We start from the raw sequence: 111,046 nt of genomic DNA on the forward strand, positions 1-111,046 counted from the left end.
CGCCGCCGAAGGCGGGAAGCAGCGCGCAGGCAAGCGCGAGACGCAGGACGAATCTCTTGTCTTTGTGGAACACCATCTTTGTCTCCTTGAACTCGATCAGCGAATTGATGGCAATGACGCCGTTCATGCCATGTACTTCGCGAGGCCAGCCTGGAGGGCGACGCGCCATTGCCCTCGCGTGGTCGCCCCGTCGCTCGCGCGGCGCGTGTCCACCCCGGCGATGCCAAGCGCGGTTTCGTAGCGGCTGCACAGGTCGTCGTCACCCAGCAAGGTGACGCTGCGCTGCGGATGCCGCGCGGTCGCGCTCGCGATCTCCAGGCCGATCAGGATGCCCGAGAGATAGTCCGGCAGGCCCTCCGGATCGATGTCGCCCATGAGCCCGGCGGTGCGCGCCGCAAACACCACGTGCAATGCGTTGCCATGCTGTGCCAGGCCCAGCCGGACGCCGGCATCGAAGGTCTCGGGCCGCGCCGTGCCGAACGCCATGAGCCGGCCGAGGATGCCGTGCTTCGTCAGCAGGCCATAGAACTCGCCGGTCATGAAGGTCTCGAAGCGCTCGACCTTGCCCTCCTCGCCCAGCCAGGCCCATTTGCTGTGCGTGCCGGGCAGCACGCAGCAGTCGCCGGCCGCAAGGCCTGCGCCCCAGAGCTGGGTTTCCTCGCCGCGCATCACGTCGTGCACGCCGTCGATGCCGATGCAACGGATGCCGGGCACGATGTGCAGCACCGCACCGGGCCTGACCTCCACCCGCACCAGCTGCGCCGCGGCGGCCGGCAGCCCGGCCGGACAGGCGACATAGGGCGCCTCCTGCCAGCCCTGGCGGCTGCCGATCATGCCGCTCGCAATCAGCGGCACCGCATGCGCGTCGATCCAGTCGCCGCACAGCGCCAGCAGTGCCTCGGCGAAACGCCGGTCGGGCACGGCCATTACGCCGCCGGGTGCGCTGCGGGCTTCGAGGAGGCCGCCATGCGCATCGAGCAGGCTCGCGCGCAGGTTGGAAGTGCCCCAGTCGATGGCGATCAATGACGCCTTCATTGCGCAGCGCCTTTCTTTCTGAGGAACTGCCAGACTTCCGGGGCGGGCTCGATGCCCAGGCCCGGGCCCTCGGGCAGATGGAAGGCCCCGGCGTCGCAGCGCATCGCAGTCCGCACGTACTTCAGGTTGCGGTCGAAGACCGAGTGCTGGTATTCGTGCATCGGCGCATTGGGCAGCGCGGCCGTGGCGTGCAGGCTCGCGGCCTGGTAGATGCCCAGGCCGATGCTGGCGTGCGGGATCACCTTCATGTGGAACGCATGGGCCATGCGGCCGATCTGCATGAACTGGCTGATGCCGGTGTGCCCCATCTCGGGCTGCACGATCGACATTGCGCGCCGCTCCAGGCGAGGGCGGTATTCGAAGACCGTGCGCCACTCCTCCCCCAGCGCGAGCGGCACGCGCACGCTCGCGCCCACATGGGCCTGGCCCTCGATGTCCTCGGGCTGGCAGGGGGCCTCGACGAAGTAGGGCCTGTAGGGCGCGAGCTGGTCGATGAGCTGCACCGCTTCCTGCGCGGTGAACTTCCAGTGCAGGTCGACCATCAGCCTGACGCCGTCGCCCAGGCCTTCGCGCAGCGTCCGCATCTCGGCCACGATGCCATCGAAGGAAACGGCCGCGTGGTACTTGAAGGCATCGAAGCCCTTGGCGACGAAGCCGCGCGCGAGCTCGAGCCGGGCCGCGAGGGTCGCGCCCGGAAGGCCGGACACGTAGGCCGGCACGGTCTGGAGCCGCTGGCCGCCGAGCAGCTTGACCACGGGCTGGCCCACCAGCTTTCCGAAGAGGTCCCACACCGCGATGTCGACACCCGCGATGGCATCGACGTAGAAGCCCCCGAAGAAGCCGCGCACGCGCATCAGGTCGTAGAGGTCTTCCTGGATCACCACCGCGTCGCGCGGATCGCGGCCCACGATCACCGGCCCGATCACGTCGTCGATGATGCTCGTGACCGCGTCGGGCGCGACGATGCCGTAGGTCTCGCCCCAGCCGACGGTGCCGTCGTCGGCGGTGATCCTGATCAGCACCGACATGTCGGTCGACGGATAGATCGCGCGATTGCCGCTGCGCACGAGGTAGCCGCGCTCGTTGATCTTCTCGCCGGGCCCCAGGGGTCCGAGGTAGGGCGTGTCGCGCGGCAGCGAGACGATGAAGCTCTCGACCTGCGCGATCTTCGCGAAGCCGGTCATGGCAGCCGGTCCTGCGGCAGCAGCAGGTCCGCGATGTCCGCCAGGAAGGCGTCGACATCCGCCATGTCCTGCGCGTCGAGCAGCGGGCCCGGCATGCGCTGGCGCGTGTCGGCGATGAGGCCGCGCTTCTTGAGCACGTACTTCGTCAGCGACCAGCGGAACACCGCCTGCACGTTCAGCACCGGCAGCATGCGCGTGAAGAGCGCGCGGACCCGGTCGGCGTCGCCCGCGCGGTGCGCCTTGAAGAGCGTGGTGTGCACCTCCGCCAGCTCGATCGCGGGCATGGTGCCGGCCGCGCCGCGGCGCAGTTCGTCGGTGATGTAGCGCCCGCCCGCGCCGCCGAAGACGCCCAGCAGGCTGGCCGGCGCCTTGTCGCGCAGCACCGAAAGGCGCTGCCCGCTCGGCAGCGTTTCCTCCTTGACATACCGGATCGACGGAACCGCCGCGAGGATTTCGAGCACCACCTCGGGGTCCAGCCCCGCACCTACCGGCGGCGGCACGTTCTGCAGCATCAGCGCAGTCCCCTCGGCGGCCCGCGCGACCTCGCTGAAATAGGCGATCTGCTCGGCCGCGCCTTTGCGGTCCGGCGGCACCGCCACCATCAACGCGGCCGCGCCGCGTGCGCTTGCCTCCGCCGCGAGGCGAACGGTCGTCGCGGTGTCGCCGCTCGAAACGCCCGCGATCACCGGAACGCGGCCAGCCACCTCGGCCAGCACGACGCCCAGCAGCGATTGCCGTTCGTCGGGGGTCAGCTGGCCCACCTCGCTGGCGACACCCGGGTAGGTCATGCCATCGACGCCGCACCGGATCAGATATTCGGCCAGCCTGCGCAGCGAATCCGCGTCGGGCCGCCCCTGGGCATCGAAGGGCGTGGGAAGAACAGGGAAGACACCTGTCAATGAAGGACGCTCGGCCATGAAAGTTTTGCGATTAGTTCCAATGAATGGAAATTATCTTTCTGGCTGCTTTCTTGGCGATCTGGTGCAAACCCTTAACCACCGGAATCCGGCAGACGAGCGCCCGCCCTCGGCACCGCTCGACCGCGCAGGGAATTTGCCGTTCTTTTCCATTTAATGGAAAATTTTGACGAGCACATAATTGTGTCCTGATGAAACCATCCCGCGTTGCCCTTGGCCGGTGGACCGCAACGCTGTGGCTCGCCCTGCCCTTGGCCCTGCTGCCCTGTGCGAGCACCGCCGGCGCACCGGCCACGGATGCGGCGCCGCAGCAGGGCGGCGCGGTCCAGATCACGCGGGCCGAACTGCTGTCCGTTCCCGGCACGGGCTATTCGGCTCCGCCGCGGCGCATCGAGGACGCCGGCCTGCCGCGCGAGGGATGGCAGACGGTCGACCTGCCGCGCACGGCCGCGCGCGAGCTGGTGCCCACGCCGGCCGGCAGTGTGCGCACCGTCACCGACTGGTACCGCATCGACCTGTCCGGGCTGGCGCCACCGGCGCGGCAGCCGCTGCTCCTGTACCTGCCGCGCTGGAAGACCCTGGGCCGCATCGCGGTGTACGGCGATGGCGTGCTGCTCTACCAGTCGCAGGGCAGCGCGGTGCACAACGGCTACAACCATCCGCTGCTGTTGCCGCTGAATGCGGCGGCGAACACGCCGTCCCCGGCGTCGGTGCTGATCCGCGTCGACCGCCTGCCCAGCAGCGGGAGCGGGTTCTCCACCGTGTGGGTGGGCGGCGAGGGTTCGCTGAGCTGGCGCTACCTGCTGCGCCAGCTGCTGCAGGTGCAGCTGCCGTTCATGGGCAGCGCGGCCTTCCTGGCGGTGGGTGCCTTTGCCTTCGCGGTGTGGCTGGGCAAGCGGCGCGAATCGCTCTACCTGCTGTTCTTCGCCATTTCGGCAATGGCCTTCCTGCGCATGCTGCACTACTTCGTGAGCGGCGACTACCTGCTGGTCTCGGACGAGTGGTTCGAATGGATCACCGTGGCTTCGCTGCTCTGGCTGATCATCCTCATCCACCTGTTCCTGCAGCGCCTGCACCAGCAGCCCTCGCGCTGGCTCACGCGCTTGTCGGTGGGGCTGGCGCTGGCCTGCAGCATGGCGACGCTGCCCCATGTGTCCAGGGCGATACCCAGCCTCTACCTCTTCACGCCGCTGCTCAACCTGGCGGTGCTGCCCGTCACGGTGCTGATCTTCGCGGTGAACCTGCGCAAGGCGCTGCGCGCCAAGTTTCCCGAGGGGCGGCTGGTGGCGGGCTGGGCCGTGCTGGCGCTGGCCTTCACTTCCTACGACGGGCTGCTGCAGAACAACTTGGTAAGCCCGGAGAGCGTGTACACCTCGCCCTACGCCATCATCAGCCTGTTCTTCATCTTCTCGTACATCATGTTCCAGCGCTACACGGGCGCCTTCGCCGAAGTGGCCCGGCTGAACAAGGGCCTTGCCCAGCGCCTGCAGGCGCGCGAGGCCGAGCTGGAGCAAAGCTACCAGCGGCTGCGCGTGATCGAGAACGAGCAGATGCTCGGCGCCGAGCGCCGGCGCCTGATGCAGGACATGCACGACGGGCTCGGCTCGTCGCTGATCAGCGCGATCCGGTCGGTGGAGCAAGGCGCCATGAGCGGCACCGAGATCTCGGGCGTGCTCAAGGGCTGCATGGACGACCTGAAGCTGGCCATCGATTCGATGGAGAGCGTGGACGCCGACCTGCTGCTGTTGCTGGCCACCCTGCGCTTTCGCCTGGCGCCGCGCATCGAGAGCGCCGGCCTCGCGCTGCACTGGCAAGTACAGTCGGTGCCTGCGCTGTCCTGGCTGGACCCGGGCAGCGCACTGCATATCCTGCGCATCATGCAGGAGTGCGTGGCCAACGTGCTGCGCCACACGCGGGCCACCATCATCCGCTTCAGCACGGCGACGGACGGCCATGGCGTCTGCGTGGTGATCGAGGACAACGGCGCGGGCTTTGCCGTGGAGGAAGCCCTGCGCCGAAGCGGCCGCGGGCTGCGCAACCAGCAGCGGCGCGCCCTGGCCATCGGCGGCACGGTGCGCTGGGAATCGGGCAGCGGCGGGACGCGCTTCACGCTCTGGCTGCCCCTGCACCATGGGGAGGGTGCCGACAGCAAGACCATGAGCGCCGCCTGAGATTGCCTGTTGCTAGGATGCCGCCATGTCCACGACCCCCGCCAGCTACGAGGTTCGGCAGCTCTCGGCCGACGACGGTCCGCTGATGACCGAGCTTCTCGCGGTTTTCGGCAAAGCCTTCGACGAACCGGCCGCCTACGCCGCCAGCCGCCCTCGGCCTGCGTACCTGCGGCAGTTGCTGGGCAGCGACTATTTCATCGCGCTGGCGGCGCGCGAGGGGTCGCAGGTCATCGGCGGCCTCGCGGCCTACGAGCTGAAAAAGTTCGAGCAGGAACGCAGCGAGATCTACATCTACGACCTGGCCGTTGCCGCCGGGCACAGGCGCCGGGGCGTGGCGACCGCGTTGATCCGCGAGCTCCAGCGCATCGGCGCCGAACGCGGGGCCTATGTGATCTTCGTGCAGGCCGATCCGCCCGATGCGCCGGCCGTCGCGCTGTACACGAAGCTGGGCGTGCGCGAAGACGTGCTGCATTTCGACATTCCGGTGCCGCCGGTGCAACCCGTGCAGGCGTCCTGAAATTCGATGGCCCTCACGCGCGACAACTGGCCGAGCCGCACCGCCGTGCAGGCCTCGCTGGCAGCCCGGTTCACCCTGCCGCCCCTGCCCCCGCCGATCCAGGACTGGTTCGCATGGTGCCGCCGCATGGGGAGCCAGTCCCTTGTGCTGGAGGCGCCGAGCTGGCGCGAAGATGGAGGCGGCGTGCTCACGGGCTCGGGCGCCGTCGACGCGCCCGGCCTGCTGGCCGACATGGAAGGCTACCGCTTCATCCTGGACCGGAAGGCGAGCACGCCCGAGCATCTGGTATGGAGCGACGCCGTGGATGCGGGCCTGTGGCAGCCGCACTGGGTGGTCCTGCAGAACGCCGATGGCGACCCGCTGATCGGCGACATCAGCCAGCCCGAGGTGCCGGTGCTGTGGGACTGGCACGGGAGCGGCCGCTGGTCGCCACGGCCGCTGTTCCCGAATCTCCAGACGCTGATGGCGCACATCCGGGTGCATGTGCCGCCTTCGCTGCCAGGCGACCATGTGCCCGTGGTCTTCCACACGGTGCACCTGACGGACCTGGGCAACGAACCCCTGCGGGTGCTGGCGGTGCTCAAGGCACATCCGGACTACAAGCATCTCGCGGGCGCAAGCCTGCTGAAGCTCAAGCATCAGCTGCCGTTGCCGCTGCTGGACGACAGCGTCAGCGTTGCCCGGAAGGACGATCTTGTCCACCGCTTCGAGGCGCTGGGCGCGCGAGTGACGGTGGTCGAAAGGGTCTGCCAGCGCACCGAGGAAAATTCATAGCCTTCATCGATGAAGAGGGCTCGGCCTCAGGTGACACGAGTTCGGGGCTTTCTACCCGGCAGCGGAAGCGCCCGCCACGCGGTCCAGTGCTTCCATCGCATCGGCCGGCAGTTCCAGCTTTGCCGCCGCCAGGTTCTCGCGCAGGTGCGCGACCGACGAGGTGCCGGGGATCAGCAGGATGTTGGGCGAGCGGCGCAGCAGCCATGCCAGCGCCACCTGCATCGGCGTGGCGCCCAGGCGCTGCGCCACGTCGGAGAGCCCCGAAGACTGCAGCGGGCTGAAGCCGCCAAGGGGAAAGAACGGAACGTAGGGAATGCCGTCGCGCGCCAGCGCATCGATCAGCGCATCGTCGTTGCGGTGCACGAGGTTGTAGTGGTTCTGCACGCAGGCGATGCGGCAGATGCGGCGGCCTTCGGCCACCTGGGCCGGCGTCGCGTTGCTCAGGCCGACATGGCGCACGAGGCCCTGGCGCTGCAAGTCGGCCAGCGCCGCGAGCGGCGCCTCGATCGAGCCCTCGGCCGGGCCGTGCACGTCGAACATGAGGCGCAGGTTCACCACCTCCAGCACCTCCAGGCCCAGGTGGCGCAGGTTATCGTGCACCGCCTGCGCGAGCTCCGCGGGCGAGAACGCCGGCAGCCAGCCGCCGGTGCCGTCGCGGCGCGCGCCGATCTTGGTGACGATGACAAGGTCCTTCGGATACGGCGCGAGGGCCTCGCGGATGACCTGGTTGGTGACGTGCGGGCCGTAGAAGTCGCTGGTGTCGATGTGGTCGACGCCATTCGCGACCGCTTCGCGCAGCACGGCCACGGCCGCCTCGCGGTCCCTGGGCGGGCCGAACACGCCGGCACCGGCGAGCTGCATCGCGCCGTAGCCGAGCCGATGGACGGCGCGGTCGCCGAGGGTGAAGGTGCCGGGGGTCTGCGTGCTGGACATGGTGTCTTTCCTGAGGCGCTGAAGTGGGGGAACGAGGTCGTGAAGCCCAGTCTAGGCAGCGCCTCGCTGCTTGATAACCCACCATAATCGGCACAGCCTGTGCGGAATTCCAGACAATGAACGTCGACCTCGGGGATCTGAACGCCTTCGTGGCGGTGGCGGGAGCCAAGGGCTTTCGCGACGGCGCACGCCTGAGCGGCACGAGCGCATCGGCCCTGAGCGAGGCGGTGCGCCGGCTGGAGACCGAGCTCGGCGTGCGGCTGCTCCACCGCACGACGCGCAGCGTGCGGCCCACCGAAGCCGGAGAACGCCTGCTCGAGCGGCTGAGGCCCGCGCTGGCTGAAGTCGGTGCGGCGCTGGACGTGGTGAACGGCTTTCGCGACCGGCCCACCGGCACGCTCAAGCTCAACGTGCCGATCAGCGCCGCGCGGCTCGTGCTGCCGTCGATCGTGCCGGGTTTTCTTGCGGCCTATCCCGACATCTCGCTCGAGGTGATTGCCGAGGACGGTTTTGTCGATGTGCTGGCCGCCGGCTGCGATGCCGGCATCCGCTACGACGAGCGGCTCGAGCAGGACATGGTCGCGGTGCCGATCGGCCCGCGGCTGCAGCGCTTCGCGGTCGCGGCCGCCCCGGCGTATCTCGATCGGCACGGCCGTCCGCAGCATCCGCGCGAGCTGCTCGGCCATGCCTGCCTGCGCGGGCGCTTCGCCAGCGGGTCGATGCCTCCATGGGAGTTCGAACGCGGCGGCGAAAGCCTGCGCATCGACGTGACGGGGCAGCTGATCGTGCGGATCGGCGCGGCGGCCGATCTCACGGTCGATGCGGCGATCGCCGGTGCCGGCGTGGTCTACCTGTTCGAGGACTGGCTGCGGCCGCATTTCGAAAGCGGCGCGCTCGAGCCGATCCTGGAGCCCTGGTGGCTGCGCTTCCCGGGCCCGTTCCTCTACTATCCGGGCCGCCGGTTGCTGCCGGCGCCGCTGCGGGCGTTCGTGGATTTCGTACGGGGCACATGAGAAAGCGACGGGCTTCACCGCCCCGGCACCACGGCCGCAGCAGCACCCACTTCCCTGGAGTTTTCGTGTACGTATCCAAGCACCACGCGCTGCCCGAGCCCGCCGAAGCCCAGGCCCTGATCGAAGCCCACCCGCTGGGCGCATGGGTCGTGCCCGGCAGCGAAGGCCTGGTCGCCAACCATGTTCCCTTCCTGCTGGACAGGTCGCGCGGCCCGTTCGGAACACTGATGGGCCACGTGTCGCGTGCCAACCCGGTGTGGAAGCTGCTGCCTGCCGCGGGGCATTCGGTGGTCATGTTCCAGGGTCCGCAGTCCTACATCACGCCCGGCTGGTATCCGGGCAAGCAGGCGCACGGAAAGGTCGTGCCGACCTGGAACTACGCCGTCGCCCATGCGCACGGCGTGGCGCGGGCCATCGACGACGAACACTGGCTGCGCGGCATGCTGACGCGCCTCACGGCCGCCCATGAGTCCTCGAAGCAATTGCCCTGGCAGATGACGGACGCGCCGGCGGATTTCATCGACAGGATGCTGCGTGCCGTGGTGGGCATCGAGATTCCGATCGAGCGCTTGGTCGGCAAGCTCAAGGCAAGCCAGGACGAGGACCTGCAGGACCGGTGGGGCACCGTGAACGGACTGGCCGCCGAAGGCACCGAGAACGCGGCGGCGATGGCGCGCCTCGTCGAACATGCCGCCCGGCAGCAGCGCTGACGGGATCGCCATGCTGCTGTATATGCTCGATCTCGCCGGCATCGCGGTGTTCGTAATCAGCGGCGTGCTGGCGGCGGGCCGTGCGGACCTCGACTGGCTGGGCGTGGTGGTGATCGCCTCCGTCACGGCCGTGGGCGGCGGCACGCTGCGCGACCTGCTGCTGGACCGCCATCCGGTGTTCTGGATCCGCGAAGTGCGCTATGTGTACGCGATCCTGGCGGCGACCGCGGCCGCCATCGCATGGGTTCATTTCTTCCCGCTGCCCGAGCACGCGCTGGCCTTGGCCGATGCGCTGGGCCTCGCGCTCTTTGCGATGACCGGCGCGCAGGTGGCCGAGGAGCGGCGCCTGCCGGCGCTCGTCGTGATCCTGATCGGCACCATGACCGGCGCCGCCGGCGGCCTGTTGCGCGATGTGCTCACCGACCGCATTCCGCTGCTGCTGAGCAGCGGCATCTATGGCTCTGCCGCCATCGCGGGCATTGCGGCCTACCTGCTGCTGCAGGCCGCCGGAATGCCGCGCCGCTGGGCCTTTCACGCGGGGCTGCTGCTGGTCGTGGCGCTCCGGCTCGGCGGGATCTACGGCGGATGGCACCTGCCGATGCTGCGGCTTTCGGCTTGAGTGCGCGCCACGCGCGAAGCTACTTGCCCCGCCTCATCGCTTCGCCTTCAAGCTCTGCTCGCGGAACGCCGCCTCGCCGGCGGTGGAGATCTCGACCCACTTCTTGTCGGGTGCGGCCTCTTCGGCATAGTTGTCGTGCCAGTTCCACCACTTGTAGGTGGGCGTCTGCGGGTAGCCCTCGGGCGAGTCTTCCCACACCTCCTGCCGGCCCAGCGGCGTGACGTCGAGGTAGTTCCAGGTGTTGCCCATCTGCTCGTCGCCGCGGTTGTTGAGGAAGTAGGTGCGGAACACGCGGTCGCCTGCATCGCGGTAGAACACGTTGGTGCCGTGCCATTCGTGCACGCCGAAGTCGGCGTCGAAGCTGTCGGTGAGCGTGAACCACGGGATCTCCCAGCCCATGCGCGCCTTCAGCCGCGCGATGTCCGCCTGCGGCGCACGCGAGACGAAGACGAGGGTGGTGTCGCGCGCGTTCAGGTGGGCGACGTGGGCGACCTGGTCGGCCACCATGGAGCAGCCGCGGCAGGCGTGGTCGGGCCAGCCGAACACGCCGGGCTCGAAGAAGGCGCGGTAGACGATCAGCTGGCGCCGGCCGTCGAACAGCTCGGGCAGGCTGACCTTGCCCGCGGGTCCTTCGAAGGCATAGGTTTTTTCCACGGCCATCCACGGCATGCGCCGGCGCTCGGCGGCCAGCGCGTCGCGCGCGCGGGTCTGGGCCTTTTCCTTCACGAGCAGCTGCTCGCGGGCCGCTTCCCACGCCTCGGGCGAAACGACCGGTGGGGTGTGCATGGCGGGCGCGGTGCCCTTCTTTCCGTTCTCGGTGGAACTCGTCATGGCTTGGATCTCCTGGTTGGGCGAGAAGAAAAGTTTGGCACCGCCCACCCCGCCGCGGGAGTAACAAGTTTGGCGGGATTGCGGCTTTCCGCGCCGGGCCCGGTTCCTGCTATCCGGTGGTTTCCCCCCACCGCCCGCAGAGAACAACGCCATGACCACCACCAGCTTTCGCTCCACCCGCCGCACTGCGCTGCACATGCTCGCGGCAGGCGCCGCCTCGCTCGCCCTGCCCGCCTTCGCGCAATGGCCCGACAAGCCGATCAAGATCATCGTGACCTTTCCGCCGGGCGGCTCCAGCGACGTGCTCGCGCGCCTGCTCGCGGAACAGCTGTCGAAGAAGCTGGGACAGCCCGTGGTCGTGGACAACAAGCCCGGCGCGGGCGGCACCATCGGCGGCGCGCAGGTGGCCGCGGCCGCGCCCGACGGCTACACGCTGATGCTCTCGAACACCACGCCGATCGCGCTCGGCCCCTTCACGCTCGACAAGCAGCCCTACGATCCGGTGGCAGGCTTCAGCCACATCGCCTACCTGGGCGCGGCGCCGCTGGTCATCATGGCCAGCAAGCCGTCGGGGTTCAAGAGCTATGCGGACTTCGAGGCGGCCGGACGCAAGGACGGCCGCATGGACTTCGGCTCGGGCGGCCCCGGTTCGATCGGCCACATCCACGGCGAGCTGCTCAAGAAGATCACCGGGATCAACATGGTGCACGTGCCCTACCGCGGTGGCGCGCCGATGACCACCGACCTGATCGCCAACACCATTCCGGTGGGCATCGACGTCATCACCGCCTACGTTCCCTTCTTCAAGAGCGGACAGCTGGTGCCCCTGGCCGTGACCGGCGCCCAGCGCTCGCCGCTGATGCCGGACGTGCCGAGCATCGCCGAGCTCAAGCAGCCGAAGCTGGTGCTCGAGAACTTCTTCGGCCTGTCCGGCCCGGCCAGGCTGCCGGAAGACGTGGTGGCGCGGCTCAACGCGGCCTGCAACGAGGTGCTGGTGATGCCCGAGATCCAGAAGAAGCTCACCGACCTGGGCATCGTGGCCAAGCCCGAAACCGTCGCCATGTTCAACGGTTTCGTGAAGGAGCAGGTGAACGTGCTGGGTCCGACGGTCAAGGGCGCGGGCATCAAGCTCTGACGAGACGGCCTCGGCGCCTGCGCGGCGGCGCCCAGGAACGTTCTGCCGCAGCAGCCCTGCTTGCGCCATGGCCGGATAATACGTATGATACGCATCATGCGAAATACAAAGCACAGCACAAGGGCGGCGGCCAAGGAAGCCTCGCACGAGCGCATCCTGTCCGTGGCTGCCCGTGCGATCCGCCGCAGCGGCTACGACGGCACCGGCGTGGCCGACATCATGAAGGAAGCCGGCCTGACCCATGGCGCCTTCTACGCCCATTTCCCGTCGCGCGAAGCCATGCTGGCCGAAGCGGCGGGCCGGGCCTGCACCGAATCGGCCGCGGCGGCCGCACAAGTCGCTTCCGACGAGCCCTCCGGGCAGGCCCTGGCCTCCATGCTGCGCGCCTATCTTTCGCCGGAGCATGTGGCGCACGCGGAGACGGGGTGCCCGCTGGCCGCGCTGGGCTCGGAAACGCCACGCCAGGCCGCCGAGGTGCGGCGCGTGACCACGCGGTACGTCAAGGAAATGATCGATCTCGTCGCCCGCCAGTCGCCCGACTGGGGGCAGCCCGCGGCGCATGAACGCGCACTGGTGACCGTTGCCACCATGGTCGGCACCTTGCTGCTGGCACGTGCGGTCGACGAGCCGGCGCTGTCGGCCGGCCTGCGCGAGGCGACGCTCAAGCATTTGACGCCGGCCTGAATCCACCGCGGCACGAATCCCACATCCCTTTCTGTTCGACCAAAAATATGATGACCATCATGCGACATAAGCGGAACCCCACCGGCAAGGCGCGCGCGCTTCCGCTCCTTTTCGCGCTCGCATTCCAGGGGCTCGCCGCGGCCGCAGCGCTCACGGCGTTGCCGGCCCGGGCGGACGAGACATCGCCCGTCGGCCTGTGGAAGAACGTCGACGACGTCAGCGGCAAGCCGCGGGCGCTGATCCGCCTCACCGAATCGAACGGCGTCCTCCAGGGAAAGATCGAGAGGGTGTTCCCGGCGCCGAACGAAGACCCGAATCCGACCTGCGAGAAGTGCGAAGGCGCCAACAGGAACGCACCGGTCGTCGGGCTGGTGATCCTCAGCGGCCTCGCCAAGGAAGGCGGCGAATACGCCGGCGGCCAGATCCTCGATCCCGACAACGGCAAGGTCTACCGCAGCACTGTGCGCCTGACCGACAACGGCAAGAAGCTCAGCGTGCGCGGCTACATCGGTGTGCCAATACTGGGCCGTTCACAGACCTGGATACGCCAGGAACAAGGAAAACCATGAAAGCATTTGTTCTCGATCGATACGGCAAGAAAGCCGCGCTGCGGCCGGCCGACGTGCCGACGCCGGAGCTGCGCGATGACGAGGTCCTGGTCGAGGTGCATGCCGCAGGCCTGAACCTGCTGGACGCCAAGATCAGGAACGGCGAGTTCAAGCTCATCCTGCCGTACCGCCTGCCCCTGGTGCTGGGGCACGACGTGGCCGGCGTCGTGGCCAAGGTCGGCCCGCGCGTGCGGCAGTTCAAGCCGGGCGACGAGGTCTATGCGCGGGCGGACGATTTCCGGATCGGCACCTTCGCCGAGTTCGTTGCGGTCAAGGAGGCGTCGCTCGCGCTGAAGCCGCAGGGCCTCACGATGGAAGAAGCCGCTTCCATTCCGCTGGTGGCCCTGACGGTGTGGCAGGCACTGGTCGAGAAGGCCGGGCTCAAGAAGGGGCAGAAGGTCTTCATCCAGGCGGGCTCCGGCGGCGTGGGCACTTTGGCCATCCAGCTGGCCAAGCACCTGGGCGCCAGCGTGGCGACGACCACGGGCCCGACCAATGTCGAGCTCGTGAAGCGCCTGGGCGCGGATGTCGCCATCGACTACCGCACGCAGGACTTCGAGGACGTGCTGCGCGACTACGACGTGGTCCTGAACAGCCAGGACGGCAAGACGCTCGAGAAATCCCTGCGCGTGCTCAAGCGCGGCGGCAAGCTCATCTCCATCTCCGGACCGCCCGACCCGGCATTCGCCAAGCAGAGCGGCGCACCCGGCTTCGTGAAGCTGGCCATGCGGCTGCTGAGTTCGGGCATCAGGCGCCGGGCCAGAAACCGCGGCGTCGATTACTCGTTCCTCTTCATGAGGGCGAACGGTACCCAGCTGCGCGAGATCACGCGCCTGATCGAAGCCGGTGCCATCCGGCCCGTGATGGACCGCGTGTTCCCGTTCGAATCCACCAATGAAGCCCTGGCCTATGTCGAAGCAGGCCGCGCCAAGGGCAAGGTCGTCGTCAAGCTCAAGTGAGCCCCGTTCATTTCCCGTTCCCTTCTTTTCCTGGAGATTCCTCATGAAGATCGAAAATTCCGTCGCCCTCGTCACGGGCGCCAATCGCGGCATCGGCCTGGCGTTCGCGCGCGAGCTGCTGGCCCGCGGCGCCCGCAAGGTTTACGTGGGCGCCCGCAACCCTGAAACCGTGACCCAGGCCGGCGTCCAGGCGCTGCGCCTGGACGTCAACAATCCGCAAGACGTGGCGGCTGCCGCGGCTGCGGCATCCGACGTGACGCTGGTGGTCAACAACGCCGGCATTGCCCAGGTCGGCGGCTTTCTCGCGGACGACAGTGAAGACACGGCGCGGCGCATTTTCGAAACCAACTTCTTTGCCGTGCTGCGCATGAGCAAGGCCTTCGCGCCGATTCTCAAAGCCAACGGCGGCGGCGCGCTGCTCAACGTCCTGTCGGTCGCCTCATGGGTGAACGGCGGCGAGCTGGCAGCTTATGCGGCGAGCAAGTCGGCCGCGTGGTCGCTCACCAATGCCCTGCGCAGCGAACTGTCGGCGCAGAAGACGCAGGTGCTTGGACTGCACATGGCCTATGTCGACACCGATCTCACGCGCGGGTTCGATGTGCCGAAGACGAGCCCTGAAGACATCGTGAAGCGTGCGCTCGACGGGCTCGAATCGGGCCTCGACGAGGTGCTGGCCGATGAGCTCACGCAGCAAGTCAAGCAAGGGATGACCGCGCCCAGGCCCAGCTACCTTCCGCAGGTGGGCTGAGTGCACCGCTGGGCGGACGTTCCAACGAGATCCATCTCCGCCGGCGGCGTGGATTTTGCGTACCGGGAGCTGGGAGCGCACCATGGCGGAACACCCGTGGTGTTTCTCGTGCACCTGGCGGCCGTCCTGGACAACTGGGACCCGCGCATCATGGACGGCATTGCGGCAAAGCACCACGTGCTCGCCTTCGACAACCGCGGCGTCGGCGCATCCAGCGGTTCGCCGTCCGATTCGGTGGAGCAGATGGCGAGCGACGCCATCGCATTCATCGAGGCGATGGGCTTCGCGCAGGTCGACCTCTTCGGCCTGTCGATGGGCGGAATGATCGCCCAGGACATCGTGCTGAAGGTGCCGCAACTCGTACGCAAGATGATCCTTGCGGCCACCGGCCCCGCGGGCGGCGAGGGCATCAGCACGGTGGCCAGGGTCGCGCACTGCGACCTGCTGCGGGGTCTTCTCACCGGCCAGGATCCGAAGCAGTTCCTTTTCTTCACGCGCACGCCGGGCGGCATCGAAGCCGGCAAGGCCTTTCTCGCACGGTTGAAGGAACGCTCCGAAAACCGCGACAAGGAGATCACGATCTCCGCGTACCTGGCGCAATTGCGGGCGGTGAAGGCCTGGGGCCGCAAGCAGCCCGCCGATCTTTCGGTGGTCAGGCAGCCCGCGCTCATCGTCAACGGGGACGACGACCGGATGGTCCCGACCGCGAACTCGCACGAGCTGGCGTGGCGGCTTCCGAACAGCACGCTGATCATCTACCCCGATGCCGGCCACGGTGGCGTGTTCCAGTTCCATGCCGACTTCGTGCCCAAGGCGATCGAGTTCCTGGATCGATAGTATTTCGAGGACGGCTGCGCTTGTTGGCCGCTTACCCATCTCATGGGTATTCGTAAAATTACCCATGTGATGGGTTTTTGACAAATACCCATGATATAGGTAATCTCAGGATACCAATCTCATTGGTATTCACATGCAGCAAGTCCTTTCGGTTCCCTCCCAGCTCGGCGCGCTGCTCAAGGCCGCGCGCAAGGAAGCGGGCATTTCGCAGGTCAGGCTGGCCGAACGGCTTGGCATCAGCCAGAGCCGGATGTCCCACATGGAGCTCAACCCGGGCTCGCTGAACCTGGAGCAGCTGCTGGCCATCTTCGGCGTGCTGGGCCTCGAGATGGTGGTGGGCTCCAAGAGGCTCGCGCCCACCGGCAGCCAGGCACCTTCCCAGGAGTGGTGAGCATGGCTCGCACACGGGGCCTGCAGGCACTGTCCATCTGGGCCAACGGTGAACGGGTCGGCAGCTGGCGCATCCCCGCGCACGGGGCGGACGAACTGCGCTATGACGATGCCTGGGCCGATTCGCCCGCAGGGCGCCCGCTCTCGCTTTCATTGCCGCTGGTGCGCGGCTTCACCCACAAGGGCGCGGTCGTCAGCAACTACTTCGACAACCTGCTGCCGGACAGCCTGTCCATCCGCCAGCGCATCGCGAGCCGCTTCGGCACGCAGACGACGCAGGCCTTCGACCTGCTGCAGGCGATCGGCAGGGATTGCGTGGGCGCCATCCAGCTGCTGGGAGAGAACGCCAGCCCGGCCGATGTGCAACGCATCGAGGGCGAGCCGATGAGCGAAGCCGGCGTCGAGCGGCTGCTGCAGCAGACGGTCGATCCGGGCAGCTTCGCCGCGCAGGCGGTGCCTGGCGACGAGCTGCGCATCTCCCTGGCGGGCGCCCAGGAGAAAACCGCTCTTCTGTGGCACGAGGGCCAGTGGGTGCGCCCGCAGGGTTCGACCCCGACCACGCATATCCTGAAGTTGCCACTGGGCCTCGTCGGCCATCGCAAGGCCGACTTCAGCACCTCGGTGGAGAACGAGTGGCTCTGCCTGAACATCCTCCAGGCGTACGGCGTTCCCGTTCCCCGCACCGCGATGCTCCGGTTCGGTTCGCAGAAGGTGCTGGCCGTCGAGCGCTTCGACCGCCGGCTGCATTCGTCCGGAAACTGGTGGCTGCGCCTGCCGCAGGAAGACTTCTGCCAGGCCCTCGGCAAGCCGTCGCACCTCAAATACGAAGCGGACGGCGGACCGGGAATGACCGACCTCGCCGACGTGCTGCGCAATTCGGTTAACGCAGAGGAAGACCTGGCAACGCTCCTCACCGCACAGCTGCTCTTCTGGATGCTGGGCGCGCCCGACGGGCATGCCAAGAACTTCAGCATCGCCTGGCTCCCGATGGGCCGCTACAGGCTGACGCCCCTCTACGACGTGATGTCCATCTGGCCCCTGGAAGGCAACGGCCCGAACCAGTTCTCCAGGCACGAAGCCAAGCTCGCGATGGCCCTGTCCGGCAAGAACAGGCACTACCACTTCAAGACCATCGAGCGGCGCCACTTCAACGCCATGGCGCAGAAGTGCCACTACGGCCCGGATGCCGAGAACATCATCCAGCGCGTGCTCGCGGCAACGCCAGGCGTGATCGACCGGATCGCTGCGCGCCTGCCTGCGCGGTTTCCGGCTGCGGTGTCGGGCCCGATCCTTGAAGGGCTCGCGCGCTCCGCGAGGGCGCTGAAGGGGATGCCGCCCGTCTAGGGAGGCAGCGCCCGCGCATGCCGGAATGCCCTGCAAAAAGTTCATCGGAAATTCGCCGCAGCCTTACCGGCCCTTCACATGGCGCCTTCAGCATGGGGACTCCTGAATCCAACGACTCGAAGGAGTTGCAATGAAGAAGTTGTCCCTCGCATTGGCTGCGGCCGCCCTGCTCTCTCTGGCCGCCCTGAGTGCTCCTGCGCAAGCGCAGCCGCACCTTGGAGACCATGGCTATCGCCCGCATGTGGTCGTTGTTCCGCCACCCCCGCCGCGCCATGTCGTGCGGCACGGCTACGAGCACCGCCACGACCGCCACGACCGCCATGCCGGCTACCGCCACGCGCGCCGCGACAGCGACCGCGACGGCGTGCCCGACCGCTACGACCGCCGCCCCCACAATCCGTATCGGCGCTGAGCGTAAGCACTTGCCGCTGGCGGCGCAACGACTGACACATGGACTGGCGCGAGGACCGCTGGGGCAGAGCTTGCGAAGTCAAGCAAGAGCCGAAGCGAGGAGAGGTCAAGTGGAAGGACCGCGATCGCACTCGGGAGTCCGCGCTCTGAAATGAACCTCTTGCGCTGGACCGCTCAGCGCAGCAGCAGCTCGATGCAGCCGGCGAGCGGAACCTTCGGAACGTGATCGAGCCGCGCGCTGCTCGCAATGACGATCGCATGGTCCGCGCGCCCGGCCCGCGATGCGACAGCCTGCCACAGGCAGCCGATCGAGCGCGCGTCGAGCGCGCCTTCGGGTTCGTCGAGCAGCACCAATGGGCGGCCTGAGGCCAGCGCGGCCGCCAGCCCCACCTTGCGCTTCGATCCGGTGGAGAGCATGTACATCGGCTTCTCGATGTGCGGCGCCAATGAGAAACCCTCGACCAGCGCCTGCCACAGCGCCGCATCGAAGCCCGCGTCGCCTTCGCTCAGGGTGGCCGTGCACGCACGCGCGGTGAGCTGGTCGAAGGCTTCGGCGGCCGGGTCGCAGAAGAACACGTTGCGCCTGTAGGCCTCGGGCTCGGCGTCGAGCCGCACGCCCGCGAGCGTCAGCGTTCCGGAAGCCGAAGGCAGCGCGCCCGCGATCACGCGCAGCAGGGTCGACTTTCCGCTGCCCGTGTCGCCATGCAGCAGCGTGACGCCCTCGCCCAACGATGCGCACCAGCCGGTTGCGAGCGCGGGCTGGCCCGGATAGGAAAAGCCCAGGTCGTGGAGCTGGAGAATGGCGGGTGATGTCGGGGCGTTCATGTGCATGCGGAAGTCCTTGCCCGATTCTGCCTCCGCCCCAGGCCACCATTTTTCTTTCTCGGTAGATCCCAAGGCCGCTCAAAAGCCCTTGTACATCAAGGACTTAACCTGCCAATGACGGCTCAAGCGGCATCACCGAATCTCACACAGTCTCGTTCTTGCGCGTACCCCACGGTGTACCCCAGACTGCTATTCAACCGCAGCCGATCTTGGGTACACCATGGGGCAACTCAGCGAGCTTCAGATCAAGGCGGCAGCGCCGCGGGGACAAGGGAATATCCGCTGGGTGGCCGCAGAATCCGGCCGCTGAATGAAGGCGCCTGCTGACAAGAGTGCCATCTTCTTTCCGGCGCCCGTCAGTTGCGAATATTGCGTTTAGTGCGTATATTTCGCTTGAGGCGCCGGCGTAGCGCCAGCTATGAAAGGACCCAGCATGAACCAGATACTCGACCCCGCCAGCGAAATGGAAGCGGAAATGGCCGGTGCGGCGACGGCGTGCCTGGTTGCGGCCCTGGATCACTCGAAGGCAAAAGCGATCAAAATAACCATCGAAGTGGACAGGGACGGCAAGGGCGAAGCCCCGGTGCTGCTCCTGCCTCCGCGTGCCTTGCACTTCCTTGCCGACGTGTTGCGCCAGATGGCCAAGCGCGAGCCGATGATGCTCGTCCCGCAGAAGCTGGAACTCACGACGCAGCAAGCTGCGGCACTCCTGAATGTGTCGCGTCCTTTCGTGATCAAGGAAATCGAGGCTGGCCGGCTGAAGTGCCGGCTGATCAACCGGCACCGCCGCATCGAGTTCGAAGAGCTCATGCGCTACAAGGACGAGCAGAAGCAGCGGTCGGCCGGTGCCCTCAAACAATTGAACGACCTCTCCCAGGAGATGGGCGAGGAGCTGTGAGTGGCGGGAAGCGCCCGGTACACAGCCGTGCTCGACGCCAACGTCCTGTACCCGGCGTTGCTGCGCGACGTGCTGCTCAGCCTGGCCGACGCGGACCTCTATAGCGCGAAGTGGTCCGTCCACATCCGCGAGGAGTGGACGCGCAGCCTGCTGCGGGACCGGCCCGGCATGGGAGTCCAGGTTGCCGCTGCTGCGCAAGCCATGGAGGACGCCATTCCGGACTGCCTCGTCTCAGGTTACGAACACCTGATCGAGGGCTTGAAGCTCCCGGACCCTGATGACCGCCATGTGCTGGCGGCTGCAATCACTGGGCACGCGGATGCGATCGTGACGTGGAACGAGAAGGACTTTCCCAGGGAAGTGCTGGACCCGTTCGGCATCGAGGTACAAACCCCTGACGAATTCGTCCTCAACCAGCTGATGCTGGAGAAGCTCGCCGCCCTCGCGGCTTTGAAGCGAATGCGCGAGCGCTGGGCCCGGCCGCAGGTCGACGCGATCGCGTTGGTCGCGCTGCTCGAGAAGCGTGGGTTGCCACAGACTGCAGCGCACCTGCGCGATGTTGTGGCACTCATCTAGTGTGATGCCTGAAACCTGGGGCTGCTTCCGGCAGTTTTGGTGTACCCAAACGTGTACCCGGCGGATAGGACGAATTGGTGAAAGCGAGTGCTGGTGCGGGTCGCAGGCGATTTAAAGAATCCGCCCCAGTTCCAACCCGCCTTCAGCTCAGATCAGGAACTTGCGGATGCGCGCCGACGCCAGGTCGATGGCGCTCACGCTCACCACGATGATCAGCATCACCGCGCAGGTCTCGGCGTACTGGAAGCCGCGAATGATTTCCCACAGCACCACGCCGATGCCGCCCGCGCCCACCATGCCCACCACGGAGGCCGAACGCACGTTCGATTCGAAGCGGTACAGCGCATACGAAACCCACAGCGGCATCACCTGCGGCAGCACGCCGTAGACGATCTCGTGCAGCGCGCTGGCGCCCGTGGAGCGGATGCCTTCCACCGGCTGCGGGTCGATGGCCTCCACCGCTTCGGCGAACAGCTTGGCCAGCACGCCGGTGGTGTGCACCCACAGCGCCAGCACGCCGGCGAAAGGGCCCAGGCCCACGGCCACCACGAACAGCATCGCGAACACCATCTCGTTGATGGCGCGGCAGCTGTCCATGAGGCGGCGCATCGGCTGGTAGATCCACCAGGGCACGATGTTGGCGGACGCCAGCAGCGCGAGCGGCACGGCGGTGACCACGGCCAGCGCCGTGCCCCACAGCGCGATCTGCAGCGTGACGACCATCTCCTGCAGGTACATGCGCCACTGCGTGAAATTCGGCGGAAAGAACTCGGCCGCGTAGGTGGCCATGTTGCCGGAATCGCGCCAGAGGTCGAGCGGGCGCATGTCGGCGCCCTTCCATGACGCGACCAGCAGGATCAGCAGGCCCGCCCACGCGAGCTGCCAGGCGAGGCTGCGCTTGGGAGCGGCTGAGGCCGCAGGCGCCACGCTCGGGCGAACGATATGGACCGTGGGTTGCATGGCGGACACAGCAGTGCAGCAGCAAAAAAGTGGCGGCGCTCAGTTCAGCGCGGCCAGCTTCTTGTCGATGTCGGACAGCTTGGCCTTCTTGTCGGCATCGCCGAGCACGGCGTCGGCCTCGATCTTGGTGCGCTGGCCGAACAGGTCGAGCTGGCGGATCGGCAGCAGCTGCTTGTCGCTCGATTCCTTGAAGCCCGAGAGCTTCGAAATCTTCATGACGATCTCCTTCTCGCGCGGATCGGTCTTGGCGTAGTTGTAGAAGAAGTTGCGCAGCTTGGCCTTGGTCGCCTCGGGCAGGTCCTTGCGCATGACGAGCGGGTCGAGCGGAATCAGCGGCGAGGTCCAGACGATCTTGATGTCCTTGAACTTCTCGGGGAAACGCTCCTTCACCTTCTCGAGGTTCTCGCTGTTGTTGGTGGCCACGTCGACCTGCTTGTTGGCCACGGCCAGCGCGTTGGTCTCGTGGTTGGCGCTGCGCGTCACCTTGAAGATCGACTTGGCATCGAGCTTGTTCTGCGCGAAGACGTAGAAGCCCGGCACCAGGTAGCCCGAGGTCGAGTTGGGATCGCCGTTGCCGAAGCTCAGGTTCTTCGCGTTCTTGAGCACGTCGTCCAGCGTGTTGAGCGGGCTCTCGCGGTTCACGATCAGGTGCGAGTAGTAGCCCTGCGTGCCGTCCGCGTTGACCATCTGCGCGAACACCTCGCCGCCCGCACGGTCGACCGCTTCCATCGCCGACTTGTTGCCGAACCAGCCGATGTGCACCTTGTTGAAGCGCATGCCTTCGATGATGCCGGCGTAGTCGGGCGCGAAGAAGGCCGTGACCTTGAGGCCCGTCTGGCGGCTCATGTCGTCGATCAGCGGCTGCCAGTCGCCCTTGAGGTTCTGCGTCGCCTCGGTCGAGATGATGCCGAAGTTGATGTCCTGCGCAAACGATGCGCCGGCCAGGCCGAGGCCCAGCGCGGTGGCGGCAATGAGTTTCTTGATCATGGATGGCTCCAGGAAGATTTTTGAAGAGAGGAAAAAAAGAAAAGCGCGTTCTTCGCGGGCTATGCAGCCTGCGCGGCCCACGACACGGGAGCCGCCGGGTTCAGCACGTGCACGTTGGCGCCTTCGGGCGCCGAGGCCGGTGCGGCGGGCCGCAGCAGCTCGTCGGCCTGCACGCCGTACAGGTCGCGCAGCAGTGCGGGCGTGAGCGCCGAGGAAGGTCCGTCGAACACCACCTGGCCCTGGTTCAGCGCCACCACGCGCGGGCAGTACTTCATCGCGATGTCGACCTGGTGCAGCGACACGATGACGGTGCAGCCGTCCTCGCGGTTGATGCGCGCGAGGATTTCCATCACCTTGCGCGACGACTCGGGATCGAGCGATGCAATGGGTTCGTCGGCCAGCACCACCTTGGCGCCCTGCACCAGCGTGCGCGCGATGGCCGCGCGCTGCTGCTGGCCGCCCGACAGCGTGGAGGCGCGCTGCGCATGGCAGTCGGCAATGCCCACGCGCCCCAGGGCCTCCAGCGCCAGCGCGCGCTCCTGCGCCGTGAACATGCGCAGCCAGCTGCGCCACCACGGCATGCGGTGCAGCGAGCCGACGAGCACGTTCACCAGCACCGGCAGCCGCGCCACCAGGTTGAACTGCTGGAACACGAAGCCGACCTGCGAGCGCACCTTGCGGATGTCGCGGTGGATGCGGCCGCCCTTCTGCACGCAGCAGCCGTCGATCTCGATGAGCGAGTCGGTTGCGCCATCGGCGGCCACCAGGCCCGCCACGTGCCGCAGCAAGGTGGACTTGCCGGAGCCCGAGGCGCCGATCAACGCCACCATCTCGCCGCGGTTCACGGCCAGGTTGACGTCGCGCAGCGCATGCCGGCCGTTGGCGAAGTGCTTGTTCAGTTGATGGATGCGCAGGACACCGGTCATCTTGGATTCCAAAGTCGTCTAGACAAGTGAAGTCTCGCGAGGCGTCGTGACATGCGCGCGACAGCTGCGCGACATTGCGGCGACAGCCGCGGCCGCGCCCCGGGCCACGCCCTCAGATCACGCGCCGGCCCTGGCGCCACACGCCGCGCACCACCGGGTGCCTGGCACCGCCGGCCATCTGGGTGATGCGCACCTGCACCAGGTCGGCGCGCAGCCCCGGTTCCAGGCTGCCGCGGTCGTGCAGGCCGGCCGCGCGCGCGGGTGCGCGGCTCACCATCGCCACCGCTTCGGGCAGCGTGCAGATGCCCTCGTCCACCAGCCGCATCACGGCGCTCATGAGGCTGCCGGGCACGTAGTCGGAAGAAAGAATGTCGAGCAGGCCCTGGCGCGCCAGCTCGGCCGCGGCCACGTTGCCCGAGTGCGAGCCGCCCCGCACCACGTTCGGCCCGCCCATGATGTTGGCGAGGCCGCGTTCGCGCGCGGCGCGCGCGGCCGCCAGCGTGGTCGGGAATTCCGACATGCTGGCGCCCTCCGCATGCGCCTGCTCCACATGCGCCACGGTGGTGTCGTCGTGGCTCGCGAGCGCAATGCCATGCACGCGGCAATGCTCGACGAAGTGCTGGCGGTGCGGCTGGGCATAGCGCGTCTGCAGCAGCACGGCCTCGGAGACGCGGCGGTCGAACTTGTCGTCGCTCCAGCCCTTCTTGCCGGTGTAGTAGACGCGCGCCACCTCGATGTTCTCCCACTGGCGCTGGCCCGGCGTGTGGTCCATGAGCGAGATCATCGACAGGCGCGGGTGCTTGCGGAACGGCTCGAACAGCTCGATGGTGTTGGGCGCCGGCAGTTCGCAGCGCACGTGCAGGTGGTGGTCGGCGCGCAGCAGGTCGCTCTCGATGCAGCCGTCGAGCACGCCGAGCAGCGTGTCCCAGGTGCTGCCGCGCAGGCTCTCGGGGTCGGCCTCGCCCACGCCCAGGGCGTCGAACACGGTGGTGATGCCGGCGGCGGCCACCTCGGCGTCGTGCGCGAGCAGCGCGGGCATCTCGGCCCACTGCACCTTGGGGCGCGGCATCAGGTGGCGCTCCAGGTTGTCGGTGTGCACCTCGACCAGGCCCGGGAACAGGTAGTCGCCCTCGAGGTCGAAGGTGCCCGCAGCGGTCGCGCCGCTGTCCAGCGCCTCGATGCGCCCGGAGGCCACCGAGAGCGCGCCGTGCACCACCTCGCCGGCCAGCACCATGCGCGCGTTGGAAAAGACGATGGGTGCTGCGCTCATGGCCGGGTGCTCCTGAAGTCGCCCACGTTGACGCGGCGGGTGGCCACGGCCGCGCCCACCTCGGCGTCGTGGAAGATGCCGACGATGGCCGCGCCGCGTGCCGTGGCTTCGCGGATCAGTTCGATCACGGTGGCCGTGTTGGCGGCATCCAGCGATGCGGTGGGCTCGTCCAGCAGCAACAGCGGCTTGGGCTTGATCATGTTGCGCGCGATGTTGATGCGCTGCTGCTCGCCGCCCGAGAAGGTGGCCGGCGGCAGGTGCCACAGGCGCTCGGGAATGCGCAGCCGCGCGAGCCAGCGGCGCGCCTCGGCGCGCGCGGCCTCGATGCCCGCGGGGTCGTCACCGGCGTCCTCGGCCAGCGGCTCGGCCACCACGTCGAGCGCGGGCACGCGCGGGATCACGCGCAGGAACTGGCTCACGTAGCCGATGGTGTCGCGCCGCAGGCGCACCAGCTCGCGCGGCGCCACCTCGGTCAGGTCCACCGGGCCGGCCGGCGCCTGCACCGTGATGCGGCCCGCGCTCGCGCGGTAGTTGGCATAGATGAGCTTGAGCAGCGTGCTCTTGCCCAGGCCCGAGGCGCCATCGAGCACCACGCATTCGCCTGCGCTCACGCAGAGGTCGACCGCGTCGAACACCGGCAGCTCCAGCTGGTTCTGGTGGTGCAGCGTGAAGCGCTTGGCCACGCCCTGGAGAAGAAGCAAGGGGGTCGTCATGGTTGGAGCACCGAGGAAACGAGAAGCTGGGTGTAGGCGTGCTGCGGGTCGTCCAGCACCTGGTCCGTGAGGCCGGTCTCGACCACGCGGCCCTGCTGCATCACGACCATGCGGTGCGCGAGCAGCCGCGCCACGGCGAGGTCGTGCGTGACCACGATGGCCGCGAGCTGCATCTGCCGCGTGAGCTGGCGCAGCAGGTCGAGCAGGCGGGCCTGCACCGACACATCAAGGCCCGAGGTCGGCTCGTCCATGAACACCAGCCGCGGCTGCGTGACCAGGTTGCGCGCGATCTGCAGGCGCTGGCGCATGCCGCCCGAAAAAGTGCGCGGCGTGTCGTCGATGCGCGCCGGATCGATCTCCACGCGCTGCAGCCAGTCGGCCGCGGTGGCGCGCACGCGGCCGTAGTGCCGCTCGCCCAGCCCCATGAGCCGCTCGCCCACGTTGGCGCCGGCCGAGACGTCCATGCGCAGGCCGTCGGCCGGGTTCTGGTGCACGAAGCCCCAGTCGGTGCGCGAGAGCAGGCGCTGCTGGGCCTCGGTCATCGCGAACACGTCCTGCAGGCCGCCGCCGCGCACATGGAACTGCACGCTGCCGGCGTCGGGACGGCTGCGCGCGGCAATGGCGTCGAGCAGGGTCGACTTGCCCGAGCCCGATTCGCCGACCACCGCCAGCACCTCGCCGGGCCAGAGGTCGAAGGAGGCGTCGTGCAGCGCCACGCGGTCGCCGTAGCGCTTGCCGACGCCGCGCACGCGCAGCAGCGGCAGGGAGGAAGCTTGCGCGGCGCTCATGCGAGGGCTCCGTCCATGGTGGCCGCCGAATCGGCCGCGGGGTCGGGCGACGTGGCAATGGCCGGCTGGCGCGACTGGCAGTAGTCGGAGTCGGAGCACACATGCATGCGCGCGCCCTGGTCGTCGGTGATCACTTCGTCGAGGAAGCTGTCGGTCGCGCCGCACAGCGCGCAGGGCGTGTCCCAGCGCTGGATCTCGAAGGGATGGTCCTCGAAGCCCAGGCTTTCGACCGGCGTGTAGGGCGGCACCGCGTAGATGCGCTTCTCGCGGCCGGCGCCGAACAGCTGCAGCGCGGGATTCATGTGCATCTTGGGGTTGTCGAACTTGGGGATCGGCGACGGCGACATCACGTAGCGGCCGTTCACCAGCACCGGGTAGTCGTAGGTGGTGGCGATGTGGCCGTAGCGCGCGATGTCCTCGTAGAGCTTCACGTGCATCAGCCCGTACTCGGCCAGCGCATGCAGCGTGCGCGTGGTGGTCTCGCGCGGCTCCAGCCGCTGCATCGGCTCGGGCACCGGCACCTGGTAGACCAGCACCTGTCCTTCGGAAAGCTGCGCCTCGGGAATGCGGTGGCGCGTCTGGATCAGCGTGGCTTCGGCCGTGCGCGTGGTGGTGTCCACGCCCGTGGTGCGCTCGAAGAAGCGGCGGATGTTGACGGCGTTGACGGTGTCGTCCGAGCCCTGGTCGATCACCTTGAGCACGTCGCGCGGGCCGATGACCGCGGCCGTCACCTGGATACCGCCCGTGCCCCAGCCGTAGGGCAGCGGCATCTCGCGCGAGCCGAAGGGTACCTGGTAGCCCGGAATGGCCACGGCCTTGAGGATGGCGCGGCGGATCATGCGCTTGGTGCGCTCGTCGAGGTAGGCGAAGTTGTATTCGGTGGTGGTCGTCATTCGTGGTCTCCCGCGCCGGCGGCGGCGCGCATCTTCCGCACGAGCTCGAGCTCGGACTGGAAGTCGACGTAGTGCGGCAGCTTCAGGTGCTGCACGAAACCCGAGGCTTCGAGGCTGTCGCTGTGCGAGAGCACGAACTCCTGCATCTGCGCGGGCGCCTCCACGGGCTCGCCGAGCTCGTCGGCGCGCAGCGCGCGGTCGACCAGGCTCATCGCCATGGCCTTGCGCTCGCAGTGGCCGAAGGCCAGGCCGTATCCGCGCGTGAACTGCGGCGGCTCGCTCTTGCTGCCCGCGAACTGGTTGACCATCTCGCATTCGGTGATCTCCAGGTCGCCGATGGAGATGGTGAAGTCGAGCTCCTCGGGCGCGAGCTCCAGCTCCACGCTGCCGAAGCGGATCTCGCCGACGAACGGGTGACTGTGCGAATAGCCGCGTTGCGTGGAATAGGCCATGGCCAGCAGAAAGCCCTCGTCGCCGCGCGCGAGGTTCTGCAGCCGCGTGGCCCGGTCGGCCGGAAAGCGCAGCGGCGCGCGCGTGAGGTCCACCGGTGCAGGGTCGCCGGGCGGCACCGGGCGGGTTTCGATCAGCCCCTCCTGGTTCAGCAGATCGACCACGCGCGGCGTGACTGCGGCGGGCGGCGTGGCCGCATCGGCCGCGGCCGCCGGCGCGGCCTGCTGCCGCCCCTCGGCCAGCAGCGCGAAGTCGAGCAGCCGCTGCGTGTAGTCGTGCGTCGCGCCCAGCACCTGGCCACCGGGCAGGTCCTTGAAGGTGGCGGAGATGCGGCGGTCCAGCGCCATGCGCGAGGTGTCGAGCGCCACGCTGTGGCCCAGGCGCGGCAGCGTCGCGCGGTAGGCGCGCAGCAGGAAGATGGCCTCTACCATGTCACCCGAGGCCTGCTTGATCGCGAGCGCGGCCAGTTCGGGGTCGTAGACCGAGCCCTCGGTCATCACGCGGTCGACCGCGAGCTTCAGCTGCTCGCGGATCTGGCGCACCGACAGCTCCGGCGTGCCGGTGTCGCCGCGGCGCTGTTCGGCCAGCAGCCGGTAGCTCGCGAGGATGGCGGCTTCCCCGCCCTTGACGGCAACGTACATCTCAAGCCTCCTGTTCGATGCGGGTGGTGCGCGGCAGACCGACGATGCGTTGCGGCGCGGCCAGGAACACATCCACGCCGCGCGGAAACAGCGCGTGGTTCGCAGACCATTGGGTGGTGAAGGCCGCTGCCAGGCCTTCCACTGCGATGCCGGTGCGGTCCTGGATGCCGGGGCCGCGCAGCGTCCAGCGCGGTGTGCTTCCTTCGGCCGGTGCGGAAACGTCCATCACCTCGGTCACATCGATCACGCAGGTGGCCGACTGGTCCGGATAGGCGTCGCTGCCCTGCGCGAAGGCATCGAGCGGCGGGCATGCATCGCCTTCGCCGATCCACGCGAACTGCGCCTGCGCGGGCGCGTCGACCAGCACGCAGCCGGTGTGGAAGCGCAGCCATGCGGCCGCGTCGCTGCCCGCGAGCGACGGCGACAGCCAGAGGCGGCAGTCGGGGTCGAGCAGCGCCAGCAGCAGCGCGGCCGAGGCGCCGTGCCCCTGCGGCGGCACCTGCGCATCGTGCGGCAGCTCGACGATGCGGCCCGGGTGCGAGAGCGCCTGCAGCGCCGAGCGGAACACCGCCTGGCTGCCGAGCGCGGCATCGGTGAATCCCGCGCCCAGGGTGGAAAGCATGTTGGCGTTCATTCGGAATCGTCCTCGTCCATGTCGGCGCCGCCGGCTTCGCGCGCCACCGTGAAGAACTCGACCTTGCTGGCCTGGGCGCGTGCATGGCGCTGTCCGCGCAGCGCCGCGAGATGCGCACGCACGGGCGCCAGCAGCCGGGCATCGAGCACGGCCTGCTGCGCCGGGTCCTGCAGCAGCGCGTCGGCCATGGCCGCGAGCTGTGCATGGCGGTGCGAACGGCCGAGCACATAGGCCACGCCCACCGCGGCGCCCGGCTGCGGCGCGGTGCCGCCCAGGCGCAGCGCGCAGCGCGTGACCGTCACCTCGCCCAGGTTGAAGCGCTCGCCGGTGCCGCCGGCGCGGCCCTGCACCATCACCAGGCCGGTCTCGGGCGCGCGCAGCCACTGGGGCGGGGTCTCGGCGTGGGGCGCGAGCGCCGGCTCGAGCAGCGAGACGGGCGCGCGCGCCAGCATCGCCAGCCACTGCGCGCGGCGCAGCGGGCGGGCCGCGGGTTCTGTGTCAAAGGCATGAAACATGAGAGTGATACGCTTGAAGTTGTATAGACAAATTCGGCAACTGACGCGAGCTTAGAGAGCGCGCAAGTAGGTTTAATGACAAGCACGACCACGACCCCTGCCTCCGCGCTGGCTCCGCGCTCCTCCTCCACCACCACCGAACGCACCGCACGCGACAGCTTCTGGATCCGCATCGCGGCCGACCTGGCCGAGGCCATTGCGCGCGGCGTGTACTCGCCGGGCCAGCGCCTGCCCTCCGAGCACGCGCTGGCCGAGCAGTTCGGCGTGAACCGCCACACCATCCGCCGCTCGCTCGCCAACCTCTGCAGCCAGGGGCTGCTGCGCGTGACGCAGGGCAGCGGCACCTATGTGGAAGAGTTCGCGATCGACCTCGCGCTGGCCAAGCGCCCGCGCTTCCAGCGCAGCATGGCGCTGGCGGGGCTGCGCGGCGCGTTGCGCGTGACCGGCGCGAGCACCGTGCGCGCCACCGCGGCGCAGGCGCGTTCGCTCGCGGTGCCGGCGCGCAGTTCGCTGCTGTGCCTGCAGGTGATCGGCGAAGCCGAAGGCCAGCCGCTGCATTGCAGCGAACGCTTCTTTCCACTGCCGCGCTTCGCAGGACTCGAAGCCGTGGTGCGCGAGACGGGCTCCATCACCGCCGGCTTCGAAGCCCACGGCGTGGCCGACTACACGCGCCACCACAGCCGCATCACGGCGCAGATGCCCGAGGCCGCGATCGCCGCGCAGTTGCGCCAGCCGGTCAGCCGGCCGGTGCTGTTCGTGGAGAGCGTGAACGTCGACACCGCGGGCGTGCCGATCGAATACGCAAAGGCCTGGTTCGCGGGCGACCGCACCTCATTGACGGTGGCGCACGATGACTGAGGCCGTACCTCGCAGGCGCGGCGCGGCGCACCGCTACGCGGCCTATTTCGCACCCCCCATCGGCAGCGCGGGGTGGGACACCGGCAGCCACTGGCTCGGACGCTGCGCGGCAAGCGGGCAGCCGCTGCCGCAACCCGCCATCGACGGCCTGCCGCCCGCGCGGCAGCAGGCACTGACGGCCGCGCCGCGGCGCTATGGCTGGCATGCCACGCTGAAGGCGCCCTTCGCCCTGCCCTCGCACCTGAACGCGGCGTCGCTGCGCACCGGCATCCGCCACATCTGCAAGGCCTGGGAACCCTTCGACATGCCGGCGCTGCAGGTGGTGCGGCTCGACGACTTCCTCGCGCTCGTGCCCGTGGTGCCCAGCCGCGCGCTGAACGCCATGGCCAGCGCCTGCGTGACCGGCCTGCATGCCTTCGCCGCGCCGCTGCCGCCGGCCGAATTGCAGCGCCGCCGCGCGAGCGGTCTAACGCCCGAGGAAGACGCGCTGCTGCAGCGCTGGGGCTACCCGTTCGTGCTCGACCGCTTCCGCTTCCACCTCTCGCTGACCGGCTCGCTGCGCGAGGCCGACGAGGCCGAGGTGCAGGCATTGCACGACGCGGCACAACGGCACTTCGGCGCGCTGCCCGCGCAACGCTTCGATGCGATCAGCCTGTTCGCGGAGCCCGAGCCGCGCGCGGACTTCGTGTGCATCGAACAGATGGCGCTGGGTGCATGAACGCCGCGCAGACCGGCCGCCTGGTCTACGTCGTCGGCCCTTCGGGCGCCGGCAAGGACAGCGTCATCGACTGGCTGAGGCAGCAGCTGCCGCAGGACGCCCGCGTGCACTTCGCGCGCCGCACCATCACGCGCGCGGTGCAGCCGGGCGGCGAGCAGCACGACAGTGTCGACGTGGCCGCCTTCATGCGCCTGCGCGAGGCCGGCGCGTTCGCGATGCACTGGGAAGCCAATGCCCTGCACTACGGCATCGCGCGCGAAGAACTCGCCGCGCGCTGCGACGGCAGGACCGTGATCGTGAACGGCTCGCGCGCCTACCTGCCCCGGGCCGCGCGGCTCTTTCCCGAACTGGTGGTCGCCCACATCACGGCCGACGCCCAGACGCTGCGCCGCCGGCTGCTCGCGCGCGAGCGGGAAACGCCGCAGATGGTCGATGCGCGCGTGCGGCGGGCGCTCGACTTCCAACTGCCGCCGGGCATCGCGGCCATCGAGGTCCGCAACGATGCGGCACTCGCGGATGCCGGCGCGCAATTGCAGCAGGCACTGAAGGCATGGCAGTGCCTCTGAGCGGCTGCGGTAAAACCCGCAGGCAGTAATTCGATTGGCGTAGGTTTCGCATTCGGCACGTCGCCTTAGAACTTTCAATTTAAGCGACTCGCGAAAGTAGCGAAAGAACCCGTTCCGCGGCAGGGATGTCCCGCATGGAATCGATCGACTGAGGCGATTCTTCCAGCGTCTAATGGGACTCACCATGCAAGGAGTCGCCACATGAAGGACACGGACTGCATACGCAAGGCCCACGCCTGCGCGGCGGACCCCCGCAAGGCCGCGCAGGAATTCCATGCGATGGTGGCGCAGCCCGGCATGGCGCTGGTGATCTTCTATTGCTCCAGCGACTACGACCTCGATGCGCTGGCCGACGAGATGAAGCGCCTGTTCGGCGACGTGCCGGTGGTCGGCTGCACCACCGCCGGGGAGATCGGCCCCGCGGGTTTGCGCGACCACAGCCTGGCGGGTGCGAGCTTTCCGGCCAGCCACTTCAGGGTGGCGGCGGGCCAGGTCGAGCAGCTGCAGCAGTTCAAGGTCGAGGCCGGCCAGGACTTCGCGCAGGCGCTGCTGCACAAGCTGCTGGCCGAGGGCCCGCCCGGCGATGCGGACCACAGCTTCGCGCTGCTGCTGATCGACGGCCTGTCGCTGCGCGAAGAACCCGTCACGCGCGCCTTCCAGACTGCGCTGGGCAGGCTTCCGCTGCTCGGCGGTTCGGCCGGCGACGGCATGAAGTTCGACCGGACCCAGGTCTACTGGGACGGCCGGTTCGGCGCCGACTGCGCGGTGCTGGTGCTGGTGGCCTCGCGCATGCCGTTTCGCATCTTCAAGACGCAGCACGTGGTTGCCACCGACGACAGGCTGGTCGTGACAGAGGCCGACGCCGCTTCGCGCACCGTCAAGGAAATCAACGGCCTGCCGGCGAGCCAGGAGTACGCGAGGATGCTGGGCATCGACGCCTCCGACCTGGATCCCTCGCGCTTTGCGGCCTGGCCGGTGGTGCTGACGATCGGCGGCACCACCTACGTGCGCTCGATCCAGAAGGCCAACGCGGACGGCAGCCTCACGTTCTTCTGCGCGATCGAGAACGGGCTGGTGCTGCGCGTGGCCCGGGGCGTGGACCTGCTGCAGAACCTCGAGCAGGCCTTTGCCGGCATACGCGCCGAGATCGGCCCCCCGCAGCTGGTGCTGGGCTACGACTGCATCCTGCGCAAGCTCGAAATCGCGCAGAGCAGCGCGAAGGACCGCATCGGCGAACTCCTGCAGCAGAACAACACGGTCGGCTTCCACACCTACGGGGAGCAGTTCCGCGGCGTGCACGTCAACCAGACGCTGGTCGGCATTGCATTCGGCACTAACGGCGAGGGGGCCACTCATGCTTGAGTCTGCAACACTGCCGCGCCCCGGTGCGCAAGCGCTTTCCTCCAAGGACGAGATCGCACGGCTCAACAAGATCGTCCAGGCCCTGATGGACCGGGCCGAGCGCAGCGCCAATGCGCAGGGCTCGGACTTCAACCTCTTCCAGACCACCATCATGCTGGAGGAGCAGGTGCTCAGCCGCACCGCGGAACTTGAAGCGGCGCTGCGCGAGAACGAAGAGGTCAACCGGGTGCTGCGCAAGACGCAGGCCGACCTGGTGGCCGCGGCGCGTTCGGCCGGCATGGCCGAGATCGCCACCAACGTGCTGCACAACGTGGGCAACGTGCTCAACAGCGTCAACGTGTCGGCCGGGCTGATTCTTTCCAGGGTCCGCGCGTCCAAGGTGGAAGGACTCGCGCGTGCGGTGCAATTGATGAACGCGCATGCGGATGGGCTGGGCGCGTTCCTCGCCTCCGACCCCAAGGGCAAGCTGCTCCCGGGCTACCTGATGCAGCTGGCGCCGCTCCTGGTGGCGGAGCAGCGCACCGTCGTCGACGAGCTGGTGGCGCTGGGCAAGAGCGTCGACCACATCAAGGAAATCATCGCCGCGCAGCAGGCCCATGCCCGCGCCTCCAGCCTGATCGAGCCGATACGCATCCACGAGCTCGTCGAGGACGCGCTGCGCATGAACGCATCGGGCGCGGCGCGCTACCAGGTGGTGATCGGGAGCGGCCTCGTCCGCCTTCCCGAACTGCCGCTGGACCGGGGCCGCCTGCTGCAGGTGCTGATGAACCTCGTGCGCAATGCCAGGCAGGCGATGGAAGCGGTGGCGGACGACCGCGCCAAGCTCATGCTCGATGCGGAGATCGTCGGGGACGAGGTGCTGCGCATCCGCGTGGCAGACACGGGCGTCGGCATCGCCCCCGATAACCTCACGCGCGTGTTCATGCACGGGTTCACCACCAGGAAGGACGGCCACGGCTTCGGCCTGCACAGCGCAGCCATCGCGGCGCGCGAGATGGGCGGCACGCTGGCAGTGCACAGCGACGGACCCGGCACCGGCGCCACCTTCACGCTCGAACTTCCGATCAGAAAGGCCGCAGAGACGCCATGAGCAAACCGCAGAACCGCCGCATCCTGCTGGCTGACGACACGCCGGCCATCCACGAGGACTTCCGCAAGATCCTTCTTCCGGCGGCCGCGGACGCGAACCTGGACGACCTGGAGTCCGCGCTGTTCGGAACCTCGGCCAGGAAAGGCGACGTGGACTTCGTGCTGGACAGCGCCTACCAGGGCGAGGAGGCGCTTGCCAAGCTGCGCGCGGCATTGGCGGCCGAGGCACCCTACGCCATGGCGTTCATCGACATGCGCATGCCGCCGGGGTGGGACGGCGTCGAGACCATCGAGCAGCTGTGGCTCGAAGACCCGCGCCTGCAGATCGTGATCTGCACGGCCTATGCGGACCAGTCGTGGGTCGAGGTGTTCGATCGGCTGGACGCGCGCGACCGCCTGCTGGTACTCAAGAAGCCCTTCGATCCGATCGAGGTGCGCCAGCTGGCCAGCGCGCTCACCATGAAGTGGCAGATGACGGAAGACGCCGCCTTCAAGATGAACCAGCTCGAGCAGGCCGTGGAGGAACGCACGCGCGAGCTGTCGGACGCCAACATCATCGTGCAGAACAGCCCGACCATCCTCTACCGGCTGCGCGGCGAGCCGGCGTTCCCGCTGATCTACATCTCGCACAACATCACCAAGTTCGGCCACGAACCGGCGGCCCTCTTGGCCAACCCGGACTGGGCGGACGTGCTGATCGACCCGGCCGACCAGCCCGGCGTGGCCGCCGCGATGGCGCGCGTGCTCGAAAAGGACGCCGAAGGCGCCTCCATCGAATACCGCCTGTGCACCGGCGACGGCGCGCGGCGCTGGGTCGAGAACCGTTATGTTCCGGTGCGCGACAAGGACGGCCGGCTCATCGAGGTCGAGGGCATCGTCATCGACGTCACCGAGCGCAAGGCGGCGGAGGAGCAACTGGCAAAGCTGGCGCGCACCGACGGGCTCACGGGCCTGGCCAACCGCGCCACCCTCGTCGAGCGCCTGCACCAGGCCCACGCGGCGGCACGGCGCGGCTCCGTGCCGTTTGCGCTCCATTGCCTCGACCTGGACCACTTCAAGCCGGTCAACGACATGTTCGGCCATCCGGGCGGCGACCTGCTGCTGCGCGAGGTGGCGCTGCGCCTGAAGAACTGCACGCGCGAGACCGACGTGGTGGCGCGCCTGGGCGGCGACGAGTTTGCCGTGCTGCAAAGCGAAATGGCCGACGCGGCCGCCGCGGGCGCCCTGGCCGCGAAGATCCAGCAGGAGCTCGCGCGCCCGTACATGATCGACGGCAACCAGGTGCATGCCTCGGCCAGCATCGGCATCTGCCCCTACACCCCGGGCAGCGAGAGCCCGGAGGAAATGCTCGCGCAGGCCGACCTGGCGCTCTACCGCTCGAAGGAGCAGGGGCGTAACCAATATCACTTCCACTCCGAGGAACTCGACTTCGAAGTGCGCGACCGCGTGGCGCTCGGCGAAGACCTGAAGCAGGCCATCGAGCGCGAACAGCTGGAGCTTTATTACCAGCCGCAGGTCGAGCTGTCCTCCGGAAAGATCGTGGGCGTGGAGGCGCTGCTGCGCTGGAACCACCCCAGGCGCGGCCTGCTCGAGGCGAACGCGTTCGTGCCGATTGCCGAGCGCACCGGCGGCATCGTCGCGCTCGGCCGCTGGGTGCTGGACCAGGCCTGCAGGCAGCTGAGCGTGTGGCGCGAACAGGGCGTGGCGCCGCCGGTGGTGGCTATCAACCTGTCGCTCGGACAACTCCGGCAGGGCGGCGAGCTGATCCGCGACGTGACCGAGAGCCTCGCGAAATGGCGGCTCGATCCGTCCGTGCTGGAATTCGACGTGACGGAGTCGACGCTGGCCCAGATGACATGGACCCACAACGACGTGCTGCCCAGGCTGAGGGCGCTCGGCGTGCGCATTGCGATCGACGACTTCGGCACCGAATACTCGTCGTTCGAATACCTGCGCACCTACCGCGTGAACCACCTGAAGATCGCGCAGTCGATGCTCCAGCGCGCGATCGACGACCCGGACAGCGCGGCCACGGTTCGCGCCATCATGAATCTCGCGCGCGAGGCGCGCATCGGCATCATCGTGGAGGGACTGGAGACCGAGACGCAGCTTGCGTTCCTTCAATCGACCGGCGCCACCACGATGGCGCAGGGCTACTACTTCAGCGAGGCCGTGATGGCCACCGAGGCCGGCGACTTGCTGCGCTCGGGCACCATGGCGCAGAGCGAACGCAGCAAGGGCGGAGAGCACGGGGCCGCAGCATGAAAGAAGCACTCCTGATCTTCGCCGCGACGTGGGGCTTCGCTGCCTTGCCGCCGGCGGCGCATGCCGATCCCGTGGTGCTGTCGCTGGTGCACGCCGCCACCACCACGCATCCGGCTCATCTGGCGGCGCTCCAGTTCGCCAAGCGGGTCGAGGAGCGCACCCACGGGCAGATCCGCACGGAGATCTTTCCCGCGTCCCAGCTCGGCAGCGAGAACGAACTGCTGCAGAAGGTCCGGCTGGGCGCGGTCGACATGGACGTGACCTCGATGAACTACCTCATCAAGTACGAGAAGACGTTCTCCGTCGTCGTCATGCCGTATCTCTTCGACAGCTATGCGCATGCCCACCGCGTGCTCGATGGCCCGGCAATGAACTGGCTCGCGCCGCTGGCCGAGAAGCAGGGCTTCGTCATCCTGTCCAACTGGGAATGGGGATTCCGCAACATCACCAACAGCAAGCGCCCGATCAACGTGCCCGAAGACGTGCGGGGCCTCAGGGTGCGCGTTCCGCCCGTCGCCGAACTCGAGGCCACCATGCAGGCGCTGGGCGCGCAGGTCAGCAAGGTCGGCTTCAAGGAGCTTCCCCAGGCGCTGGCGCAGGGCCTGGTCGACGGCCAGGAGAACCCGCTCAACGTCATCTACTACAACAAGCTGTACGAAGCGCAAAAGCACCTCGCCCTGACCCGCCATGTGTACTACAACACGCTCCACCTCATGAGCACCGCGACCTGGGCGAAGCTCACGCCGGCCGAGCAGGCGATCGTGCGTGAAGAGAGCAAGGCGGCGGGCGACGGCATGCGCAAGAAGATCATTGCCGAAGAGGAGGAGCTGATCGCAAAGATGGCTGCCGCCGGCGTGAAGGTCACGCGCCCCGACCCGGCACCGTTCCGCGCGGCCACGCAGGGCGCCCGCGACGAGATCAGGCGCTTCGCGGGCGACGAGAACGTGCGCACGTTCCTGAAGATGGTCGACGCAGAGCGAAGGCAATGATGCATCTCTCCAACAGCGACCTGGGAGCGGGCCGCAATTGATCAAATTCCCGATCGGCTTCCCGAGGGGGAGAAGAACGCGCAGCCTGCGGGTGGAGATCGCGCTCGGATTCGGCGTCGTCATTGTGCTGATGCTCGCGTTGGGCGCGTCCTTCTATCTGAGCGAACAGCGCTCCGCGGCCGCCATCGACAAGCTGCTCAGCAGCGACAACCGGATGGCGGACCTGAGCTTGCGCAGCTCGCTGGCGATGTACAAGGCCCGCGACGCCGAGAACGAACTCCTGCTGTCCGCGGACCGGCTCGGGGTGGCGCAGGCGAGCGAGCGCTCCCTGCCGGCCATGCAGAACCATTTGCTGGACATGCGGGAGTACCTTGCCAGCCTTCGAATCCTCTCGACCGATCCGAAATTCAGGGACCAGGTCGACCGGATCGAGACCCAGACCCGGCAGTACGAGGACGGCTTCCTCGCGTTCATTGCGCGGCATGGCAAGGAAGGCCTTCCGGAATCGGCCGATGCGCTGCGCCAAGGCTACCTGGCCACGGCCGTGGCCATCGAATCCTCGGTGGAGGCGCTGCACACCGAGGCGACCAAGCTCGCGCTCCAGACGCGCAGCGATGTCGAACGCGCAGCCAGGTTCTCGCGCTGGGCGGTCATCGCGCTGGTCGCCCTGGCCATCCTGCTGAGCGCGGCGGCCGCGACGGTCGTCTCGCGGCGCATCACGGGCTCCATCGCCCGGCTCGTCGCGTTTTCCGGGCGCGTCGCCGCGGGGGACTTCAGCGCCAGGACGCCGCAGGGCCACGCGGATGAATTCGGCATCCTTGCGAGCGCCATGAACCAGATGGCCGAGTCGATCGAGAATTCCAATGCGCTGCTGGAAAGCAGCGCCGACACCCTGAAGCACCAGGCCACCCACGACCCGCTGACCGGGCTGCCGAACCGCGCATTGCTGGAGGACCGCCTGCGGCAGGCCATCTCGTATGCCGATCGCTACGGCCGGCTGATGACGGTGGTGTTCATCAACCTGGACGGCTTCAAGCGGATCAACGACAGCCTGGGCCGCAAGGGCGGCGACGAATTGCTGAAGGTCATGGCCGAGCGCATGGCCCGGTGCCTGCGCAGCGTGGACACGGTGGTGCGAACGGGCGGCGATGAATTCGTGATCATCCTGTACGACCAGCCCGGCGACGGAACAGACATCGCACCAGCCCTGAGAAAGCTGCTCGAGACCATCGCGCAGCCAGCGCGCATCGGCAGCCAGGCGGTCCAGCTCACGGGCAGCATGGGCGTGGCCACCTATCCCGCGGACGGCGCCGATGCCGACGCCCTGCTCATGAACGCCGACGCCGCGATGTCCCACGCCAAGGCCTCGGGGCGCAACAACTTCGAGTTCTATGCGGCCGAGATGAGCGGCGCGATCCGCGACGAACTCGCGCTGCGCGAAGGGCTGCGCCATGCCCTCGCGCGCAGCGAGTTCCACCTCGCGTACCAGCCGCAGCTGGACATGGAATCGGGCCGGGTGACGGGCGTGGAGGCATTGATCCGCTGGCAGCATCCGGAGCGCGGCCTGGTCTCGCCGGCGCAGTTCATCCCGCTGGCGGAAGAGACCGGCCTGATCGTTCCGATCGGCGAATGGGTGCTGCGCACCGCCTGCTTCCAGAACAAGGCCTGGCAGGACGCGGGCCTGCCGCCGTTCATCGTGTCGGTCAATGTGTCGGCGCGCCAGTTCCGGGAGCGGACCCTGATCGCGCAGGTGGCCCTGGCGCTTCGGGACAGCGGGCTCGAGCCCCGCCTCCTGGAGCTGGAACTGACCGAAAGCCTGGTCATGGAGGACCTGGACAAGGCGCTGCAGTCGATGAAGGCCCTGCGCGCCATGGGCGTGCAGCTCTCGATCGACGACTTCGGCACCGGCTATTCGAGCCTGAGTGCGCTCAAGCGCTTTCCCATCGCGAGGCTCAAGATCGACCAGTCCTTCGTGCGCGACATTCCGGGCGACGAAGAGGACAAGGCGATTGCCAAGACCATCATCGCGCTGGGGCACGAGCTCAATCTCAAGGTCATTGCCGAAGGGGTCGAGACCGAGCAGCAGCTGGAATTCCTGCGCGCCCATGGGTGCGACGAAATGCAGGGCTATCTCTTCAGCCGGCCCGTGCCGCCCGCCGAACTGGCGGCACTGGTCAGGATGCGCGCTGGCGAGGCAGCGGCGAGCGGCCAGCCCGAGGCGCGTGCGCGCCGCGTGGCGGGACGCTGAGGCCCAGCATCCAGGCAGCTTTCGAAGGTAGTAGCGCCCTCAACGAAGAGTATGCACTCACCTTCTAGATGCCCGCCACGCCGCGCTGGAGCGCAAAGTCCAGCAGCACGCGGTCGGAGGGCTCCTCGGGCCAGGTGTCCTCGGCCAGCCAGCGGAAGAAGGTGGTCGCGGCCACGCGGCTCGCCGGGCCGTCGCGCCGCCAGGCGCGCGCGATGGGGGCGGCCACCTGGTCGAGCCGCTCGGCCTCGAAGCGCGTGCGCACCTCGGCCTGCATGGGCTGCGGCATCTCGGCGAACACGGCGCGCGCCTGTCCCATCCGGTCGTTCTCCCAGAGCTCGCGGATGCGCCGGAGGCGGTCGGCCTCCGACAGCACCGGCGCGGGCGGCGCCAGGGCCGGTGCCGGGCCGCTGCTGGGCGCCGGCTCCATCGCGGTCACGCCCGCGTAGCCCTTCTTCAGCGCATCCTTGAAATACGCGGCCGGCGACTTGAGCACCGGCATCGAGGCATTGCGCAGCCGCTGGTCCACATGGTCGAGCGTGGCGCGGATCTGCCCTTCGTCGGTGGTGGCGTAGAGATCCTGCGCCTCGTCCTGTTTCAGGCCCAGCGCGATCAGCCGGCCCACCAGCGCCAGGTCGAAGACGTTGCGGTTCGACGCGCTGATGTCGCCCAGGCGCTGCTGCACCTTGGGAACGACCCGGAACTGGATCTCCTCGATCTTGCGCCCGCGCTTGTGCTCGATCAGCTCGAGCCCGAAGTCCTCGCACAGCGCGTCGATCTCGGCCAGCGCCTTGCTGATGACGTCGCGCTTGAGGAAGCGGTAGTCGACCTCCTTGATGTCGCTGCGACCCGTGAGCACCGCGGCCCACCAGACCACGTCCTCGCGCATCGACAGCCGCCCCGGCGAGGTCAGATAGCGCGCGCCGATCTCATACAGCACCGCGGCGGAATAGCTGCGCATCTGGCTGCTCATCTCGAGCAGCACACGCGTGTACTGGTGCGGCTTGACCAGCCGCTCCTTGATCTCGTCCGGATAGCGCCAGGTCACCATGCAGGGGCGCCCCCTGCCCTGCTCCTCGATCGTGACCGTGCCCAGGAGCTGCGAGGACACCCAGCGCTTCAGGGAGCTGCTGCTGGTCGACCACTCGATGGTCGTGGCCTGCATGTCGCGCAGGTGCGACTTGAGCAGCTCGGTGTTGTTGGAGTTGAAGCGGGCGTCGCCGATCAGTTCGCTCAAGGTCAGCCGGTAGACCGGCTCGTCCACGCCCTGGCGCTGCGAATGGTAGAGCAGCGCGTTGTAGATGCGCCGCGACAGCAGGGTGAGCCGGCCGCGCTTGGGGCGGATGGCGATGGCTTCGTTGGCCTTGGCAACGCTCTGCTCCTCCGCCGTGGGCGGCTGCCGCGGCGGAGACCGGGATTGTGAATTGTCTTCTTCGACCATGGTCCGCTACGGCAATCAGATGGTTTCACATCATGCCTTTGCATTGTGATTCAGTCAATTCACATTACGCCGGCCATGGTGCCTTGGTATGTTTGCAGATAAACACTTGGGGAATTGAAGAATTGGGATTCCACTTTCCTCCGTCGTGACAGTCACTTAGCTCCTCTCATGTGAGATCGGTTGGGATTGAATGTGAGATCGGATGGGATTTGGCGTGAGCCTTGTTGGGAGACAAGCGCCACTTTTGTGAGTCCGGATGGGTTCCAATGTGAGTGGATATGGGTTCCGGCCGTGGGCTGCGCCCCTGTTTGGGGTCCGCGGCGGCAGCCAGGCGCGCAAAAGGCCCGCGTCAGGCGCCCTGCCCCCGGTTTTCGGGTCCTGCGGCGCTTGGCATGCGAGGGGCTGGGGTCTTGGTCCCCAATCTTCCTCACAATACTTCGCGGCGCTGTAGCTGAGTTCTCCGCGAAACTTGTTCATTCGACAGATTCTCATAGAATTGCCGTATTCTGTCGAATAAGGCCAAACAAAATGTCCGTTCCTGTTCCTCTGGTCGGTGGAAACCTGGTTTCCAACGACGTCCAGGTGCCTCCCCGCCAAACCATCAACATGCAGAAGATCGCCGCGCTGGCGACCCGGGCCGGGTCGATGGTGGAGCAGATCCGGGGCATGCTGCTGGCGCCGGAAGCCCGCAAGATCCCGCCCACCTACTCCACCGCCCAATTGGCCGCGCTGTGCGGCGTCGACAAGGCGCATGTGGCCTACCGCATCACCAAGGAAGACCTGCCGGCCGGGCGGTTGACCCCTTCGGGCGGCAAGCGCACCTTCGAGCTGGACGAACTGCGCCGCTGGACCCGAACCTACCGTGCGGAAAAGATGCGGCCGGCCGGGCGCAAGGCCATCACCATCGCCGTGGGCAATTTCAAGGGCGGCGTGGCCAAGACCACCACGGCCATGGTGCTGGCGCAGGGGCTCAGCCTGCGCGGGCACCGCGTGCTCGCGATCGACACCGATCCACAGGGTTCGCTCACCACGCTGCATGGCCTGCTGCCCGAAGCCGAGGTCACCGAGGACATGACCATCGGTCCGCTGTGCGACGGCTCCGAGAACGACATCCGCTACGCCATCCGCTCGACCTACTGGGACGGCATCGACCTGGTCGCGGCCGCGCCCTTCCTGTTCTCGGCCGAGTTCGCCCTCCCCGCGCGCCAGATGCAGCAGCCCGGCGCCAAGTTCTGGGACGTGCTGAACGAAGGCCTGGAGTCGGTTCGCGACCTGTACGACGTGATCGTGATCGACACGCCCCCTTCCCTTTCGTATGTCACGATCAATGCGCTGTGGGCGGCCAACGGCATCGTCGTTCCGGTGCCGCCCTCGGGCCTGGACTTTGCCTCGTCGGCGCAGTTCTGGTCGCTGCTCGCGGACCTGGGCGGCAACCTGGACGGCCAGAGCAAGGACCGCGAGGGCAAGGCCTTCGACTTCCTGCACGTGCTGCTGAGCCGCGTGGACGCGGCCGATCCGGCAATGCCCGCGGTGCGCCAGTGGATCCAGGCCACCTACGGCGAATACACGCTGCCGGTCGAGATCCCGAAGACCAGCGTGACCAGCAACAAGGCCGCGGAATTCGCCACGGTCTACGACGTGCAGAAATACGAAGGCGCCGCCAAGACCTACAAGCGCGCGGTAGACGCCTACGATTCCTTCGTCGAGCTCGTCGAGCAGTCGGTGATCGGCGCCTGGACGGCACAAGGGAGGGCGCAGCAATGAGAATGCCGGCCATGCTTTCCGGAGCCCCTTGGCGTGGAAACCAGGTTTCCACCGGGCGGCTCGCCCTTGATGTATCCGGCATGACGCACGCCGTGGAAACCTGGTTTCCACGGCCGCGGTTGCCACAAGCCGGATGCGGCGCGGCAATGCCACAGTACCTGCCGAAGGTCGCGGGGCGGATCGGCAGAAGGCTCCGTTTCACGGCATCGAGCGCGGCCCAAGCCGCGCCAAGGAGTGTCCATCATGGCTAGCACCCGCAAGCGGCTGGAGGCGTTGACCGCCGGCCTGATGCTTCCCGAAGCGGCAAAGGATCCGGTCGATGCGCCGGCCCCGGCGGCTGCTCCCGCAGTGCCCCCGTCGGCATCGAACGCCGTGGAAACCAGGTTTCCACCGGCCGTCGGCGGCTCGCTCGCGCCGCGCACCGGCCCTGGCCAGATGATGGCTTTCCGCGGCCAGATCCAGCAGGTCGAAGGCGAGATGGCGGCGCTGCGCGAAAAGCTCGGCCAGTACGAAGGCTCGCTGCCCACGCGCAAGATGGACCCCAAGACCATCCATCCGAGCCGCTGGGCGAACCGCCACGACGCCTCGTTCACGAGCAGCGCCTTTGCGGGCCTCAAGGCGGACATCGAGCATGCCGGCGGCAACGTCCAGCCGATCCTGGTGCGGCCGCTCAAGGACGAGCCCGGCCAGTTCGAGATCGTCTTCGGCCACCGCCGGCACCGGGCCGCGCTGGAGCTTGGCATTCCGGTACTGGCGTCCATCTGGGTCGACGAACTCGGCGACGCGGCGCTCTTCGCGGCCATGGACCGGGAGAATCGCGAGCGCGCGGACCTGTCCAACTACGAACAGGGGCTGATGTACCAGCGCGCGCTCGAAGAACAGCTGTTCCCGACGCAGCGCCAACTGGCCGAAGCGCTCGGCGTGAGCCATACCTGGGTGCGCAAGGCGCTCATGGTGGCGCAGTTGCCGACGGCCGTGGTGGAGTGCTTCCGCAGCCCGCTCGAAATCAGCTTCCGCCATGCCGAGCAGATCAATGCCGCCATGGAGAAGGACCGCCGCGGCGTGCTCAAGCGCGTGGAAAGGCTGCGGGGCCACAGCCTTGCGCCGGCCATGGTCGTCGCAAGGCTGCTCGACGCCAAGCCGGGTTTCGAACGCTCGGAAAAGCTCGACATCCTGTCCGCGGGGCAGAAGATCGGCACGCTGGTGCGCGCCAAGAGCGGGGAGATCACGATCACGATCGTGCCGGACGCAGCCACCGAGTCCAGCCAGGACGCGCTCGAGGCCGGCATCGCCGAGGCTTTGCGCAAGGCCCGCACGCTGTAGATTCGCCTGCCGGGGGGAGGGCGGCAGGGCCAATGTGAGAACCGTTGGGATTTGCTTGCGCCGCTCGTCCCAGGCATTTGGCAGGCGCAGCGGCACCCGGGCCGGCGTCCTGGCGCCGCCCCGGGGGCAGGGCAGGGAAATAAAAAAAAAGCCCGGCCTGCCTCGTGGGATCCGGGCTGGCCTGGTCTTGCGCGCCTAGGGCCGAACCACAATGGCCGGCGGCTGGATCACGATCGCAGGGGGCTGCACGACCACGCCCGGCGGCGGGCCTGCATAGACCGGCGCTTCGTACACGGGAGCGCGCGAGGCGTGGTCCTTGCACTTGCGCTTTTCCTTGTATTCGCCGTTCTTCTCCCACTTGCGCTCGACCTTGCACCGGCCGTCCCAGAACGCTTCCTTGTACTCGCGGCCGCCGTGCCGTCTTTTGCCGTGACCGCTCTCGTCCTTGTACGGGTCCGCGGCGGCGGGTGCCATGGCACCGGTGGCAAGCAAGGCGACCAGGGCCAGGGGGCGCAGAAGGGGATTCATGAAAGACCTCGAATGTGATTTGTTCCCATGGCCGCGCATCGTACTAGAGGCAACGCGGCCAGTGCCTCTATGGGTCGACGGGACAAGCCATGGGTCCTGCGGGACAGGGGGGCTTGGAGGGGCGGGTTTTCGAAGACCGGCGGCTGTTGCAGGGTTCCCACGGGTTCCTGTGGCGCTCGGCAGACGCCGAGCAACCCGGATAAAATCCAATCAAGTCAACAACTTAGACGAAGGTGCTCGTGAAGATGCTTGGTTGCAACACAAAATGTGTATTGATGATTACTTCAGTTATCATCAAGCAATTCATGACAACGACCACCGCACCCCACGGCACGCAGGCCTTCGCCAGCACCCTGTTCGATCCCGCCCTACCGGCGAGATGGACCGCCGCATGAGTGCGACAGACATGCCTGCCGTTCCCACACCCTCCCAACTGTCCCACATCGATGACGACGAGCTCGCGCGCCTGGCGTCGACCTGGCGGGCCCTTGCGGGCCGCGGCGACCGCGAGGCCTTCGGCATCGCGCATGCGCTCGAGGTCGAGCAGCGCCGGCGCACGCGGGTGAGCCAGCTGCAGCAGCTGCCGGAGGATCCCGGGCCGGCGCCGCGCCCGTGGTGGAAGTTCTGGCAGTCGACGACGGCCGGCGAGCGGAACCCGACATCGGCCTCATGAAGGCCCTGATTCCGCGCAAGCTGCACCGCGGACATTTCGCGTTCATGCGGGCGCTGGCCCAGGGGCTCGACGAACGGGCCAGCTGGGACCGCTACCTGCGGCTCGAAGGCGAACACACCGACCTGCGGACCGTGCGCCGCACCATCGCCTGGATCCGCGACGAATTCGCGGCGGCCGCGCGGCGCGAGCACAAGCCAGGCACCGCCCGGCTGATCCTGCTCGACGCCGACCGCTTTTCCGCGGCGCCGGCGCTCCCGAGCCTGGCCGAGTTCGCCGTGGCGAACGGCCTGGAGGATTTCTCCGAGTCCGAACAGGTCGAGGCCTACGAGGCCGCCTACCCCGCCGCGGGCAAGGCGGGGCAGGGCGCCCGGCCCTCGCGGCGGGCGCGCGTGGTCGAGCGCCAGCTCGAAGCGCTGCGCTGGCTCGAGAACCTGGTCGCCCAGGACCCGCGGCCGCTCGACAGCGTGTCGGCCTGGCTCAATCCCTCGGTGGCAAGCCGCCTGGAACGCGCCGGCCTGCGCACGCTCCATGCGCTGGTCGAGCACATCAACGGCATCGGCTCGCGCTGGTGGGTGCATGTGCCGGGCGTGGGCGAGCTCAAGGCGGCGCGCATCCTCGACTGGCTGCGCGCCAACGAACAGGTGCTGGGGCTGCGCATCGGCGCCCACGCGATGACCCCCCGGGCGCAGCTCGGCCCGCTGGCGCTGGCCGCGGTGGTGCCGGGCGGCACCGCACTCGTGCCTTATGAAAAGTTCGTGCTCCCCGCCGAGCTCGACGGCAGCGCAGGCAGCAACCGCGCGCCGCGCGGGCAGTGCCTGCTGATGGCCACCAACGACCACGAGGCCGTGGGCGCCTGGCTCAGCGCCAAGCGCGCGGGCGATGCCACCATCGACCTGTCGGCCACCCAGCGCGCCTACCGCAAGGAGGCCGAGCGCCTGCTGCTCTGGGCCGTGCTGGAGCGCGGGAAGGCGCTGTCGTCGCTCACCGTCGAGGATGCGATCGAATACCGCGACTTCCTGCTCGATCCGCCCGCCCACTGGTGCGGCGCGCGCCATCACCAGCGCTGGTCGCCGCTGTGGCGGCCGATGGAAGGGCCGCTCGCGCCCTCGGCGCTGCGCCAGGCCATTGCGATCCTGCGCAGCCTGCATGCGTTCCTGGTGAACCAGAACTATCTGGTGGGCAACCCCTTTGCCACGCTGGCGCCGCCCGCGAGCCTGCAGCAGCCGCTGGACTCCAGCCGCGCGCTGAGCTTCGCGCAGTGGGACCATGTCGACGCGCTGCTCCAGGCGCATGCCGACACCGAAGCCAGGCGCCGGCTGCGGCGCGGCATGCGCTGGCTCTATGCGACCGGCCTGCGGCTGGCCGAGATCACCAGCGCCAAGTGCGAGGACCTCGAGCAGATCGAATGCCGCACGGCCGACGGCGCCCCGGCCACCGGCTGGCAGCTGGTGGTGGCCGGCAAGGGCGGGCGCTGCCGCCGGGTGCCGGTGCCGCCGGCGCTGGTGGCCGAGCTGGAAGACGAACTCGCCCGCCACGGCTTCGAGCGGCAGGTCGGCGCCGTGAGCAACCGCGGCATCCATGTGCTGGCGCGCTTCGATGCCGAACTGCGCCGTCCGGCCGCCTGGTCGGCCTCGGGCCTGTACCAGGCGATCAAGGCCTTTGTCGCCCAAGCCGCGGCCGGCCTGCGCGGCGTCGAAGCCCAGCAGCTCAAAAAAGCGAGCACTCACTGGCTGCGACACTCGCATGGATCCCACGCGCTGCGCGGCAGGGAAGGGCAGGTGCCGGTGCCGATCCAGGTCGTGCAGAACAACCTCGGACATGCCTCGGTGGGGACCACGGCCATGTACCTGGCGACCGCGCAGCTGCAGGGCCATACCGAAATGCGCTAGCTGCTAGCGCGCCCGGGCGCTCGCTCGCGGGCCGCAATCTGCGCAAGATGCGAGCAATGCAAACACCGGTTCCCTGCCTTTCGCTCGCTGCCGCCACGGAGGCGCGCCATGCCCGCTAGCACCATGGACAAGGACTGGCTGCGCTTTCACCCGAACCCGTCGAAGCCGCGCTTCAGGCCGCCGCCGGGCGCGGTCGACGCGCACTGCCACGTCTTCGGCCCGGCGGCCGTGTTTCCCTATGCGCCCGAGCGCAAGTACACGCCCTGCGACGCATCGAAGGATCAGCTCTTCGCCTTGCGCGACCTGCTGGGCTTCGAGCGCAACGTGATCGTGCAGGCCACCTGCCACGGCAGCGATAACCGCGCGCTGCTCGATGCCATCGCACACTCGAACGGGCGCGCGCGCGGCGTGGCCTCGGTCGCGCCCAACGTGAGCGATGCCGAACTGCACCGGCTGCACGAGGCCGGCATCCGCGGCGTGCGCTTCAACTTCCTCAGGCGCCTGGCGGACTTCACGCCGCGCGAGGTGCTGATGGACATCGCCAAGCGCATCGCGCCGCTCGGCTGGCACGTGGTCGTGTACTTCGAGGCGCAGGACCTGCCCGAGCTCTGGGATTTCTTCACCCGCCTGCCGACGACCGTGGTGGTCGATCACATGGGCCGGCCCGACGTGAGCCAGCCGGTCGACGGGCCGCAGTTCGAGCGCTTCGTGCGGCTGATGCGCGAGCATCCGAACGTGTGGTCGAAGGTGAGCTGCCCCGAGCGCCTGTCGGTCTCCGGATCGCCGGCCTACGATGACGTCGTGCCGTTCGCGCAACGCCTGGTCGAGACCTTCCCGGACCGTGTGCTGTGGGGCACCGACTGGCCGCATCCCAACCTCAAGACGCACATGCCCGACGACGGCACGCTGGTCGACATGATTCCGCGCATCGCGCGCACCGCGCAGCTGCAGCAGCAGCTGCTCGTGGACAACCCGATGCGGCTCTACTGGGCCTGAGAGGCGGCAAGCGCTTGCTTCGCGTGAGCGGACCCCTAGACTCCAGCTCATGGACCTCAAGCAGCTGGAGTACTTCGTTCGCGTGGCCGAGCTGGGGAGCTTCACGCGCGCGTCGATCGTGATCGACGTGGCGCAGCCCGCGCTCAGCCGGCAGGTGCGCCAGCTCGAAGTGGAGCTGCGGCAGAACCTGCTGACGCGCAACGGCCGCGGCGTCACGCTCACCGATGCGGGCACGCTGCTGCTGGCGCATGCCAGGGGCATCCTGCACCAGATCGAGCGCGCCAAGGAAGACCTCGGCCGCATGCGCGGCGCGCTGGCCGGCCGCGTCACGGTGGGCCTGCCGCCGAGCATCGCCAAGCGCATTGCCGTGCCGCTGACCCGTGCCTTTCGCCAGCAGTTGCCCGATGCGCGCCTTGCCATCACCGAGGCGCTGTCGAGCGCCCTGCAGGAATCGGTGACCGCGGGCCGCATCGACCTGGCGCTGCTCTACAACCCCGCGCCCTCGGCCGACATCGACAGCGTGGTCATCCTCGAAGAAGACCTGTACCTGGTCGGACCGGCCACGCAGCCCGGCGGGGAGATCGCGCTGCGCGAGGTGGCCTCGCAGCCGCTCGTGATTCCGACCCAGCCCAACTCCATCCGCATGCTGGTCGAGGCGGAAATGGCCAACATCGGATGCCGCCCGGCCATCGCGATGGAGATCGACGGCGTGGCCGCCATTCTCGACCTGGTCATCGATGGCGTTGGCTCCGCGGTGCTGTCCGCGAACGCGGTGCTCACCGCGCCTCGGCCGGAGGCTTTCGGCATCCGGCGGATCGTGGATCCTCCGCTGCGCAGCCGGCTGGCGCTGGCCGTCAGTTCGCAGCGTCCGGCCACGCTGACCCAGCAGGCCGTTCTCGCGCTGGTGCGCGAGGTCGTGGATCAGACGATGAATGCTTCGCCGGCACCGGCGCTCACTGCTTCGGAATGCCGGCCAGGCGGATGACTTCCGACCAGCGCTGAATCTCGTCCTTCAGGAGGTCCGCCTGCTGCTGCGGCGTGCTGCCCTGCGCCTCGACGCCAAGCTGGCGCAGCCGTTCCTTGACTTCCGGCGTGGCGAGCGCCGCGTTGGCTTCCTTGCTGAGCCTCGCGATGACCGCGGGCGGCGTCTTCGCGGGCACGGCAAGCGCGTTCCATGACGAGACCTTGAAACCGGGCGCGCCGCTCTCCGCGACCGTCGGCGTGTCGGGCAGCGCGAACGAGCGCTTCGCGCCCATGACCGCGAGGGCGCGCAGCGACTTGCCGCTGATCTGCCCGAGGATCGGCGCGAGGATCTCGACGCCGGCGTCGACCTGCCCGCCGCGCAGCGCCGTGATCAGTGCGGGCGAGCCGTTGAACGGAATCACCTGCGCGTCGATGCCGGTGCTGCGCTTGAAGAGCTCGGCCGCCAGGTGCTGCGTACTGCCCACGTTGATGGTGCCGATGTTGACGGTGCCGGGATGCGCCTTCGCATGTGCCAGCAGCTCCTGCATCGTCTTGAACCGGGCATCGGCGGCCGTCACCACGGCCATGTCGAAATAGCCGAGCGTCGACACCGGCGCGAAATCGCGGACCGTGTCAAAAGGCAGCCGCTTGAACAGCCCCGCGCTCACGGCATTGCCGTTGGACATCAGCAGCATGGTGAGCCCGTCCGGCGCCGCCTTGGCCACCGCGTCGGAAGCGACCACGCCGCCGGCGCCCGGCTTGTTGTCCACGATGATGCTCTGGCCCATGGCCTCCGACATCTTCTGCGCGACGGTGCGCGCCGTGAGATCGGCCACGCCGCCGGGGCCGAAGGGCACGACCAGGCGAATGGGCTTGGTCGACGACGGTTGCTGCTGCTGCGCGTTCGCGCCTGCACAGAGCAACGAGAGTGCGGCCAGCGCGAGCGCCGAACGCCGGGTGCGAGTGCGCATATCCATTCCTTTGTCTCCGTCTTCTCTTTTGAAGTGCCGGCGGTGCGTGGGGCCGTGTGCCGGCGTGATGGACTATCGCCATTCCGGCGGCGGTCCGCTATCCGGCCCGGCCACTTTGAGATATGTCGCGGCGGCATATCCGGCGCCTTCCTCGCTAAGATGCGCGCGGAACCGCGTCGCCAATGCCACCGAGGACATTTCTTTGACCATCAACCTGCAAACGCTCAAGTGCGGTGAATGCGGCAGCGGCATGCTCCAGCGCTCGGGGCTCAACCAGTACGCCTGCGCGCATTGCGGCTCGGTGTCGATCGTCGAGGACAACGTCTCCGACCGGCTGGAGCGCGTGCTCGAGCAGGTCAAGGACGAGGCCGGACGAAGGCTGGCGGCCGAGCAGTCGGCGCGCGGCCGCAGCGCGGCCCGGTCGATGGGCATCGCCATTGCGGCGGTCGCGGTGCTGGTCGCCGGTGTCTTCGGCGTCATGGCCTATGTCGTGGACCGCAACCAGCCGGAGCGGGCCTCGATGCCGCGCACGATTCCGGGCGAAGGCCTCCGGCTCGAGGCACGCCAGGTGCTGGCGGGCAGCGGCAGTCTGGCGCAGCCCTGGCTGCTGGTGACGGCGCGCAACGAGAGCGGTAGCGCGATCGAGCGGCCGAAGGTCAATGCGATCTTCTACGACCGCGACAGCCGCATCGGCGAACAGAGCGAATCGGTGCCGATCGGTACGCTGATGCCCGGCGAGACAGCGCCGGTGCTGATCAAGCTGCCGAGCGACCAGGCCGTCACGCGCTACGAGCTGCAGGCCGATGCGCTGTCGACGCCCTTCTGGACGACCGAGGGTCCGCCGCTGCAGTTCACGCGCGTGCGCCTGGTGCAACAGACGGACGAGGTGTGGCTGTTCGGCCGCCTTGCCAATGCGCGCAAGGATGCCCTGGCGCTGAGCATCGTCGAAGTGCTGGTCACGCTGTACGACGAGGCCGGAACGGTCATCGGCGTCGGGCGGGGCTTCTCGCAGGCCACCGAACTCCGGCCCGGCGAACGCACCGCCGCGGAAGTGCGCATCGAGCGCCTGGGCAATCGAAAGGTGCCGATCGCGGCATGGGACTACCGCATCGACTACAGCCTGACCGAAGGCGCGCAGCAGGCCAAGAAGCGCGTGCTCGCGAGCAGCAGCCGCGTGATCCGCACGGCCGGCGCGCCCGAGATGCTGCGTGCGTCGCAGCGCCTGAGCAGCGCGGACCTGCTGGCCGACAGCGGCGCCGAGCAGATCGACAAGGCGCGCTGAGGTCGCCGCGGGCCGGGCTACTTTCTCCTGCGGCCCGATGACGCCGGCGGCGCCGAGGTCTGCGAAGGCGCCGCGCCGCCATCCACGCCGAGCCGGCCGCCGCCGCCCAGGCCCTGGCCGCGCACGGTCTGCGCCTTGTAGCTGCGCAGCGAACGCACCATCTGGTTGAAGGCGTCCATGAAGGCCGCGGCAATCACCTTGCCTTGCGGCGTGCGGGTGTAGCCGCCGATGTTGCCGCCGCCGCGCAGGCCGGTCAGCTCGCCGAGGCCCGCGAAGTCGGTCTTGGAGGCGCTGCCCTCCGATGCCGCGACCTGCACGCCCGAGCGGTTGTCGATGAGCGTCAGCAGCGCCGCGGCTTCCTTGGTCTGGAGGCTGGCACCCAGGCTCGCGATGGCGCGGCCGCGGCCACCGCCGACCAGCCCGCCGATGGTGCCGCCGAGTCCGCCCGCGTCGTTGTTGCTGAACACGATCTCGGGCGACAGGCCGTAGTCGGACGCCACCATCTGGCCGCGGCCGAAGTTGCTGCCGCCGCGCATTTCACCCGACTGCATGAGCGCGCGCTCGCGCGTCATCGCGTTCATGCCGGCCGCGCCGCGCTCGACCACCACGAAGCAATTGGACTGCTGCACCAGAAGGCGCAGCAGGTTGGCCGTGGGCGGCAGGCGGTACTCGCCGGTGAGGATGGTGTACCAGCCGGCATTGACGTTCTCGATCAGCGAGACGGTGCCGAGCGGCGAATCGCAGCGCTCGAGCGCGCTGCTCTCACCGGACGTGGCCGAGCCCGCGGCGCTGCCCGTGGCAACGGTCTTGGCCGACTGGCTGCCCATCTGCATGTCGAGCGCGGGCATGTTCTGGCAGCCGGCAAGCGCCAGCAGCGTTGCCGCTGCTGCCATGGCCATGGCCGGTCTCGAGAGCGCGCGCTGCTGGCGTGGCTTGCCTGTGGACTTCTTCATGCGATCCTCCCCCCAATTGGTTGCGAAAGGGCCGGAATGCGGCCCTGCGCAAATTTAGTGGGAAGGCACGATTGCCCACAGTGTCTAAAGTCACTTCTTGCGCCGCTGCGGGTTGTCCGGCTCGCAGCAGCCGCAGGACTCACTTGATGTCGAAGACGCTGATCTTGGTGGTCTGTACCACTTGATGGATCGTGGGTGCATTCGGGTACTGGCCCACAGCCTCGGTGCGCAGCGCAAACCCCCGATACGGGCCCTCCGCGGCAACCCAGTAGACCAGGTCGAAGGTCTGTGTCATGGGCGTAGGAGTGGTGATAGTGGTCACTCCATGCGAGGTGAACTTGCAGGCCGCGAAGGTTCCCACAGCACTCTGGAGGGTCTCGCGGCCCACGTAGGTGTAGGACTTCGTCGTCGTGTTTTCTTCGACGTGGTCGGCGTATTCGTTCTTGGCGGTGTAGGTGAACTCGTAGGTTTGTCCGGGCTCCATGGCGATCGGCTGCCGACTCGGCGGGCTCATCGTCTGGCGGACGTTGCTGCTGGTCATGCTGTAGAACAGCAGGAAGCCGTCCTGAATGGCGTTGTAGTCCATGTTGGTCCCTGCATGGCTGCCGTCGTCCCCATAGAAATCGTACTTCGTCTCCACGGTCGCCGCGCCATTGAACTCCTTGGGTCCCGTGACGGTCCTCACCGTGCGCCGAGGCGGCGTCGCGCCATCCCCGCTGACGGTGTGTTCGAGATCCATGATCGTTCCCGTCCGGAAGAACCCCTCGTTGAAGCAGGGTGCCGAACTGGTGGCCGATGCCACCGCGACGGTGACCGTGATCGTCGCGGCCGCGGACGTGAGCCCGGTGGCATCGGACACGGTGTAGCTGACCACGGTCGGACTGCCGGTGAAGCCGCTCGCGGGAGTGAAGACCACTGCCCCCTCGTTGCCAGCCTGCCAGCTGCCCTCGTTGGGCACCTGCAGGCTGCGCCCGTCGGCGGACAAGGTGGCGCCGGCCGGCGGCTGCACGAAGCGCACCGAATTGCGGTCGAGATTGCCGTCGGCATCCTGGTCGTTGTCGAGCACGTTGATGGTGACGCTGGCGCCGGCCTGGCCGCTGGCGCTGTCATTGGTTGCCACCGGTGCGGTACCGGTGGGGCTGCTCGTGCCGCCAGCAGGGGTGCCAGCACCAGCACCTGGAGTACCCGCGCCGGGAGTACCCGCACCGACAGGAAGCCCACCTGCAAAGCCGCCGCCACCCGAGCCGCCCCCGCCGCATGCCACCACCACCGCTGCGACGGCCACGGCCACCGCACCCATTGCCCATGGATTCTTCTTCATTCGTTTCTCTCCCTGTTGAGTGTCAAAGGGCCGGGATCCCGGCCCTGTGTCAATCTAGGAGAAGCGAAGAAGACGCCATAGTGCCTAAAGTCACTTGTCGCGCCGATGCCATCGCCCGTGGCCCCGATCGCAGCAGTCCGCAAGATCTCACTTGATGTCGAAAACGCTGACCTTGGTGGGCTGCACCACCTGGCGGATCGTGGGTGCATTCGGGTACTGGGCCACAACCTCCGTGCGCAGTTCAAACCCACGATACGGGCCCTCGGCGGCGACCCAGCTGATCTTGTCGAAGGTCTGCGTCGTGGGCGAGGAGGTGATGGGCGTGTCCACCTGATGGGTGGTGAACTTGCAGGCCGAGAAGGTTCCCGCAGCGCTCTGGAGGGTCTCGCGGCCCACGTAGGTGTAGGACGTGGTCGTCGTACCTTCTTCGACGCGGTCGGCGTATTCGTTCCTGGTCGTGTAGGTGAAATCGAAGGTCTGTCCTGGCTCCATGGCGACCGGTTGCCGACGCGGCGGGCTCATCGTCTGCCGGACGTTGCTCCCGGTCATGCCGTAGCTCACCAGGAAGCCGTCCACGAAGGCGTTGTAGCCCATGTTGGTTCCTGCGTAGCTGCCGTCGTCCCCATAGAAATCCGACTTCGTCTCCATGGTCGCCGCGCCATTGAACTCCTTGGGTCCCGTGACGGTGCTCACGACGCGCCGGGGCGGCGTAGCGCCATCTCCGCTGACGGTGAATTCGAAATCCATGGTTGTTCCGGTGTGGAGGAACCCTTCGTTGAAGCAGGCTGCCGAACTGGTGGCCGACGCCACCGTGACGGTGACCGTGATCGTCGCGGCCGCGGATGTGAGCCCGGTGGCATCGGACACGGTGTAGCTGACCACCGTCGGGCTGCCGGTGAAGCCGCTCGCGGGAGTGAACACCACCGCCCCCTCGCTGCCCACCTGCCAGCTGCCCTCGTTGGGCACCTGCAGGCTGCGCCCGTCGCCGGACAAGGTGGCGTCGGCCGGTGGCTGCACGAAGCGCACCGAGTTGCGGTCGAGGTTGCCGTCGGCATCCTGGTCGTTGTCGAGCACGTTGAGGGTGACGCTGGCACCGGCTTGGCCGCTGGCGCTGTCATTGGCTGCTACCGGGGCGGTGCCGGTCGAGTTGCCTGTGCCGCCAGTGGGAGTGCCTGCGCCAGCGCCAGCACCGGGCGTGCCCGTGCCGGCAGGGAGCCCGCCTGCAAAGCCGCCGCCATTCGAGCCGCCCCCGCCGCATGCCACCACCACCGCTGCGACGGCCACGGCCACCGCACCCATTGCCCATGGATTCTTCTTCATTCGTTTCTCTCCCTGTTGAGTGTCAAAGGGCCGCGATCCGGCCCCGTGTCAATTTAGGAGAAGCGAAGAAGACGCCATAGTGCCTAAAGTCACTTGTCGCGCCGATGCGCGCGCCGGTGGCTTGCAGGCGCGAGCTCGGCCATGGCTTGCAGCAGCGTTGCGGCGCTCACGGGCTTGAACAGCACCGGCACGCCCGAGGCGCGTACGCGCTGCAAACGCTCGGGCGCTGTCTCGCCGGTAATCAGAAGCAGCGGTGCATGGAGTTGAAAGCGTTCGCGCAGGCGTTGCCCGACATCGAGTCCGTCCACGCCGTCGGCCAACCGGTAGTCGCACAGCAGCAGTGCGAAGGGCCTGGCTTGCGCATCGGGATGCGTCAATGCTTCGACCGCGGCGGCCTCGTTGGCCACGGCCACCACATCGAGCGAATAGCCTTGCAGCAGTGCCGTCATGGCTTCGCGGATCTCGGACTCGTCGTCGATCAGCAGGACCGGTCCGCGCAGATCGGGCATCGTGAAGCGATGCCGCACGGGCGATTCGAGGTCCTGCAGCAGAAGGTCCGCAGGCGAATCCAGCGATGCCTTGGCCGCCGGGACCACCAGGCGAAAGCAGGTGCCGCGGCCCGGGCGCGAGCGCACCTGCACCGGATGCGCGAGCAGACGCGACAAGCGCTGCACGATCGACAGCCCGATGCCCAGGCCGCGCGAGCGGTCGCGTCCTGGATTGCCGATCTGGTAGAACTCCTCGAAGATGCGTTCCAGCTGCGCGGGCGCAATGCCGATGCCGGTGTCGCGCACTTCGATCCGCACAAGATCGCCGCGCGCGAGTGCCGTCACGGTCACGCCGCCGTGCAGCGTGTACTTCAATGCGTTGTCGACCAGGTTGGAGAGCATGCGGTACAGGAGCTGCGGGTCGCTCTGTACCCACAGCCCGCTGGCGCGAATGCGCAGCTGCAGGTTCTTCTGGTCGGCCTGCGCCGAGAAGGTGTGGTTGAGCGGGCGGAACAGCGCGTCGAGTTCCAGGGCGCATGGATCGGGAACCACCACCCCCGCGTCGAGGCGCGAGATGTCGAGCATGGTGTTGAGCGAGGCACCCAGCGTGTCGACCGCGCGCATCAGGCGCTCGGCATTCTTCACTTCGGGCCGGCCCTCCAGCGCGTTCTCCAGCGCGGCGCCGAACAATGCGATGGCATGCATCGGCTGGCGCAGGTCGTGGCTGGCGGTAGCCAGGAAGCGGGTCTTCTCGGCGCTGGCGCGCTCGGTGGCGGCGATCTGCTCGCTCAGGCGAGCGGCCAGGGCCTCGTTCTCGAAGCGCAGGAGCAGCGATTCGGTCAGCCGCCGGTTCTCCTGCAAGCCGGCGCGGAAGGTGAGCACCAGGTTGACGGTTCCGAAGGCGGCAAGGAACCAGTTCAGCGCGTTGCCGTGCCAGACCAGCGCGGCAATGAGGCCGGTCATCATGGGAATGCCGTATCCGAACATGGCCGGCTTCAGCGGCCATCGCGCCTGCACCGCGCGTGTCCAGCTGCCGATGATGACCACCGTGAACACGGTGGTCATGACCAGGTCCGTCGTCGATACAAGGAACAAGGGCGCCGGCGCCGTGGCGACGCTGACCATCGTGACCAGGCGCGCGTACTTGCGCGCCCAGTAGGGGCTGTCGGCCATCGGCGTGGCGGGGGTCCAGCGCGGTGCGAGCAAGGCGTACAGGTCCACGGCCGCAAGGACGAGCAGCCAGCACAGCAGCAAAGGATGGTCGAGGCGCGAGTAGCTGAAGATGGCCAGCGCGATGGCAAAGCCGAAATGGGCCAGGATCGCCGTGCTGTGGCCGGCGTAGACCGACGCCACGTGCTCGCGCAATATGCGCAGGCCCAGCGCGGCGTCGACGGCCAGATGCTTCGACACGAGGTCGCTCATCGAATTGCCTCCCTGCAGGGTGGTCCCCGCGTATGTGTATGTATGTATTTCGCTCCGTACGGGCGGAGCTCAGCGAAAGCTGCTGATCAGCTGCGCACGGGAGCGCACGCCGAACAGCAGGAGGATGGTCGACACGTAGTTCTTGACAGTGCCTTCGCCAAGGCTCGCGGCCTCCGCAATCTCCTTGTTGGTCTTTCCTTCCAATATCCACTGGAGCACCTGCGCCTGCCGCGGGGCGAGCGCCTGCCAGGCTTGGTCACGAGACGACTTGATGGGGCGAACCGAGGGGCTCGCCGGACGGGGCGAGCCGTCGATGGCGTTGCTTCCGAGCAGCCCGCAGGCGCGGATGAAGCTCACCACCTCCTTGAGGTTGGCCGACTTCGGGAGGAAGGCGCTGGCGCCCAAGCCGAGCGCCCCCTGCGCGATCGTGCTCTGGGCAAGCGAGGTGGTGCCGGAACCGGAGAGCGCCACGATGCGGGCGGCCGGATAGCGGGCGCGAAATTCCATCAGGCCACTGAGACCCTGGGTGTCGGGCAAGGCCAGGTCCAGCAGCACCAGGTCCACGGCATCGCGGACTCTTTCGTACAGGGCCAGGGCATCGGCGAGATTGCCGGCCTCGAAGACCTCGAGGGTTTCGCCCGAGGGCGAGGACTGTGCTTCGAGCAGCGCACGCACACCCAGGCGCACCAGGTCGTGATCGTCCACCACCAGGATGGCCCGCGGCCGCCGACCATCGGCAGGAGCGCCGTGTCTGGGCGGGCGGTTCGTTTCGTCGGTACTCACGCCACCGAATCTAGCGATTCCGGGCGCCGGGGTAAGTGAAGAAAGTCACGTTGTTCGTTCGTGCACCTGTTCAATGCTGCAAAACCGCCGGGCTTCGGCACCCCCGAGGCATTGCGTGTTGATTCGTTGACGCTGCTTGACCGCATTTACTTGTTTCCGGGTATTTCCGTACCGCAGGGCGCTGACTAAGCTCGCCCCTGATCCATGTGCGCTGCACCCGGCGCGATCGGACGGTAGAAATGAACGACCTTCCCAACATCATGTTCGCCGCCTTCCCGGCCTTTGCGCTGCTGATGGTGGTCGAGCTTGTGTACTCCCTCAAGGTGCGCGGCGAGCTCTACGACACCCGCGACACCGCCGCCAACGTGCTGCTGGCGATGGGCAACCTGGCCATCGCGCTGGCCAGCGCGGGCCTGATGCTGGTGTTCCTGAGCTGGCTCTATGCGCACCGCTTCTTCACGATGCCGCCCGCGGCGTGGTGGGCCTGGGTGCTGTGCTTTCTGGCGGACGACTTCAGCTACTACTGGTTCCACCGCTTCAGCCACGAGGTGCGCTGGTTCTGGGCTTCGCATTCGGTGCATCACTCTTCCGAGAAATACAACTTCTCGGTGGCCCTGCGTCAGACCTGGACCGGCACGATCAGCGGCTCGTTCCTGTTCTGGGCCTGGATGCCGCTCCTGGGCTTTCATCCCAAGATGATCCTGTTCATGCAGTCGGCGAGCCTGATCTACCAGTTCTGGATCCACACGCAGGCGATCCGGAAGATGCCCGCCGGCGTCGAGGCCGTGTTCAACACGCCGTCGCACCACCGGGTGCATCACGGCAGCGACTTCGACTACCTCGACAAGAACTACGCCGGCACCTTGATGATCTGGGACCGCCTGTTCGGCTCGTTTGCGCTGGAAACCTTCACGCCGCGGTTCGGCCTGACGAAGAACATCGAGACCTTCAACCCGCTGCGGATCGCCTTCCATGAGTGGGCCGGCATTGCCAGGGACCTGCGCAAGGCCCGCAGCCTGTCCGAGGTTGCCGGCTATCTGCTGCAGCCGCCGGGCTGGAGCCCCGACGGCAGTTCCCAGACCACGCGCCAGGCGCGCAGGGCGATGGAGTGACTGGGGAACTTCGATGACTGCAAGACATGCGGCCCGCAAGGGATGGATGACCGCGGCGCTGGGGGCCGCCCTGGCACTGGGCGGCTGCGCCGGCGGCAGCGATGGCCCGGCGGTGTTCGTGCCGGTGGCCGCCAGCACCGTGCCGGTCGCGGCTGCGTCGCCCTCGGAAACCTATGCGGTGGCCATACCGCCGGCGCAGATCGATGCTGCCGTGGCCAGGCTCGACCAGCTGGCGGCCGACATCATGCGCCGCTCCAGTATTCCGGGCATGGCCGTGGCCGTGGTGAAGGACGGCCGGACGGTATATGCCAAGGGCCTCGGCGTGCGAACGGTGGGCGCGCCCGAACCGGTCGATGCGGACACCGTGTTCCAGCTCGCATCGCTGTCGAAGTCCGTCGGCGCGACCGTCGTGGCGGGGCTCGTGGGCAGGCAGGTGCTGTCCTGGGACACGCCCGTCGCCACGCACTTGCCCGGCTTCAGGCTGTCGGACGAGTGGATCACGCAGCAGGTGACGATGGGCGATTTCTTCGCGCACCGCTCGGGGCTCTCGGCGCACGTCGGCGACCAGCTCGAAGACCTGGGCTACGGACGCCAGGACATGCTGGACCGCCTGCGCTACGTGCCGCTCGATGGCTTCAGAACGCGATACGCCTACACCAACTTCGGCCTCACGGCCGGGGCCGAAGCGGCAGCCAGGGCGGCCGGGCTCGACTGGGCGACGCTGTCCGAGCGCACGCTCTACCAGCCGCTGGGCATGGCGTCGACGAGCTCCCGCTTCGCCGATTTCATGCAGCGCGGCAACCGCGCCTCGCCCCATGTGAAGACCGAGGCAGGCTACCAGGCACAGTACCAGCGCGACCCCGATGCGCAGTCGCCGGCCGGTGGCGTGAGCGCCAGCGCCAACGACATGGCGCGCTGGATGTCGATGGTCCTGCAGAAGGGCAGCTTCCAGGGCCGCCCCGTGGTCGAGGCCGAGGCCCTGCTGCGCGCGACCAGCGCGCAGATCGTCTCGACGCCGCCGCGCAACCCGAACGAGCGCGCGGGCTTCTACGGCTATGGCTTCAATGTCGGGACCTCGCCTTCGGGGCGGGTCAAGCTCTCGCATTCGGGCGCCTTCCTGCTGGGGGCGGGCACGGCCTTCTCGATGATTCCATCGGCGGGTGTCGGCATCGTCACGCTCACCAACGCGGCGCCGGTGGGCGCTGCCGAGGCCATGAATGCCGCCTTCGACGACCTGGTCGAGTTCGGCGCGCTCACGCGGGATTGGTACGAGGCCTATGCACCGCTGATGCAGGGCCTGTACGCGCCCGAGGGCACGCTGGCCGGCCAGCCGCCGCCGGCGCAACCCGTGGCGCCGCTCGGCAGCAATGCCTACACCGGCATCTACGCCAACAGCTACTACGGCAATGCCGTGGTGGAAACCGCCGGCAGCGGCCTGGTCCTGAAGATGGGGCCGGGCGGCGCCAAAAGCTTTGCGCTGCGCCACTGGAGCGGCAACACCTTCGTCATCGACCTGTCGGGCGAGAGCGCCACGCCGGGGTCCATCTCGAGGATCGATTTCAGGCCCGGCGTCTCGGGCCTGTCGGACAGCGTGCAGATGGAGTTCTACGCCGAGGACACGACGCACGGCGTGTTCACGAGGATGCCTGTCCAGTGATGAGCCGGTGCGGCACCGGCGGCTCGAACGCGCGGATCGGCGCATCGCGCCCTACCACCCGATCACCTCATCGCAGCCCCCAAAGGCCGCCGGCATGTCCTTGAAGTGGGGCAGCCCGTCCTTCACTGGCGCCACGGCCCGCTGGCAGTGGATGTGAAAGGCCGGCTTGAAGAGCTCGGCCGGCAGGAGGAAGCCGCTCACACCCCGCACACCCATCCCCGGCGGCTCGCCGAACAACAGCGTGCCGCAATGGGCGCAGCGGGTGCGCGGCGTGGTCCTGTAGGTCCAGGTGGCTGTGTCGCCTCCCGACACGGTCACGCCGCCCGCCGGGAACAGCGCCAACGGCGCGTACGCGCCACCGGTCACGGCGCGGCAGTCCTCGCAGTGGCAGTGGAACTGCGCCACTGGCGCCTCGCTCAGGTGGAGCCGCGCCTTGCCGCAGCGGCAGTCGACGGTGGTGGGTTGCATGGCTGTCTCCTCAGGTTGCCAGGGTTTCGTGCCAGAAGCCGAAATCGGCCTGGCCTTCCAGGAAGGTCTGCGCCGTCTGCATGAAGGCTTGCATGTGCGGCTGCTGCATGTGCGGGCCGGTGAAGGCCGCTGCGCTGGCCCACTGTTCCACGATCAGCCAGCGGTTCGGGGCCTTGGCATCCTCATGCACGCGGATGCCGAGGCAGGCCGGCTCGAGCGCCATCACCTGCCGGATCACTGCCCGCAGCTCCCGCCGGGCCAGCTCCAGCTTGTCGGGCTGGATGGTGCAGGTGATCACGACAGTGACGGGTTGGGTGCCGGTTTGGCTGCTGTGCATGTGCATTCCTTGATATCTGCTCACGAATGGAGGACATTCTGTGCCGCGCCACCCAATGGCGGCAAACGATGATTTGTCAATTACTTGTGAGCCCAACTCAACCATGCCGGACACACCCGCGAAGCTCCCGCCGCTGACGGCCTTGCCCTGCTTCGACGCTGCGGCCCGGCACCTGAGCTTCACCAAGGCCGCCGAAGAGCTGCATCTCACGCCGGGCGCCATCAGCCGCGCCGTGAAGCACCTCGAGCAGCAACTCGACGTGCAGCTCTTCGAGCGCGGCACGCGCTCCGTGCGCCTCACCGAAGTGGGCGAGCCCTACGCCAAGGCCGTGCGCGATGTGCTGGACCAGCTCGCTGCGGCAACCGCCGCCGCCACGGCCCGCCTGTCCGGCAGCACGCTCAACGTCAGCACCTCGGACGGTTTCGCCGGCCGCTGGCTGGTGCCTCGCCTGTACCGCTTTCGCCAGGCTCACGGCGACATCGACGTGCGCGTTTCCACCACCGGCCGCCTCGCCAGCTTTCACGGTGACGGCATCGATGTTGCCATCCGCTACGGCACCGGCAACTATCCCGGTCTCACGGCCGAGTGGCTGGCCGACGAAGAGGTCTTCCCCGTGTGCAGCCCCCGGCTGCTGAAAGGCCCGCACGCCCTGCGCAAGCCCGCCGACCTGCGCCACCACACCCTCATCCGCGACGGCTATCCCATCGCTTGGGCGGACTGGCTCGAGCGCGCCGGCGTCAAAGGCATCGATGCCCGAAGCGGCCTCGCCTTCGACTCCTACACCTTCGCCGTGCAGGCGGCGGTGCAAGGCGAAGGCGTGGTCCTGGGGCGCACCATGCTTGTCGCCGACGACCTGGCCGCCGGCCGCCTGGTGCGGCCGTTCAAGCAGGCGCTGAAGGCCTTTTCAAGCTTCTATCTTGTCTATCCGCCGGAGGCCATGCGGCAGCGGAAGGTGAAGGCGTTCAAGGAGTGGCTGTTGGAGGAGATGCGCAACAGCGTCTAGCGGTGCTGGCCTCGCAGATCCGCCCGAAGGCGCTCCGCCGCAGAAGCGCTACATTGCATGCGCCATGGACCGCCTCGAAAACATTGAGACCTTCGTACGGGTCGCGCAGACCCAGAGCTTCGCCGAGGCCGCGCGCCAGCTGCGGGTCTCCAAGTCGGTCGTGACCAGCCGCGTGAAGCAGCTGGAAGACCATGTCGGCGCGCCGCTGTTCCACCGCAGCACGCGCGTGGTGCGGCTCAGCGATGTCGGGCAGGCCTTCCTGCGCGACTGCGTCGAGCTGGTCGGCCGGGCCAACGACATCATGGACCAGATGCGCGATGCCAAGGACGGCCCCACCGGCACCTTGCGCGTGCATGCGCTCACCGGCTTCGTGCTCGGGCATTTCGCGACGCTGCTGCGGGCCTTCCAGTCGAGCTTTCCGGACATCCACCTCGAACTCATCGTGAGCGATGCGGTGGTCGATCCGGTGAAGGCGGGGGTGGACTGCGCGCTGCAGATCTTTCCGGCAGCCTCGACCGAGCTGGTGTCGCGCTCGCTGTTCCCGGTGCGCCGCGTGTTCTGCGCCACGCCCGAGTACCTGCGCGCGCACGGCAGGCCCGCGAGCCCGCGCGAGCTGCACAAGCACACGCTCGGCCTGTACTCGGGCTATCCGACGCGCGACCGCTGGACCTTCCACCACGGCGGCGAGCAGGTGACGATGTACATGAGCGCCGCACTGCTCACCAACAGCGTCCACCTGCTGCGCGAATACGCCATGGAGCATGCCGGCATCGTCTGCCTGCCGACGCTGGTGGCCGGCGAGGCGATCCTGCGCGGCGAGCTGGAGGTGGTGCTGCCGGCGCACCAGCTCTCGTCGTTCTCGCTGAGCGCGGTGTATGCGGGCACCTCGCGCAATGCGTTCAAGCTGCGGCTCTTCATCGAGCACCTGACCCATGCCTTCTCCAAGGTGCCGCCGTGGGACGCGGCCATGATCGAACGGGGCCTGCTGCCGCCCGGCCTGATCTGGGACGCCTGAGGCGAGCGCGGCCCGTTCCGGGGGTAAACCCTGCGCATTGAACGGATTCGCCGAACAATGCGGACCGCGTTTCGGGCCTACCGCCCGTGCCCCGCGTTTCCTACAGTGCATACATCGCAGCGCCAGGCTGCATCGTCCAGCACTTCAGGAGACATCCATGACCGTTGCCTACCAGACCCGCTTCGGGTCGCTCAAGCACTTCGAGAAGGGGCACGTCGAGCCGATAGACGACGACGTGCGCCACTACGCGTTCTCCAACTGCTTCGAGATCGCCAGCATCAGCCGGCCGTACGAGAAGGTGGTGTTCGGCCAGAACCAGATCTACGTGCTGGAAACGCTGCGCGCCGAAGGCACCTCGCCCTGGTACACCAGCGCGCACGACGAATTCGCGCTGGTGATGGACGGCGAGGTGGAAGTGCACCTCGTGCAGCTCGATGCCGCCCAGGCCGTGGCCGACAAGGACAAGAACGGCGCCGTGCTCGTGCAGGGCGAGCCCAGGGGCAGGAAGATGGGCTGGATGAAGCTCTCGCGCGGCCACCAGGGCCTGCTGCCGAAGAACGCGGCCTACCAGTTCCGCGCAGCCGGCGACCCGGGCGTGATCGTGCTGCAGACCTGCAAGGGTGACCTCTCGGTAGAGAAGTGGGCCGACATCTGCCAGACGCAATGAACGCATCCAGGAGCCACACCATGAACGCACCCGCAGAACTCGCCAAGGTCATTGCGTCGCAGCCCGACGCCACGCTCGGCTACAAGGATTTTTCGCTCGGCAGCTTCGGCTTTCGCCGCGACGAGTATTTCGTCCACATCACCTGGAAGACCCGCGACGGCCGTCCCATGAGCCACACCATGGACGCAGGCAGCTACCTGCGCGCGTTGATGCGCGACGTGGCCTGGGGCTTCTTCTACGGCTGGGTCAACTTCGACGACGTGTTCGGCACCATCAACCACTACGACTCGGTCGACCTGTACGCCGGGAGCTTCAACGGCACCATGAAGGACGCGGGCATCGACCTGCTCGAGAACTTTCCCACGGCGCAGATCCGCGCCACCTTCGAGGCCATGCTCGACGACTGGACCAACGAGAGCTTCGACCCCTTCGCCGCGCCGCAGGAAACCGGCTCGCCCTATGGCCGCAAGAGCGGCAACAACACCGCCAAGATCACCCGGGCGCGCGAGCTGGCCAAGCGCTGCGTGGGCCTGAAGGGCGACCTCGACCTGCGCAGCGATGCGCGCGGCGCGCCGGTCAACCGCGCCTTCGCCGACGTGCCGCAGGGCCAGCCCGAGCTGCACCCCGAGCCCGGCTTCGAGAACGAGGTGCACGCCTTCAACCTCTTCGGCTTCCTGAGCCGTTCGCAGGTCACCTGGAACCCGAGCTTCACCTCGGTGGTGAAGCACAGCTTCATGTGCCCGACGACCGAGGAGCACATCCTGCCGATCATCCACGGCAACGACCGCGTCGAGTGGTTCTTCCAGATGACCGACGAGATCCACTGGGATTGCGGCGACAAGAACACCGGCCGTCCCATGGCCCGCGTGATCATGAAGGCCGGCGACATGGCCGCCATGCCCGCCTACTGCCGCCACCAGGGCTTCAGCCCCAAGCGCTCGATGCTGCTGGTGTGGGAGAACGGCTCGCCGAGCCTGGTGTACGAGATCCAGAAGGGCGAGAGCCCCGAGATTCCGGTCGAGTTCTGAATGGCCCCCTCTCCCGCGTGCGGGAGAGGGCTGGGGTGAGGGTGGCGTCCGTGCCGCCGTCGCCCCTCACCCCCACCCTCTCCCCAAGGGGCGAGGGAGAAATGCAAAGACATGAAGCCCAATGACAATGCCGCTGCGGCAGGCCTGCGTACGCCCATCCGCCACCAGCTCTTCATCGACGGCCGCTTCGTCGACGCCGAATCCGGCGAGACCCTGGCCACGCTCAACCCGCACGACAACACGCCCATCGCCCATGTCGCGCTGGCCGGCAAGGCCGACGTCGACAAGGCCGTGGCCGCCGCCAGGCGTGCGTTCCCGAAGTGGAGTCGCATGGCCGCCGCCGACCGCGGCCGCATCCTGCTGAAGCTTGCGGACCTGATCGAGGCCCACGGCGAAGAACTCGCGCGGCTCGAGTCGCTCGACACCGGCCATCCGATCCGCGACTCGCGCCGGCTCGACGTGCCGCGCACCGCCGCATGCTTTCGCTACTTCGGCGGCATGGCCGACAAGTTCCAGGGCGAAACCATTCCGGTGGAAGAGGGCTTTCTCAACTACACGCTGCGCGAGCCGGTCGGCATCGTCGGGCAGGTGGTGCCGTGGAACTTCCCGCTCATGTTCACGAGCTGGAAGATGGCGCCCGCGCTCGCGGCCGGCAACTGCATCGTGATGAAGCCGGCCGAAATCACGCCGCTCAGCTCGCTGCGCATCGCGGAGCTCATGGCCGAGGCGGGCGTTCCGCCCGGCGTGGTCAACATGCTGCCGGGCCTTGGCAGCGTGGCGGGCCAGTACATCGCCGAGCATCCGGAGATCGCCAAGATCGCCTTCACCGGCAGCACCGCCACCGGCCGGCGCATCGTGCAGGCCAGCGCGGGCAACCTCAAGAAGGTGCAGCTCGAGCTCGGCGGCAAGGGGCCCAACATCGTGTTCGAGGATGCGAACCTGCAGGCTGCCGTGAACGGCAGCGCCTGGGCCATCTTCCACAACCAGGGGCAGGCCTGCATCGCGGGCTCGCGGCTGATGCTGCACGAGAAGATCGCCGATGCGTTTCTCGAACAGTTCATCCCGCTTGCGCAGTCGATCCGCCTGGGCAATCCGCTCGACGAGGCCACCGAGATGGGCCCGCTCACGAGTGCCCAGCACCGCGACCGCGTGCTGAGTTACGTCGAAGTCGCACAAGGCGAGGGCGGCGAGGTGCTGGCTGGCGGCACCTCGCCCGGCGGCGAACTTGCACAGGGCTGCTACGTCGCGCCGACCGTGGTGCGTGCGAAGTCCTACCAGGACCGCGTCGCACAGGAAGAAGTGTTCGGCCCCTTCGTCACCGTGCTCACCTTCAAGAGCGACGAGGAGGCGATGCAGATCGCCAACGGCACCGACTACGGCCTGGGCAGCGGCCTGTGGACCACCAACCTGCAGCGCGCCCACAAGGTGGCGCGCGACCTGCACGCCGGCATGGTCTGGATCAACAGCTACAAGCGCGTGAACCCCGGCTCGCCCTTCGGCGGCGTGGGCCAGAGCGGCTATGGCCGCGAGATGGGCTTCGACGCCATGCGCGAGTACACGCAGGTCAAGAGCGTGTGGGTCAACGTCGACGCGCAGATTCCGCCGCACTTCGTGCGCTGAGTTTTTTATCCATCAACCCACCGGCACACACGATGTCTTTTCCGATCCTTTCCCGGGCGCTGGCCGCCTGCATGCTGCTGCTGCTGGGCGCCGCGGCCCAGGCCCAAGCCCAGGCCCAAGCCCAGGCGCCGGCCTGGCCCGCCAAGCCCGTGCGGCTGGTCGTCGGTTTCCCGCCGGGCGGCATCGTCGACACCGTCGCGCGCCAGCTGCAGCCGCGCCTGCAGGCCGCGCTCGGCCAGACCGTGATCGTCGACAACCGCAGCGGCGCCGGCGGCACGCTGGCAGCGGCCGAGGTGGCGCGCGCGGCGCCCGACGGCCACACGCTGCTGATGGTGTTCGACAGCTACGCCACCTGTCCGCTGGTCTATCCGAAGCTGAGCTTCGACATCGCCAAGGACCTGCAGCCCGTGACCCAGGTCGCGAGCAATCCGCTGGTGCTGGTGGTCAACCCGAAGGTGCAGGCCAAGGACTTCCAGCGCTTCGTCGGTCTGCTCAAGGCGCAGCCCGGCGGCCTCAACTACGCGAGCGTCGGCCCGGGGTCGAGCAACCATCTCACGGCCGAATATTTCAAGGCCGTGAGCGGCACCTTCGTCACGCACATTCCCTACCGCGGCGGTGGCCCGGCCCAGCAGGACCTGCTGGGCGGACAGGTCGAGATGATGTTCCTTTCGGCCGTGCTGGCGCAGCCGCACGTCAACGCCGGCCGGCTGCGCGCCCTGGCGCAGACCGGCGCCCAGCGCGCCCCCGCCTATGCCGAGGTGCCGACCGTGGCCGAGAGCGGCTATCCGGGCTTCGAGGTGAACTCCTGGGTCGGGCTGCTCGCCCCGGCCGGTACGCCGCGCGCCGTGGTCGACCGGCTGCAGGCCGAAGTGCGCAAGGCCGTGACCGAGCCGGCCTTCCAGCAGCGGCTGCGCGAGCAGGGCCTGACGGGCATCGCCAACACGCCCGAGCAGTTCGCCGCCGTGCTGCGCACAGAGCAGGACAAGTGGACCCGCCTGGTGCGCGAGCGCCGCCTGAGCCTGGAATAGGCAGGCCGGAGGAACGCGCCATGCACGACTTCATCCACACCACCCATCCGCAGCGCGTGGTGTTCGGCGCCGGCTCGCTGCGCCACCTGGCGCGCGAGATCGATGCGCTGGGGGCGAAGCGGGCGCTGGTGCTCTGCACGCCCGAGCAGCGGCCGCAAGCCGAGCGCGTGGCGGCCTCGCTCGGCGCGCAGGCGGCCGGCCTGTTCGACCGCGCCGTGATGCATGTGCCCGTCGAGACCGCACGCGAGGCGCGCGAGCTGGCGCGCCGGCTCGGCGCCGACTGCGCCGTGGCGCTCGGCGGCGGCTCCACCACGGGGCTGGGCAAGGCCATTGCGCTGGAAGCGGGGCTGCCGATCGTCGCCGTTCCCACCACCTACGCAGGCAGCGAGATGACGCCGATCTACGGCCTCACCGAGAACGGCCTGAAGAAGACCGGCAAGGACCCGCGCGTGCTGCCGCGCACCGTGATCTACGACCCCGAGCTGTCGCGCACGCTGCCCGTGGGCCTGAGCGTGACCAGCGGCATCAACGCCATCGCGCATGCGGCCGAAGGCCTCTATGCGCAGGACAGCAATCCGGTGATGGACCTGATGGCGGAGGAGGGCATCGCCGCGCTCGCACGCGCGCTGCCGGCCATCCGTGCGCAGCCCGGCGACCTGGCGGCGCGCTCCGATGCGCTCTACGGCGCGTGGCTGTGCGGCAGCGTGCTCGGCGCGGTGGGCATGGCCTTGCACCACAAGCTCTGCCACACGCTGGGCGGCAGCTTCAACCTGCCGCATGCCGAAGTGCACACGGTGGTGCTGCCGCACGCGCTCGCATTCAATGCGCCGGCCGCGCCGCGCGCCATGGCGCGCATCGCGCGCGCGCTCGGCGGCGTGTCGGCGCCGGCGGCGGTCTACGCATTGGCGCGGGGCAACGGCGCGCCCGTGGCACTCAAGGACATCGGCATGCGCGCCGCCGACCTCGACCGCGCGGCCGACATCGCCGTCGCCAATCCGTACTGGAATCCGCGGCCCTTCGGCCCGGCCGAGCGCGGCGAGATCCGCGCGCTGCTGCAGCGCGCCTTCGACGGCGAGCCGCCGGCATAGGCGCAGCACGCGCACAGAGAAACCCACACGAACAACGAAGGAGACAGCCATGACATTCAACCGCAGACAGTTCACGCAGGCCGCCGCCGCGCTTGCCGCCACGGGCGCCGCGCCGCGGGTGTTCGCCGCCGACACGCTCAAGATCGGCTACGTGTCGCCGCAGACCGGGCCGCTCGCGCCCTTCGGCGAGGCCGACAAGTGGGTGATCGAGCAGATGAAGGCCGCCTTCAAGGACGGCCTCAGCGTAGGCGGCAAGAAGTACGCCGTGCAGATCGTGCTGAAGGACAGCCAGTCGAACCCCAACCGCGCGGGCGAGGTCGCGAACGACCTGATCCTCAAGGACAAGGTCGCGCTCGTGCTCACGGCAGGCACGCCCGAGACCGCCAACCCGGTGAGCGACGCCTGCGAACTCAACGAGGTGCCGTGCATCTCCAGCGTGGTGCCGTGGCAGCCCTGGTTCTTCGGCCGCAAGGGCGACCCGGCCAAGGGCTTCAACTGGACCTACCACCTGTTCTGGGGGCTCGAGGACGTCATCGCCAACTTCACCAACGGCTGGAAGACCGTGGCCACCAACAGGAAGGTCGGCGGCCTGTTTCCCAACGACGGCGACGGCAATGCCTGGGGCGACAAGGAACTGGGCTTTCCGAAGCCGCTCGCGCAGATGGGCTTCACGCTCACCGACCCCGGCCGCTTCCAGAACGGCACGCAGGACTTCAGCGCGCAGATCGCGGCCTTCAAGCGCGACAACGTCGAGATCGTCACCGGCGTGGTGATCCCGCCCGATGCCAAGACCTTTCTCACGCAGGCGCGGCAGCAGGGCTTCAAGCCCAAGGTGATCACACTCGGCAAGGCGCTGCTGTTCCCGGGCGCGATCGAGGCGCTGGGCGACCTGGGCGACGGCCTGTCGACCGAGGTGTGGTGGAGTCCCTCGCATCCGTTCACGTCCAGCCTCACGCAGCAAAGCGCAAAGGCGCTGGCCGAGGCCTACGAGGCCGGTGCGAAGAAGCAGTGGACGCAGCCCATCGGCTTCGCGCATGCGCTGTTCGAAGTGGCGGCGAACGCGCTGTCGCGTGCCAAGTCGCTGAAGGCCGGCGACGTACGCGATGCGGTCGCATCGACTTCCATCGATTCCGTGGTCGGCCCGGTGAAGTGGGGCGGGCCGGGCCCGCTCAAGAACGTCAGCAAGACGCCGCTGGTGCTCGGCCAGTGGGGCAAGGGCAAGAAATACAAGGTCGAGCTCAGCATCGTGAACAACGAAGCGGCCAAGGGCATTCCGGCCGGCGGCACGCTGCGGCTGCTCTGAAGAACGCCATGGCGCTGCTGGCATTGCATGCGGTGAGCAAGTCGTACGGTGCGCTGCGGGTCACCGACGACATCTCGCTCGAAGTGGCCGAGGGCGAGACGCTCGGCATCCTCGGGCCCAACGGGGCGGGGAAGACCACGCTGTTCAACCTGATCTCGGGCGACGCGCGCGTCGATGCGGGGCGCGTGGAGTACGCGGGGCGCGACGTGACGCGGCTCAAGCCGCACCAGCGCTGCCATGCGGGCATCGGGCGCAGCTACCAGGTGCCGCAGCCCTTCGGGAACATGAGCGTGTTCGAGAACCTGGTGACCGCGGCCTGCTTCGGCGGGCAGCAGACCGAGCGCGAGGCGTGGCGTACGGCGCACGAGGTGCTCGCGCAGACGGGGCTGATGCCGCATGCGAACAAGCCGGCCGGCGGGCTCACGCTGCTCGACCGCAAGCGGCTGGAGCTTGCGCGCGCGCTTGCGACGAAGCCGCGCCTGCTGCTGCTCGACGAGATCGCGGGCGGCCTGACGGAGCCCGAGGCCGCGGTGCTGGTGGCGGAACTGAGGCGCATCAAGGCGCGGGGCGTGACCATGATCTGGATCGAGCATGTGGTGCATGCGCTGCTGTCGCTCGCGGACCGGCTGTTCGTCATCAACTTCGGACAGAAGCTGGCGGAGGGGGCGCCGCTCGCGGTGATGAACGATGCCGAGGTGCGCCGGGTTTACATGGGGATGGAAGCATGAGCGCGTTTTCTTGTATTGCTCCTTCCCCTTGCGGGGGAAGGCCGGGATGGGGGCACGACGGCGCCACCACTCCAAGGCCGCTTGCCCCCACCCCAGCCCTCCCCCGCAAGGGGAGGGAGCAAAGATCATGAACGCCCTGCTCGAAACCCACGGCCTCCAGGCCTTCTACCGCGACGCCCAGGCTCTCTTCGGCATCGACTTCACGCTGGCCGCCGGCGAGCTCGTCGCCATCATCGGTGCCAACGGCGCCGGCAAATCCACCTTCCTCAAGAGCCTCGCCGGCCTCGTCCGCGTCCCGCGAGAAACCATCCGCTTCAAGGGCGAACCCATCGGCGGGCTTCCCCCCGGCGGGATCGTCCGGCGTGGCCTCGCGATGGTCCCCGAAGGCCGGCGCCTCTTCCCGAGCCTGAGCGTCGAGGAGAACCTGCGCATGGGCGCCACCGCGGCCCGCAAGGGTCCGTGGAACCTGCAGCGCCTGTACGCCCTGTTCCCCATCCTCGCCGAGAAGCGCCACGCGCCCGGCACCTCGCTGTCCGGCGGACAGCAGCAGATGGTGGCGCTCGGCCGCGCGCTCATGAGCAATCCCGAAGTGCTGCTGTGCGACGAACTCTCGCTCGGCCTCGCGCCCATCGTCATCCGCGAGATCTATGCGGCCATGCCCGCCATCACGGGCGAGGGCATGACCGTCGTCATCGTCGAGCAGGACGTGACGATGGCGCGGCAGGTCTCGCAGCGCATCTACTGCTTCCAGGAAGGCCGCGTGTCGCTCGAAGGAAAGTCGGGCGAACTCACGCGCGAGCAGATCTCGCAGGCCTACTTCGGCATCGAGGCCGCCCATGCTTGAGACCGTCATCCAGGGCGTGCTGCTCGGCGGCCTCTACACGCTGTTCGCGCTCGGCCAGTCGCTGATGTTCGGCGTCATGCGGCTCACCAACACGGCGCAGGGCGACTTCATCATCCTTGGCGCCTTCGCCGTCATTGCGGGCGTGTCGGTGGCGGGCGATGCCACGCCGGGGCTCGTTGCCATGGTCGCGCTCGGGGTGCTGCCGGTGGCCTTCGTGTTCGGCTACGCGCTGCAGCGCTACGTGCTCAACGGCACGCTCGGCAAAGACCCGCTGCCCTCGCTCGTCGTCACCTTCGGCTTGTCGATCGTCATCCAGAACCTGCTGCTCGAACTGTTCTCGGCCGACCCGCGCGCCATCGAGACCGGCGGGCTCAGCACGCAGGGCGTGGCGCTGGGCGACACGCTCTCGCTCGGCGTGCTGCCGCTCGTCGTGCTGGCCGTCGCGCTGGTTGCAACGGCCGCGCTGCAATGGCTCTTCGCGCGCACGGCGCTGGGCCGCTCGTTCCGCGCCGTGTCCGACGACCGCGAGATCGCCGAGCTCATGGGCCTGGACGCGAAGAAGGTCTATGCCTTCGCGACCGCCATTGCCTTCGTGCTGATCGCCATCGCCGGTGCGCTGCAGGGCATGCGCACCACGGTGTCGCCGTCGGACGGTCCGCTGCTGCTGCTGTTCGCCTTCGAGGCCGTGATCATCGGCGGCATGGGCTCGTTCTGGGGCACGCTGGCCGGCGCGATGATCCTGGGCATCACGCAGCAGATCGGCTTCCGGCTCGATCCGGGCTGGGGCATCTGGGCCGGGCACATCGTGTTCCTGGTCGTGCTGGTGCTGCGGCCGCAGGGCCTTTTTCCGAAGACACGTGGATGAAGCCGATGACGAACATGCCCCCACCCCTCATCGCCGTCGAGCGCGCCACCGCCGCGAGCCGCGCCGCGCTCGCCGCCGGCACCGCGCTCGTGCTGATCGCCGCCAGCCTGCCTTTGTGGGGCGAGCCGAGCTGGATGCGCGAGTTCGTCGAGATCGCCTGCTACTTCATCTTCGCGATGATGTGGAACCTGCTCGCCGGCTACGGCGGCATGGTGAGCATCGGGCAGCAGGCCTTCTTCGGCTTCGGCGGCTACGTCATGCTGATGCTCGGCAACTTCGCGGACGTCAACCCCTTCGTGGCGGTGCCGCTGGGCGCGCTCGCGGCAGGGCTCATCGCCGTGCCCGTGTCCTTCGTCGCGTTCCGATTGTCGGGCGGCTACTTCGCCATCGGCACCTGGGTGATCGCCGAGGTGTTCCGCCTGAGCTTCGCCAACGTGTCGGCGGTGGGCGGCGGCTCGGGCACCACGCTCACGGCGCTGCGCGGCATCGAGCGCGCCACGCGCGAAAGAACCACCTACTGGATGGCGCTGGCCTGCGTGGTCGCGGCCGTTGCGCTGGTCTACCTGTTCCTGCGCAGCAAGCGCGGGCTCGCGCTGTTGGCCATCCGCGACAACGAGGTGGCCGCAGAGTCGCAGGGCGTTCCGGTGGCGCGCATGAAGCTCGCGGTGTATGTGGTGGCGGCCTTCGGTGCGGGACTCGCGGGCGCGCTCTACTTCGTCGGCAACCTGCGCATCAGCCCCGACGCGGCCTTCAGCGTCAACTGGACGGCGTTCGCGATCTTCATGGTGGTGATCGGCGGCATCGGCCGCATCGAGGGGCCGCTGGTGGGCGCGCTGGTCTTCTGGGCCTTGAACAAGTTCCTCAGCGACTACGGCACGTGGTACCTGCTCGGGCTCGGGCTGCTGGCCATCTGTGTGACGCTCTTCTTCAAGCAGGGGCTGTGGGGCTGGGCGCAGCAGCGCTGGGCCTGGTCCCTGTTCCCGACGCAGCGGCGGCTCCTGCCGCCCGCGCCTTCTTTTTCTTCTTCCGACCTGGAGCGGGGCTTCCATGCGAAACATCGATGAACACACCATCACCGCCGCCGTGCTCGAACGCATGGCCGGCTGCGAGGACGCGCGCCTGAAGGAAGTGATGTCGGCGCTCGTGCGCCACCTGCACGACTTCGCGCGCGAAGTGAAGCTGACCGAGGCCGAATGGAGCGCCGGCATCGAGTTCCTGACCGCCACGGGCCAGAAGTGCGACGCGCAGCGGCAGGAGTTCATCCTGCTGTCGGACACGCTGGGCCTGTCGATGCTGACCGTGGCGATGAACCACGCGAAGAGCCCTCAGGCCACCGAGGCCACCGTGTTCGGCCCCTTCCACGTGGCGGGCGCGCCGCAGCTGCCGCTGGGCAGCGACATCTCGGGTGGCGCGGTGGGCGAGCCGCTGTTCGTGCAAGCCACGGTGCGCGGACCCGGCGGCGAGCCGGTCGCCGACGCGGTGGTCGATGTCTGGGAGGCCGACGCCGAAGGCTTCTACGACGTGCAGCGGCCCGGCGCGCAGCCGCAGGGGCGGGCGGTCCTGCGCACCAACGCCGAGGGCCGGCTGTGGTTTCGCGGTGTGGCGCCGGTGGCCTACCCGATTCCCACCGATGGACCGGTCGGCGCGATGCTGCGCGCAACGCGGCGGCATCCATGGCGCCCCGCGCATGTGCACTTCATGATCCAGGCGCCGGGCTACGAGACGCTGATCACGCACGTCTTCCGCGAGGGCGATCCCTACCTCGACAGCGATGCGGTGTTCGGCGTGCGCAGTTCGCTGATCGGCGATTTCGCGCAGCACGCCGCAGGGCGCGCGCCCGACGGGAGTGTGCAGGAAGCGCCGTTCCACACGCTGGAGTTCGCGTTCGTGCTCGAGCCTGCGGGGGTGTGACGACCCGAGGCGCATCCTTCAGCGCGGTCGCGGGCGACTGCACTCAGCTTACTGATCAGTCGGTGCCTCATCTTCGTCGCGCGGACCAGGCTCATCGACCGAAAGCACGGCCCGCACCTTCTCTTCGATGGCCAGGTAGGCTGCTTCAGATACCTCCTCCGCGTAGCGCCTGCGCTTGTTCTTCGAGATCGTTCCGCCGTTGGTCAGCGCGATCGATACCAGCGTCGCGAGCGTTGAACCGCGTAGATCGAAGCGCTCATCGATCTCTCTGCGCACTGCATCGAAGTGCAGGATGAAGTTGCTCTCGTTGCGCAGTTCAACCTCCAGGGCCTCTTTCGCCATGCGCAGCCCAAATTCGACGCATGCGGTGGCATCCCAGTATCGAAAGATCTTGTCGTCGGCCCCGAAGCTGAATGCGTAGTCGCCCTCGCCGATCGCGCGCACGCGCACAAGGTCCCGGGCAGGTCGCGAGAAATCGCGGAGCACCTGCAGGTACTGCGCCTCGTGGTGCTTCATCGCGATCGACACCGGCAGCAGCATGCCTTCGCCCAATTGGCCCGACTGGCAAAGGACCTTGTGAAACAGGAATCGCGAGAGTCGGCCATTGCCGTCCATGAACGGGTGGATAAAGACGAAGCCGAAGGAGGCGATGCTCGCGGCCATCACCGGATCCAATCGGCCGGAAATGCGGTTGACGAAGGTCGTCCAGCCCTCCATCAGCGCAGGCACGTCCTCAGGCGCCGGCGGCACGTAGGTCACGCCGAGGGCGCCCTGATTGCCGTCGCTCAGCCAGTTCTGTTCGGTCCGATACTGAACGGCCTGGTTGTACGGGTTCGACACGATCGAGTTCTGCAAGTCCACCAGGTACTGCTCGTCGACCTGGCGTGGCTCGTGGGCCTGTTTGAGCAGCCGCACGAAGGTGCGCCGCTTGTCTTCCGAGGGCGCTTCTCGTTCGATCGCGTAGCTGTCCTGCGTCTCGTGCAAATAGGCCCAGTTCAAAGTGCGGTCCAGCAATTCCCGATCCAATCCTTGGACGAACTCGCGCGCGGCCTCCAGCACCTTGGAGCTGACCAAGTCCATGATCACCTGGGTGCGCTCGACAGTGGCGCAGTAGTCCCAAGTTCCCAGACCGTTGAAGTTCACGCGCCAGCGCGAATCTCGCTGTGCGGGTCCCACGAAGTACTTGCTCGAGTCGAAAAGGTCGATGTAGCCCCCGGCCACCGGTGGATCCTGCATGACCGGACGGCCCGTGAAATGCTCCCAAACACAGCAGAGCATCCGCACGTATTGCCCGTTGGGCGTCTGCCTCACCGCCTCACCAAGTTGTTCGGCGGACAAATGCTTTGCTGCCGCGGCGAGCAACGGCAAATTGACGCCTTCGTGCTTGAGCGCGAAGAGCAGGTGTCCGAGAAGATCGTCTTCGCGGGCCGGCGCGCTGGCCGCAGGCACGGACAAGCCGTTTGCCGTGGGGAGGATCCGCGTGACAGGACGGATCATGGCCGGACGGCGTATCTCGAAGACTGGCAGGTCCAGTCTGCGTCGAACAAGTTCATAGCCGACCAGCGCCATGGATTTCTTTAATCGTTACAGGATTTGTTTCATTTTAGGCGTCTTGGTTGGTTTTTTATTCAGATCATGCAATCCATGGTCCACCCGAGGGCCGGGCAAGGCGGTCAAGGCAAGGCGTGAGCCTGGAGTGCTCGCCATTGGCGACGGGCGTTCCCCATCGCCTCAGCTGCTCTCCCGCACCACCAACTCGAACCCCAGGTCCACCGTGCGTTCGGCCACGGTCTCGGCGCGCATCAGCGCGAGCAGCATGCCGGCCGCGCGCTCGCCCATTTCCTTTCGCGGCGTGCGCACGGTGGTCAGCGGCGGCAGCATCTGGTCGCTGCCGCCCAGGTCGTTGAAGCCGGCGATCGCCACGCGCTGCGGCACGGGCACGCCGCTGCGCAGCGCGGCGAGCAGCGCGCCCTGGGCGAGGTCGTCGTTGCAGTAGAAGATGGCATCCACGTCCGGATGGCGCGCGAGCAGGTCCTCGAACTGGCGGCCGCCCAGCGCCATGGAGGTCGGGCCCGGCACCAGCAGTTCGAGCGCCGGGTCGTGGCAGCCGGCCTCGCGCAGCGCCTCGCGGTAGCCCTCCAGGCGCAGCAGCACGCGCGGGTCGAGCTGGCCGGCGGCATAGGCAATGCGCCGGCGGCCGCGCTGCAGCAGGTGCCGGGTGATGGCGCGGCCCGCGTCCCGCTGCGAAAACCCCACGCTGTGGACGCCGGGCGCGGCCGAGGTTTCCATCATGTACACGCAGGGCGCATGGCTGCGCTCGAGCATCTGCGCGGCCGCGGCGCTGCGGTCGAAGCCCGTCAGCAGCAGGCCCGCCGGGCGCTGCGAGAGGTGGCTGCGCAGCAGCGCCTCTTCCTGCGCGGGGTCGTAGTGAGTCACGCCGATGAGCGACTGGTAGCCGTGCGGCGCGAGCGCGTCCTGCACCGCCTCGAGCAGTTCCACGAAGAGCTGGTTGGTCAGCGAGGGGATCAGCACCGCCACGTGGGAGCTGCGCGCCGAAGCCAGCGCGCGCGCCGCCACGTTGGGCACGTAGCCCAGCTGGTCGACCGCCGCCTGCACGCGGGCCTTCAGCTCGGGCGCCACGTTGCGCGCGCCGCGCAGCGCGCGCGACACGGTGATCGGGCTCACGCCCGAGACGCGGGCCACGTCGTCCAGCGTGACGTGGCTCGAGGAACGGGGTCGGGGGCGGTCGGGGGCGTCGGCCATGGATCGAAGTTCTAAGGGTTAATACCAAGCTGGAATTGGATAGCGCTGTCCTAGGATAGCGCTGTCCCAGCCGTGGGTGCTCCGTAAAAACCCGAGACACCCCAGCGCTGGCTTTTTTTGGATTGTGCGGGATAGCGCTATCCCTGGCACCACCGGCCGCCCGTGGCGCGGCCGGATTCAGGAGACATACACATGTTCGGAATGAGCAAAGAGGTATTCCTGCTCGTCGACGCCCTGGTGGCGATCCTCGGGCTGATCCTTCTGATCACGCGCTGGCGCGTGCACCCCTTCATCGCGCTGACGCTGGCCGCGGGCTTCCTGGGCCTGACCTCGGGCATGCCGGTGGACCTGGTGATGAAGTCCTTCCAGGAGGGCTTCGGCGGCGTGCTGGGCTTCGTGGGCATCGTGCTGGGCCTGGGCACCATGCTGGGCAAGATGATGGCCGAATCGGGCGGCGCCGACCGCATCGCGCGCACGCTGATCGACGCCTTCGGCCGCGAGCGCGTGCACTGGGCGATGATGTTCGCGGCCTTCCTGGTGGGCATTCCGCTGTTCTTCGAGATCGGCTTCGTGCTGCTGATCCCGCTGGTGTTCATCGTGGCGCGGCGCACCGGCGTCTCGCTGATCCGCATCGGCATTCCGCTGCTGGCCGGCCTGTCGGTGGTGCACGGCCTGGTGCCGCCGCATCCGGGGCCGCTGCTGGCCATCGGCGTGTTCGGCGCCGACATCGGCAAGACCATCTTCTACGGCCTCATCGTCGGCCTGCCCACCGCGATGATCGCGGGGCCGATCTTCGGCAAGTTCATTTCCAAGTACGTGCCGGGCGAAGCCTCGCCCGAGCTGATGGAACAGCTGGCGCACGAACCCGAGGCGCGCGAGCTGCCCGGCTTCGGCATCACGCTGCTCACGGTGCTGCTGCCGGTGGGGCTGATGCTGCTGAAGACCTTCGCCGACGTGGCGCTCGACGACAAGAACGCGGTGCGCCACTGGATGGACTTCATCGGCCACCCGATCACCGCGCTGCTGGCAGCGCTGCTGCTGTCGCTCTACACCTTCGGCACTGCGCGCGGCTTCACTGCCAGGCAGATCATGAAGTTCGTCGACGACAGCCTGGCGCCCACCGCGGCCATCGTGCTGATCATCGGCGCGGGCGGCGGCTTCAAGCAGATGCTGGTGGCGAGCGGCGTGGGCAACGCGATCGGGCAGATGGCGCTGCATGCGCAGGTCTCGCCGATCCTGCTCGCCTGGCTGGTGGCGGGGCTGATCCGCATCGCCACCGGCTCGGCCACGGTTGCCACCATCACGGGCGCGGGCATCGTCGCGCCGCTTGCCACCATGGTGCCGGGCGTGAACCGCGAGCTGCTGGTGCTGGCCACGGGCGCGGGTTCGCTGATCCTCTCGCACGTCAACGACGCGGGCTTCTGGCTGGTCAAGCAATACTTCAACATGACGGTGGCCGAGACCTTCAAGACCTGGACCGTGATGGAAACGCTGATCTCGGTCGTGGCCATCGTGTTCATCATGCTGCTCGGCATGGTCGTGTAAGCCAAGGAGACAAGCATGGGCCGCATCGTCATCGGGGTCGACATCGGAACCACCAGCACCAAGGCGGTGGCCTTCACGCCGGCCGGGCGCGTGCTGGCGCACGACGCGGTCGAGTACCCGCTGCTGCAGCCCGAGGCCGCGGCCGCCGAGCAGGACCCGGAGCAGATCTTCCAGGCCGTGCTCGCGGCCATCGCCGGCTGCGTGAAGCAGAGCAAGGCCACGCCCGCCGACGTGCTCGCGGTGTCTTTCAGCGCGGCGATGCACAGCCTGATCCTGGTCGATGCCGCGGGCGCGCCGCTCACGCGCAGCATCACCTGGGCCGACCACCGTGCCTCGGCCTGGGCCGTGCGCATCCGCGACGAGTGGGACGGCCTGGCAATCTACCGCCGCACCGGCACGCCGATCCATCCGATGTCGCCGCTGGCCAAGCTGGTGTGGCTGCGCCACGAGCGCGCCGAGCTCTTCGCACGCGCCGCGCGCTTCGTCGGCATCAAGGAGTACGTGTTCTTCCGGCTCTTCGGCCAGTGGCAGGTCGACCATTCGATCGCCTCGGCCACGGGCCTGTTCGACATCGAGCGGCTCGACTGGGACGAAGGTGCGCTTGCGCTCGCCGGCGTGCGCGCCGAGCAGCTGCCGCGCCCGGTGCCGACTACCTGGCACATCGAGGGCCTGGCGGCGGACACCGCGGCGCAGCTGGGCCTGGCGCGCGACACGCCGTTCGTGATCGGCGCCAACGACGGCGTGCTCTCCAATCTTGGCGTGAACGCGATGGCGCCCGGCGAAGTGGCCGTGACCATCGGCACCAGCGGCGCGATGCGCACCGTGGTCGACCATCCGATGACCGATCCCGAGGGCCGCACCTTCTGCTATGCACTGGCCGAGCGGCGCTGGGTGGTGGGCGGACCGGTGAACAACGGCGGCATCATCCTGCGCTGGGTGCGCGACGAGTTCGCCTCGGCCGAGGCCGAGACCGCCAAGCGCCTGGGCATCGACACCTACGAGGTGCTCACGCGCATCGCCGAGCGCGTCTCCGCGGGCTCCGAAGGGCTGGTGTTCCACCCCTTCCTCACCGGCGAACGCGCGCCCTACTGGAACGCCGACCTGCGCGGCTCCTTCTTCGGGCTGGGCATCCACCACCGCAAGGAGCACATGATCCGCGCGGTGCTCGAGGGCGTGATCTTCAACCTGCACAGCATCCTGCCGGCGGTCGAGTCGATCGCGGGCCCGAGCGCCCGCATCAAGGCCACCGGCGGCTTCGCGCGCTCGGGCATGTGGCGCCAGATGATGGCCGACGTGTTCGACCGCGAAGTGGTGGTGCCTGAAAGCTTCGAGAGCTCCTGCCTCGGCGCCGCGGTGCTCGGGCTCTATGCGCTGGGCCATGTCGATTCGCTCGACGTGGTCGCGGGCATGGTCGGTGCGACCCACCGCCACACGCCCAACGCCAAGAACGTTGCGCTCTATCGGCAGCTGCTGCCGGTGTTCCTCTCGCTGCCGCACAAGCTTGGCGAGGAATACCGGCTGCTTGCCGCGTTCCAGCAGCAGACGGCGGTGCCGCCGCCGGTGCGCAAAAGCTGACGGCGCGCTTCGCTGCGGCCCCTTTCTGGAGACCTGGCTTTGCTGAACACCACGCCGCAGGCCTTTGCTTCCCAGCAGGCCTTTGCCTCCCAGCAGGCCCTTGCCTCCCCGCAGGTGTTCGATGCCTGCGCCACGGTCCACTGCGAAGGCGCCTCTGCACCTTCGCCGCGAGAGAGCCATCCGCGCTGCCTGCATGAACACGAGCTGCACCTGATCGGCGCACGGCCCGCGCGCCTTCGCATCGGCGCGGGCGCGGACCAGGAGACGCACAGCTTCGCACCCGGCACCGTCGTGCTGCTCGGTCCGCGGCTGCCGCACAGCCTCGCGTTCGAGCACCGCGCGCCGCCGGGTGGCGGCAGCGCAGGCGAACTGGTGCTGCGCTTCAGCGACGAGCTGCTGCGCCGCGGCATGGCGCTTTTTCCGGAGCTAGGCGATGCCGGCCCGCTGCTGGCGCGCGCGCGCCAGGGCGTGCAGTTCGTCGGCCTGGGCGCGGACACGCTCGCGCGCCTGCGCCGCATCGAGACGCTGCGCGGGCTTGCGCGTTTTTCCGAGTTCATCGCGCTGCTGAACGAGCTCGCGCAGTGGCGCGACTACCGCCTGCTTGCCGATGTCTTCCTGGCCGATGCAGGCTTCGACGAGGACGGCCGCGCGCTGCGCATCCACAAGGCGATCGACTACATCCGCGACAACTACGCCGAGGCGCTGTCGCTGGCCGAGGTCGGCGCGATCGCGGGCATGCGCGAGAACGCGTTCTCGCGCAGCTTCCGCCGCGCCACCGGCCAGACCTTCACCGACTTCGTCAACGGCCTGCGCGTGGCCAGGGCCTGCCGCCTGCTGGCCTCGACGCGCCAGCAGGTGAGCAGCATCTGCTACGAGGTGGGGTTCAACAACATCTCGAATTTCAACCGGCACTTCCGCCGGATCCAGGGCATGACGCCGGGCGAATTCCGCGGCCGCCGGATGTGAACGCTGGCCGGGCTGGCGCCGGCAGAGTTCTCTCGAATTCCACGCAATGGAAATGTGGGGATGCGCGGCAGAGCCTGCATCCCTAAGCTTGGACCCGTCGATGAGAAGAGCCGCAGCGCCGCCCTCGATGCCTGCTTTCTCACATTCCCTTTCGACGGAGACAAACGATGCTGAACCCCATGACGCTGGCGCGCGCCAGGCATGCCATCCTTTTTTCGCTGGCCTGCGCGATCGGCGGCCTGGCCGCGGTGCCGGCGCGCGCGGCCTTTCCCGACAAGCCGATCAAGCTCGTGGTGCCGTTCGCACCCGGCGGCGGCACCGACCTCGTGGCCCGGACCATGGCTATCGCGATGGGGCAGGAACTGGGGCAGCCCGTGATCATCGACAACAAGCCCGGCGCGGGCACGATCATCGGCACGGACGCCGTGGCCAAGAGCGCCCCCGATGGCTACACGATGGTGATGGCCACGGTGGCGCACGTCGTGAACCCGAGCCTGCAGCCCAAGCTCCCGTACAACCATGACAAGGCCTTTGCGCCGGTCATGCTGGTGGGCATTTCGCCGAACGTGCTGGTGGTTCGCGCGGACAGCCCGCTCAAGTCGGTGAAGGACCTGATCGATGCGGCCAGGGCCCAGCCGGGCAAGCTGTCCTTCGCGTCGCAGGGCGCGGGCACCTCGGCCCACCTGGCCGGCGAGCTCTTCAAGAACCTGACCAAGACCGACATCACGCACATCCCCTACCGCGGTGCCGGCCCCGCCATCACCGACCTGCTGGGCGGACAGGTCGACGTGATGTTCGCGACCGCTGCGGCGGTGGGCAGCTTCGTCGAAAGCGGCAAGCTGCGCGCGCTGGCCGTGACGACCGCCACGCGCTCCACGGCCCACGCGCTCGCGAAGGTGCCGACGATCGCGGAGAGCGGCGTGCCGGGCTACGTTGCCGACAGCTGGTATGGCCTGTACGCGCCCGCCGGCACCCCGGCCGAGGTGATCGCGCGCCTGAATGCCGCAGCGAAGAAAGCGGTGCAGACGGAGGCCTTCCGCAAGCGGGTGGAGTCCGAGGGCCTCGTCATCCACGGCGGCTCGCCGCAGGACTTCGACAAGTACGCCAAGGGCGAGGAAGCGCGCTGGCGCAAGGTGGTCAAGGAAAACAACATCACGGCCGAATGAACGGAGAAATCGAATGAACAGCAGCAGCCTGATCCAACTGGAAGCCGCGAACGGCATCGCCACCCTGTGGCTGAACCGCCCCGAAAAGCGCAACGCGATGAGCGACGACATGCGCACCGAATTCATCGCCGCGCTGGAGCATGTGGCCAACGACAAGGCGATCCGCGCCCTGGTGCTCACCGGCCGCGGCAAGGGCTTCTGCGCCGGCGGCGATGTCGCCGGCATGGAGCGGCGGATGCAGGCGCCCGCGGGCGAGGTCGGCTTCAACGGCTGGAGCCGCCAGCAGCGCGTGCACCACACCCAGTCGCTGCTGCACACCATGCCCAAGCCGACGATCGCTGCCGTCAACGGCGCCGCCTCGGGCCTGGGGGCCGACACGGCGCTGGCCTGCGACTTCATCATCGCGTCGGATGCGGCGAGCTTCACCTGGTCCTACATCCATCGCGGCATCGTGCCCGATGGCGGCGGCATGTACTTCCTGCCGCGCCGGGTCGGGCTCTCCAAAGCCAAGGAGCTGATCTTCAGCGGCCGCAAGGTCGAGCTCGAAGAGGCGCTGCGCCTGGGCATCGCCGATCGCCAGTCGGATGCCCAGAGCCTGGTGGCCGATGCGCAGCGCTGGGCGGCCGAGATGAGCCAGGGTTCGGCCACCGCATTGGCGCTTGGCAAGACGATCCTCAACCAGAGCTTCGAGCTGTCCGCGCACCAGGTGTTCGCGCAGGGCAGCCAGGCGCAGGGCATCTGCTACACCAGCACCGAGCATCGCGAGTCGGTGATGGCCTTCCTGGCCAAGAGCAGCGCGAAGAACGGGACGACGAAATGACCGAACTGAACGCCATCGCCAGGCTGCTCAAGCCGCGCAGCGTCGCCGTGATCGGCGCCTCGGCCGATGCGGCCAAGACGGCCGGCCGGCCCGTGGCCTACTTGCGCAAGCACGGATTCACGGGCGAGATCTATCCGGTCAATCCGCGTGTCGATGCCATCGGCGGCCTGGCCTGCTATCCGGACATCGCCTCGATTCCCGGCACGCCCGACGTGGGCATCGTGCTGCTGGGCGCCGAGCGCGCGCACCAGGCCGTGCGCGAACTCGCGGCCAAGGGAACCGCCGCGGCGATCGTGCTTGCCAGCGGCTACACCGAAACCGGCGAGGAAGGCGCGCGCCGCCAGCAGCAGCTCATCGAGGCGGCCGGTGGCATGCGGATCCTCGGCCCCAACACGATCGGGCTCGTCAACCTGAGCGACAACATCGTGCTCTCCGCCAGCGGCGCACTCGAGATGGAGCATTTTCCGGTCGGCGGGACCGGCGTGGTCTCGCAGAGCGGGGGCATCCTCGGCGCGCTGCTCTCGCGCGCGGCGGCGCGCGGCATCGGCCTGTCGAAGCTGATCTCGACCAGCAACGAAGTGGACCTGGACCTGGCGGATTTCGTCGACCACCTGGCCGACGATGCCGACACCAAGGTCATCGCCCTCTATGTGGAGAGCGTGCGCAACCCGGAGAAGTTTCGTGCCGCTGCGCTGAAGGCCGCGCGCGCCGGAAAGCCGGTTGTCGCGTTCAAGATCGGCCGCTCCGAAGCGGGCGCGAAGGCCGCCGTGTCGCACACCGGTGCACTCGCGGGCGCCGACCGCATGTACGACGCGCTGTTCAGGCAGGTCGGCGTGATCCGCGCGCAGACCTTCGGCGACCTGCTCGACATTCCCGTCGCGTTGGCCACGGGCCGCAAGCTGCGCGGCAGGCGCGTGGCCATCCTGACCTCGACCGGCGGCGCGGGAACGCTGGTGTCGGACGACCTGGGCATGCAGGGCTTCGAGACGCCGGCGCCGGATGCTGCAACGGCGCAGGCCTTGCGCGCGCTGCAAAGCGGCGATCACGCGGTGCTCGACCGCAACCCCATCGACGTGACGCTGGCCGGCCTGCAGCCGGACCTGCTGCGCGGCGCCATCGACATCCTGCTCGAAAGCCCCAGCTACGACGCGCTGGCGATCATCGTCGGCTCGTCCAGCCTGGCCATGCCGGAGCTGATGGCCGGCGCCATCCAGGATTGCCTGCCCCGCTCGGACAAGCCCGCGATCGCCTACGTGAGCCCGCATGCGCCCGAAGTCGCGGCGCTGCTCACGCAGCGCGGTGTGCCGGCCTTTGCCGCGGCCGAGAGCTGCACCAGTGCGCTCGCCGCCATGCTGAATGCCGGCAGCTGGCAGGAGCCCAAGCCGTCCAGCGCGCCCGCCGCCGCCGTGCTCATCGATGACCTGCCGGCCGGCTCCCTCGATGAAGCCCAGGCCAAGCAGCTGTTCACCCGCTTCGGCGTACCGTGCGCGCGCGAGATGGTGGTGGCCACGCCGGCCGAGGCCGAAGCCGCGGCGCGCGAACTGGGCGGGCGCATCGTGCTCAAGATCCTGTCGGCCGAGATCACGCACAAGAGCGATGTCGGCGGCGTCGCGGTGAACGTAACGCCCGAGGCGGTGGGCGCGCGCCTGCAGGCGATGGCCGCCGAAGTCGAGAGCAAGGCCGGCGTGCGGCCCCGGCGCTTCCTGGTGCAGGAAATGGTGGGCGGCGGCACCGAGCTGATCCTGGGCATGCACCGCGACCCGCTGGGCACCGCCATCCTGCTGGGCATGGGCGGCATCACCGCCGAGCTGTTCAAGGACACCACGATGCGGCTGCTGCCGCTCCAGGGCGGCCTGAGCCGCGAAGATGCACTCTCCATGGCGCGCGAGCTCAAGACCTGGCCGCTACTGGATGGCTTTCGCGGCCGTCCCAAGGCCGATGTGAAGGCGCTGGTCGATGCCATCGTCGCCTTCTCGGACATGGCGGCGCGGCTCGGCGAGCGTTTGCTCGAAGCCGAGATCAACCCGGTCTTCGTGCTGCCGGAAGGGCAGGGCGTGCGCGCGGCCGATGGCGTGGTCGTGCTGGCCGGTTGAGCGAGGCGAGGCAAGCCACCCCCCCCGGAGCCATCCAGATGTACGTCACACAAACATTCGCGCGCTACGCGGCCGACTTCCGGCGGCAGGATCTGCCGGCCGAGGTCCTCCATCACGCCAAGCGGGCCGTGATCGACTGGTACGCCTCGCTGTTCCCCGGCCTCGGCGCAGCACCGGTGCGCCAGCTCGAGGCCGCCCTGAACGAGGACCTGGACCGCGGACGCGCCTTTCTCGTCGGCGGTCGCCCGGCCACTGCGCGCGCCGCTGCGCTGATCAACGGCACGGCCGCCCATGCAGCGGAGGTGGACGACAGCTTTCGCGAAGCCATGTACCACCCGGGCGCAGCCACCATTGCCGCCGCGCTGGCCGCAAGCCATGACGCCGGCGCAAGCGGGCTGCAGTTCCTGCGCGGCGTGGTGCTGGGCTATGAAGTGTCGACGCGCATCGGCGTCGTGATGGGCCGCGCGCACTACCGGTTCTGGCACAGCACGGGCACGGTGGGCAGCTTCGGTGCCGCGGCCGCTGCAGGCGTTCTCATGGATCTGGACGAAACCGCCTTCGCGCATGCACTGGCCACGGCCGCTACCTTCACGGCCGGCCTGCAGCAGGCCTTCCGCATGGACTCCATGTCCAAGCCGCTGCATGCGGGCCGCGCGGCCGAGGCCGGCGTGCTCGCGGCCCAGCTCGCGCGCAACGGTGTCACAGGCTCGCTCGACGTGCTCGAAGGAGAGGCCGGGCTGGGCCGGGCCATGAGCGACGGGCCGGACTGGTCGCAGATCGGCGCGACGCTGGGGCGGGACTTCCACATCACCCGCCTGACGTTCAAGAACCACATCGGTTGCGGACATGCCTTCGCGGCCATTGACGGCGCGCTGGCGTTGAAGCGCCGGCATGGCATCGAGGCCGGCGAGATCGCGCATGTGCATGTGGCGACCTACCGCCCGGCGCTCGACATCGCCTGCTACACGCAGCCGGCCACCGCCAACGAAGCGCGCTTCAGCCTCGGCTACGTGGTGGCGACCGCGCTGGCGCATGGCAGCGTGCGGCTGGCGGCGTACGAACCGGCGCGGCTGCAGGACGTGGCCACGCGTTCATTGATGGAGCGCATCAGCGTTGCGGTGGACCCCGAGCTCGATGCCGCCTTTCCGGGCCGGCGCGCCGCGCGCGTGCTGATCATGATGCGCGACGGCCGCCGCTTCGAACACCTGCAGCCCAACCGCAAGGGCGATCCGGAAGAGCCGCTGAGCGATGCCGAGCTCGAGGACAAGTTCATGGAACTGTCCTCGCCCGTGATCGGCAGCGCACCGGCGCGGGCGCTCTTGCACCGGCTCTGGACGCTGGAGCGCAGCGCGGTGGCGCCGAGCTGAACTCCGGCGTTCGGCCGGCGGGCAGCCACCGAGGCCGCCACTCAGGAACTGCAGCTGTAGTTCGCAGCCAGCTTCGAAGCCTCCGCATCGTTGGCCGGGCCCGTGTAGCGCGGATATTGCGGGTACTGGCACAGCGGCCGGCTCAGCAGCACCGCCCCTTGCGCATCGCGCTTCTCCGCAAGCAGCGTGGCAGGTGCCGCGCTCTTGGTCACCCACTGGTCCAGGGCCGTCAGCAGGTCCGAGGTGTCGGCACCTGGTCCGCCGGCGCAGTGGTTCACGCCCGGTGCGACATAGAAGCGCGTCGATGCGTCTGCGGTTGCGGCGCCGATGGCGTTTCGCATGTTCCCGTAGTACTCGGTGGTCGACCGCACGCTGAGCGCGGAATCATTGCCGCCGTGCCACAGGATCAGCTTGCCGCCGCTGTTGATGAACGGGCGGATGTCGGCGTTGGTCGCGTCGTTGAGCGCGGCCATGGCGTAGAGCGCATTCTGGTTCTGGTCCCAGGGCGTGTAGGCCAGCGAGTCCACAGTCCGGTCGCGGGCCAGGTAGTTCTTGACCGTCGTGTCCTGGAACAGGAACTGCAGTGCCGACGTGACGCTGCCGTCGCCCGTGAGCCAGGTCCGCCAGGCGCCGGGATCGTCCTCGTTGCCCGTCAGGTTCCAGCCTGCGTTGCGGAAGGTGGGGCTGCCGGTGAATGCGGCCTCGGTGGTCCAGGACGTGACCACGTCGAGCTGCGCGTCCGAAAGGCAGGTGTCGCCCGTGTCGGTTCCGCCGGCGCAGCGCAGCGCGGCCACATTGGCGAGCGCCGGCGTGCAGGCGGCCTGGTTCGACACCACGCCATCGACAAGCCCGTCGAGCCCGTCGCAGGCATCCCGCACATGCTTGCTCAGGAGGGCCGTCTTCGCGGCGCTGAATGCACCGCCGGGCGCGGCCAGCGCCCTGGAGTTGCGGTTGAAGGCGCCCATGAACCCGACCCAGTTGTAGGCCGGTGCGCGCGCGATCACGCCGTCGAAGAGGTTGGGTGCGCGCTGCACCGCCATCAAGGCCTCGCGGCCACCGTTCGAGCAGCCTTCGAAGTACGACTTGGCCGGCAGGGCGCCATAGGCCGCCGCGAGGGTCTCGGTGGCGGTCGACATCACGGTGGGCACCGAGAGGCTGCCGAACAGCTGCGCGGCAAAGGTGTCGGTCAATGCGAAGTCCGCACTCAGTACATTGCCCTGGTGCCCCGAGTCGCTTGCGACCACGGCATAGCCCAGGCCCAGCGCCGGCACCGAGGGCGGCGTGATGGCGCCGTTGTAGCCGCCGCCGCCCTGGTAGTAGAGCTTGCCGTTCCATGCCTCGGGCAGGGAGATCTGGAAGTTCAGCGCCGGCGCGATCGTGCCGGTGACCTTGCAGTAGACGGGCGCGCCCGCGGCCGCGTCCTGCATGGCGGCCGTGAGCGCGGCGCCGGCCACGGTTTTTCCGTTCAGCTCGCCGCAGGCCTTCTGGGCCGTGACGGCCGGTGCGGGTGGCGGGCTGGCGGGCTGCGCCGCAGGCGGGACCGGAAACAGCACGGGGACCGCGCCGCGGTGATCGGAGCCGCCGCCGCAAGCGGCCAGCATCGCTGCGCCTGCCGCCGCCGCGGCAACGGCGTGGAGCCTGGTGCGGGCCCGTGATTCCCTGGAGGAGGAGAAGAAGTGCATGTCTCGATTCCTTTGTCGGTTGTCAGCCTCTGCACCGCAACGACATGGAGCGATGCCTGCGTGATTCTGAAAGGCGAGACCTCGGGCAACTGTTCCGGGACGGACATTCGGGCCACTGATTTCTAAGGAGAAACCCTTCGGCTTCCCACGCTGCACCGCAGGCGGCTCAGGGATACCTGGCAAGCGCCTGCCGGTCCATCACCGTGATGTAGCCGTAGCCCCGCCGGATGAGGCCGGCGGTTTCCAGTTCGGTCAGCGCGGCGTTGACGCGCTGGCGCGAGATGCCGACGAGCGAACCGATCTCTTCCTGGTTGATCCGCAGCGTGGAGTCGGTGTTCGGATAGAGCACCGGATGGAAGAGGCTGGAGATTCCCCGCGCCACGCGCGACGTCGGTTCGAGCAGCCGGTCGAACTTGACCATGGCGATGAACTGCCCGAGCCGCTCGTTCAGATGGGAGAGCATGAAGTGGTTGAACGGAATGCTTCGATCGAGCAGCCAGGAGAACGTGGCCCTCGGCAGATGCACGGTGACGGTCGGCCGCGTCGCCATGACCTCGTACTTGCGCTGCTCGGGCTTCAGCAGCGAGCCCTCGCCGATCCACCCGCTCGACGCAACCCCGGTGAACATGATCAGGCGGCCGTCCACCGTGGTGTCCTGCACACGCAAGAAACCTTCGAGCACGCCGATCCAGCTGTCGGCGGTCTCGTCGCGCCGGCACACATAGGAGTGCGCTTCATGGTGGCGGATGTACAAGGCCTCGAAGGCCTTGGTTCGCTCGGCCTGCGTCAATGCGCGCGGCCAGATGCAGCGCTCGAAGAAGGCGTGGAGATCCTTGAGGGGCAGCATGCGTCACCACCGGGCGGGGCGGGGGCGCTCGGCGCGGGCGAAGAACAAACCGGATCGAACGCGCATCACGAGCATTGCGAATTTCCTTGGGCTGGCGAATCCTATGGCACACCGGCCCGTGGAGTTTGTAGTGCGGACGACATTTGCGTTCCCGCATCGTCGGGACAAACCCGGGGGCGCGGAGCCGGAACGCTGGGGCTCGCTGGCCAAGGCGGTGGGCGCCAAGGCGGATTGAACCGGGGGCGCTGCTGCGCCCCGGCGGGTTCAGGCGCGCGCCGGTGCCGCGCGCTTGGCCAGTTCCAGCTTGGCAATCGCGTTGCGGTGCACTTCGTCGGGCCCGTCGACGATGCGCACCGTGCGCTGGTGCGCATAGGCCTCGGCCAGCCAGAAGTCCTGGCTCACGCCGGCGGCGCCGTGAGCCTGGATCGCCCAGTCGACCACCTTGCACGACATGTTGGGCGCCACCACCTTGATCATCGCGATCTCGGCGCGCGCTTCCTTGTTGCCCACGGTGTCCATCTTGTGGGCCGCATTGAGCGTGAGCAGGCGGGCCTGGTCGATCAGGCAGCGCGACTCGGCGATGCGCTCGTGCCAGATCGACTGCTCCGCGAGCGGACGGCCGAAGGCCACGCGGCTTCGGAGGCGATCGCACATCAGTTCGAGCGCACGCTCGGCGGCGCCGATGGAGCGCATGCAATGGTGGATGCGTCCCGGGCCGAGCCGCCCCTGCGCAATCTCGAAACCGCGCCCTTCGCCCAGCAGGATGTTCGATGCGGGAACGCGCACGTCTTCCAGCAGCACTTCCATGTGGCCGTGCGGTGCATCGTCGTAGCCGAACACCGAGAGATGGCGCAGCACCGTGATGCCTTTGGTGTCGCGCGGCACCAGCACCATCGACTGCTGCGCATGGCGCGGCGCATCGGGGTCGGTCTTGCCCATCACGATGAAGATCTTGCAGCGCGGGCTGCCCGCGCCCGAAGAGAACCACTTGCGGCCGTTGATCACGTACTCGTCGCCCTCGCGGCGGATCGTGCACTGGATGTTGGTGGCGTCCGACGAGGCAACGGCCGGCTCGGTCATCAGGAAGCCCGAGCGGATCTCGCCCGCGAGCAGCGGCGCGAGCCATTCGTCCTTCTGCGCCTCGGTGCCGTAGCGCTCGATGGTTTCCATGTTGCCGGTGTCGGGCGCCGAGCAGTTGAACACCTCACCCGACCAAGACACGCGGCCCATCACCTCGCACAGCGGCGCGTAGTCGAGATTGGAGATGGCCGGCACGTCGCGGTGCGGATGCGGCAGGAACATGTTCCAGAGGCCGGCCGCGCGCGCCACGGGCTTCAGCTCTTCGACGAGCGGCGACACCTGCCAGGCGTTGCCCTGGCGGCGGAAGGCGTCCATCTCGTGGTGGTAGCGCGCTTCGTTCGGATAGATGTGCTGGTCGAAGAACTTGTTGAGGCGTTCGAGCAGCTCGCGGGTTTTCGCGGAAGGTTCGGCAAACATGGGGAGCGTCCTTTCTTGGGTGGCGAGCAACCCGGCCAGACCGCTCGCATGCCGAAGATTTGAACATTGCAGGATGCGGGAGACCGTCCCGCAAGCGACGCGCCGGCCGCGCGCACGTCAGCTGTTCCGCAGGGGACACAGCGCAGCCCGTTGCTATCATCGGAAAACGCAGTCCCGAACGACCGGGACGTCGTGCCCAGCGAAGGAAACCCAGTGCGGCTCAAGCTGAGAACGAAGACAGCCTTGCTCATCACCTTGCTCGTGCTCGCCCTGGTGGGGGCGACGGGCTGGTGGCAGTACCGAAGCCTCTCCAGCGAATACGTCGGCCTGATGCGCGAGCAGCAACAGGCGCTCACCGACAGCGCCGCGGCGGACCTCGACTACAAGCTGGGCGTTCACCTGGCCGCGCTGTCGCGTGCGGCGCGCGAACTCGGCGCGGAAGGCTTTGCGGACCCGGCGGCGCAGCAGCGCTTTCTTGCGGACAAGGACCTGCGCGCGATGTTCGACAACGCCGCGCTGGCCACGCCGGACGGCGCCATCGTCGCGATCCATCCCGCCACGGCCCAGCCGCCGAACGTGGCCGACCGCGACTACTTCAAGCAGGTGCGCGACCGGCGCCAGCCCGCCATCTCGGCGCCGCTGCTCACCAAGGGCGGCCGGCAGCCCGCGGTGGTCATGGCCGTCCCCGTCGAGGCACCGGATGGGCGCCTGGCCGGCGTGCTGGGCGCGGCGCTGGACCTGCAGCGCGCCAACGTGCTCGGCGACCTGAGCCGCGCCACCATCGGCCGCGGCGGCCACTACGAGATCGTGACGCGCGGCGAGTCCCCGCGGATCGTCATGCACCCCGATGCGAAGCGGCTGCTCGAGCCTGCCGCGGCCAGCACGGCGGCCCTTGCCGGCGGTCCCGAGAACGACCTCGCCACGCACGCCACCGTGCGCAGCGCCAACTGGGATCTTCGCCTCGTGGTGCCGGCCCGCGCCGCCTACGCGCCGCTGGAGCAGGCACGGCGCAACCTGCTGCTGCAGCTGCTGTGGCTCGGCCTGGGCTGCGCGCTGCTGGTGTGGCTGGGCACGGCCTGGGTCATGCGTCCGCTGGAGGCACTGAGCAACGCGATCCGCACGCTGCGCCAATCACCGGACAGCCAGGTCAGGCTCGACGTCGTCGCCAACGACGAGCGCGGCGACCTGGCGCGCGAGTTCGACGCATTGATGGGCGAGCTGCGCGAGCAGCGGCTCGAGGTGGCCGCGGTGACCGATGCATCGCCCGTGGGGCTGTTCCGCTGCGACAGCGAGGGACGCATGACCTACGTGAACGACGAATACCTGGCGATCCACGGACTGGCGCGCGAAGAGGCGCAGGAGGGCTGGCTCACGCTGGTGCGCGAGGAGATCCGCGAGAAGGTCCGCCAGGACTGGGTCCGCATCGTGAGCGCCGCCGAGCCGCTGAACGCCACGCGCCGGCTGCACCGCAGGGACGGCACGCAGGTGCTGGTGGCCTTGCGGAGCCGGCCCGTGCTGGTTGCGGGCCGCGTCATGGGCCATGTCGGAACGGTGACCGACATCACCGAGCGCACGCGCGCCGAGCGGGCCCTTCGCACGCTCACGGCCATCTTCGACATGACGACCGACTTCATCATCCAGAACGATGCGAAGGGGCGGCTCATCTACATGAACCCCGCCGCGCGCCGCCGCACCGGCGTGGACCTCGATGCGCCGATCGAGACGCTGAAGGTGTCCGACTTCAATCCACCGCAGACGCTGGAGCGGTTCAGGTCGGAGGTGGTGCCCACCGCGGTCGCCACCGGCGTCTGGGTCGGCGAGTCGGTGGTGTGGGATGCGCAGAAGCAGCCGTTCCCGGTCAGCCACATGGTGATCGCGCACCGCGACAAGCACGGCAAGCTCGAATATTTCTCGGGGCTGATGCGCGACATCTCTGCCGCCAAGGCCGCGGAGCAGGCGCTGCGCGAGAGCGAGCAGCGCCTGCGCATGGTGACGGACCACCTGCCGGCGCTGATCTCCTACCTGGACCGCGAGCTGCGCTTCCGTTTCGTCAACAAGGCCTACCAGGACTGGTTCGGCATCGAGCCGCAGCAGCTGCTCGGCCGCAGCCTGCGCGAGTTCTACGGCGAGGAGGCATGGGCGCAGATGGAGCCGTACATCCGCGCGGCCCTGGGCGGACGCCAGGTCACCTACGAGCGGCGCGTGACGGGGGCCGGCGGGCGCCGCGACATCCAGGCCACGCTGGTGCCGGAGCGCAACGAAGCGGGCGAGGTGGTGGGCCTCTACACGCTGGACAGCGACATCACCGCGCATCACGAGGCCGAGGAAGCGCTGCAGGAAAGCGAAGCCCGCCTGCGCACCGTGGCCGATGCGCTGCCGATGCGCGTGGCCTACATCGATGCCGACGAGCGCTACCGCTTCAACAACCTGGCCTACGAACGCGAGTTCGGCCTCTCGCGCGACCAGATCCAGGGCCATACCGTGCAGGAGCTGCTGGGCGAGCCGGCCTACGAATCCGTGAAGCCGCACATCCGCGCCGCGCTGGCCGGCGAGGTCGTCACCTTCCAGAGCGAAGTCAGCCAGAGCGACAGCTACAACTGCTACGAGGCCCAGTACATCCCGCAGCCCGCGGCCAATGCCGACACCATCGTCGGCTTCCATGCGGTGATCACCGACATCACGCGGCAGAAGCTCGAGGAGAAGCGCCTGGTGGGCCTGGCGCAGATCGACCCGCTCACCGGCTTGGCCAACCGCGCGGGCTTCGAGGCGCGGCTGGGCGAAGCCATGGACCGCAGCCGCAGCGCGGGCGCGCTGATGGCGCTGATGTACCTGGACATCGACGGCTTCAAGCAGATCAACGACCAGTTCGGGCACCAGACGGGCGACGAGCTGCTGAAGGCCTTCTCGGGCCGGCTGTCGCAGGGGCTGCGCTCCAGCGACGTGCGCGCGCGCCTGGGCGGCGACGAGTTCACGGTGATCATGGAGGGGCTGCCCCATGCCGACATCGCAGTCGCCGCCGCCACGAAGCTCGTGCTGGCCATGCAGACGCCGTTCACCGTCGAGCCGCAGCGCACGATCAACGTGACCGCGAGCATCGGCCTGGCGTTCTACCAGGGCGGCGCCGCAACCTCGGCCGCACTGGTGAAGCAGGCGGACGAGATGCTCTACCGCGCCAAGCGGGCCGGCCGAAACAACGTGCAGACGGCGCCGCTGCCGGTCGAGGGCGGCCAGGCCTAGCAGCGGGGTTCGGTGCCGTCGCGCAACGAGCGCGCTCAGGCGGGCTGGCGCAGCGGCCGGAACGCCGCGCGCAGTTCCTCGCTGAACAGCTGCGGCTGTTCCCAGGCGGCAAAGTGGCCGCCCTTGCCGGCTTCGTTGAAGTAGTAGAGCGTTCGATAGGCGCGCTCGGCCCAGCTCCTGGGCGCGCGGTAGATCTCGCCCGGGAACACGGTGATGGCCACCGGAATCGAGATGTCCTGCGTCTTCTGCGCCGCCGCGCTGAAGTTGTTGTTGTTGTTCTCCCAATAGAACCTCGATGAGGAAGCGGCCGTGTCGGTGAGCCAGTAGAGAGTGATGTCGTCGAGCATCTCGTCCCGGCCGAGCACGCGCTCGGGTTCGCCGCCGCTGTCGGTCCACTGCGCGAACTTCTCGTAGATCCACCCGGCCAGGCCAGCCGGCGAGTCGGCCAGCGGGTAGCCGATCGTCTGGGGGCGCGTCACCATCATGGCGCCGTAGGCGGCGCCGGTCTTGAAGAAAGCGCTGAGCGTGTTGAACGCCGCGCGCTCGGGCGCCGACAGCCCGGCCGGCGCGGGATCTCCATTGTTGATGGGCTTGACCAGTTCCGCGGGCACGGTGGCGGGCATGTTCAGGTGGATGCCCCGCAGGCCTTGCGGTGCCTGGCGTGCCATTGCATCCGAGATCACCGAGCCGTGGTCTCCACCCTGGGACACGTAGTGCGCATAGCCCAGCCGCTTCATCAGCGTGTCCCACGCGCGGCCCACGCGCTCGGGGCCCCAGCCGGTCTCTCTGGGCTTGCCGGAGAAGCCGTGGCCGGGGATGGACGGGATCACGACATGGAAGGCGTCGGCGGCACTGCCTGCGAAGGCGGTCGGGTCGGTCAGCGGACCGATTGTTTTCAGGAACTCCAGCATCGAGCCCGGCCAGCCATGCGTCAGCACCAGCGGCAACGCGTCCGGATGGCGGGAGCGCACGTGGATGAACTGGATGTCGACGCCGTCGATCGTGGTGATGAACTGCGGCAGCGCATTGAGCCTGGCCTCGAGCTTGCGCCAGTCATAGCCCGTTTCCCAGTAGCGGACCAGCGCCTGCAGCCTGGCCAGCTGAACGCCTTGCGAGGTGTCGCCGACCGTCTCGCGGTCGGGCCAGCGCGTGGCCCTGAGGCGCCGCCGCAGATCGGCGATCGCATTCTCGGGAACATCGATGCGGAAGGGCCGTATCGCGTCGCCTTGCGCTGCGGCGCTCTTGTCCGCAGGGGTCGCCGCAAAGGTCGTGGCCGCCGAACCTGCAAGAAGGCCCGCCGTTGCCACCAGCGCACCGCGGCGCGTGAGGGTGGGGTGGAACGCCGCGCGGCGGCTGGATGCGTCGGAATCTGTCACGGTCGTTTGCCTTGTGCTGGTGAATGGGAATCTGTGCGACGCGGCGCCTGGCCGCGTGCTGCCGAAGGACCGTGCGCGGAAGCAAGTCCTCTATCGGCTGGCGGCTTCGACGATGAGCTTCGCGACCACGTCGGGCCTGGACGTCATCACCACGTGCGAGGCGCCCTTGACGACCACCGTCTTCACCGACTTGGCACGCGCTGCCATGAAGGCCTGCGCCGCGGGCGGAATGTTCTTGTCGGCGTCGCCGTAGACGAACCACGAAGGCACCGTCTTCCACGCGGGAGCGCCTGCCGGCTCGCCGAGCGCCGACTCGGCGATGGGGCGCTGGGTCGCGGCCATCAGGCGCGCGGCCGCGGCCGGAACGTCGGCCGCGAACTGGTCGTGGAACCTGTTCTTCAGGATGTACAGGTCCTTGCCGCCATCGGCCAGTGCGACCGGCGGTGCCAGCGCAGGCCCGAGCGTGCTGCCGGGAAACTTGCCCGCAAGATCGGCTGCCGACTCTCCGGCTTCAGGCGCAAAGGCGGCGACGAAGACAAGCGCCTTCACGTTGCTCTTGCCGGTGGCGGCGCTGGAGATCACGGAGCCGCCATAGGAATGGCCCACCAGCACCACCGGTCCCTTGACCGCATCGACGATGCTCGCGACATCGGCCGCGTCGGACTTGACGCCGCGCAATGGGTTGGCGGCGGCGATCACCGGATAGTGCTTTGCCTCGAGCTTGCGGATGACGCCATCCCAGCTCGAGGATTCCGCGAAGGCACCGTGCACGAGCACGATGGTGGGCTTGGCTTGCTGCGCGGTGCTTGCAGACTGCGCTGAAGCATTGAACGTGAAGGCACCAGCCAAGGCGATAAGGCCCACGGCGGCCATGCTGCGGGCGAAGCGGCGGCGGAGATTTTTCATTTGGTTTTTCCTGCGGTTGAAGTGAAGGGCAATGAAGAGTGATCGCCTTTTGCAACCCGTGACGAGCGCGGCGGGGCAAAGCACGGCCGCGTTTATAGGGCCCGCTTCCACGTGCACTGCAGGTGTCTGTATGCCACTGTGTCGGCCCGGCAGGGCGACAAGAACAAATACACGGATGCCTCGCCGATGAAACGTAGTGTGGGCGTCCGGCCGTGCAGATACACAGGCATACGGAACCCCGTTTGCAAGCGGCAGGGGCGCTGAAAAATCCACGCGTTCAGGCGCCGCGGAGCCTTCACGCCCGGCGGCAATTTCCAACGCACAAGGTCCACTACCTCATGAATCGAAACCACACAACGCGCCATGCGCGCCCGTCTTCATGCCAAGGCACGCTGGCAAAGCTCACCGGCTTCGGCCTGCTTGCGCTCGCGGCAGCGGCCGGCGTCTTCGCCGCAACCTCCAGCGCTGCGGAGGAGGACGCGAAGACTTCGGATGCCTCGCCCTTGTACGGCGTCACCCTTCCCAAGGGCTACCGTCAGTGGCAGCTGATTGCGCCGGCAATCGAGGCGGAGCCATTGAACGAACTGCGCGTGGTGCTCGGCAATGCCAAGGCAATCCAGGCCTACGACCAGGGCACGCTGCCCTTCCCCGACGGAACCATCCTCACCAAGCTGGCATGGAAGCATGTGCAGTCGCCGGAATTCGCGCCTGCGTCGATCCCAGGCGCAGCGACCACCGTGCAGGTGATGGTGAAGGACTCGAAAAAATTCGCGGCCACGGGCGGATGGGGATTCGGCCGCTTCGTCGACGGCAAGCCCGCGGACCTGGCGCAGCACCAGACCTGCTTCGCCTGCCACCAGGCGCTGGTGAAGAACCACGACTACGTGTTCACGCGGCTTGCGCGCTGATGCTACGGACGACTCGAGTGCGCAGCCCGCGCCGTGCTGGCCGACCCTCCAACGGAAAAAGGGGCGCCCCTTGCGGAAGCGCCCCTTCGTCTTTCAGTTGAGCCTGGAGCCTTTCGGAAGCCGACTCGCCAGCCACTCGTGCACGTCGGCTCGCACATTCCGTCCCTCCAGGAGGAAGTCTTCCCACCTGCTGGGAACATACGGAAGATAGACCAGCTTCATGCCGGCTTCCTCCGGCGTCCGGTCCGCTTTTTCGGAGTTGCACGCGCGGCAAGCGGCCACCAGATTCATCCAGTCCCAGGTACCGCCGCGGCTCTCGGGAACGATGTGCTCGCACGTCAGGTCCTGCTCGCGGAATCGCTGGGCGCAGTACGCGCAGATGAAGCGATCTCGGACAAAGAGCTTGCGCCGGTTGAAGGCGGGCGTGTGCTCGAACAAGTTGACCTTTGCACAGCCTTTGAGAGCGATGATCGGTGAAATCTCGAGCCGGGACTGCACGCCGCGCGCCACATTGAAGCCGCCACGCATCGTGGCCAATGGGCCTGCGCCGTCTTCCCAGACGACAGCACCAGTGGCGTAGTGGGATGCTGCCTGCTCGAGCGAAATCCATGCTTGAGGCGTGCCCTGGACATCCAGCTGAAGTACTTGGGGTTTCATGGTGAAGGCCTCCTTTCATGGCCGAGCGATTGTTGGACTCGCCTGTGGTGCGGGCAGAGAATTTCGAAATCTCGGCCTACCGGTTAAAAGCCGGTTGCTCTGCCTCTGAGCTATACCCGCGACGCGCGTGTGACCTGAGGTCTGGCGGCAGTTTGTGAAGAGATGGGGTGCACGAACGGGATCGAACCGTCGTCAGCTGGACCACAACCAGCGGCTCTGCCATTGAGCTACGCGCACCATTGAACTGGTAGCCGCAGATGGGAACGATCCATCGGCCCCCGCCTTATCGAGACGGTGCTCTGCCACTGAGCTATGCGGCTGAAGGCAAGTGGCTCCTCGACCTGGGCTCGAACCAGGGACATCCGCATTAACAGTGCGGTGCATCTACCAACTGAGCTACCGAGGAAAAAAAGAAAAGAACCGCGTGTGAGATGTTTGGCCCCGCGCACACGATTCGAACGTGCAACCCCCGGCTTCGTAGGCCGGTGCTCTGATCCAGTTGAGCTAACGCGGGAGGGAAATGACTTGGAGAAATTGGCGAATGCGGAGCGAGTCGAACGCTCGTGCGTGGTGGGTGGGTGGCGATCCGTAAGGGAGTTGAACCCTTGGCTTCCTCCTGGACAGGGAGGCACTCTGGCCGCTGAGTTAACGGATCACTGTATGTGGTGAAGAAACTGGCGGAGCATGTTCGATTCGAACGAACGAGCCGCTTGCGCGGCCACGGCTTAGCAAGCCGCTGCCTTGGACCTCTCGGCCAATGCTCCAATGGTGTCCGGTTACGAGTTCCGGCGACGCCCAATTTTTGCGTCCGGTTTCCACGAGAGGACGATCTGCATCGCCCTGTCTCGCTCTTGTGTTGGTCCGTGTTGCAGGGTTCGAACCTGCGACCCTCTGGTCCCAAACCAGATGCGCTACCAGACTGCGCCAAACACGGATTTTCTTTCGATCAATTTACTGGCAGACCGTGCACGATTCGAACGTGCGATTGCCTGAGTCAAAGTCAGGTGCCTTAGTCCAGCTTGGCGAACGGTCTGTATGCATTTGCGCCAACCTTGAGTTGACAGAAAGCGATGGTTGCGCGAGCAAGATTTGAACTTGCGATCTCGAGCGTATGAAACTCGCGGGGACGGCCAGGCTCCCCTACCGCGCTGTGTGTGATGCTGATGAATGTCGATGTGGAGTCGTATGCGGGATTCGAACCCGCGTCTACAAGGATGAAAACCTTGCGTCCTAAGCCACTAGACGAATACGACATGAATCTGCGAATGGAGCCCGCAGTCCGAATCGAACGGACGACCTCTCGCTTACAAGGCGAGCGCTGCTACCAGCTGAGCTATGCGGACGAAACTTTGTCCGTGCTACGAGAAATGGCGAGCACCGAAGGAGTCGAACCTTCAACCGCCGGTTTTGGAGACCGGTGTTCTGCCAGTTGAACTAGGCACTCAAGAAGCTGGTGGTCCCCCAAGCAAGCCTCGAACTTGCATGACTTTCGTCGCCGGATTCTGAGTCCGGTGCGTCTACCTGTTCCGCCATCGGGGGTGGTTCCATTTCGGTTGTGTCTTCACGCGATTCGAGCGCTTGCGCGCCCACGTCGACATCGCTGCACATGGCTGGGTCCAGACCGTGCACATCCCTCCAGGCCGCCGACGCGGTTGGCCTCTGGAGGTGCTGCAAAGGCACACCCGAAATGGAGCAGCAGGAGGGCTTCGATCCCTCGGCCTCAACGTTGGCGACGTTGCGCTCTACCTGGCTGAGCTACGGCTGCAAGTTTTTTGCGAGTCGGTGGCCCCACCAGTGAGGGGCGCGACTCGCGGCAAATTTTTAAGGATCACCCACCGGCGCCACTCGCCGGGTGAGTTCACGGCAGCGCGATCACTGCTGTGGCGGCCGGCACCAGGTGCCGTTCGCAGTTGTGTGCGGTTCGATCCGCACGGAAAAAACAAAAAGGCCCGGAATCCACTTGGGAATCCGGGCCTCTGGCGAGAGAGCTTGGAAGGTGCGCGCCTACGCACTACCTCCACCCGGGTGCGGCTGATCCTCGTACTGCTGTCCGAGCCACAAGCTGGCCGGAATCGCGGGAAAGGAGTTCAGCTGCGAATGCATCTTGAATGTCGTCAGGTTGCTGCCACCACAAAACAAGACGCGCACGAACGTCCGGCCCGATGCGGGTCGATGGTTCAGTGAGCTCAGGTTTGCGTTCACGATGGTTCCAGTGGTTGGCGAGTTCTCGATGAATCGAAGGTGGTTGCGGAAGAAACTGGACGAATCAATTTCGTCGATGGATGTAATGTAAACTGGGTTTACTGCGCGACGCAATACTTTTTTTGGGTGTTGTGTCTTTTTCTCACTCCACGTCCGTTCACACGGACGCTTTGCTCCGCCGCTCCCAGCATGTCCCTGCCTGCCATTCGTCGCAATAATGTCCTGATCCTCTTCGGCGACTTCGTTGCGGAGCGTGCGTCCAATGGGGCGGAACCGCTCGGCCTGGCGGCGAAGTTCGCGGAGAAGCTGCAGATCTCCGCGAGCATGTGGAGCCAGATCAAGAAGGGCCGCGTCATTTCCGACAAGCTCGCACGGCAGATCGAGAGCCGTTGTGGCAAGGAGCCACTTTGGCTCGATGCGCCTCAAAGCGCGGAGCCGTTGCAGGACCCGGGGGAGGAGCGCTTCGTCGAGCTGGCCCGCCGAGCCTATAGAGCTCAGAACGCGCGCGGCAAGCGTGCGCTGAGGACCATCTTGCTGGAGCATGGGGCGCCTCAGAAGGAGTGAGTGGGGCGGTCTTCTTCTGCCGTCTGGGATGCCTGACTGGAACGCCACGCAGGCTGGGCGTGAAGCGCAGGAGGTGCAGGGGCGCCAAGAAGTGGCTGCGGGACGCGCGGCCAAGTTCCAGGAAAAGCCAAGGCCGCAACCAGGACCATGGTCAGCCGCGCCGGAGTGCGCGGCCGATCCAGGCCTGCAGCTCGCGCGCGTCGATCGGCTTCTCGATCAGGCACAGCGCGGTGCTCGCCTGCACGCGCTCGCGCACACGGGCCGATGCGAGCGCGGTGATGAACAGCGTGGGAACGTCGATGCCCTGGCCCAGGAGCCGGTCCAGCAACTCGATGCCGTCCATCGCCGGCATTTGCACGTCGCAGACCAGGCATTGCGTATGGGTCGCCATGCCGGAGGCAAGGAAGGCCGGGCCCGACGCGAACTCGCGCGCTTCCCAGCCGAGCGAGCGCACGAGGCTGCTGGTCGCGGCGCGCACGAAAGGATCGTCGTCGACGATGGACACGAGTTCGATGCTGAGGGGTTGCAAGGGAAAAATCCGGGCTCTTTGACCTGGCAAGCGGCCGGGACGATCCCGCCGCCGCTGCCCGGTGCCCCAGATTAGCGCCGCCAGCGGGCGGCGCCATCATATGTAGGTATGGATGGCCGGCGCGCGCCCGTTGCCGGCCGGCCAGGGAGCACGGTCAGACGGCCGCGCCTTTTGCCTTGCCGAAGAGCTGCTGCGCCTGTTGAAGGTCCGTGGTGTCGAAGCCTTCGGTGTAGTGGGCAAGGATGCCTTCCAGCAGGGCTCGCGCCTCGCGCTCGCGTCCGGCTGCCTGCCACATCCGCGCAAGGTCGGTCGCCGTTCGCAGCTCCCACGCGCGGGCGCCTTGCTGCCTGCTGCTGGCGAGCGACTGGACGAGGCACTCCTCGGCTTGCGCCGCGTGCGAAGGCGGCAGGCACGACAACGCGCGGGCCTTGGCCCGAAGGAGTTCCGGAAGGTTGTACAGGTCGCCTTTTGCATGCACCAGCGCCAGGGTGTCGTCCAGCAGTTCCAGCGCGTCGGCTGTCTGCCCCAGGGCGGTCGGGCCCTCGGCCAGCGTCAGGTTGAATGCCGTGGTGAGCAGCTCGTAGCGGGATTCGCGAAGCTCCACCAGGCAGTCCTGGATCGCCTGGACGCCGCGCCCGGCATCGCCGCGCCTGACGGCCAGTTCGCCCTTGACCCCCCGGCCCACGGCCAGGTACGGCGTGAGCGAATGGGCCTCCGCATAGGCGATGAATCGGTCGATGTCCCGTTCGGCGCGTTCCAGGTCGCCGACCCACATGTACACCGACACCGCCCAGATCAGCGCGATGCACAGCGTGACGGGATGGTCCAGTTGCCGCGCTTCGTCGACGGCGCGCTGCGCGAGCACGACGGCCTGCGACGGGTAGCCCTGGAGCCACAAGGTCCTGGCCAGCGCGATGCGGGCGCGGTTGCGCAGATCGAATCCAGAGTAGATGCTGCTGTCCTGCAGCGAATCGGGCGACCCGGCGAGCGCGGCTTCGAGCAGGCGCCTGGCCTCGGGCTGATCGCCCAGCAGATGGTTGCAGAGCCCGACCAGCGAATTCGCCGCGGCCACCGCGGTCGCGTCGCCGATGGTGCTGGCCACGCGGGCGCAGCGATGCGCGTATTTCAATGATTCGACGAAGTCGCCGATACGCTCGTGAAAGATCTGGAGCCGGCCAAGCAGCTGGACCTGGCTGGCGGCATCTTCCAGTGCCTCGGCCACCTCGAGGCTGCGCTCCAGAGCCGCCCGCACCTCGTCGCTGTTGCCGCGGGTGAACATCTGCGAGACACCGATGGCTGCCTGCAGGTGCATTTCGGTCGAGCTGCCGCGCAGTGCGGGCGTGAGCTGCGCAAGCGCTCGCCTCGACCAGCCGTGGCACTCGGCCAGCAATGACTTCGCCAGGAACGCAGGCACTGCGGCCGATGCGAGCGAAACGCCCAGCTCCGTCGCGCGGCCCCGGCCGAAACACCACGTGAGGGCGGCGCGGATGTTGCCCAGGTCGGCTGTCTCCGAGGCGCCATCGGGCGCATGCCCGGCGCCGCGGGACGCCGCCATCTGTTGCAGCCGGTCCCTAAAGTAGCGCGCGTGGTGCAGCGACGCGTCGTCCACGGTCGCTTCGTCGGCCTTCGAGAGTGCGTAGGTGCGCGTGCTTTCCAGAAGGCGGTACTGGGTGAAGGCGCCCGACGGCCGGATGGCAAGCAAGGACTTCTCCGCCAGGCTCGCGATCGCGGCGACGATCTGTTCCTTCGACAGGTTGTCCGCATCGGCCACATGGCGCGCGGCATCGAGCGAAAAGTACCCGACAAAGACGCACAGGCGGCACAGCACCCGCCGTTCGTGGATGTCGAGAAGCTCGTAGCTCCAGTCCAGCGTGGCCTGCAGCGTGGCGTGCCGCGGCTGCGCGCCGCGCTGGCCGAGCCATGAAAGCGCGAGCCGCTCGTCCAGCAGCGTGGCGGTCTGGTGCAGCCCATAGGTCGACACGCGGCGCGCCGCGAGTTCGATGGCCAGCGCCACGCCATCGAGCTTTCTGCAGATGTTCGCGATGATCGGCGCGTCGGTGCCGTCGAGGTCGAGCGTGCTTCCGCTGGCCTCGGCCCTGTCCACGAACAGGCGCGTGGCGGGATACGCGAGGATCTCGCGCGCGCCGAGGCCGGGAAGGTCCGGCGGACTGGCAAATGGATTCAGCGGGTGGACATACTCTCCCCGGACCCGCAGCGCCTCCCGGCTCGTGGCCAGGATATGGATGCTGGGCGCGGCCTGGAAGATTCTCTCGGCCAGCGAAGCTGCCGCCGCGATCACGTGTTCGCAGTTGTCCAGGACAAGGAGCATCCGGCGCTCGCGCAAGTACGAGATCAGGCTGGGAACCGGATCGGCGGAACGCACCGAGAGCCGCAGCATCGAGGCGATGGCGGTCGGGACCAAGGAAGGATCGGTGAGTGTCGCCAGGTCCACGAAGACGACCGCGCCGGCGAAATCGGCCAGCAGATCGTGCCCGGTCCGGACCGCGACCGTCGTCTTGCCGACGCCCCCGGTACCCACCAGCGTGACGAAGCGTCCCTTGGCAAGCTGCGCCGCAATGGCGGCCAGATCCCCGCTGCGCCCGACCAGCAGGCCCGGCGGCGCAGGCAAGCCAGGCTCGACCGGCGACTCGTCCCGCTGCGCCTGCACCTCCGGCTCGGCAAAGGTCCTGGAAATCTTGGCGACGAAGCAGTAGCCGCGGCCGACGATGTTCGACACATAGCGGGCGCCATCCTGCCCATCGCCGAGCGCCTGCCGCAGCATCGTGATCTGGTAGCGCAGGCTTCCGTCTGAAATGACCACGCCGGGCCAAGCCTCTGCCAGCAGTTCCTCCTTGCTCACCACGGCGTTGGCCCTGGCGATCAGCGCGAGGAGCACATCCATGGCGCGGCCACCCAGATCCAGCGGCACGCCGTTGCGCGCCAGCAGCCGCTCGTTGACTCGCAGGGTGAAAGGGCCGAATGAAACGATCTCGCCTGGCTGGGCGAGCGGTTCTTTCCTGATGGCCGGTGGCGGGCTCAATGGAATGCGGGACGAAATTGGATTTGAAAGTTCCTGGATGCTCCGCTCACGAATGGCAGCAGATTCGCGCGTCGCCGAGGCCGCCGGAGTTTACAGCCAGAGGCTCATCGGCCTCGGTGCGAAGACGCGACGGCATTTCTGGTATTCATCAGCGCACCGCAAAAATGCAGCGGGCGGCGCCTTGCCCCTCCGGCGCCTGCATCCGCGCCTGCGTCACGCAACCACGAGCGGCAGCGTCAACCGTGCCTCGAACCCGCCGCTGCGGCGGTTCTCCAGATGGAGCTCGCCCTGCATCGCCTGCACCAGGCGCCGGGAGATCGCCAGGCCGAGGCCGGACCCGGGCTTGCCCTCTTGCAGCTGCTGCCCCCGCACCCAGGGGGAGAGGACGGCGTCGATCTGCGCCGGCCGGATGCCCGGGCCGGAGTCGACCACGGCCAGCACGAGGCTCGTCGTATCGACGCGGGCGCAAACGCGCACGTCCGTGCCGTAGCGCAAGGCGTTGTCGATCAGGTTGGCCAGCACGCGCCGCAGCGCGAGGGGACAGGCAACCACCGGCTGGCCGATGCATCCGTCGAGCGCAATCGCACGGCCCGAGTCGCGGTAGTTGCGCACCAGGTTGCCGATCAGGCCATCGGCGTCGACCCGCTGCAGCGGCTCGGCCAGGCTGTGCTGCATCCGCGCGCAGGCGATGCTGCCCTCGACCAGCTCGCGCATCTCGGCGAGGTCCCGCTCCATGGCCTTGCGCGCCTCGGCGTCCCCGAGCATTTCGCAGCGCAGTCCCATGCGGGTGAGCGGCGTGCGCAGGTCGTGCGCATAGCCGGCCTGCACGTCCAGGTGCTGCGCCTGGCGCTCGGCCTGCCGGCGGCCGAGCGTATTGACCGCGCGCGCCACCCGGCCGATGTCGGCCGGACCGCTTTCTTCCAGCGCAGGTATGCGGGCGTCGCTTGCCGCGCGTTCCAGCATGACGGCCAGGCGCGCCGCACTCGCACGGTGGGCCCGGAGCTTGAATCCGAGGAACGCCGCCACCAGCGCGAGGCCGGCGAGCAGCGGCATGCCCAGGAGCCACGGCGTGCTGCCGCCGATCGTGCAGGCCGTTGGTGCAAGCGCCGACGCATGCGCGTTCTGCCCGAACGCGAGGACGGCGAGCGCGCGGGCCGCGGCCAGCGCCATGCCGCTGGCGGTATTGGGATGGATGGTGCCGATGGACTTCAAGGGGCTGCAGGTCATCTCTTTCTCCGTTCGCCGGCGCAACGGCCGGCACAAAGGAGATGACATCACGGGGGAGGGCGCGCGCACCATTGCACCAGCGTTCGGCCAACCCCTACGAAGGTTTGCCCTCACCATGCGTCCGTGTGGACCGGTGAGGGCGTGCCGAGCGGCGCGTTCAGTGCGCGGCCTGCAGGAGGCCGAGCGCTTCCATCTTGCGCACCAGCTCCGCGACCGAGCGCGAGTTCATCTTGCGCATCGCCTGGCCCCGATGGATCTTGGCGGTGATCTCTGCAATGCCCATGCGGGCGGCGATCTGCTTGTTCATCAGGCCCGCGGCCACATGCTGCACCACCTCGCGCTCGCGCGGCGTGAGCGAGTCCCAGCACACGCGCAAGGCATGCAGCGAGTGCCCGAGCGCCAGGCGCCTGGCGTCCTTGTCCAGCGCGGCGGTGACCGCATCGATCATGTCCTGCTCGCGAAAGGGCTTGCTCAGGAAGTCCATGGCGCCGGCCTTCATCGCCCGCACGGTCATGGCGATGTCGCCGTGGCCGGTCATGAAGATGATGGGGATCGGCGCGCGGCCGGGCTGCAGCAGGGTTTGCTGCAAGGCCAGGCCGCTCTGGCCGCGCAGTCGCACGTCCAGCACCAGGCAGGAAGCGCCGCCGGCACGCGGCGCGGCAAGGAATTCCTCGGTGTCGGCGAAGGTGCGGACCTCCAGGTCGATCGAACGCAGCAGGCTGCCCAGCGCATTGCGCACGAGTTCGTCGTCATCGACGATGTAGACGACGCGCGTATCGCGGTCCGCCTGCAAGGGTGGGGAGAGATCGGTGGCAGGATGCATGGGTGGTCGGCTCAGGTCGGTTGCACCGGATCGGGGCGCGGCAGCGTGAATACGGCACGCGTGCCCACCGTCTCGCGCGGCAGCAGGGCCAGCGTCCCGTCGTGCGCATCGAGGATCGACTTGCAGATCGCCAGGCCCATGCCCATGCCGTTGGCCTTGGTGCTGAAGAGGGGCTGCAGCAGCCGGTCGGCGTCCTCGGCGCCGATGCCGGTGCCGACGTCGTCCACCGCGACGCGCACGCGGCCTTCCTGGTCGCTCGCGCATGCCAGCAGCAGCCGCCGCGGTGTGCCGTGCTCGAGCCCCGTCATCGATTCGGCGCCGTTCATCAGCAGGTTCACGGCAACCTGCTGCAGCTGGACGCGGTCGCCGTAGACCGGCTCCGGCGCGTCCAGGCCCTGCAGCTCGAGCACGATGCCCAGCGATTCGAGCGGGCCGGCAACCAGCGTCACCGCTTCGCGCAGTGCTTCGTTGAGGTCGAACACCGCAAACTGCGGCTCGGCCTTGCGCGCCTTGGCCCGCAGGCCCTGGATGATGGTGCGGGCCCGCAGCGCGCTCTTGCTGATGTGGATGAGCATCTCGCGCGCTTCCGAAATATCCGGCGTGCTGCGATCGAGCCAGCGCAGCGCGGCGCTGGCGGAGGTGTCGACGGCCGCGATCGGCTGGCCGATCTCGTGGACGATGGACGCCACCAGTTCGCCCATGGCCTTCAGGCGGCTCGCGCGCTCGAGTTCGGCAAGCGCCCCGCGCAGTTCTTCTTCGGCAAGGGCGCGCTGGTGGTTCTGTTCGAGCAGCTCTTCGTAGAGGCGGGCGTTCTCCAGCGCGAAGGCCGCATGCGAGGCGATCACTTCCAGCACCTCGGCCTTGGATTGCGTGAAGACGTGGGCCGCAAGGTTGTTCTCGAGGTACAGCACGCCGATGAGCGTCGCATGGCGCATCAACGGCACGCACAGGACCGAGCGCGGCCGCCGGCGGCGCACGTAGTCGTCCTGGGCCAGGGACGGCTCCTCGCGCGCATCGCCCACCACGATGCGCTGCTGGGTGCGCGCGACGGACTGCACGATCGATACCGGGCAGGTGCCGCTGCCGAGCGCGACCGGCTCCTGCGTCACCGAGATGGCGCCATCCAGCACCTGGGCCTGCGCGCGCACCTGCCAGGCGCCCTGGCGCAGCAGCGTCAGCGTGCCGTAGCCGGCGCCGGCACTCTCTAGCGCGGTGCGCAGCAGCGTTTCCACCAGCCGCGCGGGAACGATGTCGCTCGCGAGCGCTGTCGAGATGCGCAGCACGGCCTGCGCGTCGAGCGCCTGGAGGCGGCTCGCGGCGGGCGCCCATGCGTCTTGCTCGAACACCGCGGGATGGGCGGCCTGCAGCTGCCGCACCTTGGCCGTGGCGCCCCAGCGCTGCCATGCGCCGCGTGCGTAGCGCAGGTGGCCGTGCGCGGACAGTTCATCCCCGCGGCCGGCGTGGAAGGCGGCGGCCAGTTCGGCGGCCAGCGCCTCGACCTGCGTGAAGCCGTTGCGGCGGGCCTTCGACACCGCGTGCGCATAGGCCTCGCTCGCTTCGAGCGGCCTGCCGTCGACGCGGGCCAGCTCGGCGCGCACCAGCTCGAAGCGGGCCGAGAAGTTGTCGGGGCAGGCCAGGGCCCAGGCGGCAAGCTGGTCCACGTCGCGCTGCAGCGCCGCCTGCTGCGCGGCGTTGCGCGCGGGCAGCGCGAGCAGCGCCAGCGCGCCGTAGTACGGCAGTTCGCCGCTCTCGGCAAAGGTGCGTCCCGCCGACGCACAGGCCTCGGCGCGGCCACGGGCCTCGAGCGCCTCCGCGAGCTCGCCGCACAGCAGCGCGCCCTCCAGCCGGTACACCCAGTATTCGAAGTCCACCAGCGTGGGCGGCGCGCCTTCCGGGGGCAGGCGCGGCGCTTCGCCGGGGTCGCCGCGGGTGCCGTCCTGCAGCCGTGCCAGCAGCAGTTTCTGGGACAGCAGCGCATCGACCACGAACTGGAAATTCGCGTCGCGCGCGATGGCCAGGCCGCGCTCGACCGTGTCGCGCACCTCGCCCAGGAATTCGCCCGCGAACAACATGCCGGAGGCCTCGTTGGGGGCGCAGTAGATCGCGAAGGTATGGTCCGCGGTCTCCACCAAAACCTTGTAGGCGCGGCGGATGTAGTCGCGCGCCGCGCGGGCGGGTTGCGTCCAGGGCACGATCATGGTGCCGAAGGCCATGTGGACGCGGCCGCGGTAGCGGACGAGGCCGCGCTCGTCGACCAGGTGCAGTGCCAGCGCGCCGAACTCGCGCGCCGCGGCGTAGTTGCCATAGCGCACGCCGAAGACCTGCGTCATGCACACGTACCCGTCCGCCGAGGCATCCGTGTGGCCGTGCACGATCCCGAGGTTGGCCATGCGCAGCAGGATCAGGTCGACCAGGTTCTGGTCGGTATACAGCGCCGGCGGAATGAGGTCGGCAAAGATGTTGGTGATGGCGCGGCGCAGCGGATCGGTCGCGACCGGCAGCTGCCGCAGCGCGTCCATGCCATGGCGCTCGAGCCACGCCTGGAGCTGCGCGTATTCGCGGTCGACGGCGGCGTCGTCGGGCTGCATCGGCACGTGGATGCCCGACTTGCGCAGGAACGCCAGCCCGACGCCCAGCGCCAGGTCGAAGCGGCCGAGCGTGGTGTAGAGCGCGGCCCGCAGGCGCGCCAGGTCCGCGCCGAAGATGCCGTCGCCCGCCACCTGCTCCAGTGCCGCCAGGCGCGCCTCGGCGACTTCGAGCGCACCGGTCATGAATTCGGCCTCGCCGCACGAGGCGCGCGCGGCAAGGCCGTCCTCGCTGACATCGTCCTCGCCGAGGAAGTCGAGCGCGGCGCGGAAGAAGCCCAGGGCCGAATGGTGTGCCGTTGCGGCCTTGGCCTGGCGTCCGGCCTCGAGGTTGAGCCTGGCGAAGCGGCGCCGCTCGTGGGGCGCATCGACCGCCGGCCGCGCGAGCCCGGCCTGCGCGGCAATCGCGAACACCTGCGCCGACATGGCCGGGTGCGCAAGCTGGCGGCGCGCGACCTGCAGGTGCAGCGGTGCGCGCTCCTCCGGCGGGATCGAGGCGTAGGCCGCTTCGCGGAAGCGATCGTGGCAGAACACCCAGTCACCGTCCTCGCGGCAGACGCTGCCGGCCTGCAGCGCCGGTTCGAGCGCCGCTTCGAGGCTGCGCAGCGCGTCGGCGCCGGAGGCCAGGCCCGCGGCGACGGCGAGCGCTTCGCCCGAGGCACGGTGGCCAAGGCAGGAAAGCAGCTGCAGCACGGATTGCGTGGGGCCCGGCAGCTGTTCGAAGCGGCGCGCCAGCAGGTCGACGACATTGTCGATGCCCGGATGGGCCGCGATGCGCTCCAGGCTCCAGCGCCAGGCCGCGGCCTGCGCATCGTAGGCAAGCAGGCCGTCGTCGGCGAGGAGCCCGAGCAGGTGCTGGGCAAAGAACGGGTTGCGCCGGGTCTTGCGGCCGATCACCTCGGCCAGCGGACCGAGCGCATCGGCATCCTGCTGCAGTGCCTGCGCGATCAGTTCGCGCAGGGCGCCCTCGTCGAGCGGGCCGAGTTCCATGGTTGCCGCGTCGGGCACTTCGGCAAGCCGGCCCGTGCGCAGCGGATGGTTCGCGTCCACCTCCTTGGCGCGGAACGCGCCGACCAGCAGCAGCGCCTTGCCGGGATACTGGTGAAGCAGGCGCTCGAGCACCTGCAGGGTTCCCGCATCCGCCCATTGCAGGTCGTCCAGCCACAGCAGCAGGGGCCGCGCGGCCGTTGCAAAGCAGGCCAGCAGGCGTGCCATGCCGTGGAGCACGCGCTCCCGTTCGATCGCGGGTGCGGTGTCTGGTGATTCGGGCGTCTCGGCCTGCGGGCCGAGCACCAGGGCCAGGGAGGGCAGGAAGCCGGCGAGGGTGCGATCGACCGCGTTCGTGGCGGCGCGGATCCGGTCCTGCCAAATCGCGAACTCGTCCTCGGGGCAGCCGAGCACGAACTGCAGCAGCTGCTCGAGCGCCTGCACCAGCACCGCGTAGGGCCTGCCGAGGCTGCCTTCCTCGCTCTTGACCGCCGCCAGCAGCGGCGTGCCCGATTGCTGGATGCGCGCCACCGCCTCGCGCAGCAGTATCGATTTGCCGATGCCCGATGGGCCCGAGACCCAGGCGACGCGCGATCGCGCACTGCCCGCGACTTCGCGGTAGAGCGCGTCCAGCATCTGCAGCTCGGCATCGCGGCCCAGCACCTGCTGCGTGCGCAGCATCCTGTGCAGCGTGGCGTGGGCGTCGAGCGCGAAGGGCGGAATGCATCCCCGCTGGCGCTGCAGCGTCTCGCAGTGGCGCAGGTCCGCGAGCACGCTCGCAGCGCTGCCATAGCGGTGATCGGGCGCTTTCTCGAGAAGCTTCAGGACCAGCAGCGACAGTTGCGCGGGGACGCCCTCTCGCAGTTCGCCGGGCGGGCGGGGCTTTTGCGTCGCATGCGCGTGGATCCGTTCCGCAACGTCTTCGCCCTGGAAGGGAGGCCTGCCGGCCAGCAGTTCGTAGAGGATGCAGCCGAGGGAGTAAAGATCGGCGCGCGCATCGACGCGAATGTTCATGCGCCCGCCGAGTTCGGGCGCCATGTAGTCGAAGCTGTCCTCGTCCCATGCCAGGCTGCCTTCGGCCGGCACGCCGTTGTCCGCATCGAGCCGCGCTGCGTAGCCGAAACCCGTCAGGTAGGCGCTTGCGCCGGGCGTGCACAGCAGGCGATCGGGCGTCAGCGCACGGTGCATCACGCCTGCCGCGTGCATGGCCTGCACGGCGGCGGTGAGCTGGAGTGCCAGCGCAACGAATGCTTCCATGTTGCGGACCGGCCGGGCGGTCCGGCGCAGCAGTTCGCCGCCCGGGTCTTTGAGAACCAGCAGCGCCCCTTCGCCGTGCGGCACCAGCGCCATCGGCACCGCGGCCCAGTTCTCGTGCAAGGCGCTGCGGAACGCATATTCGCGCTGGAGCGTGGCCAGTGTGGCCGGGGCGACCTGGCCGCGCCCTGCAACAAGCCAGGATGCGCAGCCGGCGGCGCTGGCGCGTTCCAGGCGCGGCGTGCCTGTGCCCAGGTCGTAAAAATCCCGCGAAAGCAGGCCTGCACCGGAGAACTGCTGTTCGACGGTCTCCTGTACCGCAGCAAAAATATGCAGACGGCCGTGTGCGGGCTCGGTTTCCGCGCGATCGAGGTAAAGGGTGCTGTCCGGGATCTCTGCCTGGCGGCGCTCGCTGAGTTCTTCTTGTCGCATGGGGGTAGCTTCCGAAGGAGGTTCGGTTCTGGACATGCCTCTGTGCGATCCGGACGCCCCGGTCCGCTGCTGCTCGGCATGGTCTTGAGACGGGTGTCCTTTCGCTGCGTATCTATTGGAGCGCAAATGCCCGCGTGGAGGCAGTCGGGAGCGTTGGCGTGTGTTAGGCGTTGTTAGGCCTGGCCTTCAGGGTGCTTCACGTCGCGCCGCAAGGCCGAC

The 111,046-nt window shown here is 68.2% G+C and carries 97 protein-coding genes and 15 tRNA genes (1 of these 112 cut by a window edge); 57 read left to right on the forward strand and 55 right to left on the reverse strand.

Annotated features, from left to right (window positions below):
* The 4 genes in view from AC1DSC_RS20420 to AC1DSC_RS20435 are tightly spaced (each overlapping or abutting the next) and all read right to left on the reverse strand, a layout consistent with a single transcriptional unit that may run on beyond the window.
* Positions 1–127: the start of a tripartite tricarboxylate transporter substrate binding protein gene (locus tag AC1DSC_RS20420; protein WP_015866059.1), read on the reverse strand. 929 nt of this gene lie to the left of the window's left edge; the window shows 127 of its 1,056 coding nt (coding positions 1–127); it begins with the start codon at positions 125–127; its stop codon lies off the left edge, out of view.
* Positions 124–1,035 (reverse strand): 2-dehydro-3-deoxygalactonokinase, encoded by a 912-nt coding sequence (locus tag AC1DSC_RS20425; protein ID WP_015866060.1) that lies wholly within the window; start codon positions 1,033–1,035, stop codon positions 124–126. Before AC1DSC_RS20425 ends, AC1DSC_RS20420 begins: the two co-directional genes overlap by 4 nt.
* Complete coding sequence (locus AC1DSC_RS20430) at positions 1,032–2,219, reverse strand: mandelate racemase/muconate lactonizing enzyme family protein (RefSeq protein WP_015866061.1); 1,188 nt, start codon at positions 2,217–2,219, stop codon at positions 1,032–1,034. The genes AC1DSC_RS20425 and AC1DSC_RS20430 overlap by 4 nt, the downstream gene beginning before the upstream one ends.
* Positions 2,216–3,136, reverse strand: a complete 921-nt coding sequence (locus AC1DSC_RS20435; protein WP_015866062.1) for a dihydrodipicolinate synthase family protein — start codon at positions 3,134–3,136, stop codon at positions 2,216–2,218. Before AC1DSC_RS20435 ends, AC1DSC_RS20430 begins: the two co-directional genes overlap by 4 nt.
* Before the next feature lie 191 nt (positions 3,137–3,327).
* Between AC1DSC_RS20435 and AC1DSC_RS20440 the strand changes: the two genes are divergently transcribed.
* From AC1DSC_RS20440 to AC1DSC_RS20450, 3 genes are read left to right on the forward strand one after another with little or no spacing between them, the layout of a single operon-like run.
* The gene (locus AC1DSC_RS20440; protein ID WP_478131915.1) at positions 3,328–5,307 is read left to right on the forward strand and encodes a sensor histidine kinase; all 1,980 of its coding nucleotides are present in this window, start codon (positions 3,328–3,330) and stop codon (positions 5,305–5,307) included.
* Between the two features lie 25 nt (positions 5,308–5,332).
* Positions 5,333–5,824: an AAC(3)-I family aminoglycoside N-acetyltransferase gene (locus AC1DSC_RS20445; protein WP_015866064.1), complete on the forward strand. Its 492-nt coding sequence runs from the start codon at positions 5,333–5,335 to the stop codon at positions 5,822–5,824.
* Positions 5,825–5,830: 6 nt separating this feature from the next.
* Positions 5,831–6,598, forward strand: coding sequence for a hypothetical protein (locus tag AC1DSC_RS20450; RefSeq protein WP_478131916.1), 768 nt, complete (start codon positions 5,831–5,833; stop codon positions 6,596–6,598).
* Between the two features lie 51 nt (positions 6,599–6,649).
* On the opposite strand, the gene AC1DSC_RS20455 is transcribed toward AC1DSC_RS20450, so the two are convergent.
* On the reverse strand, positions 6,650–7,531 hold the full coding sequence (locus tag AC1DSC_RS20455; RefSeq protein ID WP_015866066.1) for an aldo/keto reductase family oxidoreductase: 882 nt from the start codon (positions 7,529–7,531) through the stop codon (positions 6,650–6,652).
* Between the two features lie 116 nt (positions 7,532–7,647).
* Here AC1DSC_RS20455 and AC1DSC_RS20460 point away from each other — a divergent pair, with 116 nt between their 5' ends.
* From AC1DSC_RS20460 to AC1DSC_RS20470, 3 genes are all read left to right on the forward strand, one after another.
* Complete coding sequence (locus tag AC1DSC_RS20460) at positions 7,648–8,544, forward strand: LysR family transcriptional regulator (protein ID WP_478131917.1); 897 nt, start codon at positions 7,648–7,650, stop codon at positions 8,542–8,544.
* 65 nt (positions 8,545–8,609) lie between these two features.
* A complete protein-coding gene (locus AC1DSC_RS20465) occupies positions 8,610–9,254 on the forward strand; it encodes an FMN-binding negative transcriptional regulator (protein ID WP_369664795.1) in 645 nt (214 codons plus the stop codon).
* Between the two features lie 10 nt (positions 9,255–9,264).
* Positions 9,265–9,873, forward strand: a complete 609-nt coding sequence (locus tag AC1DSC_RS20470; RefSeq protein WP_369664794.1) for a trimeric intracellular cation channel family protein — start codon at positions 9,265–9,267, stop codon at positions 9,871–9,873.
* 33 nt (positions 9,874–9,906) lie between these two features.
* On the opposite strand, the gene AC1DSC_RS20475 is transcribed toward AC1DSC_RS20470, so the two are convergent.
* The gene (locus AC1DSC_RS20475; RefSeq protein WP_062365171.1) at positions 9,907–10,704 is read right to left on the reverse strand and encodes a DUF899 domain-containing protein; all 798 of its coding nucleotides are present in this window, start codon (positions 10,702–10,704) and stop codon (positions 9,907–9,909) included.
* 151 nt (positions 10,705–10,855) lie between these two features.
* Between AC1DSC_RS20475 and AC1DSC_RS20480 the strand changes: the two genes are divergently transcribed.
* From AC1DSC_RS20480 to AC1DSC_RS20520, 9 genes are all read left to right on the forward strand, one after another.
* On the forward strand, positions 10,856–11,839 hold the full coding sequence (locus AC1DSC_RS20480) for a Bug family tripartite tricarboxylate transporter substrate binding protein (protein WP_369664793.1): 984 nt from the start codon (positions 10,856–10,858) through the stop codon (positions 11,837–11,839).
* 84 nt (positions 11,840–11,923) lie between these two features.
* Entirely contained in the window at positions 11,924–12,523 is a 600-nt protein-coding gene (locus AC1DSC_RS20485; RefSeq protein ID WP_369664792.1) for a TetR/AcrR family transcriptional regulator, read from the forward strand.
* Between the two features lie 47 nt (positions 12,524–12,570).
* Positions 12,571–13,092, forward strand: a complete 522-nt coding sequence (locus tag AC1DSC_RS20490; protein WP_369664791.1) for a DUF2147 domain-containing protein — start codon at positions 12,571–12,573, stop codon at positions 13,090–13,092.
* Positions 13,089–14,090 carry an NADP-dependent oxidoreductase gene (locus tag AC1DSC_RS20495; RefSeq protein ID WP_369664790.1) on the forward strand — a complete coding sequence of 334 codons (1,002 nt, stop codon included), beginning with the start codon at positions 13,089–13,091 and terminating at the stop codon, positions 14,088–14,090. The genes AC1DSC_RS20490 and AC1DSC_RS20495 overlap by 4 nt, the downstream gene beginning before the upstream one ends.
* A 43-nt stretch (positions 14,091–14,133) precedes the next feature.
* Positions 14,134–14,838, forward strand: coding sequence for an SDR family oxidoreductase (locus tag AC1DSC_RS20500; protein ID WP_062365176.1), 705 nt, complete (start codon positions 14,134–14,136; stop codon positions 14,836–14,838).
* Entirely contained in the window at positions 14,839–15,675 is an 837-nt protein-coding gene (locus AC1DSC_RS20505) for an alpha/beta fold hydrolase (RefSeq protein WP_369664789.1), read from the forward strand.
* A gap of 133 nt (positions 15,676–15,808) precedes the next feature.
* Positions 15,809–16,066 (forward strand): helix-turn-helix domain-containing protein, encoded by a 258-nt coding sequence (locus AC1DSC_RS20510; RefSeq protein WP_062365178.1) that lies wholly within the window; start codon positions 15,809–15,811, stop codon positions 16,064–16,066.
* 2 nt (positions 16,067–16,068) lie between these two features.
* Positions 16,069–17,409: a type II toxin-antitoxin system HipA family toxin gene (locus AC1DSC_RS20515; RefSeq protein ID WP_062365179.1), complete on the forward strand. Its 1,341-nt coding sequence runs from the start codon at positions 16,069–16,071 to the stop codon at positions 17,407–17,409.
* Between the two features lie 130 nt (positions 17,410–17,539).
* On the forward strand, positions 17,540–17,821 hold the full coding sequence (locus tag AC1DSC_RS20520) for a hypothetical protein (RefSeq protein WP_062365180.1): 282 nt from the start codon (positions 17,540–17,542) through the stop codon (positions 17,819–17,821).
* Positions 17,822–17,994: 173 nt separating this feature from the next.
* Here the strand turns inward: AC1DSC_RS20520 and AC1DSC_RS20525 are convergent, their stop codons facing one another.
* The gene (locus tag AC1DSC_RS20525; protein WP_244883625.1) at positions 17,995–18,651 is read right to left on the reverse strand and encodes an ABC transporter ATP-binding protein; all 657 of its coding nucleotides are present in this window, start codon (positions 18,649–18,651) and stop codon (positions 17,995–17,997) included.
* A 427-nt stretch (positions 18,652–19,078) separates the two neighbouring features.
* Here AC1DSC_RS20525 and AC1DSC_RS20530 point away from each other — a divergent pair, with 427 nt between their 5' ends.
* The gene (locus AC1DSC_RS20530; RefSeq protein ID WP_062365181.1) at positions 19,079–19,543 is read left to right on the forward strand and encodes a helix-turn-helix domain-containing protein; all 465 of its coding nucleotides are present in this window, start codon (positions 19,079–19,081) and stop codon (positions 19,541–19,543) included.
* Between the two features lie 27 nt (positions 19,544–19,570).
* On the forward strand, positions 19,571–20,119 hold the full coding sequence (locus AC1DSC_RS20535; protein WP_230537871.1) for a PIN domain-containing protein: 549 nt from the start codon (positions 19,571–19,573) through the stop codon (positions 20,117–20,119).
* Between the two features lie 147 nt (positions 20,120–20,266).
* Here AC1DSC_RS20535 and phnE read toward each other — a convergent pair whose 3' ends face one another.
* The 10 genes from phnE to phnG form a co-directional block, all read right to left on the reverse strand.
* Complete coding sequence (gene phnE, locus AC1DSC_RS20540) at positions 20,267–21,079, reverse strand: phosphonate ABC transporter, permease protein PhnE (protein WP_436288415.1); 813 nt, start codon at positions 21,077–21,079, stop codon at positions 20,267–20,269.
* A gap of 39 nt (positions 21,080–21,118) precedes the next feature.
* A complete protein-coding gene (phnD, locus tag AC1DSC_RS20545; protein ID WP_436288414.1) occupies positions 21,119–22,066 on the reverse strand; it encodes a phosphonate ABC transporter substrate-binding protein in 948 nt (315 codons plus the stop codon).
* A 59-nt stretch (positions 22,067–22,125) separates the two neighbouring features.
* Positions 22,126–22,992 carry a phosphonate ABC transporter ATP-binding protein gene (gene phnC / locus AC1DSC_RS20550; RefSeq protein WP_278879106.1) on the reverse strand — a complete coding sequence of 289 codons (867 nt, stop codon included), beginning with the start codon at positions 22,990–22,992 and terminating at the stop codon, positions 22,126–22,128.
* Positions 22,993–23,104: 112 nt separating this feature from the next.
* Positions 23,105–24,262: an alpha-D-ribose 1-methylphosphonate 5-triphosphate diphosphatase gene (locus tag AC1DSC_RS20555; protein WP_436288413.1), complete on the reverse strand. Its 1,158-nt coding sequence runs from the start codon at positions 24,260–24,262 to the stop codon at positions 23,105–23,107.
* Positions 24,259–24,975 (reverse strand): phosphonate C-P lyase system protein PhnL, encoded by a 717-nt coding sequence (phnL, locus tag AC1DSC_RS20560; RefSeq protein WP_436288412.1) that lies wholly within the window; start codon positions 24,973–24,975, stop codon positions 24,259–24,261. Before phnL ends, AC1DSC_RS20555 begins: the two co-directional genes overlap by 4 nt.
* A complete protein-coding gene (gene phnK, locus AC1DSC_RS20565) occupies positions 24,972–25,763 on the reverse strand; it encodes a phosphonate C-P lyase system protein PhnK (protein WP_369664782.1) in 792 nt (263 codons plus the stop codon). The genes phnL and phnK overlap by 4 nt, the downstream gene beginning before the upstream one ends.
* Positions 25,760–26,656, reverse strand: coding sequence for an alpha-D-ribose 1-methylphosphonate 5-phosphate C-P-lyase PhnJ (locus AC1DSC_RS20570; protein WP_436288411.1), 897 nt, complete (start codon positions 26,654–26,656; stop codon positions 25,760–25,762). The genes phnK and AC1DSC_RS20570 overlap by 4 nt, the downstream gene beginning before the upstream one ends.
* A complete protein-coding gene (locus AC1DSC_RS20575; RefSeq protein ID WP_436288410.1) occupies positions 26,653–27,747 on the reverse strand; it encodes a carbon-phosphorus lyase complex subunit in 1,095 nt (364 codons plus the stop codon). The genes AC1DSC_RS20570 and AC1DSC_RS20575 overlap by 4 nt, the downstream gene beginning before the upstream one ends.
* A gap of 1 nt (position 27,748) precedes the next feature.
* On the reverse strand, positions 27,749–28,381 hold the full coding sequence (gene phnH / locus AC1DSC_RS20580; RefSeq protein WP_436288409.1) for a phosphonate C-P lyase system protein PhnH: 633 nt from the start codon (positions 28,379–28,381) through the stop codon (positions 27,749–27,751).
* The gene (gene phnG, locus AC1DSC_RS20585) at positions 28,378–28,896 is read right to left on the reverse strand and encodes a phosphonate C-P lyase system protein PhnG (protein ID WP_436288408.1); all 519 of its coding nucleotides are present in this window, start codon (positions 28,894–28,896) and stop codon (positions 28,378–28,380) included. Before phnG ends, phnH begins: the two co-directional genes overlap by 4 nt.
* 75 nt (positions 28,897–28,971) lie before the next feature.
* Between phnG and phnF the strand changes: the two genes are divergently transcribed.
* The 8 genes from phnF to AC1DSC_RS20625 all read left to right on the forward strand — a co-directional run bounded on the left by phnF (position 28,972) and on the right by AC1DSC_RS20625 (position 38,991).
* Entirely contained in the window at positions 28,972–29,754 is a 783-nt protein-coding gene (gene phnF / locus AC1DSC_RS20590) for a phosphonate metabolism transcriptional regulator PhnF (RefSeq protein WP_436288407.1), read from the forward strand.
* Positions 29,747–30,472 carry a DUF1045 domain-containing protein gene (locus AC1DSC_RS20595; protein ID WP_436288406.1) on the forward strand — a complete coding sequence of 242 codons (726 nt, stop codon included), beginning with the start codon at positions 29,747–29,749 and terminating at the stop codon, positions 30,470–30,472. Before phnF ends, AC1DSC_RS20595 begins: the two co-directional genes overlap by 8 nt.
* A complete protein-coding gene (gene phnN / locus AC1DSC_RS20600) occupies positions 30,469–31,038 on the forward strand; it encodes a phosphonate metabolism protein/1,5-bisphosphokinase (PRPP-forming) PhnN (protein ID WP_436288405.1) in 570 nt (189 codons plus the stop codon). Before AC1DSC_RS20595 ends, phnN begins: the two co-directional genes overlap by 4 nt.
* Before the next feature lie 201 nt (positions 31,039–31,239).
* Positions 31,240–32,400, forward strand: a complete 1,161-nt coding sequence (gene nosP / locus AC1DSC_RS20605; RefSeq protein ID WP_436288404.1) for a nitric oxide-sensing protein NosP — start codon at positions 31,240–31,242, stop codon at positions 32,398–32,400.
* On the forward strand, positions 32,393–33,490 hold the full coding sequence (locus AC1DSC_RS20610) for a sensor histidine kinase (RefSeq protein ID WP_436288403.1): 1,098 nt from the start codon (positions 32,393–32,395) through the stop codon (positions 33,488–33,490). Before nosP ends, AC1DSC_RS20610 begins: the two co-directional genes overlap by 8 nt.
* Entirely contained in the window at positions 33,487–35,754 is a 2,268-nt protein-coding gene (locus AC1DSC_RS20615; protein WP_436288402.1) for an EAL domain-containing protein, read from the forward strand. Before AC1DSC_RS20610 ends, AC1DSC_RS20615 begins: the two co-directional genes overlap by 4 nt.
* Positions 35,751–36,743, forward strand: coding sequence for a TRAP transporter substrate-binding protein (locus AC1DSC_RS20620; protein ID WP_436288401.1), 993 nt, complete (start codon positions 35,751–35,753; stop codon positions 36,741–36,743). The genes AC1DSC_RS20615 and AC1DSC_RS20620 overlap by 4 nt, the downstream gene beginning before the upstream one ends.
* A 37-nt stretch (positions 36,744–36,780) precedes the next feature.
* On the forward strand, positions 36,781–38,991 hold the full coding sequence (locus AC1DSC_RS20625) for a putative bifunctional diguanylate cyclase/phosphodiesterase (protein WP_478131918.1): 2,211 nt from the start codon (positions 36,781–36,783) through the stop codon (positions 38,989–38,991).
* Positions 38,992–39,055: 64 nt separating this feature from the next.
* Here AC1DSC_RS20625 and AC1DSC_RS20630 read toward each other — a convergent pair whose 3' ends face one another.
* Positions 39,056–40,429, reverse strand: coding sequence for a replication initiation protein (locus AC1DSC_RS20630; protein WP_436288400.1), 1,374 nt, complete (start codon positions 40,427–40,429; stop codon positions 39,056–39,058).
* A gap of 606 nt (positions 40,430–41,035) precedes the next feature.
* Between AC1DSC_RS20630 and AC1DSC_RS20635 the strand changes: the two genes are divergently transcribed.
* Positions 41,036–42,193 (forward strand): AAA family ATPase, encoded by a 1,158-nt coding sequence (locus tag AC1DSC_RS20635; RefSeq protein ID WP_307596744.1) that lies wholly within the window; start codon positions 41,036–41,038, stop codon positions 42,191–42,193.
* 243 nt (positions 42,194–42,436) lie between these two features.
* Positions 42,437–43,516 (forward strand): ParB/RepB/Spo0J family partition protein, encoded by a 1,080-nt coding sequence (locus tag AC1DSC_RS20640; RefSeq protein WP_436288399.1) that lies wholly within the window; start codon positions 42,437–42,439, stop codon positions 43,514–43,516.
* A 195-nt stretch (positions 43,517–43,711) separates the two neighbouring features.
* On the opposite strand, the gene AC1DSC_RS20645 is transcribed toward AC1DSC_RS20640, so the two are convergent.
* Entirely contained in the window at positions 43,712–44,044 is a 333-nt protein-coding gene (locus tag AC1DSC_RS20645; protein WP_062365200.1) for a hypothetical protein, read from the reverse strand.
* Between the two features lie 406 nt (positions 44,045–44,450).
* On the opposite strand from AC1DSC_RS20645, the gene AC1DSC_RS20650 reads away from it, so the two are divergent.
* The 4 genes from AC1DSC_RS20650 (at position 44,451) to AC1DSC_RS20665 (ending at position 48,587) form a co-directional block, all read left to right on the forward strand.
* Positions 44,451–44,717, forward strand: coding sequence for a hypothetical protein (locus AC1DSC_RS20650; protein WP_018905734.1), 267 nt, complete (start codon positions 44,451–44,453; stop codon positions 44,715–44,717).
* Positions 44,714–46,606, forward strand: a complete 1,893-nt coding sequence (locus AC1DSC_RS20655) for a phage integrase family protein (RefSeq protein WP_062365201.1) — start codon at positions 44,714–44,716, stop codon at positions 46,604–46,606. Before AC1DSC_RS20650 ends, AC1DSC_RS20655 begins: the two co-directional genes overlap by 4 nt.
* A 108-nt stretch (positions 46,607–46,714) precedes the next feature.
* Positions 46,715–47,602 (forward strand): amidohydrolase family protein, encoded by an 888-nt coding sequence (locus tag AC1DSC_RS20660; RefSeq protein WP_062365202.1) that lies wholly within the window; start codon positions 46,715–46,717, stop codon positions 47,600–47,602.
* A 49-nt stretch (positions 47,603–47,651) separates the two neighbouring features.
* Positions 47,652–48,587, forward strand: a complete 936-nt coding sequence (locus AC1DSC_RS20665) for a LysR substrate-binding domain-containing protein (RefSeq protein ID WP_015866138.1) — start codon at positions 47,652–47,654, stop codon at positions 48,585–48,587.
* On the opposite strand, the gene AC1DSC_RS20670 is transcribed toward AC1DSC_RS20665, so the two are convergent.
* Complete coding sequence (locus AC1DSC_RS20670) at positions 48,556–49,536, reverse strand: tripartite tricarboxylate transporter substrate binding protein (protein ID WP_436288398.1); 981 nt, start codon at positions 49,534–49,536, stop codon at positions 48,556–48,558. The two genes, AC1DSC_RS20665 and AC1DSC_RS20670, sit on opposite strands and share 32 nt — an antisense overlap.
* Positions 49,537–49,738: 202 nt before the next feature.
* On the opposite strand from AC1DSC_RS20670, the gene AC1DSC_RS20675 reads away from it, so the two are divergent.
* Complete coding sequence (locus tag AC1DSC_RS20675) at positions 49,739–50,818, forward strand: hypothetical protein (RefSeq protein WP_436288397.1); 1,080 nt, start codon at positions 49,739–49,741, stop codon at positions 50,816–50,818.
* A 17-nt stretch (positions 50,819–50,835) separates the two neighbouring features.
* Here the strand turns inward: AC1DSC_RS20675 and AC1DSC_RS20680 are convergent, their stop codons facing one another.
* The 5 genes from AC1DSC_RS20680 to AC1DSC_RS20700 all read right to left on the reverse strand — a co-directional run bounded on the left by AC1DSC_RS20680 (position 50,836) and on the right by AC1DSC_RS20700 (position 57,105).
* A complete protein-coding gene (locus AC1DSC_RS20680; RefSeq protein WP_015866141.1) occupies positions 50,836–51,771 on the reverse strand; it encodes a peptidoglycan-binding protein in 936 nt (311 codons plus the stop codon).
* 139 nt (positions 51,772–51,910) lie between these two features.
* On the reverse strand, positions 51,911–53,092 hold the full coding sequence (locus tag AC1DSC_RS20685; RefSeq protein WP_436288396.1) for an Ig-like domain-containing protein: 1,182 nt from the start codon (positions 53,090–53,092) through the stop codon (positions 51,911–51,913).
* Between the two features lie 147 nt (positions 53,093–53,239).
* Positions 53,240–54,412, reverse strand: coding sequence for an Ig-like domain-containing protein (locus tag AC1DSC_RS20690; RefSeq protein ID WP_015866143.1), 1,173 nt, complete (start codon positions 54,410–54,412; stop codon positions 53,240–53,242).
* A gap of 89 nt (positions 54,413–54,501) precedes the next feature.
* Positions 54,502–56,322: an ATP-binding response regulator gene (locus AC1DSC_RS20695; protein WP_015866144.1), complete on the reverse strand. Its 1,821-nt coding sequence runs from the start codon at positions 56,320–56,322 to the stop codon at positions 54,502–54,504.
* Between the two features lie 69 nt (positions 56,323–56,391).
* On the reverse strand, positions 56,392–57,105 hold the full coding sequence (locus tag AC1DSC_RS20700; protein ID WP_062365206.1) for a response regulator transcription factor: 714 nt from the start codon (positions 57,103–57,105) through the stop codon (positions 56,392–56,394).
* A gap of 239 nt (positions 57,106–57,344) precedes the next feature.
* Between AC1DSC_RS20700 and AC1DSC_RS20705 the strand changes: the two genes are divergently transcribed.
* Both AC1DSC_RS20705 and AC1DSC_RS20710 read left to right on the forward strand, forming a co-directional pair.
* A complete protein-coding gene (locus AC1DSC_RS20705; protein WP_436288395.1) occupies positions 57,345–58,217 on the forward strand; it encodes a sterol desaturase family protein in 873 nt (290 codons plus the stop codon).
* A gap of 13 nt (positions 58,218–58,230) precedes the next feature.
* Positions 58,231–59,874 (forward strand): serine hydrolase, encoded by a 1,644-nt coding sequence (locus AC1DSC_RS20710; RefSeq protein WP_478131919.1) that lies wholly within the window; start codon positions 58,231–58,233, stop codon positions 59,872–59,874.
* Between the two features lie 51 nt (positions 59,875–59,925).
* Here AC1DSC_RS20710 and AC1DSC_RS20715 read toward each other — a convergent pair whose 3' ends face one another.
* Complete coding sequence (locus tag AC1DSC_RS20715) at positions 59,926–60,342, reverse strand: GFA family protein (protein WP_436288393.1); 417 nt, start codon at positions 60,340–60,342, stop codon at positions 59,926–59,928.
* 10 nt (positions 60,343–60,352) lie between these two features.
* Complete coding sequence (locus AC1DSC_RS20720) at positions 60,353–60,679, reverse strand: putative quinol monooxygenase (protein WP_436288392.1); 327 nt, start codon at positions 60,677–60,679, stop codon at positions 60,353–60,355.
* 103 nt (positions 60,680–60,782) lie between these two features.
* Between AC1DSC_RS20720 and gcvA the strand changes: the two genes are divergently transcribed.
* The 13 genes from gcvA to AC1DSC_RS20785 all read left to right on the forward strand — a co-directional run bounded on the left by gcvA (position 60,783) and on the right by AC1DSC_RS20785 (position 73,779).
* The gene (gene gcvA / locus AC1DSC_RS20725; protein ID WP_436288391.1) at positions 60,783–61,682 is read left to right on the forward strand and encodes a transcriptional regulator GcvA; all 900 of its coding nucleotides are present in this window, start codon (positions 60,783–60,785) and stop codon (positions 61,680–61,682) included.
* A gap of 64 nt (positions 61,683–61,746) precedes the next feature.
* On the forward strand, positions 61,747–62,697 hold the full coding sequence (locus AC1DSC_RS20730) for a LysR family transcriptional regulator (RefSeq protein WP_062365212.1): 951 nt from the start codon (positions 61,747–61,749) through the stop codon (positions 62,695–62,697).
* Between the two features lie 157 nt (positions 62,698–62,854).
* Positions 62,855–63,364, forward strand: coding sequence for a cupin domain-containing protein (locus tag AC1DSC_RS20735; protein WP_412512337.1), 510 nt, complete (start codon positions 62,855–62,857; stop codon positions 63,362–63,364).
* Between the two features lie 20 nt (positions 63,365–63,384).
* A complete protein-coding gene (locus AC1DSC_RS20740; protein ID WP_436288390.1) occupies positions 63,385–64,392 on the forward strand; it encodes a hydroxyquinol 1,2-dioxygenase in 1,008 nt (335 codons plus the stop codon).
* A 156-nt stretch (positions 64,393–64,548) separates the two neighbouring features.
* Positions 64,549–66,012 carry an aldehyde dehydrogenase family protein gene (locus tag AC1DSC_RS20745; RefSeq protein ID WP_436288759.1) on the forward strand — a complete coding sequence of 488 codons (1,464 nt, stop codon included), beginning with the start codon at positions 64,549–64,551 and terminating at the stop codon, positions 66,010–66,012.
* 32 nt (positions 66,013–66,044) lie between these two features.
* The gene (locus tag AC1DSC_RS20750) at positions 66,045–67,040 is read left to right on the forward strand and encodes a tripartite tricarboxylate transporter substrate binding protein (RefSeq protein ID WP_436288389.1); all 996 of its coding nucleotides are present in this window, start codon (positions 66,045–66,047) and stop codon (positions 67,038–67,040) included.
* Between the two features lie 20 nt (positions 67,041–67,060).
* Positions 67,061–68,128: a maleylacetate reductase gene (locus tag AC1DSC_RS20755; protein ID WP_062365215.1), complete on the forward strand. Its 1,068-nt coding sequence runs from the start codon at positions 67,061–67,063 to the stop codon at positions 68,126–68,128.
* Positions 68,129–68,177: 49 nt separating this feature from the next.
* Positions 68,178–69,431 (forward strand): ABC transporter substrate-binding protein, encoded by a 1,254-nt coding sequence (locus tag AC1DSC_RS20760; protein ID WP_436288388.1) that lies wholly within the window; start codon positions 68,178–68,180, stop codon positions 69,429–69,431.
* An 8-nt stretch (positions 69,432–69,439) separates the two neighbouring features.
* Positions 69,440–70,159: an ABC transporter ATP-binding protein gene (locus tag AC1DSC_RS20765; protein ID WP_412512342.1), complete on the forward strand. Its 720-nt coding sequence runs from the start codon at positions 69,440–69,442 to the stop codon at positions 70,157–70,159.
* Between the two features lie 127 nt (positions 70,160–70,286).
* Positions 70,287–71,003: an ABC transporter ATP-binding protein gene (locus AC1DSC_RS20770; RefSeq protein ID WP_436288387.1), complete on the forward strand. Its 717-nt coding sequence runs from the start codon at positions 70,287–70,289 to the stop codon at positions 71,001–71,003.
* The gene (locus tag AC1DSC_RS20775) at positions 70,996–71,868 is read left to right on the forward strand and encodes a branched-chain amino acid ABC transporter permease (protein WP_062365219.1); all 873 of its coding nucleotides are present in this window, start codon (positions 70,996–70,998) and stop codon (positions 71,866–71,868) included. Before AC1DSC_RS20770 ends, AC1DSC_RS20775 begins: the two co-directional genes overlap by 8 nt.
* Before the next feature lie 5 nt (positions 71,869–71,873).
* Positions 71,874–72,932 (forward strand): branched-chain amino acid ABC transporter permease, encoded by a 1,059-nt coding sequence (locus AC1DSC_RS20780; protein WP_478131920.1) that lies wholly within the window; start codon positions 71,874–71,876, stop codon positions 72,930–72,932.
* Positions 72,916–73,779: an intradiol ring-cleavage dioxygenase gene (locus tag AC1DSC_RS20785; RefSeq protein WP_015866162.1), complete on the forward strand. Its 864-nt coding sequence runs from the start codon at positions 72,916–72,918 to the stop codon at positions 73,777–73,779. Before AC1DSC_RS20780 ends, AC1DSC_RS20785 begins: the two co-directional genes overlap by 17 nt.
* A 48-nt stretch (positions 73,780–73,827) precedes the next feature.
* Here the strand turns inward: AC1DSC_RS20785 and AC1DSC_RS20790 are convergent, their stop codons facing one another.
* Positions 73,828–75,348 (reverse strand): Fic family protein, encoded by a 1,521-nt coding sequence (locus tag AC1DSC_RS20790; RefSeq protein WP_062365222.1) that lies wholly within the window; start codon positions 75,346–75,348, stop codon positions 73,828–73,830.
* 162 nt (positions 75,349–75,510) lie between these two features.
* A complete protein-coding gene (gene gntR / locus AC1DSC_RS20795; RefSeq protein ID WP_062365223.1) occupies positions 75,511–76,542 on the reverse strand; it encodes an HTH-type transcriptional regulator GntR in 1,032 nt (343 codons plus the stop codon).
* 192 nt (positions 76,543–76,734) lie between these two features.
* Here gntR and AC1DSC_RS20800 point away from each other — a divergent pair, with 192 nt between their 5' ends.
* The 7 genes from AC1DSC_RS20800 (at position 76,735) to AC1DSC_RS20830 (ending at position 86,074) form a co-directional block, all read left to right on the forward strand.
* Positions 76,735–78,087: a GntP family permease gene (locus AC1DSC_RS20800; protein WP_062365224.1), complete on the forward strand. Its 1,353-nt coding sequence runs from the start codon at positions 76,735–76,737 to the stop codon at positions 78,085–78,087.
* Between the two features lie 15 nt (positions 78,088–78,102).
* A complete protein-coding gene (gene gntK, locus AC1DSC_RS20805; RefSeq protein WP_436288385.1) occupies positions 78,103–79,662 on the forward strand; it encodes a gluconokinase in 1,560 nt (519 codons plus the stop codon).
* Positions 79,663–79,701: 39 nt separating this feature from the next.
* A complete protein-coding gene (locus AC1DSC_RS20810; protein WP_436288384.1) occupies positions 79,702–80,628 on the forward strand; it encodes a helix-turn-helix domain-containing protein in 927 nt (308 codons plus the stop codon).
* Between the two features lie 167 nt (positions 80,629–80,795).
* Positions 80,796–81,794, forward strand: a complete 999-nt coding sequence (locus AC1DSC_RS20815) for a Bug family tripartite tricarboxylate transporter substrate binding protein (RefSeq protein ID WP_436288383.1) — start codon at positions 80,796–80,798, stop codon at positions 81,792–81,794.
* Between the two features lie 13 nt (positions 81,795–81,807).
* Positions 81,808–82,614 carry an enoyl-CoA hydratase/isomerase family protein gene (locus AC1DSC_RS20820; protein WP_436288382.1) on the forward strand — a complete coding sequence of 269 codons (807 nt, stop codon included), beginning with the start codon at positions 81,808–81,810 and terminating at the stop codon, positions 82,612–82,614.
* Complete coding sequence (locus tag AC1DSC_RS20825) at positions 82,611–84,707, forward strand: acetate--CoA ligase family protein (protein WP_436288381.1); 2,097 nt, start codon at positions 82,611–82,613, stop codon at positions 84,705–84,707. The genes AC1DSC_RS20820 and AC1DSC_RS20825 overlap by 4 nt, the downstream gene beginning before the upstream one ends.
* A gap of 38 nt (positions 84,708–84,745) precedes the next feature.
* Positions 84,746–86,074 carry an MmgE/PrpD family protein gene (locus AC1DSC_RS20830; RefSeq protein ID WP_436288380.1) on the forward strand — a complete coding sequence of 443 codons (1,329 nt, stop codon included), beginning with the start codon at positions 84,746–84,748 and terminating at the stop codon, positions 86,072–86,074.
* Positions 86,075–86,115: 41 nt separating this feature from the next.
* On the opposite strand, the gene AC1DSC_RS20835 is transcribed toward AC1DSC_RS20830, so the two are convergent.
* The 3 genes from AC1DSC_RS20835 to AC1DSC_RS20845 form a co-directional block, all read right to left on the reverse strand.
* Complete coding sequence (locus AC1DSC_RS20835) at positions 86,116–87,756, reverse strand: tannase/feruloyl esterase family alpha/beta hydrolase (protein WP_436288379.1); 1,641 nt, start codon at positions 87,754–87,756, stop codon at positions 86,116–86,118.
* A gap of 166 nt (positions 87,757–87,922) precedes the next feature.
* The gene (locus tag AC1DSC_RS20840; protein ID WP_369664744.1) at positions 87,923–88,603 is read right to left on the reverse strand and encodes a Crp/Fnr family transcriptional regulator; all 681 of its coding nucleotides are present in this window, start codon (positions 88,601–88,603) and stop codon (positions 87,923–87,925) included.
* Positions 88,604–88,867: 264 nt separating this feature from the next.
* Positions 88,868–90,100, reverse strand: a complete 1,233-nt coding sequence (locus AC1DSC_RS20845; RefSeq protein WP_436288378.1) for an acyl-CoA dehydrogenase family protein — start codon at positions 90,098–90,100, stop codon at positions 88,868–88,870.
* Positions 90,101–90,343: 243 nt separating this feature from the next.
* On the opposite strand from AC1DSC_RS20845, the gene AC1DSC_RS20850 reads away from it, so the two are divergent.
* The gene (locus AC1DSC_RS20850) at positions 90,344–93,337 is read left to right on the forward strand and encodes a PAS domain S-box protein (RefSeq protein ID WP_436288377.1); all 2,994 of its coding nucleotides are present in this window, start codon (positions 90,344–90,346) and stop codon (positions 93,335–93,337) included.
* 35 nt (positions 93,338–93,372) lie between these two features.
* Here AC1DSC_RS20850 and AC1DSC_RS20855 read toward each other — a convergent pair whose 3' ends face one another.
* The gene (locus AC1DSC_RS20855; protein ID WP_436288376.1) at positions 93,373–94,713 is read right to left on the reverse strand and encodes an epoxide hydrolase family protein; all 1,341 of its coding nucleotides are present in this window, start codon (positions 94,711–94,713) and stop codon (positions 93,373–93,375) included.
* A 90-nt stretch (positions 94,714–94,803) separates the two neighbouring features.
* Positions 94,804–95,619 (reverse strand): alpha/beta fold hydrolase, encoded by an 816-nt coding sequence (locus AC1DSC_RS20860; RefSeq protein ID WP_436288375.1) that lies wholly within the window; start codon positions 95,617–95,619, stop codon positions 94,804–94,806.
* Between the two features lie 338 nt (positions 95,620–95,957).
* Here AC1DSC_RS20860 and AC1DSC_RS20865 point away from each other — a divergent pair, with 338 nt between their 5' ends.
* Positions 95,958–96,527 (forward strand): cytochrome P460 family protein, encoded by a 570-nt coding sequence (locus AC1DSC_RS20865; RefSeq protein ID WP_369664739.1) that lies wholly within the window; start codon positions 95,958–95,960, stop codon positions 96,525–96,527.
* Between the two features lie 93 nt (positions 96,528–96,620).
* Here AC1DSC_RS20865 and AC1DSC_RS20870 read toward each other — a convergent pair whose 3' ends face one another.
* The 16 genes from AC1DSC_RS20870 to AC1DSC_RS20945 form a co-directional block, all read right to left on the reverse strand.
* Positions 96,621–97,184, reverse strand: coding sequence for an HNH endonuclease (locus tag AC1DSC_RS20870; protein WP_062365228.1), 564 nt, complete (start codon positions 97,182–97,184; stop codon positions 96,621–96,623).
* A gap of 45 nt (positions 97,185–97,229) precedes the next feature.
* Positions 97,230–97,304 (reverse strand) — tRNA-Lys (locus tag AC1DSC_RS20875).
* Between the two features lie 43 nt (positions 97,305–97,347).
* Positions 97,348–97,421: transfer RNA gene (locus AC1DSC_RS20880), tRNA-His, on the reverse strand.
* Positions 97,422–97,429: 8 nt separating this feature from the next.
* Positions 97,430–97,504, reverse strand: a tRNA-Ile gene (locus AC1DSC_RS20885).
* A 9-nt stretch (positions 97,505–97,513) separates the two neighbouring features.
* Positions 97,514–97,590, reverse strand: a tRNA-Asn gene (locus AC1DSC_RS20890).
* A 30-nt stretch (positions 97,591–97,620) separates the two neighbouring features.
* Positions 97,621–97,698, reverse strand: a tRNA-Arg gene (locus AC1DSC_RS20895).
* Between the two features lie 65 nt (positions 97,699–97,763).
* A tRNA-Asp gene (locus AC1DSC_RS20900) sits at positions 97,764–97,839 on the reverse strand.
* A 20-nt stretch (positions 97,840–97,859) separates the two neighbouring features.
* Positions 97,860–97,948 (reverse strand) — tRNA-Ser (locus AC1DSC_RS20905).
* Between the two features lie 93 nt (positions 97,949–98,041).
* Positions 98,042–98,118: transfer RNA gene (locus tag AC1DSC_RS20910), tRNA-Pro, on the reverse strand.
* A 21-nt stretch (positions 98,119–98,139) separates the two neighbouring features.
* Positions 98,140–98,217: transfer RNA gene (locus AC1DSC_RS20915), tRNA-Gln, on the reverse strand.
* A gap of 38 nt (positions 98,218–98,255) precedes the next feature.
* Positions 98,256–98,334 (reverse strand) — tRNA-Met (locus tag AC1DSC_RS20920).
* A gap of 26 nt (positions 98,335–98,360) precedes the next feature.
* Positions 98,361–98,437, reverse strand: a tRNA-Glu gene (locus AC1DSC_RS20925).
* A gap of 13 nt (positions 98,438–98,450) precedes the next feature.
* Positions 98,451–98,527: transfer RNA gene (locus AC1DSC_RS20930), tRNA-Thr, on the reverse strand.
* A 25-nt stretch (positions 98,528–98,552) separates the two neighbouring features.
* A tRNA-Trp gene (locus AC1DSC_RS20935) sits at positions 98,553–98,628 on the reverse strand.
* A gap of 10 nt (positions 98,629–98,638) precedes the next feature.
* Positions 98,639–98,723, reverse strand: a tRNA-Leu gene (locus AC1DSC_RS20940).
* A gap of 149 nt (positions 98,724–98,872) precedes the next feature.
* Positions 98,873–98,949 (reverse strand) — tRNA-Gly (locus AC1DSC_RS20945).
* Between the two features lie 626 nt (positions 98,950–99,575).
* Here AC1DSC_RS20945 and AC1DSC_RS20950 point away from each other — a divergent pair.
* Positions 99,576–99,950, forward strand: a complete 375-nt coding sequence (locus AC1DSC_RS20950; RefSeq protein WP_015866188.1) for a hypothetical protein — start codon at positions 99,576–99,578, stop codon at positions 99,948–99,950.
* 151 nt (positions 99,951–100,101) lie between these two features.
* Here AC1DSC_RS20950 and AC1DSC_RS20955 read toward each other — a convergent pair whose 3' ends face one another.
* The 5 genes from AC1DSC_RS20955 to AC1DSC_RS20975 all read right to left on the reverse strand — a co-directional run bounded on the left by AC1DSC_RS20955 (position 100,102) and on the right by AC1DSC_RS20975 (position 110,827).
* Positions 100,102–100,479, reverse strand: coding sequence for a response regulator transcription factor (locus AC1DSC_RS20955; RefSeq protein ID WP_015866189.1), 378 nt, complete (start codon positions 100,477–100,479; stop codon positions 100,102–100,104).
* 154 nt (positions 100,480–100,633) lie between these two features.
* Entirely contained in the window at positions 100,634–103,519 is a 2,886-nt protein-coding gene (locus AC1DSC_RS20960) for an ATP-binding protein (protein ID WP_436288374.1), read from the reverse strand.
* 213 nt (positions 103,520–103,732) lie between these two features.
* Positions 103,733–104,746 (reverse strand): ATP-binding protein, encoded by a 1,014-nt coding sequence (locus tag AC1DSC_RS20965; RefSeq protein WP_015866191.1) that lies wholly within the window; start codon positions 104,744–104,746, stop codon positions 103,733–103,735.
* 157 nt (positions 104,747–104,903) lie between these two features.
* Positions 104,904–105,569 carry a response regulator transcription factor gene (locus tag AC1DSC_RS20970; RefSeq protein ID WP_015866192.1) on the reverse strand — a complete coding sequence of 222 codons (666 nt, stop codon included), beginning with the start codon at positions 105,567–105,569 and terminating at the stop codon, positions 104,904–104,906.
* A gap of 11 nt (positions 105,570–105,580) precedes the next feature.
* Positions 105,581–110,827, reverse strand: coding sequence for a trifunctional serine/threonine-protein kinase/ATP-binding protein/sensor histidine kinase (locus AC1DSC_RS20975; RefSeq protein WP_015866193.1), 5,247 nt, complete (start codon positions 110,825–110,827; stop codon positions 105,581–105,583).
* Between the last annotated feature and the right edge of the window lie 219 nt (positions 110,828–111,046).

The sequence above is a fragment of the Variovorax sp. 01N425 genome (assembly GCF_056399465.1).

Bases quoted from the DNA above. Each gene is read 5' to 3' on its own strand.
- AC1DSC_RS20635 (WP_307596744.1), top strand. From the start codon at position 41,036: ATGCAGAAGATCGCCGCGCTGGCGACCCGGGCCGGGTCGATGGTGGAG.
- AC1DSC_RS20770 (WP_436288387.1), top strand. From the start codon at position 70,287: ATGAACGCCCTGCTCGAAACCCACGGCCTCCAGGCCTTCTACCGCGAC.
- phnK (WP_369664782.1), bottom strand. From the start codon at position 25,763: ATGAGCGCCGCGCAAGCTTCCTCCCTGCCGCTGCTGCGCGTGCGCGGC.
- phnD (WP_436288414.1), bottom strand. From the start codon at position 22,066: ATGATCAAGAAACTCATTGCCGCCACCGCGCTGGGCCTCGGCCTGGCC.
- AC1DSC_RS20760 (WP_436288388.1), top strand. From the start codon at position 68,178: ATGACATTCAACCGCAGACAGTTCACGCAGGCCGCCGCCGCGCTTGCC.
- AC1DSC_RS20435 (WP_015866062.1), bottom strand. From the start codon at position 3,136: ATGGCCGAGCGTCCTTCATTGACAGGTGTCTTCCCTGTTCTTCCCACG.
- AC1DSC_RS20685 (WP_436288396.1), bottom strand. From the start codon at position 53,092: ATGAAGAAGAATCCATGGGCAATGGGTGCGGTGGCCGTGGCCGTCGCA.
- AC1DSC_RS20655 (WP_062365201.1), top strand. From the start codon at position 44,714: ATGAAGGCCCTGATTCCGCGCAAGCTGCACCGCGGACATTTCGCGTTC.
- AC1DSC_RS20515 (WP_062365179.1), top strand. From the start codon at position 16,069: ATGGCTCGCACACGGGGCCTGCAGGCACTGTCCATCTGGGCCAACGGT.
- AC1DSC_RS20950 (WP_015866188.1), top strand. From the start codon at position 99,576: ATGTCCCTGCCTGCCATTCGTCGCAATAATGTCCTGATCCTCTTCGGC.
- AC1DSC_RS20715 (WP_436288393.1), bottom strand. From the start codon at position 60,342: ATGCAACCCACCACCGTCGACTGCCGCTGCGGCAAGGCGCGGCTCCAC.
- AC1DSC_RS20695 (WP_015866144.1), bottom strand. From the start codon at position 56,322: ATGAGCGACCTCGTGTCGAAGCATCTGGCCGTCGACGCCGCGCTGGGC.
- AC1DSC_RS20780 (WP_478131920.1), top strand. From the start codon at position 71,874: ATGACGAACATGCCCCCACCCCTCATCGCCGTCGAGCGCGCCACCGCC.
- AC1DSC_RS20570 (WP_436288411.1), bottom strand. From the start codon at position 26,656: ATGACGACCACCACCGAATACAACTTCGCCTACCTCGACGAGCGCACC.
- AC1DSC_RS20800 (WP_062365224.1), top strand. From the start codon at position 76,735: ATGTTCGGAATGAGCAAAGAGGTATTCCTGCTCGTCGACGCCCTGGTG.
- phnE (WP_436288415.1), bottom strand. From the start codon at position 21,079: ATGCAACCCACGGTCCATATCGTTCGCCCGAGCGTGGCGCCTGCGGCC.
- AC1DSC_RS20665 (WP_015866138.1), top strand. From the start codon at position 47,652: ATGGACCTCAAGCAGCTGGAGTACTTCGTTCGCGTGGCCGAGCTGGGG.
- AC1DSC_RS20485 (WP_369664792.1), top strand. From the start codon at position 11,924: ATGATACGCATCATGCGAAATACAAAGCACAGCACAAGGGCGGCGGCC.
- AC1DSC_RS20455 (WP_015866066.1), bottom strand. From the start codon at position 7,531: ATGTCCAGCACGCAGACCCCCGGCACCTTCACCCTCGGCGACCGCGCC.
- AC1DSC_RS20750 (WP_436288389.1), top strand. From the start codon at position 66,045: ATGTCTTTTCCGATCCTTTCCCGGGCGCTGGCCGCCTGCATGCTGCTG.
- AC1DSC_RS20755 (WP_062365215.1), top strand. From the start codon at position 67,061: ATGCACGACTTCATCCACACCACCCATCCGCAGCGCGTGGTGTTCGGC.
- phnG (WP_436288408.1), bottom strand. From the start codon at position 28,896: ATGTTTCATGCCTTTGACACAGAACCCGCGGCCCGCCCGCTGCGCCGC.
- AC1DSC_RS20575 (WP_436288410.1), bottom strand. From the start codon at position 27,747: ATGTACGTTGCCGTCAAGGGCGGGGAAGCCGCCATCCTCGCGAGCTAC.
- AC1DSC_RS20500 (WP_062365176.1), top strand. From the start codon at position 14,134: ATGAAGATCGAAAATTCCGTCGCCCTCGTCACGGGCGCCAATCGCGGC.
- AC1DSC_RS20495 (WP_369664790.1), top strand. From the start codon at position 13,089: ATGAAAGCATTTGTTCTCGATCGATACGGCAAGAAAGCCGCGCTGCGG.
- AC1DSC_RS20865 (WP_369664739.1), top strand. From the start codon at position 95,958: ATGAATCGAAACCACACAACGCGCCATGCGCGCCCGTCTTCATGCCAA.
- AC1DSC_RS20860 (WP_436288375.1), bottom strand. From the start codon at position 95,619: ATGAAAAATCTCCGCCGCCGCTTCGCCCGCAGCATGGCCGCCGTGGGC.
- AC1DSC_RS20690 (WP_015866143.1), bottom strand. From the start codon at position 54,412: ATGAAGAAGAATCCATGGGCAATGGGTGCGGTGGCCGTGGCCGTCGCA.
- nosP (WP_436288404.1), top strand. From the start codon at position 31,240: ATGAAGGACACGGACTGCATACGCAAGGCCCACGCCTGCGCGGCGGAC.
- AC1DSC_RS20790 (WP_062365222.1), bottom strand. From the start codon at position 75,348: ATGGCGCTGGTCGGCTATGAACTTGTTCGACGCAGACTGGACCTGCCA.
- AC1DSC_RS20845 (WP_436288378.1), bottom strand. From the start codon at position 90,100: ATGTTTGCCGAACCTTCCGCGAAAACCCGCGAGCTGCTCGAACGCCTC.
- AC1DSC_RS20555 (WP_436288413.1), bottom strand. From the start codon at position 24,262: ATGAGCGCAGCACCCATCGTCTTTTCCAACGCGCGCATGGTGCTGGCC.
- AC1DSC_RS20610 (WP_436288403.1), top strand. From the start codon at position 32,393: ATGCTTGAGTCTGCAACACTGCCGCGCCCCGGTGCGCAAGCGCTTTCC.
- AC1DSC_RS20705 (WP_436288395.1), top strand. From the start codon at position 57,345: ATGAACGACCTTCCCAACATCATGTTCGCCGCCTTCCCGGCCTTTGCG.
- AC1DSC_RS20650 (WP_018905734.1), top strand. From the start codon at position 44,451: ATGCCTGCCGTTCCCACACCCTCCCAACTGTCCCACATCGATGACGAC.
- AC1DSC_RS20820 (WP_436288382.1), top strand. From the start codon at position 81,808: ATGAACAGCAGCAGCCTGATCCAACTGGAAGCCGCGAACGGCATCGCC.
- AC1DSC_RS20645 (WP_062365200.1), bottom strand. From the start codon at position 44,044: ATGAATCCCCTTCTGCGCCCCCTGGCCCTGGTCGCCTTGCTTGCCACC.
- AC1DSC_RS20440 (WP_478131915.1), top strand. From the start codon at position 3,328: ATGAAACCATCCCGCGTTGCCCTTGGCCGGTGGACCGCAACGCTGTGG.
- AC1DSC_RS20460 (WP_478131917.1), top strand. From the start codon at position 7,648: ATGAACGTCGACCTCGGGGATCTGAACGCCTTCGTGGCGGTGGCGGGA.
- gntR (WP_062365223.1), bottom strand. From the start codon at position 76,542: ATGGCCGACGCCCCCGACCGCCCCCGACCCCGTTCCTCGAGCCACGTC.
- AC1DSC_RS20775 (WP_062365219.1), top strand. From the start codon at position 70,996: ATGCTTGAGACCGTCATCCAGGGCGTGCTGCTCGGCGGCCTCTACACG.
- AC1DSC_RS20740 (WP_436288390.1), top strand. From the start codon at position 63,385: ATGAACGCACCCGCAGAACTCGCCAAGGTCATTGCGTCGCAGCCCGAC.
- AC1DSC_RS20490 (WP_369664791.1), top strand. From the start codon at position 12,571: ATGATGACCATCATGCGACATAAGCGGAACCCCACCGGCAAGGCGCGC.
- phnN (WP_436288405.1), top strand. From the start codon at position 30,469: ATGAACGCCGCGCAGACCGGCCGCCTGGTCTACGTCGTCGGCCCTTCG.
- AC1DSC_RS20870 (WP_062365228.1), bottom strand. From the start codon at position 97,184: ATGAAACCCCAAGTACTTCAGCTGGATGTCCAGGGCACGCCTCAAGCA.
- AC1DSC_RS20640 (WP_436288399.1), top strand. From the start codon at position 42,437: ATGGCTAGCACCCGCAAGCGGCTGGAGGCGTTGACCGCCGGCCTGATG.
- AC1DSC_RS20660 (WP_062365202.1), top strand. From the start codon at position 46,715: ATGCCCGCTAGCACCATGGACAAGGACTGGCTGCGCTTTCACCCGAAC.
- phnF (WP_436288407.1), top strand. From the start codon at position 28,972: ATGACAAGCACGACCACGACCCCTGCCTCCGCGCTGGCTCCGCGCTCC.
- AC1DSC_RS20815 (WP_436288383.1), top strand. From the start codon at position 80,796: ATGCTGAACCCCATGACGCTGGCGCGCGCCAGGCATGCCATCCTTTTT.
- AC1DSC_RS20510 (WP_062365178.1), top strand. From the start codon at position 15,809: ATGCAGCAAGTCCTTTCGGTTCCCTCCCAGCTCGGCGCGCTGCTCAAG.
- AC1DSC_RS20825 (WP_436288381.1), top strand. From the start codon at position 82,611: ATGACCGAACTGAACGCCATCGCCAGGCTGCTCAAGCCGCGCAGCGTC.
- AC1DSC_RS20630 (WP_436288400.1), bottom strand. From the start codon at position 40,429: ATGGTCGAAGAAGACAATTCACAATCCCGGTCTCCGCCGCGGCAGCCG.
- phnC (WP_278879106.1), bottom strand. From the start codon at position 22,992: ATGACCGGTGTCCTGCGCATCCATCAACTGAACAAGCACTTCGCCAAC.
- AC1DSC_RS20735 (WP_412512337.1), top strand. From the start codon at position 62,855: ATGACCGTTGCCTACCAGACCCGCTTCGGGTCGCTCAAGCACTTCGAG.
- AC1DSC_RS20830 (WP_436288380.1), top strand. From the start codon at position 84,746: ATGTACGTCACACAAACATTCGCGCGCTACGCGGCCGACTTCCGGCGG.
- AC1DSC_RS20680 (WP_015866141.1), bottom strand. From the start codon at position 51,771: ATGAAGAAGTCCACAGGCAAGCCACGCCAGCAGCGCGCGCTCTCGAGA.
- AC1DSC_RS20620 (WP_436288401.1), top strand. From the start codon at position 35,751: ATGAAAGAAGCACTCCTGATCTTCGCCGCGACGTGGGGCTTCGCTGCC.
- AC1DSC_RS20840 (WP_369664744.1), bottom strand. From the start codon at position 88,603: ATGCTGCCCCTCAAGGATCTCCACGCCTTCTTCGAGCGCTGCATCTGG.
- AC1DSC_RS20525 (WP_244883625.1), bottom strand. From the start codon at position 18,651: ATGCACATGAACGCCCCGACATCACCCGCCATTCTCCAGCTCCACGAC.
- AC1DSC_RS20425 (WP_015866060.1), bottom strand. From the start codon at position 1,035: ATGAAGGCGTCATTGATCGCCATCGACTGGGGCACTTCCAACCTGCGC.
- AC1DSC_RS20670 (WP_436288398.1), bottom strand. From the start codon at position 49,536: ATGCGCACTCGCACCCGGCGTTCGGCGCTCGCGCTGGCCGCACTCTCG.
- AC1DSC_RS20475 (WP_062365171.1), bottom strand. From the start codon at position 10,704: ATGACGAGTTCCACCGAGAACGGAAAGAAGGGCACCGCGCCCGCCATG.
- AC1DSC_RS20765 (WP_412512342.1), top strand. From the start codon at position 69,440: ATGGCGCTGCTGGCATTGCATGCGGTGAGCAAGTCGTACGGTGCGCTG.
- AC1DSC_RS20520 (WP_062365180.1), top strand. From the start codon at position 17,540: ATGAAGAAGTTGTCCCTCGCATTGGCTGCGGCCGCCCTGCTCTCTCTG.
- AC1DSC_RS20445 (WP_015866064.1), top strand. From the start codon at position 5,333: ATGTCCACGACCCCCGCCAGCTACGAGGTTCGGCAGCTCTCGGCCGAC.
- gcvA (WP_436288391.1), top strand. From the start codon at position 60,783: ATGCCGGACACACCCGCGAAGCTCCCGCCGCTGACGGCCTTGCCCTGC.
- AC1DSC_RS20480 (WP_369664793.1), top strand. From the start codon at position 10,856: ATGACCACCACCAGCTTTCGCTCCACCCGCCGCACTGCGCTGCACATG.
- AC1DSC_RS20970 (WP_015866192.1), bottom strand. From the start codon at position 105,569: ATGCATCCTGCCACCGATCTCTCCCCACCCTTGCAGGCGGACCGCGAT.
- AC1DSC_RS20450 (WP_478131916.1), top strand. From the start codon at position 5,831: ATGGCCCTCACGCGCGACAACTGGCCGAGCCGCACCGCCGTGCAGGCC.
- AC1DSC_RS20595 (WP_436288406.1), top strand. From the start codon at position 29,747: ATGACTGAGGCCGTACCTCGCAGGCGCGGCGCGGCGCACCGCTACGCG.
- AC1DSC_RS20975 (WP_015866193.1), bottom strand. From the start codon at position 110,827: ATGCGACAAGAAGAACTCAGCGAGCGCCGCCAGGCAGAGATCCCGGAC.
- AC1DSC_RS20785 (WP_015866162.1), top strand. From the start codon at position 72,916: ATGCGAAACATCGATGAACACACCATCACCGCCGCCGTGCTCGAACGC.
- gntK (WP_436288385.1), top strand. From the start codon at position 78,103: ATGGGCCGCATCGTCATCGGGGTCGACATCGGAACCACCAGCACCAAG.
- AC1DSC_RS20530 (WP_062365181.1), top strand. From the start codon at position 19,079: ATGAACCAGATACTCGACCCCGCCAGCGAAATGGAAGCGGAAATGGCC.
- AC1DSC_RS20710 (WP_478131919.1), top strand. From the start codon at position 58,231: ATGACTGCAAGACATGCGGCCCGCAAGGGATGGATGACCGCGGCGCTG.
- AC1DSC_RS20730 (WP_062365212.1), top strand. From the start codon at position 61,747: ATGGACCGCCTCGAAAACATTGAGACCTTCGTACGGGTCGCGCAGACC.
- AC1DSC_RS20430 (WP_015866061.1), bottom strand. From the start codon at position 2,219: ATGACCGGCTTCGCGAAGATCGCGCAGGTCGAGAGCTTCATCGTCTCG.
- AC1DSC_RS20720 (WP_436288392.1), bottom strand. From the start codon at position 60,679: ATGCACAGCAGCCAAACCGGCACCCAACCCGTCACTGTCGTGATCACC.
- phnL (WP_436288412.1), bottom strand. From the start codon at position 24,975: ATGACGACCCCCTTGCTTCTTCTCCAGGGCGTGGCCAAGCGCTTCACG.
- AC1DSC_RS20965 (WP_015866191.1), bottom strand. From the start codon at position 104,746: ATGACCTGCAGCCCCTTGAAGTCCATCGGCACCATCCATCCCAATACC.
- AC1DSC_RS20835 (WP_436288379.1), bottom strand. From the start codon at position 87,756: ATGCACTTCTTCTCCTCCTCCAGGGAATCACGGGCCCGCACCAGGCTC.
- AC1DSC_RS20615 (WP_436288402.1), top strand. From the start codon at position 33,487: ATGAGCAAACCGCAGAACCGCCGCATCCTGCTGGCTGACGACACGCCG.
- phnH (WP_436288409.1), bottom strand. From the start codon at position 28,381: ATGAACGCCAACATGCTTTCCACCCTGGGCGCGGGATTCACCGATGCC.
- AC1DSC_RS20470 (WP_369664794.1), top strand. From the start codon at position 9,265: ATGCTGCTGTATATGCTCGATCTCGCCGGCATCGCGGTGTTCGTAATC.